Source organism: Nitrosophilus labii (genome assembly GCF_014466985.1).
Lineage (GTDB): Bacteria > Campylobacterota > Campylobacteria > Campylobacterales > Nitratiruptoraceae > Nitrosophilus_A > Nitrosophilus_A labii.
Window position 1 is genome coordinate 1 of record NZ_AP022826.1, and the last position, 115343, is coordinate 115343.

Consider the following 115343-nt stretch of genomic DNA (forward strand, 5'->3'; position numbering starts at 1 on the left):
TTCACATTGTGATTTATTTTTTCTAAAATTGATTTTAACTAAATATAGGAAAGTTTTAGATAAAATATTCACATAATTCACATTTTTTTCACAATGTGAAATTTTTTTTCAAGGGTAGATATGCTTGGAAATCAGATTTTAGATATGTTAAAAGATGAGATAACAAATATAGAGTATGAAAGATATATAAAACAATTAAAATATGATGAAAAGTCCTCAAAAAGCGATTTTGCAGTATATAAAGCTCCAAATCCTCTTATCGCAAACTGGGTAAAAACAAAATACTCCAAAAAAATAGCCCAACTTTACGAGATTAAAACAGGCGTAAAACCGGAAGTTGAAATAGTTGTTGGAAAATCTGATAAAAAACGAAAAATTATTTCAAAAAAAGAGACTCAAAAGAGTAGCACAAGTACAAAACTAAATCCTTCATACACATTTGAAAATTTTGTTGTGGGAAGTTCAAACCAGTTTGCATATACTGCCGCTTTAAGTGTAGCTGAAAAGCCGGGACAGCTCTACAATCCACTCTTTATTTACGGCGGTGTAGGTCTTGGAAAAACTCATCTTTTACAAGCTATAGGAAATTTTAATCTAGATAGAGGAAAATCTATCATATATACGACAACAGAACAATTTATGAACGATTTTACTTACCACCTTAGAATGGGAACAATGGAGAGATTTAGAGAAAAGTATAGACAGTGCGATCTGCTTTTGATAGATGATGTACAGTTTCTTAGCAGAAAAGAGCAGACCCAAGAGGAGTTTTTTCACACATTTAACGAACTTCATAACAAATTAAAACAGATAGTTTTAACAAGCGACAAACATCCAAAACTAATTGCCGGACTTGAAGATAGATTAAAAAGCAGGTTTGAATGGGGTCTCATAGCAGATATCCAGCCTCCTGAACTTGAAACAAAAATTGCTATTATAAAGAAAAAATGTGAACTTGATGGAATAAGCCTCGATAATGAAGTTGTAAACTACTTAGCCGCAAAAATGGATAACAATATTAGAGAAATCGAAGGTATCATCATCAAACTCAACGCATACGCCTCTTTGATGAATCAAAAAATAACACTAGATTTCGCCAAAAGCGTACTAAAAGAGCAGATCAAAGAGCAGCAAGAAAATATTACTATGGAAGATATCATTAGAGTTGTATCCCAAGAGTTAAACGTAAAACCAAGCGAAATAAAAAGCAAATCAAGAAGCCGCCAGATAGTAAACGCAAGAAGAATCGTTATGTATCTAGCCAGAAATCTAACACCAAACTCTATGCCAGCACTTGCGCAATATTTTGGAATGAAAGATCACACTTCAGTCAGTCATGCTATGAAAAAAATAAATGAAATTATGCAAAAAGATGAAAATTTTAAAGTTCAAATAGAGGAGCTTACTAACAAAATAAAGCATCAACAGTGAAAATTTGTGAAAAAAACGAATTTATCAAATATTTTCAGAAAGCCCGTTTTTTAGAAACTAACGAACCTTTTTCACAAATTCAGCAAAAACTACTACTATTTCTAAAATATTTAATAAATATATAGGCATTTTTTATATAAAATTGATAAAGCAAACCCAAAGGAGAAATTATGAAGATCTCTGTCCAAAAAAGTATACTAGAGCAGGTTTTGAGTCAACTACAACCTTTTTTAGAAAAAAAAGATACGAGTCAAATAACTTCGCACGTCTATATTGAAACAGATGGAACAAACATTACACTAAAAGCCACAGACTATGAAATAGGTCTCAAAACAAAAATTGAAGATGTAGATATTAAAGAAGAAGGAAAAGCAACGGCTAATGGAAAAAAACTCTTAGATATTGTAAGAATCCTAAAAGATGAAGAAATAGTTTTAGAACAAAAAGAAGACACACTCTTTATAAAACAGGGACATTCAAAATTCAAATTGCCTATATTTGATCCGCTAGAGTATCCAATCTTCCCACAAATAGACAATAAACCAAATATATCGATTAACAGCGTAGAATTTGTTACATCTCTAAAAAAAGTAACACCGGCAATTGATACTAATAACCCTAAATTTGAACTTAATGGAGCTTTGATAGATATAAAAGAGGAGTTCATAAATATAGTAGCTACAGATACTAGAAGACTAGCTCTTGTAAAAATTCAAAACTCACCTAAAACAACTTTAGCTTTAATAATTCCTAAAAAAGCTATATTAGAAATTCAAAAACTCTTTTTAGAAGATATAAATATATTTTATGACGAAACAAATCTTATAATAAAATCTGGAAACTACCTCTTTTTTACAAAACTTATAAACGGAAAATTTCCAGATTACGAAAGAATTGTCCCTAAAGATCTTAGATTTCAATTAAACTTACCAAAAGATAAAATGGTAGAAGCGATTAAACAGATAACTACCATATCCAACGAAATAAAACTTACATTTTTAAAAGATAGAATCATCTTTAAAAGTCTAAGTGAAGAAAACATTGAAGCACAAACAGAAATAGAGGTTGAAACTCCTTTTGAAGAAAAATTTGTAATGGCAATAAACAGTAGATATCTTTTGGATTTCTTAGCAAACATAGAAGGCAATGAGTTTCAAATGGGGCTAAATGAACCAGAACTTCCATTCTTACTTAAAAACGATAACTTCCTTACTATAATAATGCCTATCGTAATCTAATCGATAATTTAACAAAAAAAAGATATAATCTATAAATTTTATAAGAGGGCTTTCCCTCTATTTTCTCAAAGAGGTAAACAATGGAAAAAAATTACGGTGCCGAGAAGATAAAAGTTTTAAAAGGTCTAGAAGCGGTCAGAAAAAGACCGGGAATGTATATCGGTGATACAAATATAAACGGATTACATCACCTCATCTATGAAGTTGTCGATAACTCCATAGATGAGGCAATGGCTGGATATTGTAGCAAAATAGACATAACTCTTACAAAAAACGGAAGTGCAATTATTAGCGATAATGGTAGAGGAATTCCAGTAGATATCCACCCTACTGAAAAAATACCAGCAGCAACTGTTGTTTTAACAGTTCTTCACGCCGGCGGGAAATTTGAAAAAGAGGCTTATAAAGTCAGTGGTGGTCTTCACGGTGTGGGAGTATCAGTAGTTAATGCCCTTTCAAAAAAACTCATAATGACAATAAAACGTGACGGTAAAATTCACAGACAAGAGTTTGAAAAAGGAATCCCTATAACTGATCTGATAGTTATTGGCGAAACTAATAGAACGGGAACAACTATAGAATTTTGGCCAGATGAAGATATTTTCGAAACTGTTGAGTTTAGATACGATATTTTAGCTAAAAGATTTAGAGAACTAGCATACCTAAATCCCAATATCACAATAACTTTCAAAGATGAGAGAGAAGATAAAAAAGAGGTTTACCATTTTGAAGGCGGATTAAAACAGTTTGTTGAGGATTTGAACAGAAAAACTTCTATAACTAAACCTTTTTTTATAAATGAAAAGATAGAAGATATCGAAGTAGATATCGCTCTTTTGTATAATGATGGATACGATGAAAAGGTTTTAAGTTTTGTAAACAACATCAGAACTCCAGAAGGAGGAACACACGAGAGCGGATTTAGAGCCGGACTTACAAGAGCGATTTCTAACTATATAGCCCAAAATGCAGGCGCTAAAGAGAAGAGTGTAAAAATAACGGGTGACGACGTAAGAGAAGGGCTTGTATCAGTTATAAGTGTCAAGGTTCCAGAACCTCAGTTTGAGGGTCAAACTAAAGGAAAACTTGGTTCAAGTTATGTTAGACCACTTGTTCAAAAGCTTACATATGAAAAACTTGTAAAATATTTTGAAGAGAACCCTATAGAAGCTAAAACTATTATGAATAAAGCTTTAGCGGCTGCTAGAGGAAGAGAAGCGGCTAAAAAAGCTAGAGAGCTGGTTCGACGCAAAGATGCGATGAGTGTTGGGACGCTTCCTGGAAAGCTGGCTGATTGTCAAAGTAAAGATCCTGCTTTTAGTGAACTTTACCTAGTAGAGGGAGATAGTGCTGGAGGAAGTGCAAAACAAGGACGTGATAGAGTTTTTCAAGCAATATTGCCTTTAAAAGGAAAAATATTAAATGTAGAAAAAGCAAGACTGGATAAGATTTTAAAGTCTGATGAGATTAAAAATATGATAACCGCTCTTGGTTGTGGAATAGGTGAAGAGTTTGACGAGAATAAACTAAGATATCATAAAATCATTATAATGACCGATGCTGACGTTGATGGAAGCCATATTCAAACACTTCTTTTAACCTTTTTCTTTAGATTTTTAAAACCTATTGTAGAAAAAGGTTATCTTTACATAGCTCAACCTCCACTTTACAGATATAAAAAAGGTAAAAAAGAGGTCTATCTAAAAGATGATACGGAACTAAACCAATTTCTGATCGAAAACGGTATAGATTCTTTAGAAGTAGAAGGTATTGGGAAGTATGACCTTATAGACTTTTTTAATCTAGTTGCACACTATAGAATGATCTTAAAAGAGATAGAAAAGAGATACTCTTTGATAGAAGTGGTAAGATATCTTATAGAGCATAAAGATCTTTTGGCTTTGGAAAATGAAAAACTCTTTGAAAATATAAAGGAGTATCTCTCAACTTTAGATTTCAATATCTTATCTTCAGATATTGATAATGAAAAAATTCATTTATATGTTCAAACCGATGAGGGTTTGGAAGAGATTATTATAGATGATGAACTTTTTACCAATCCCTTTTATGTAGAAGCTGTATATATCCATGAAAAGATTGAAGAGAGAATTCCGGAGTCTTTAAAAGATAAAGACATTATAAAAGTTTTGGAAGATGTGGAAAAAAATGCCAAAAAAGGTGCATATATTCAACGATATAAAGGTCTGGGAGAGATGAACCCAGAACAACTCTGGGAGACAACAATGAACCCGGAAAATAGAAGACTTCTTAGAGTTACAGTAGAAAATGCAGAGACTGCAAGTGATGTGTTTAACCTATTTATGGGAGATGAGGTAGAACCAAGGAAAAAATATATCGAAGAACATGCTAAAGATGTAAAACATTTGGATGTTTGATGCTCTATTCTCAAGAGATTGAAAGGGATGCGAGATTTAAGCTTGCACTTAGGATAGGTATCCCTATCCTCGTTTTGGTTTCAGTTATAATATTTGTAATATTTAAAGACGGAAGATTTAATCTTTTTAACCTCTCTTTACTATTATTGACAATTTTTTCTTCGATATATTTTATTTTTTTTATGATTTATGAGGGACTTTCTCAAAAAATCACAGATCCAATTTCCAAAGCTTTTAATAGAGAGACTATACTAAAATATTTACAAAAAGATCTATCCACAAAAGATCCGTATAGCATAATCTTGATATCTATAGATAATTTAACCGATATAAACGAAAGATATGGTATAGAAAAGGGTGATAAGGTTTTAGAAAAATTTGCCGAAATAATTGACAACTATTTTAAAAAGAGATATGGCAAAGTTCCTATAGGACACTATAAAGGCGGAGAATTTCTAATAGGAGTACAAAATGTCCAAGAAAGTATAAAATTTTTTTTAGACGAATTTATAAAAAGATACGATAGAACAAAAATAGATGATATAGATATAAAGATTTTTGCAACCTTGACGGATAAAAACTATAGTAAAGATATAAAAAAAGTAGTAGAGTATCTATATCAGTTATATACGGATTATCAGTATATACCAAAATCAAAAAGAGTTTTAATAGCACAAAAGAAAAATATAGAAGCCAATAAATTTGAAAAATTTATAATAGATACAGTTGAAAATAAAAGTCTCTCTATAAGATTTCAACCATCTTTTAATCTGAAAACTTTGAGATTTGATCTTATTGAGATAATTGTAAAACTTATCGACAAAGATGGTTCTATCATACATCCTAGCCAATTTATCCCCGTTATTAATAGACTTGGATTTGAAAAGAGATTTGATCAGATTTTAATAGAGAAAGTATTAAAGACTATAGAAGAAGATAAATTGCCTAAAAATATATATTATAGTTTTAATTTATCCCCTTTTTCTATTAGAGATAAAAAATTTACTGAAGATATAAAAAAGATTTTCAGTAAATTTGATGTTCCAAAAAACTCTATAGTAATAGAACTTTTTGAAAATAGACTCTATAAAGATATAGATTATTACAAGCATGTTTTAGATATATATAAAAAGATGGGATTTAAAATATCTTTTGATAATTTTGGTTCACTAAATGCTTCATTTGAATATATAAAAGAGATAGAAGTTGATTTTATACACTTTGACAAATATTATACGAAAATGATAAAAGATAAGATATATCATAATCTTTTAAAAAGTTGGGTGAATTTTTTTGAAGAGATAGGTACTAAAACGGTTATTAAATTTATAGATGATAAGAATATGATAGAACTTTTTAAAAATATAGGTGTTGATTATATTCAAGGATATGCTGTTGCAAATCCTCTTTCATCAGAAGAACTAAAAAGATTTTTGGAGGATAAGTATGAAATACGGTGAAAAAGAGATTAAAGAGTTTGAACCTAAAAAAGATCTTGAAATTTGGCCTAATAAACATAAAAAAAATTACAAAATAAGCATAACATTACCCGAATTTACTTGTCTTTGTCCAAGAAGCGGCTATCCAGACTTTGCAACTATTTATCTAGAGTATATTCCTGATGAGTGGGTAGTGGAGTTAAAAGCAATAAAACTATATATCAACTCTTTTAGAGATAGATACATCTCTCATGAAGATAGCGCAAATGAGATTTTTGATACTCTTTTTGATAAGATAAAACCAAAATGGATGAAAATTACAGCTGATTTTAATCCAAGAGGAAACGTTCATACCGTTATAGAGATAGATAGTGATAAAATAGAAAAAATAAAATAGATTTTAATTTAAAATGATTATAATGTATTAAATATTTTTTGCTTTTTATTTTAAAGGTTTTGAATGATTAAAAATATAGTTGTTTTTATATTTTTAATTACGTTTATTTTTGCAGACAGTGATTTAAATATTGAAGAAGATTTTTTAAAAACTTTAAATGAAATTAGTGAGATAGCTACAAAAGAGAAACTAAATATAGACAAAACTCCTTCTACTGTTACGGTTATAAGAAGAGATGTTATTTTAAAAAGCGGGGCTAAAAATCTGTTTGAAATATTGGATTTGGTTCCCGGCATAGAAACTTCAATGAGTTCAAGCGGAAAAAAACAGATTATTGTTAGAGGAAATAAAAGCAAATATAGAGATAAAATAAAACTTCTAATTAACGGTATTGACGTGACAAATAATCTTTATAGCAATCAGTTTTATTATTACAATTTTCCCGCTTTTTTAATTAAAAGAATAGAAATAGCAAAAACTCCAGATTCTATACTTTACGGAAGTAACGCATTTATGGGTGTAATAAACGTAATTACGCTTGATGAAGATGAAAAATCAAGTTTTTTTATAGATACTTCCGATAAAAAGAGATATCAACTCTCTCTGTTTGAAAAAATTGATTTTGATGATAATCCGCTTTTGTTGGATATGCACTATTACTATTCAAAACCTAAAATTTTATCTGATAAGACTGTAAAAGTGGATCTTTATACGCATGATTTTTCAATTTTTAGAGATGAACAAGTTGCCGATACTTTAGAAAAAAATTTCGGAATTGGTTTATTATGTAAGAAAGAAAATTTAACATTGGATTATAGATTGCAATATTATGAAAAAGGCAGTTTTTTTGGAATTTCAAATATTCCTTCGTTAAAAGATGATAAAAAAGTCAAATTTACTCATCAATATCTGGTTTTTAAACATAAAAACATAAAAAACGATAATTTAAAAATTTATATTGAGGGAGGTATAAAAAATTATATATGGAAAGGCGAATATAGAACTATGCCTTATGATTTGAACCCTTCTTATGATCCTGAAAAAGATTTGATAGTTGGTGGAAAAATCGACGAGCTTGAATATTTTTTAAAATCTGATTTGAAATATTTAAATCAAAATCACAATGTAACTCTTGGATTTTTATTAAAGTATGCTAAACCTAGAGATTCATACTATATACAGTATGTAGAATATTTCGGCGATATAAAAAATCAATATAATTTAGGACCGTATGGAGAACATTTAAGAGGTGATTTAAATGTTTTAAAAGAGGGAATCGATAGAAAAATATTTGCTTTATATTTAGAAGATTTATATGAAATCAACAAAAAATTTTCTTTAATTAGCGGTATTAGATTTGATAAATTTAGTGATTTTGGTTCAAATTATTCATATAAACTTGGTTCGGTTTATAATTTAGACAAAAAAAACAGTTTTAAAATGATGTATAACCACTCTTTTAGAGCGCCTTCATGGGTAGAGTTGTATTCAAATGCATATTTTGAATTTAGAGGAAACGACTCTTTAAAACAAGAAAAAATTGATGTGATAGAGTTTGATTTTATTCACAGATTTTCAGAACGTGATATTTTAAAACTTAACATATACTATCAAAAAAACATAGACTCAATTCAAAGAGTTTATGATGAAACAAGAGGAAAACAGTATTATGACAATATAGGAAATATAGAAGGAAAAGGTGTTGAGTTTAGTTATAAGAAAGTTATTAATGAAAACTCAAATTTTTACGGAAGTTTTAGTTATAACCATATAAATACTCCATTAAATCTAGGTTTAAATGGAACAAGAGAATATTTAGTAAAAGGTTATTTAGATTATGAAATAACGGATAATTTAAACTCATTTACGCTGATAAAATATGGTAGTGAGATTGAAACACCAGATATTATAAAAAATATAGAATCATATACAACGGTAGATCAAATTTTTACATATAAAAAGAAAAATATTACTCTTCAATTGGGCGTAAAAAATGTATTTAATCAGAAAAAATATTACTGGATTGAACCAACTGACATTGTTGCAAACAGATATATGTTTGTTCCTTTAAATGCTCGTATTCCAGATGTAGGAAGAGAGCTTTTTGTCTCATTTTCAAAGAGTTGGTAATGAAAAAAATAGTTGTTTTTTTAATACCCATTTTGTTGTTAGCTAACAGTTTAGATAAAAAGATTGTGGAGCTTGAATCTAAAATATACCCAAAAATTATTTTTTTAGATTATAAAATAGAAAAAAAACTAGTCGATAATGAAGTACTAATTCATATAATATACGATACAAAATATCATAAAACCATAGCAGAGTTTTTTAAAGATATATTGGATAATAAAATAATATACAATAAAAAGTTTAATGTTAAACTTGTTAGTTATCAAGAGTCGCTTAAAGAAGTACCAACAGCCTATATAGTCGTCTTGAAAAAGGATAACGTAGAAAATATCGAACCTAAATTTCGCAAAAACGGAAGATTAATTTTTAGTTTTAAAGATGATAATATAAAATACTCTCTGGTATCTCTATTTTTTGGAGCTAAAGTACTTCCAATAGTAAATCTAAAATTGTTAAAAGAATATGGAATAGAACTAAAACCTATAATATTTAAAGTAGCAGAAATTTACAATGAGAATGATAAACTTTAATTCACTTATTATAAAAATATTAATAGTAATATTTTTAATAATCTCTATCTTTTTTCTATACAATCTTTTTAACCTGAAATTAGCAAAAGAGTCTTTGGAAAATATGGAAAATAGCAGAGTAGAATCTATTATAGAAAATGAGATTTCCATATTGAAAGACTCAATATATTTTGATTTTGAGGAGCCTATAAAAGATAGTTTAAATAGAATATTTCTTCACTTAAATAATTTAAAAGGAATATATTTAAAAAACTATATTACTAAAAAAGAGTATAAATTATTTAGAGATTCTAAAAACCCTTTTATCTCAAAAAATAGTAATCTAATATATAAAAAATTTAAAATTTATAATGATAAAGAAGAGATCGCAGAGATTGAAGTTGCTTATGAAAATCTTTATTCAAAAGAGTTTTTTATAAAATATAAAAATGCTCTATTTTTTACTTTAATTATCTTTTTAACTATTTTATTATTTTTATTTATATATTTATATAGAAAAATCAAGGCAATATATATTTTGGCCAATGATTTAAAAAATATAGACCCTAACAATCCAAAGATTCTTAAAACTATGGATAGATATTTTGAAATAGTTCTAATTGTAAACTCTATAAATAGCTTTTTGCTTAAGTTAAAAGATAGCAGTGAAATTTCAAAAAGACTATATAGAAAGCTTATTGAAAAACAGAATCACTTAGAAGATGCTCAAAGATTAGCTCATATAGGAAGTTGGGAATATATTCCAGAAAAAAATAGATTCTTTGTAAGTAAAGAGTTTTTTAGATTGATAGGATTTAAAAAAGATGAAAAAATCAATTGGCAGATTTTTTTAAAAAAAATCCCAAGCGATGACAGAAAGATTTTTGAAGATAAAATAAAAATAGCTTTACAGAACGGTTCAAAATTTGATTTTATTCATAAAATAATGAATAAATATGGAAAAATAAAATATTTAAAAACGGAGGCAAAAGTTAAAAAACATAAAAATAACCCTACTAAAATTCTTGGTATTAGTATGGATATAACAGAAGAGATGGAAGCTAAAAAGAAAGTCGAATTTTTAGCTTATCATGATACGCTTACTCTTTTACTAAATAGAACCGCTTTTTTGGAAAGAATGGATTTTTTTATAAAACTGTCTAAAAGAAAAAATCTAAAGTTTGCAATTTTGTATATAGACCTAGATAATTTTAAATATATAAACGATACTTTTGGACATACGGTAGGAGATGAGCTTTTAGTTATAGTATCAAAAATATTAAAAAATATTCTAAGAGAATCTGATGTTATAGCAAGAGTAGGAGGAGATGAATTTATTATACTTTTACCTTTTATCAATAATAAAGATGATATAGAAAAGATATCAAAAAAGATTATTAATAGTATTTCAAAAGAGTACAACATTAAAAACTACGTTTTTAATGTAACTTGTAGTATAGGAATATCTACATTTCCAGATGATAGTTTAGATGCCGAAGAGTTGATCAAATATGCAGATACTGTGATGTACGAATCCAAAAAAAATGGAAAAAACAGATATAACTTTTTTGATGTTTCTATTAAAAAAAGTATGGAAAACTATCATGAGATTACAAAAGATTTAAAAGAAGCACTGAAAAAAGATAATGAAATCAGACTCTATTTTCAACCAAAAATCTCATTAACATATAGAGAGATTGTTAGTGCAGAAGTGTTATCTAGATGGATGCATCCTATTAAAGGATTAATGTATCCAAATGAATATATCCATATTGCAGAAAATAGTAATTTAATTATTGAATATGACAATTACATAATCGAAAAAAGTTTTGCACAGATAAAAGAGTGGGAAAATTCTGAGTTTAGCCTTTTATCTTTATCTGTAAATATTTCGGCAAGACAGTTTAAAAGTAAAGAGTTTTTATCAAAAATAGAAGAACTGTTAAAAGTTTATAAAATAGATCCGAAAAAAATAGAGTTTGAAATAACTGAAACTTTAGCAATGGACAATATCGAAAACAGTATTGAGATACTTGAAAAAATCAAGAAATTGGGATTTAAAATATCAATAGATGATTTTGGTTCAGGATATTCATCTTTAAACTATTTAAAGAGATTGCCTTATGATACCATTAAAATAGATAGAGAATTTATAAAAGATTTACATATAGACAATGATGATATCATCATAACAAAATTGATTGTACAACTAGCAAAAACACTAAATAAAAAAGCAGTTGCAGAAGGTGTGGAAATAGATGAACATATAAAGATTTTAAAGTCTATAGGCTGCGATTTTGTACAAGGATACTATTTTGCTAAACCTATGGATAAAGAAGATTTTTTAGACTATGTAAAAAATTTTTAAAGACCCCTCCCCAGATACCCGCGGCACACAGTTCCAAGAGGTGCTCTGCTGCGTTCCCGCCCTGAAGCTTTGCCTCTTGAAACTGTTGCACGGGTCTGAAGAGGAGCAGTGAAAACTCAAAAAGCTCTCAATGCTCCTCTCCTGGCGGAGAGAGTGGGATTCGAACCCACGAAGGGCTGTTAACCCTTACACGCGTTCCAGGCGTGCGCCTTCAACCACTCGGCCATCTCCCCATATTAGTAGATAGTTGATGGTTAATAGTTAATTGATTTTAACTGTTTACTATAAACTATCGACTATCCACTAACAAAGTGGCGGGGAGGCAGGGATTCGAACCCTGGGTGGGCTCATCACCCACGCCGGTTTTCAAGACCGGTGCATTAAACCAGCTCTGCCACCTCCCCTTAAGGGAGAAAAAAGTAGCTTGGAGGCGGCACCCGGATTCGAACCGGGGATCAGGGCTTTGCAGGCCCGTGCCTTACCACTTGGCTATGCCGCCGCAATGCTTTGCATAAGTGCTCGAAACTCTAATGTGTGTTAACAATTTTTTCGACAAGCAGTTGTCGAAAAAATTCCATAAATTTTAAGTTAACCAAAATGACCGTGATTTTCTATGCAATCGCTACACTCTGCATATACGAAAATCACTTTAGAGTGTGTTAGTAAAAAAATTGACAAGCAGTTGTCAATTTTTTTCCATATGGTGCCCGAGGCCGGACTTGAACCGGCACGGAGAAAACCTCCGAGGGATTTTAAGTCCCTTGCGTCTACCAATTCCGCCACCCGGGCAAAAAGCGTTAAGAAAAACATCAACTGCTTGATGTTTTTTAGCTTTTTGGACATTTTTGTTATGCAAGTCCTATTTTGCTTGCAAAATAGTGACGAGCATTAAAAATGTCAGGGTACCTTGAAATAAATTCATTTACGGACGTAAATGAATTTATGGTTATTGTTTTGATGTGCAAACTTGCACCAAAACAGCGGGGTACCGATTGTAAATGAATTTATGGTTAATGGAGCGGGAGACGGGATTCGAACCCGCGACCCCAACCTTGGCAAGGTTGTGCTCTACCCCTGAGCTACTCCCGCGTGTGAATTTGGATTGCAATTATAACTAAAATATTTTAAATTGTAAATAGTTTGTATAAGTCCAATACATATGGCACTCATTATGATTTTCAAGAAGGTATTTTACCGGAGATTTAAAATTAAGTGAATAGTGTGGTATTTTGGTATTGTAATCGATGAGCCAATTAGCAAGATGTTTATTAAATTCTTCCAAATCTGTAAAGAGAAGGTCTTCATAGTAATCAACAAACTGTTCTTGAATAGTTCTATTAAATCGTTCATTATGGGCATTCATTTTAGGGCTTTTAGGATATGTCCAATAGTGAATAAAGTTTTTTTGTTGGAGTAAAGCATCAAACTCTTTTTTAAATTCACTACCATTATCTGAAAGAATAGCAAGAGAGTATTTTTGCTTGTTTTTTATAGAGGTAATGCCATCAATGAGAGCTTCAAGTGCGAAGGCTGTATGTTTTGCTCTTTTGGAGGGAATTGCTACAGCAAAGGCTACTCTACTTACTGGGTCAATCATTGTAAGGATATATCGTCTAATACCATTTGAGACTCTTTGAATTGTATCAACCGCCCATAATTGAAAGGGTTGTGTTTTTAAATTTTTTGGCTTTCTGTTTTTATTTGAAGTTCTCTTTTTAGGCTTTACTCTTCCTTTGGCATCTATCCTATAAGGAAAGTGTCTCATTTTGTCTGGAGCTTTTGCGATAATCCTGCCTATTGTTGACTCTGATGGAGTTTTAAGTCCTTTTGCTTCACAAAAGGGTTTAAGTAGATGATAGAGTTTTGCTTTACCAATATTTGGATACTCTTGTCTTAATTTTCGTATTTGTCTGACTATTTCCAAAGAGACTTTAGATTCTCTTACTCTTTTTGGTTTCCGTGATTTTGGATTAAGAGCCGTAATATCCTTATTTGCCTCTTTATATGCTTTTTTCCATCTAAAAAGAGTCCTTCTGCTAACTCCAAAGGCTTCGGTTGTAGCCTCTAATCCGTATTTCTCCCAAAACTCTAATATCTTTTTTCTTTTTTTCACCTCTTCGCTTATCATAAGCGAATTGTAGTATATCCTTTCTAATCTTTTATACCCTTTGACCCCTAGCAACGTGTATCTGATTTGCACTCCCTTCCCTCCTTATAGGAGTGCCATATCTTTTTGAATCTGTGCATAGTTTTTGGCTATAATTAGCCATAAATAAGGTTTATGTATAAAGGAGATTTATGAGAAGCGATGAGATAAAAAAAGGGTATCAAAGAGCACCACATAGAAGTCTACTTAGAGCAACAGGACTTAAAGATGAGGATTTTGATAAACCTTTTATAGGTGTTGCAAACTCTTTTATAGAGATCATTCCTGGTCATTTTTTTCTTAACAGATATTCTGAAATTATAAAAGATGAGATTAAAAAGTGTGGATGTGTACCTTTTGAGTTCAATACCATCGGCGTAGATGACGGTATTGCTATGGGGCATGACGGCATGCTTTACTCACTACCAAGTAGAGAAATAATCGCAAATTCTATTGAGACTGTAATGAACGCTCATAAACTTGATGCGCTTATCTGTATACCAAACTGCGATAAAATAACTCCTGGTATGATTATGGGGGCTTTGAGGGTAAACGTGCCTACTATTTTTGTAAGCGGCGGTCCTATGAAAGCGGGACAGCTCTCCGATGGTACACCTATTGATCTTGCTACTGCATTTGAGGCTGTTGGTAAGGTAGCTGAAGGTAAAATGAGTGAAGAGGAGCTTTATGAGATAGAGTGCGAAGCTTGTCCTAGCGGTGGAAGCTGTAGCGGGATGTTTACCGCCAACTCTATGAACACCTTGATGGAAGCTATGGGGATAGCACTAAAAGGAAACGGCACTATATTGGCGCTTACGCCTGAGAGAGAAGAGCTTTTAAGAAAAGCTGCAAGAAGAGTTTGTGAAATAGCAAAAGATGAGAAACTAACAGAGCAGTATAGGATAAGAAATATACTAAACGAAAAAGCTATTCATAACGCTTTTGTCGTAGATATGGCGATGGGTGGAAGTACAAATACGGTACTTCATATGATGGCTATAGCTAAAGAGGCAAGAGTAGATTTTGAACTAAGTAGATTAAATGAGATAAGCAAAAGCGTAGCTCATATCGCAAAAATTTCTCCATCCTTGCAAACGGTTCATATGGAAGATATCAATAGAGCCGGTGGCGTAAGTGCGGTTATGAAAGAGGCAAGCAAAAGAAGCGATACCGTACTTTATCTAGATAATCCAGTCATAGAAGGCGGCACCGTAGAAGATAGGATAAAAGATGCAAAAATTATTGATACATCGATAATCCATACGATCGAAAATCCTTACAGCGAAGTTGGAGGACTTGCTATTTTATATGGAAATTTGGCAAAAGAGGGAGCAGTCGTTAAGACTGCTGGAATCGATCCCAATATGAGAGAATTTACCGGAAAGGCTATCTGCTTCGATTCTCAACAAGAGGCAATTGATGGAATAATAGGTGGTAAGGTAAAACCGGGACACGTTGTAGTTATAAGATATGAGGGGCCAAAAGGGGGTCCCGGAATGCAAGAGATGTTGGCGCCTACTAGTTTAATTGCGGGTATGGGACTTGGAGATAAAGTTGCTCTCATAACCGACGGAAGATTTAGCGGCGCTACAAGAGGAGCAAGTATCGGCCACGTCTCTCCAGAAGCTGCCGAAGGCGGAGTTATAGGACTTTTACAAGATGGAGACGAGATATATATAAATGTAGATACATATACCCTAGAAGTGAAAATAGACGATAAAGAGATTGAAAGAAGAAGAGCAGCTTTCAAACCGAAAATCAAAGATATAAAAGGAAGATGGCTAAGACAATATAGGGCTTTGGTTACGAATGCTGCAAACGGCGCGGTACTTAAAGATGAGTGTTAAAGGTATCGTTACTTACAGAAGTGCGGGAAGCAGTAAAATAACGCTTCTTGACACTTTTGAAATTTTTAATGGAATTTTAAGAAAAAAGGTAAAAAAACTTAAACTCTATGCAGGAGATTTTGTAGAGGGAGAGGTTGTAGATAACAATTTTGTTATTGAAAAGATTCAACAAAGAAAAAACCTTCTAAATCGTCCTCCCGTAGCAAACGTAGATAATGTTTTAGTTGTAAATGCTATAAAAAATCCAGATTTTGATAATTTCTTGCTAGATAACTTTTTAGCTGTTTACGAGTTTAAAGGATTAGAGCCCGTAATCATCTTCAATAAAACGGATCTTTTAAAAGATGATGAAAAAGAGCTACTACAAAAGTGGATGAACGTCTATAAAGAGGCCGGATATGAGACTATAGCTATAAGTGCTATAGAAGATGAAGGGGTTGAGAATTTAAAAGATTTTATAAAAGGAGATATCTCTATCTTAGCTGGCCCAAGCGGCGTAGGAAAAAGTTCTATACTATCAAGACTTCTTAATATCCCTATAAAAATCGGCGAAGTTAGCGAAAAGCTAAAAAGAGGAAGACATACCACTACGGCGGTTACGCTTTATAGGTTTAATGAAAACTCGTTTATTGCCGATACTCCAGGATTTAGTAGGGTTGAAGCTACCTATTTTATGGATAAAAAAGAGGTTAGACTCTATTTTAGAGAGTTTTTGAGATACTCTTGCAAATTTCCAGATTGTACTCATACTAACGAACCTGATTGTGAAGTAAAAAAAAAGGCGGTTAAAAGAGGCGAAATATCTTGTGATAGATTTAAAAGCTATTTAAAAATAATGAATTATTATTGGGAAGAATTAGAAAAAATTTGTTAATTTATAACTAATTTTTTTTATGTCTAGACATAAGTTCTCCGATCAATTTTGTATCGTTTGAACTTTCAAAAGCCAATTTTAACGTCATTGTTAACGGTACGGCCAAAAAAGTGCCTATTATTCCAAATATCCAACCCCAAAACAAAAGGGAGAAGAAAATTATTGCTGGAGATAGATCCAAACCTTCTCCCATAATTTTAGGTTCTAATATATTTGAAATGGAAATATTTATAACAAGGTATAATAAACCTACATAAAAAGTTATCCATAAATCTTGAGTAACGAGGGCGATGGAAATACCGGGAATTGAGGCTATTATAGAGCCTATTACAGGAATAAAGTTGAACAAAAAAGCTAAAAATCCAAATAAAAAAGCAAAGTCTACTCCAAAAAAATAAAGCATCAATCCTATAAATAGGCCCGTAAGAAAACTTGTAAATGTTTTGATTAAAAAATATTTTTGAGTGTTGTTATAGAAATTTTTTAAATTGATTTTATTGTTAACTATTTTGGAAATTCTTCTACCGAAACTCTTTGACTCAAAAAGTAAAAAACTTACCCCTATAATTATTATAAGGATACTCGTAGCGATAGAACCTATTTTTTTAAAGGATTGATTGATAATAGTAAATATATCTATATTTTCTAAACTGATATTTAAGTTGTATTTATTAATAATTTGTTGGACTATAAGTTTATATTCGTTAAATTTTTCTTGATATTCGGGTAGATTAGATAAAAAACCTTTTATTGAATTATCTATTAATATATAAATAGTAGTAAAAATTAGTATAAGTATGGTTATTGTAATAAAATAAGCTATAAACGCTGGAAGCCCTTTTTTATCTATATAAGTGAAAATCGGTACTAATATAATTGTTAAAAAAGCCGAAAAAATAATATAAACTAATATAGGAGATATAAATTTTAAACCAAATATTATAATAAAAATTGCGGCGGCTTTATAAACATTCAATTTTGCTTCCTATTTATCGATATAAAAATGTTTTTTAAATATTAGTTTTTATTTTCAATAATCTTTTTTAAACTAATAATCTCTTGTTTTATATTTTCAATTTCAGATAACAATTTTAGATCTTTTTCGTGAATTTCATTAGTTATAATTTCAGTATCTTTTTTAGTTATTTCATTCATAGCGTCTACAACTATTGCTATTATTAAGTTTATCATAATAAAAGTGACTATAAATATAAAAGGTATGAAAAATATCCATGCATATGGATGTTGTTCCATTACAGGTCTTACTATACCCATAGACCAAGACTCTAATGTCATAATTTGAAAAAGAGTATACAGCGATCTTTCTAAACTTCCAAACCACTCCGGAAAAGTTTCTCCATAAAGTTGAGTAACCATTACTGATGAGACATAAAATATTATAAATAGTAATCCGGCAATTGATAGTATACTAGGTATTACACTAAATAGAGCACTTACGATTTTCCTCATTTTAGGAATAACCGTAATAATTCTTAATATTCTGAAAACTCTTAATACTCTTAAAATCTCAAATCCATTTCCGGAAGGAATTAGCGATATAAAAACAACAAAAAAATCAAAAAGACTCCATCCATCCTTAAAAAATTTTTTTTTGTAAACTATTATTCTTAGAGTTATTTCAATAGTAAAAACAGTTAATACGAAAAAATTAAAAATATAAAAAAGTTTTTCATATCTTAGATATATATTTTTATATGTTTCCAATCCTAAAGTAATACCGTTTATAATTATTAAGGCAATAATAAAATTTTGGAAATAAGAGCTTTCTACTATTCTTTTTATCACCATATCTTTAGCTCCTATAAAGAAATAGAATTTTTTGATAATATGGCAAATTAATAATATAACTCTTATAAAAGATATGAGTAGAGAGGAAAGTTAAACAAAATAAAATCTATTTAGGAATAACTTTCTCTCCGAAAGCCAAAATCTTAAAATATTTCGCCATCCACCAAATAAATAGTACAATCCACAAAGTTGCGCTTATATCGAAAAATGGGCTTATTTTGCCAAAATATGCGGTTATACTAAAGATTATCCTTCCTAGTAATACTACTTGCGTAAAATAGAAAATATATACGGTAACTTTATCGACGATGAGCATATTGCTAGAGTGTCCAAGAGTTACTCTTGTTCCAAAACCGATAAGGATAGTCGTTAAAAATCCCAAAACCAAAATGTGTAAAGAGAGTTTAAAGCTATAAAGTCCAAACCAAGTTTCAAAAAACTCTATTATACCGCCTAAAAAGAGACCAAGCGGCAACCAGAAAAGTGCGATATGCAGTATCCACAAAAGTGGTTCTCTGTTTGGAAAAGGAAATTTTATATTTTTTAGCTCTATAGTTAACAAAAGAGCGGCTATAAGATCTACCAAAAAAACCGCTTTTGGATAGATTCCGGTTAAAAAAGAGTGTAGCAAAAAGAGGGCGAAAATCTGGATATGAAGTTTTTCATTCTTTTTCCAGTTCATTACGTGAGAGAAAAACGGAACCATCCTGAAAGCTACTACAAAAGCTAAAAATATAAGATAAAGATATATTCCAAAATTGATAGCCGTTTCGTAAAATACGTTTGTTTTACAACTACAAGGGATAAAAGAGAGTAAAAAGAGTAGATTTGATATAGCCCCCACCCCCAAAGATACTATAAGCCAGTATTGGTCTTTTTTAGGTAGCCTACACTCTTTGTATATCTCGTAAAATATCTTTATGGTATATCCAAAGCTTATAGCCATCAAAAGAGCCGTAACATAAAAGGCGAAATTTAGCCAGATAGAGACTAAAAACGTCAAAGAGGCAAAAAAGTTAAATAAAAATACAACCAGATATTTTCTAGGATGGATCGGCATTGTTCCTGAAAATCTAGGAAAGGTGGTATATAAAAAACCGTAAAAAAAGTTTGTAAAAACTAAAAAGATCATTGAGTAGCTATGTAAAAATTTAGCCTCTATTTCAAACAAGCCTTTATATGAAGGTATGAATAGCAGCATAAAAAGTATTGCATTTATAAGACCTAAAACAAAAAAAGGCTGATGTGGTTGGGAAAAGAAGTAGTCTCTTTTTGATAATTGTTGAGGTCCTGTACTAAATTGCATAATATCTCCTTAAGAATTTGAAGAGATTATAACTAAATATTATTTCTATTAAATTGATTTTAGTTAAGCAGATACTCTTTTATCAGTTCATATAGTTCATCGGCGGCTTCTACAGCACTTTTTTGTATAAAAATATCAAAATAGGTATCTATAAATCTATCATTGCTTCCAAATATAGTTACATACTCTTCACGATTAGGATTTATCAAAACGGTTTTTTTAAACTCTTTTGATAGGTCAACTATATCTATAACTTTTCCGCTAGTTCCGATAGCTACAAAGAGATCACACTCTTTTGAAAGGGTGTATAGATAGCGGTAATTTGGTGCTACTTCTCCAAACATTACTACATTGTGGCGTACATCTTTTGAGTCGCATTTGGAGCACTTTTCGTCGCTCTTTTGTGATCTATAGCCTATATAAAATATATTTTGGCACTTTTGGCATCTTAAGTGAGTCAATGTTCCATGTAGATGGATGATTTTTTTACAGCCGGCATGTTCTAATAGATCGTCAACATTTTGTGTTAGATGGTAGATCTGATTTGGAAATTCGGATTCTAACTTTGCGAAAATTTTGTGCGCTCTATTTGGCTTGTAGTTTTTAAGCTCAACCCTTCTTTCGTCATAAAATCTTTTTACATAATCTCTATCCTCTTCCCAACCTTTTAGTGAACAGACCTTTTGGATATCGTAATTTTGCCAAAGTCCCTCTTCTCCTCTAAAAACCGGAATCCCACTTTCTTGGCTGATTCCGGCGCCACTTAAGATATAAACTTTTTTCACTTTAAGATCTCTTTTAACTCCTTCTCATCCGCGGCGTACTTTATATCTTTGATTTTTTTATTGTCTAAAAATATTACGAAGATCTTATCGGTATTTTTATTGTTGTGAAATTTTTTGCTTAAATTTTCATCATATATCAAAAGTATGGTATAGTCGCTTTTTTGAAGATCTGGAAGAGCGAAAGTGTTTCTGATAATTACCGGCATTTTACTTATATCTGCTATAAATTGAGCGTTTTTAGACTCTAGATACCCTTTTGGCTCTTTTTTTAAAAAGTCGATAACTTTATGTGCCGCATCTTTTGTAAATACCGCTATGATAACTTTAGTATCATCATCTAATGTATGGGTTTTGTCAAACTGGTCCGGAAGTTTTAGATCGATTTTAGCACCTGGCTCCATTTTACCTTCTACCTCTACATAAAATTTGCTAGGATCGTAAGTATCTTTTCCTTTTAAAACTATAAAAGCTACTATAGCTACAATAAATAGTACGATAAACCCTAAAATTATCTTTTTCATGTTTTACTCCAAATTTCTTTTAATAATAGCTAAAAATATATATTTCTAAGCTTTGTTATATGAACTAGCCTTTAACTTTATAACTTCGTAAAGTTGTCTCTACAATTTAAATAACTCAACTTTCACACATAAAGCCTAACTGTTTTTAGTATGAGTTCTTAAAAAATGAATAATTTGTTCTAAATCTTTATTTCTATTGACAATTTCAGCAGCTTGAAGTAAATTTTCCAATATTATTAAAAACAACTCCATTGAAATTGTTAAAGTTTCAAGTTGACATTCCAAATCTCTAAAAAGTTCACCAAGTGTTTTAGGTTCATTATTGATACGGTTAATATAGCTTGTGAGATTATAATCTAAAAAAGATAATGTTATTCTTGCAATTAAAGCTTCAAAAACTCTATTTTCCTCTTTACTGTCAACTGCAATGTTAAAATACACCACAGACGCAAGATGAAAATGTACCATCCATGAGATGAGGAAATATAAGAGAATATAATCGCTTCCAAAAATATTTGAGGCAATAGTGATTACATACATGGAGTTAGTGATGGTATATACACTTTACGGACAAGGATACAGCATAAGAGCTATTGCAAGGATGACGGGATTTGATAGAAGAACCGTATCCAAAAGACTCAAAGAGGATAAGCTTCTGTCAAGAAAACCGATAGTTTACAAATCGAAGCTCGATCCATACAAAGAGAGTATATAAAAAAGAGAATAGCTCAAGGATTGCCGGATAAAATTCCTTCAACGGTAATATACTGGGTGATTACAGCAAAAGGGTATGAGGGGAAGATAAGAATATTGCAGGCGTTTATGAGCGGGCTTTATAAAGAGCATATGAGCGTAAAAGAGGAAGAGGCAGTGAGATTAGAGACAGATCCGGGCGAGCAGGTGCAAGCCGACTGGACGGTGATACGAAGAGGAAAGAATTCCATTTATGCCTTTGCGATGATTTTGGGCTATAGCAGATATGCATTTATCTGCTTTATAGACAATATGCGCTTTGATAGTTTTATAGATTGTCATAAAAAGGCTTTCGCTTTCTTTGGGGGAGTGCCAAGAACTATTCTCTACGACAACCTCAAAAGCGTGGTGATAGAGCGTAACGCTTACGGGAATGCAAAGCACAGATTTAATGAGAGGTTTTTGGATTTTTCCAAAGAGTATGGATTTATTCCAAGGCTTTGTACACCTACAGGGCAAAACAAAAGGGAAGGTAGAGAGAGTTATAGGTTATATGAAAGGAAACTTCTATATTCCTTTGAAAGCAAGACTCAAAAACTCTTCGCTTGTTATAGATACAAAGCTTCTTAACAGCCAGATATTTCAGTGGCTTGAAATCGTTCATAATAGAGTGCACGCAACAACGAAGCAAAAACCAAAAGAGCTTTTCATAAAAGAGCAAAAAGCTCTGCTGCTGCTAATAATTTCAGCCAAGTCCAAAAGTTTGCATAACAAAAATGAATATGACAATTGTATAGACAAAAAGCTTTACTTGTCAAATAAAAAGCGTAAAAACAGCATAAACATATATAATACAGCTAAGAGTTCTTTAGAGGAGTATGATGCGCTTTTTGGAGTTTGCCATGCATAAAGAGATACACAGTATAAATGAACAGAAACAAGAGTATGCTGCGCTTTTTAAACTTCCTGCCATTAAAGAGAGCTTTTCATCCATAGCGCAAGAAGCAGCTAAAAAGAATCTTTCATACAGCCACTTTTTGCTTGAGCTTTTTAGAGATAAACATCAAAAGAAGATAGAGCGTTCAAAAGCAACAACACTGAAAATGGCAGGCTTTCCAAAAGTAAAGACCATAGAGATGTTTGATTTCTCATCTTCTGCGGTAGATAGAAACATTATTAATAAATTTTCTATTTTAAGATTTATAGAGAATGCCTAAAATATCCTGCTTATTGGACCAAGCGGTGTTAGGAAAACTCACCTGGCTATAGCTTTGGGATATTTGGCTACACAAGTAAGAATAAAAACAAAATTCATCACTGCAGCAGATCTGCTTTTACAACTTGAAATTGCGCAGCAGACCAACAGGTTGCAGCACTATTTCAAAAAGGTTATCAATACGGTAAAACTCTTGATTATCGATGAGTTTGGCTATATCAAACTCAATGAAAACCAGGCCAATCGATAGTGTACACTAAAGTTCGCAATTTCACTTGAAGACTCTTTTTTAGATTTTGAAATCTTCAAAAGAGTTGGATAGACTTCCCAGTGAGGAATAAAGCAAGTAGGAGGAAACCAATCTAAAAGAAATAATAGCAAAAAAATAGATGAAACAAAAATATTCAAAGAGATAATGACACAGTTTGTAGTTGATGAAGATCCACTTTTATCAATGATGAAATGGATGATGGAACAGTTGATGAAGATAGAGTCCGAGATGAAAGTTGGAGCTAAAAAAGGTGAGCATAATAGTGAGAGAAAAAGCTATTTCAGTGGTTATAGACCAAGAAGGTTCGATACGAGACTAGGGACAGTTTATCTTATGATTCCAAAGATAAGAAAAGGTGGCTACATTCCCTTTTTCATCACCGAAAAGAGAAGAAGTGAACAGGCTCTGATTTCGATGGTGAAAGAGGCATACGTCAATGGAATATCAACAAGAAAGATAGAACGTTTGGCAAAAGAGCTTGGAATCGAGAATATCAGTGCATCACAGGTATCACAAATCAACAAAGGGCTAGATGAACAAGTAGAAGAGTTTCGAAACAGACCACTGCAAAAAGAGTATCCCAACGCAAGGGTTGACGCTTTGTATGAGAAAGTGAGAGACTATGAAGGAAGAGTGGTATCTACCGCTATTATGATAGCCTATGGTGTGACATTGGAAGGAAAAAGAGAAGTATTGGCGATCGAGCCTTTTGTCAATGAAAGCGTAGAGAGCTGGAAGAGTTTTTTTGATAAACTCAAACAAAGAGGCATAGAAAAGATTGCCCTTCTTGTCAGTGATGCACATTTAGGGATTCAAAAGGCTTTCAAAGAGAGTTTTATTGGCGCATCATGGCAACGGTGTAAAGTCCATTTTATGCGTAATATCCTGGCTCATGTTCCACCTAAAGCAAAAGAGAAATTTGCAGCCAAACTTAAAACTATTTGGCTACAAGAGAGCAAAAAAGATGCATTCATGATAGCACAGATGATTATAGAGGAGTTTCGCAAAAAATTCCCTGAAGCAATTGAAGTGCTTCAAGAAGGACTAGAAGATTCACTGCAGTTTTATCACTTCCCGCAAATTGATAAAAGGAGGATAAGTTCGACAAATGTGTTAGAAAGAATCAACAAGGAGATTAGAAGACGCTCTAAAGTAGTATCTGTTTTTCCATCAAGAGAGTCCTATATTAGACTCATTACCACATACTTGATGGAGTACACTGAAGACTGGGAGATTGAGAGAAGTTATATTCATCCACAAAAGCTTCAAGAGGTGATGGAAATCTATGAGGTGCAGCTTAAAGCCGCTTGATATGCAATGAAATATAACTTGCTGGGAAGGAAAATTGCGAACAAAACTTGACAGTATCAAAATTATAATAATAGGCTTAGCAAAACACTATTAGCATGATAAGTAAATAAACTACTAAAATTATTTAATCACTATATAGCATCATATTTGCAGCTAAAAATGAAAAAACCTTTCCGTATTTAATCATCAAGAAATTAGAAATATAGATAACGAAGTAAAATAGTAGTTAATTTTATTAGATATAATTTATGGGACTAATAGAGGATTCCGTGGTGCGGGAGAGAGGACTTGAACCTCCACGCCTCGCGGCACCAGATCCTAAGTCTGGCGCGTCTGCCAGTTCCGCCACTCCCGCAAAACTTATTAGTTAAAAAGTGGTACGCCCGCCAGGATTCGAACCTGGGACCTACGGCTTAGAAGGCCGTTGCTCTATCCAGCTGAGCTACGAGCGCATATTTACTACCTCCGGTTGGTACGCCCGAGAGGAGTCGAACCTCTAACCTACGGATCCGAAGTCCGTTGCTCTATCCAATTGAGCTACGGGCGCATCTGATTTAGGCCTTCAGCTACGCCCCAGCAAAAGACCCATAGGCTAAAAATTATAAAATTTTTACTTTCAACTTTCAAAGGCTCAAACAATGGGGTGGATGACCGGATTCGAACCGGCGACCCCCAGAGCCACAATCTGGTGCTCTAACCAACTGAGCTACACCCACCATCGTGGAAATGGTCGGGGCGGAGGGATTTGAACCCCCGACCCCCTGGTCCCAAACCAGGTGCGCTAACCAGGCTGCGCTACGCCCCGAACTTAAATTGGAATGAAATTATATTTAAAAAAAATCTGTTTGTCAATAAGCTGTATAAGTCCAATACATATGGCATTCATTATGATTTTCAAGAAGATATTGTAGCGGATTTTTCAAACCAAGAGAATGATGGGGATTTTAGTGTTGTAGTCAATTAACCAATTGGCTGTTTTTTTAAAATTTTAATGAGTAAATACTATATTGATATAAGTGATATATTTAGGTAAGGTCTGAGAATTTTGATACTTTTACAATAAAACGGGCTCCTTTTTGTCCGTTTTGTGCCTCTATTTGTGCATCAAAATGCTCATGTAAATTCATCCTAACAAAATAGAGACCTATACTTTTTTATTAAGCTGAACTAGCCACAACTTAATCTGACAGAAGAGGAAAAAAAGAGTATACTTTCTCCTGGAAAAAGAAGGTAGAGAATGATGAATCTACAAACACAAGATAAGATTATCAAGAATAGATTGGGACTATTAAACTTAGCGAAAGAGTTAGGAAACCTGTCAAGAGCATGTAAAGTATTTGGATATAGCCGAGATAGTTTCTATCAATTCAAAAGACTTTATGAGGAATATGGAGAAGAGGGATTACGAGAGATAAGCAAGAATATGCCAAACTTGAAAAATAGGGTGGCAAAAGAGATAGAAGAAGCTGTAGTTGCTTATGCTATAGAGCAATCCGCCCATGGACAGATACGAGCGAGTAACGAATTGAAAAAAAGAGGAATTTTTACTCTGTAGGAGGAGTAAGAAACGTATGGTTCAGACACAATCTCCAGACAATGAAGCTAAGACTTAAAGCTTTAGAAGAAAAGAGTGCCAAAGAAGCTCTTGAGAAAGCAAAAGAGGAAAAAGTTGCACAAGGTGAGATAGAGACACTCTTTCCAGGTTATCTTGGAGCGCAGGATACCTACTATGTTGGCAATATCAAAGGAGTTGGAAGAGTCTATCAGCAAACGTTTATCGATACATACTCTAAAATAGTCTTTTGTAAACTCTATGATAGAAAAAATGCTTTAGTGGCTGCAGATTTGCTCAATGATAAAGTTTTACCTTTTTATGAAGAGCAAGGGGTAAAACTTCTTGGTATCCTTACCGATAGAGGAACAGAATTCAAAGGAAGTCGTGAACATCACGAATATGAACTCTATCTTGCTATAGAAGATATAGAACACTCCTATACAAAAGCAAGATCTCCGCAAGCAAATGGAATTTGTGAGAGATTTCACAGAACAGTGCAGGAATAGTTTATGCAGTAGCTTTTAGGAAAAAGATATACAAATCTATTGAGGAGGTACAACATGATTTAGAACAATGGCTTGAGTATTACAACAATCATAGAGCACATCAAGGTAAAAATTGTAAAGGTTTAATACCTATGGAGTGTTTTACAAAGCACAAACATATTACTCAAATAAAAATGATAGGTTATAATCCTATCAATCAAGAAAAAACTGTCACTTCTGACACTGATAATTAAACTGACAAATAATCAATGGGAGAAAGTATGAGTGTCAGATGATGTTGTAAACTTCTCAAAAATTTAATTAAGATAAATTTTATCCTATTTAAGCTATATTTATTAATAGTAAATTGTTGCAAAGATAATATGTCGTAAACGGTTTTATCTATCGACAACAAAAAGGAGATGCTTTGAGCAACGAAGAAAAAAAGATACAAGAGGTTGTATCGAGAGAATATGAACTGGGATTTAGCGTAGATATAGAAGAAGAAACGGCGCCTCCTGGACTAAATGAAGATATTATTAGATTTTTATCTAAAAAAAAGGGCGAACCGGACTGGATGACCAATATGAGAATCCAGGCTTTTCACATCTGGCAAAAGATGGAAGAGCCTAGATGGGCTCATTTAAAATATGATGTTATCGATTATCAATCTATATCCTATTATGCGGCGCCTAAGAAGAAGCCAAAAAGTTTAGATGAGGTAGATCCTGAGATTTTAAGAGCCTACGAGAAACTGGGTATCCCTTTGGAGGAGCAAAAAGCTCTTGCCGGAGTAGCTGTTGATGCTGTTTTTGATTCGGTAAGCATAGGAACTACTTTTAAAGAGAAACTAAAAGAGATGGGAATAATCTTTTGTTCTATATCTGAGGCGATTAAAGAGTATCCTGAACTTATACAAAAATATATGTTTAGTGTAGTTCCTATGAGTGACAACTTTTTTGCGGCGCTAAATTCGGCTGTTTTTACAGACGGAACATTTGTTTATGTTCCTAAAGGTGTTAGATGTCCGCTAGAGCTTTCCACATATTTTAGGATAAACGCGCAAAATACGGGACAGTTTGAGAGAACTTTAATAATAGCTGATGAGGGAAGCTACGTATCTTACAACGAAGGGTGTTCTGCACCAATGAGAGATGAAAATCAGCTTCACGCTGCCGTTGTAGAACTTATAGCTTTAAAAGATGCCGAGATAAAATATTCCACAATCCAAAATTGGTATCCAGGAGACGAAGAGGGACGAGGAGGTATATACAACTTTGTAACCAAAAGAGGAGTTTGTGCAGGTGAGAACTCCAAAATATCCTGGACTCAGGTAGAGACAGGCTCAGCCATAACCTGGAAATATCCAAGCTGCGTCTTAAAAGGAGATAACTCCGTAGGAGAGTTTTACAGTGTGGCGATAACCACTAAAGCTCAGCAAGCAGATACGGGAACTAAGATGATACATATAGGAAAAAATACCACTTCTACCATCATTTCAAAAGGTATTTCGGCATTGAGGGGCCAAAACAGTTACAGAGGTTTGGTCAAGATTCAAGCAAGTGCGCAAGGTGCTAGAAACTATAGTGAATGTGACTCTTTGTTAATAGGAGATAAGTGCGGAGCACACACTTTTCCTTATCTTGAGTCCAAAAATGCTTCTGCACAGATAGAACATGAAGCTACCACGTCGAAAATAAGCGATGAACAGCTCTTTTATCTAAGACAAAGAGGAATTAGTGAAGAGGATGCTGTAAGTATGATAGTTCACGGATTTTGTAAAGAGGTATTGGCAAATCTTCCAATGGAGTTTGCTGCTGAAGCAAAAGATCTGTTAAATTTAACTTTAGAAGGAAGTGTAGGATGATGTTAGAGATAAAAGATTTAAGAGCAAAAATCGGAGAAAAAGAGATCATAAAAGGACTTGATCTAAATCTTGAAAAAGGAAAAGTACATGCCATTATGGGACCTAATGGGGCTGGAAAATCGACACTTTCAAAAACGATTGTAGGGCACTATGAAGTTGAGGTAACTGGCGGAGATATTTTATATAAGGGTGAAAGTATAGTAGATATGGAACCTGAAGAGAGGGCTTTGAAAGGGATATTTATGAGTTTTCAAAACCCGGTAGAGGTTCCTGGTGTTACTAATGCCTATTTTCTTAGAACAGCCGTTAACGCAAAAAGAGAGTATGAGGGCAAAGAACCTCTAAATCCTGCAGATTTTTTGAGAATGGCTAGAGAGTATGCCAAACTTTTGGGTATGAAACCAGAGATGTTAAACAGAAGTTTAAATATGGGATTTAGTGGTGGTGAGAAAAAGAGAAACGAGATTCTTCAAATGCTTATGCTTGATCCTGATTTGATAATTTTGGATGAGATAGACTCTGGACTTGATATAGACGCACTTAAAGCTGTAAGTGAAGGGATAAACAAGATAAAGTCTCATAAAAAGACATTTTTGATAATAACCCACTACTCAAGAATTTTGGAGTATGTGAAGCCTGATTATATCCATATCCTAAAAGATGGAAAAGTTGTAAAAACTGGCGGATACGAACTTGTTAAGAAGCTTGAAGTTGAAGGTTATAAGGCTATAGAGGAAGAGCAATGAGAGAGTTGGTTTTATCCAAAATGGATCTAAATTCCATTTTGAGTCTTTCAACGAAAGATAAAACGAAAGCTACTGCGGCGGTGGCGTTAAGCCATCTAGGGCTTCCTTCAAAAAAGACGGAACATTACAGATATTTTGATATAACCCAGCTTTTGTCAAAAAATCTCAATCTATATCAGCCGGTAGCTCAAAAAGCAGCTCAAGATGAAAAGTTGATTATAGAAGATGGAGCAATAGCTAGTTTTCCATTGGATTTGAAAATTGATATAAAAGATGAGATAGATGTAGATAAAGAGCATTTTGACCAGATCTATTATATAAACCATATTATAACGCCAAATGTTATAACTATAGAGATTGATAAAGATATGGAATTGGAAGTTGTCCACAAATTTTCCAAAGATAGTGTTATTCTTCCTTATAGATTGGAAATTATTGTTAGAAACGGTGCAAAAGTTACTCTTTATGAAGATTTTGAAGATGAAAATATAAAAGAGTCCCTTATATTTTATGGATGGGACATATCTTTGGAAAAAGATTCATATTTTGAGCTGGTAAGAGTTCAAGATGAGTTGGAAAAAAGCTATTCGATGGTGGCTTCCCATTTTGTAAAAGCTGATGAGTCTTCAGAGTTTAGTATAAAAAGTTTCGATATAGGTGAAGGGAAGATCTGCCATAACTTGAAAGTAGATCTTTTAAAAGATGCAAAATGCAATGCAAAACATCTGGTTTATACCGATAAAGAAGCTGTTAGAGCAAATGTTATAAAGATAAATCATAAAGGTAAAAATGCTAAAACCCAGCAAAACGCAAGACATGTTTTAAAAGATAAAAGTAGAGCGATTTTCGATGCACTTATAAAAGTTGAACATAGTGGAATTGGTGCTAGTGCGCATCAAAACAACAAATCGATACTTTTAAACGATAAGGCTTACATGATCTCAAAGCCTCAGTTGGAAATTTATATAGACGAGTTAGAGGCCAGTCACGGCTCTACTACAGGACAAATTGATCCTGAAGAGATTTTTTACTTAAGAACAAGAGGAATAAGTGAAGAAGATGCAAAAAAGATGATAGTTTTAGGGTTTATGAGAGAGATTATTGAAGAAGTAAAAGATGAAGAGAAAAAAGATGATATTATGAAAAGATTTGAGGAGATTTATAATAGAGATTTTATTGAGTAGTTGAGTAAGGATAGTTTGTTATTGGTATATTGTGAATTGGGTAAAGCAGAGAAGCAAAGAAGCAGTAAAGCAGTGAAGATTTGAAAAAATTGAAACTCATTAGTCTCCTCTTCACAGCTTTCCTGCTTCACAGCTTCACACCTAAACTAACACCAACACTAACACTAAACACTAATTATAAAAAGGAACAAAAATGAAAAGTATGGATGAGGTTTTAGCTGAAATTAAAGAAGATTTCGAGCTTTTAGGTGATTCTGATGCGATAGTTGAGTATATTATCGAATTAGGCAAACAAAATGATATGAGACTAAAACCTGAAGAAAAAAATGATAAAACATTAATTAAAGGGTGTTCTTCACCGGCTTGGATGATTGAAGAGTGTAAGGATGGAAAGGTATATTTTAGAGTAGAAGGTAGTTCATCAATGGCAAAAGGAATGATTCCTCTTTTGCTGAAGATTTTTAATGATAGAACACCAGATGAGATTTTAAACTTTGACCCTAAAAAACTTTGTGAACTAGGGTTTGATAAGATTTTAAGCCCAACAAGATTGCAGAGTATGGAGGCTTTTTTAAATAGAATCTATGCTTTTGCTAAAAAGTGTAAAGAAGATATTGGACATTAGATGTAGTAATTTTGTAATTGGTGTATTAGTATATTGGCATATTAGGAGTTTGGAATTAAATAATTAAATATAGTATAGCTAAATGCTATTTAATTTTTTAAATCTTTTTAATTTCTAAACATATTTTACACTTAATTATTTTAATTAAACTAAAGGAGTAGTTTTGGATTTAGAAAAGATTAAAGAGCAGATTATTGAGGAGTTAAAGAATATCTACGATCCTGAAATACCAGTAAATATCTATGACTTGGGACTCATTTACGATATAGATTGTAAAGAGGGGGAACAAGGGGCAAAATGCAAGATAGATATGACTTTGACAAGCGCTTTTTGCCCTGCTGCAGAATCCATAGTAGAGCTTGTTAAAAACATAAAAAATAAAGTTGAAGAAATAGAAGAGCTTGAGGTAAATCTAGTTTTTGATCCGCCTTGGGATAAATCTAAAATGAGTGATGAAGCAAAGCTTCATCTAGGAATGCTCTAAAGCGGGAAAGCTTTAAGAGTTCAGAGCCTCTACCGCTTCAAGCATTTTCAGTCCCGCTTCATTTACGCTGTTTTTTCCTAGATACTTAGCCTCTCTTGCAGCTATATAGGCTTTATCGAAAACCTCTTTGCTAAGTCCGCTTCTTTTTATGGCTTCATTTATATTTTTAGGAAGTATTCTTACTTTTTTCTCTTTTACATACATACTACCTGTTTGGGCAATCGCTTTTACAACTCTGTAAATTGTAGGATTAACAGGTGCACCAAATCCTTCAGGAACACCACTCATCGCTTCATCCATAAGTTTTCCATATTTGGTTTCTATAATATGTTCGTCAGGAAGTATCTCTATAAAACCTTTTGCTTCTAATTTATCTAAACTCTCAAGAATTCTTGTTTTTTCTTTTTCATTTTTATTTTCAAGTAGTTCATCACAAGCAATTCCAGAATCTGGAATCATTTTAAATATCTCCATCTCATATTTTGTCATGAATGGAAGTTTAGGTTTAGTTGCTAGTTCTTCGTATAAAAGTCCTGATTTGCTAGGCTCATATGTACCAAGAATTCTCTCACGTCTTGCCTCTTCTACCCACTCTTTGTTAGGAGAGCTGAAAATTTTGTTTGAAATTGTGAGAGTCTTAACACTCCATGAGTGTATACTTCTTTCATCAGCTTGATCTTCGATAACTTTTTTTCCATCTTCAGTAACGATATATACCGCTCTCCCGGCTTTATCTACTCCTTCTCTAATAAGTCCGAAAGCCTCTAAAGAGTATAGGTACTCTCTTACATCAAAATTTTCTTCAAACCATTTCACCATATCTTTTGCTTCGCCATATTTTTTAGCGATCTCTTGTTTTTTCTTTGGCATTTCATCTAATCTTCTGCCATATTTTTCAACTATTTTTTTATATTCGGCGATTTTTCTATCTACAAGTTCTTTTTTTATCTCTTCAAAAGTTGGAAGTTCTTCAGGATTGTTAGCAGTTTTTTCATCCCAGATTTTTTGTATTGCTTTTAATGTTTCAACCTCTTCTTTTTCTATAGCAAAAGATTTGAATGGTTTATCTTCTAAATCTTTGTATATTCTATAAACCTCTAAAGCTTTTTCTCCGGCCATCGTTAATCTGTCTGTGTCTTCAATGTATCCTAAACTTTCAAGATTTGCCAATGCTTCAAGTTCTAACTCTTCGCCATCAGCTACTTTTGCAATATCCTCTAAAATAGAGATATCTAAAATACTTCCTTCATTTGCCCATCCGCCTAAAGTCAGTGTCTCTTTTACAGCTTGTCCTAAACCTGTGAAGGTAAAGTATTCACCAATAGGCATTGAGTATGCTATAAGTCTCATAGCTTCAAGTAGATCTTTGCTATTTCCAACTATTGGCAGATAGTGTGCATCTGTCGGACCCATAGGCGATTTTCTGATATAATCGGCAAGTTTAGTGTCTATAACAAGCTCAGGTTTTATTATTTTATATGCTTCATAAAGATCTTTTGCCTCTTTGGTTAAGTTGCCGTTTTCATCAGTAAAACCTCTTTTTAGAAGTTCATCTTGAGATATTTTTGTTGTTTTGTCTCTATTTTTTACAGAAGCATCTATCATAGCTATAACTTCACTGCTGATCCATTTGAAATTTTCTTTCCAATCATCTATATTTTGGATTTTATCTTTAACTCTGTCTAAAACCTCGGCAACTATTTTTCCACCGTATGTCAGTTCTATTTTTGATGGTATAGGAAATCTAACAATACCTGCAAAATTTAGCTCCATAATAGCTTCGCTGTTGAGTTTATCCACATTAATAGTTTTATTATCGCTTCTATATAGTGCGATCAAAATTTTTGCGGCCTCTTTTTTGATAACCATTTTTCTCCTCCAATTTTGCTTTAGATAAGCACATCTTCTATATACTTATCTAAAGCAAAATTGCGCAAGCCTTAGGCTTACGCTTCTTTGTGGCAGAACCACCAGTCAAAACATTCATACTCTTTTGTTCTTTTGGCTGCACTCTCACAATCTGTAGCAGGTGGAATAATGACTCTATCTTTGATAAGCTCGTTTTCTGGCCAGTTTGCAGGGGTTGCAACACCTTGGGCATCGCTTTTTTGCAAAGCTTTAACAGCTCTTATAATTTCTGGGATATTTCTTCCTATCTCTTGAGGATAGTATAGGATAGTTCTTACAACTCCTTCAGGATCTATGATAAATACGGCTCTTACAGTATTTGTTCCTTTTCCTGGATGAACCATACCTATTTTTGATGCAAGAGTGTCTGTTGCCGCAATTATTGGAAACTCTATCTCTACCTCTAGTTTTTCTTTAATCCATTCTATCCATTTTATATGTGAAAATACTTGATCTATTGAAAGACCGATTAGTTGTGTGTTGATCTCATCAAACTCTTTTTTATGTTTTTGAAAAGATACGAACTCAGTTGTACAAACAGGTGTAAAATCTGCAGGATGGCTGAAAAGTACAGTCCATTTTCCTTTTAAATCATCAGGCAAAACCATTTTTCCGTGTGTTGCTTGTACTTCTAAAGTAGGAAACTTATCTCCTAAAAGCGGCATTGACATCTTCTCCTCCTCTTTTTTCATTTTTTTTGTAACTATATCTACAATCTCTCCCACTATTTCTTCAAGCTCCTTTTTCTCTTCTTTAGCTTTTTTTGTCAGCTCTTCATACTGCTCTTCTATCAAAGAGGCAATCTTTTTAGCCACGTCCTTTTGGCTATCGACAATATCTTCTATTCTCTTTTTGAGCTCCTCTTTCCATCCCATATTTGCCTCCTTTAATGTTTGGTTGTATCTGTTTTGCTAATAAAATTTTAGTTTAACGTTTATAACTTGTCAGCAACTTTAGTAGCAAAAGAGAGATAGTGGATGAAGGGATTAATTATCCTCTTCATCCATTTTTTTTGCGTAACTGCTAAGGCTAAGAAGTACTAAACCATCGAAGAAAAGACTGATACCTACGAAAAATCCTACTATCCAAAGTGAACTGAACGGCCATCCAGCCAATATAATAATAGCCAATATAACAGATAGCACTCCATTTAGTAAAGATAACCACCACCATTTTTGCGGTTTAAGCTCAAATGCCAAAGCGAAAGAGCTAAATCCGTCAAAAAAGAAAAATATTGCTAAAATCATACCAAGTGCAGCAACTCCAGGAAGAGGATTAAGAGCTATTAAAATCCCTGTTAGACCGAAAACAAAGGCTTTCAGCCAACCAAGCCAATCTTGTTTGTTAATTTTATATGTATGATAGCCTGCCATTAAAGCACTAAGTATCAGCATCCAAGCTACAAAATATGCAGTAGCTATGGATAAAAACGCTGGGAAAAACATTCCCGCTAGACCGATGATTAAAAATATCACGCCGACAATTTTGGAGTTTTTGCTAAACTGTCTTAACAGCTCTTTTTGACTGGGATAACCTACCATTTTTTTCCTTTTTATTTTGAGATTGATTTTATAGCTTTTTCTTTAAACTCTTTAAGTTTTTCTATAAGATCTTCAAAAAGCTTTTCAGCTTCGTTTTTATCTTTAACCTCTTTTTCTATCTTTTCAATCGCCTCTTCTAAAGTTTTATATGTCGTATCAGATTCGCTTGTATATCCTAAAGCTTCTGCTTTTTTCAGACTATATTTAGCTTCTTTAAGATACTCTAGAGCCTTTTTCTTATCTTTTTTGGCTATTTTTTTAGCTTCTTCCACTAAAAACTGCGCTTTTAACAAAGGTATAGGAGTTATGATATCGACCTCTACAAATGTTAAAAGTGCTTGGTTTAAAACATTATTGGCTTCATCTACTCTATTTTCGTGTAAAAATTTAGCTGCAAGTTTTAAGGCTGCCGGATATGAAGCTAATGGTAGATTTATAGTTTTAAGTACTATCTCGCTTCTTAGTCTATTTAAAACTCTTCTAGCCTCTTGTATTTTGTTCTCTTTCAAGAGAGCTTTTACAGTTATTAAGGCTATTTCTATATCTTTTACACTTCCTGGAAATTCTACAACCTCCACAGAGCTATCTATAGGAATAAGCACTGGCGCGTTTGGAGCTGCCAAAACAACTTCAAGTTTACCTATGGCATTTTCTAGTTCTTTTATCGCTTCATCTCTCTTCCCTTTTTCTAATGCTTTTAGGGCTTCTTGTGTTAAAGATACGGCCTCTACAGCCTCTTTTATGATCTTAACTTCATTTTGCTGTTTTTTAGCTTCTAGTTTTGCTTTACTAACAGCCTGATTTGATGCAGCTTTTGAAGCTTCACTTGCCAATACGTTAGGCGAAAGCAGCATAATAGAAGCGACTGCAGATAAGATTAGTTTTTTCATATCAACCTCCATAACTTTTTTGGTTGATATAAGTTTAGTATATCTTTTTATATCTTACAGCAACTTTAGTTGCATTTTAAAAATAAATATATACTTAATTGATTTTTGTTTTTACGATAGAAACTAAATTTAACCCGGATTTTGCAATAGAATTTGTTTCTCTACGCCTTTGCTTGAGATTTAGAGGCTTTTTAAAAATTTTGAGCTCTTTCTACTCTGGAGTAAATCAAAAAATTTTTGATTGCCAAAAACCTGGTGTTTAGTACTAATGTGATAAAGTCTATTGCAAAATCTGGGTTTAATATAAAATGTAATTGAAGCGATACTTTAAGATTAAGATTTTGAAGGACAGTGCTTTATGTAATAAGTGGAGGAAAAGATGGTCGGAGTGGCCGGATTTGAACCGGCGACCTCTACCACCCCAAGGTAGTGCGCTAACCAGGCTGCGCTACACCCCGAAAAGCGGCTTATTAAAGAGCCGCTTTTGCTTTTTCCACTATTTTAGCAAAGTTTTCAGGTTCATTCATCGCCAAATCTGCCAAGATTTTTCTATCAAGTTCGATGCCAGCTTTTTTTAGACCGTGAATAAATCTTGAATAGCTTATATCGTTTAGCCTGCAAGCTGCATTTATTCTTGTAATCCAAAGCTTTCTAAAATCTCTTTTTTTCTGTCTTCTATCTCTGTAAGCGTAAACTAAAGATCTCTCTAACTGCTCTTTAGCTTTTCTAAAATGTTTTCTTCTGCCGCTGTAGAAACCTTTTGCAAGTTTTAGTATCTTTTTGTGTCTTCTTCTTCTTACTATACCAGTTTTTACTCTCATTTTTTCTCCCTTTACCTTTTTTATTTTTTAGGTGCCTCAAATGAGGACTTGGCCCTTTTGGGCGGAGTTATGCTATTAGTATGTAGCTATTAACTCTGTAATTCTTGGTTGATCAACGTTGCTTACGTAGTGTGGTGCTTTTAGCCCTCTTTTAGTCTTAGGTGACTTTTTAGTCAATATATGACTTCTAAAAGCGCTTCCTCTTTTGATTTTGTTTTTCGTTTTTTTAAATCTCTTGGCAGCGCCGCGATGTGTTTTCATCTTTGGCATTGTTTTCTCCTTTGCAGAATTTAAGGTACGTATTATATCGAAAGTTTATAAATAGGAGATTAAAATAAAGAGGTAATTGGTAATTTGGAATTGGGAGTTTGTGTTTTTTAAATAAACTAATTCCTAATTCCCAATTCCAAATTATAAAAGTTATTTTTTCTTATCCTCTTTCTTCGGAATTACCATCATATTGACGTATCTTCCCTCAATATGGGGCTTTTTCTCTACGGTTCCTATATCTTCTATCATAGGTATAATCTTTTCTAACACCTCTACCCCAGCTTCGGGGTGAGCCATCTCTCTACCTTTTAGGAAAACTCTAAATTTTACATGTTTTCCTTTTTCCAAGAACTCTCTTGCATGTTTTACTTTGTAGTCGATATCGTTTTGAGCTATCTTAACTGAAAGCTTTATCTCTTTTACTTCTATCTTAGCCTGTTTTTTCTTGGCCTCTTTTTTCTTTTTTTCCTGCTGATACTTAAATTTGCCAAAATCCATAATTTTACATACAGGCGGATTGGCATTAGGTGCTATTAAAACGAGATCAAGACCTTTTTCTTCTGCTATATCCAACGCCTCGTCTCTCGAAATGATACCATACTGAGTTCCGTCCTCACCTATACACCTAACCTTCTCGGCTCTTATATCTTCATTTAAGAGCACTTCAACGTTTTTCTTACTCAAAAGCGTACCTCACTTAATTTCTCCTTAATTTTATCTAAAAACTCTTTTTCAGATATATTATACTGTATTCTTTCTCTTCTGTCCCTTATAGATACACTTTGTTCTTCAACTTCTTTATCACCTATAACTACTATCATAGGAACTTTCTGTTTTTCGGCCGTTCTAATTCTTTTGTTTAAGCTTTCATTTTTATCGAAAACTTCGCTGTCCACTTCCATATTAAGCAGTTTTTCGCTTAATTCGTATGCGTAGTTTTTGTGAGAATCTGCAATTGGGATAAAAATAACCTGAGTTGGAGCTATAAAAAAAGGAAATTCTCCAGCGTAGTGTTCTGTCATAATCCCAATAAATCTTTCAAAAGAGCCAAGAATAGCTCTGTGAATCATAACAGGACGTGTTTCTTCATTTTTGTCATTGATAAAGGTTAGTTCAAATCTTTCAGGCAGATTAAAATCTACTTGTATCGTTCCGCACTGCCATTTTCTTCCTATAGCATCTGTTATTTTTATATCTATTTTTGGACCATAAAATGCTCCACCGCCCTCATCTATACCATATTTATGGCCGTTTTCATCCAAAGCCTCTTTTAATGCAATAGTGGCTTTTTCCCAGATCTCGTCACTTCCTATAGATTTTTCAGGTTTTGTTGAGATTTCCATTTCATATTTAAAGTCAAAACTCTTCATAATCTCATCAACAAAACTTAAAACCTCTAATACATTCTCTTTTATCTGATCAGGTGTACAGAAAATATGCGCATCGTCTTGAGTAAACTCTCTAACTCTGAGTAGTCCGTGAAGTACGCCACTTTTTTCGTGTCTATGAACTACTCCATATTCAAAAAGTTTCAATGGAAGCTCTTTATAGCTTCTCTTTTTAGATTTATAAACCATAATATGTCCAAGACAGTTCATAGGTTTTACTCCGTACTCTTGTCCTTCTATCTCGGTAAAATACATATTTTCGCCATAATTTGCATAATGGCCACTCTTTTTCCATAGATCACTTCTTAAAAGCTCAGGTCCTCTAACAGGTTGATATCCTCTTTTTCTATGCGCTTTAAAAAGAAGCGATTCTAGTTTGCTTCTAAGTCTTGCACCTTTTGGAAGCCAGATAGGAAGACCTGCTCCGACCTCTTCGTTAAAGATAAAAAGCTCAAGTTCGCTTCCTAATTTTCTATGGTCTCTCTTTTTGGCCTCTTCGATCATTGTGATGTAATCTTTAAGGGACTTTTTATCTGCAAAAGCGATACCGTAGATTCTAGTTAGCATCTCTTTTGATTCGTCGCCTCCAAGATAGGCTCCGGCAACGCGGGTTAGTTTGAAATGTTTTAGATATTTGGTATTTGGAACATGAGGTCCTCGACAAAGATCCTCAAAATCTCCCTGCTTATATATAGATACAGTATCACTAGGGATATTTTTCAAAACTTCTTGTTTTAAATCGTCATCTTTGAATTTTTCTATCGCCTCATTTTTTGGAAGCTCGTATCTTTCAATATCTAGTTTTCTTTTTGCGATTTCGGCCATCTTTTTTTCAATTTTGGGGAGATCCTCTTCGCTTATCTTCTCCCCTACTCTAAAATCGTAATAAAACCCTTCATCTACTACGGGACCTACAAAAAATTTTGCATCTGGATATAGCTCTTTAATGGCTTGAGCCATAAGATGTGCTGTGGAGTGTCTGATAACTTCAAGAGCTTCTTGTGTGTTTTCAGGATAGATTTTTTTTGCAGATTCAATATCTATATTTTTTGCCTTTGCAGTTTGTAAATCAACTATCTCATTATCTTGTTTCATTGCAATTGGTTCCAATAAAGTCCTTTTAAAAATGGAATTGGGAATTAGGAATTGGGAACTTGTTAATTAAAATCTTATTGTCAATTCCCAATTCCTAATTCCTAATTCCTAATTCCGAAATCCTCATTAACTGCTTCTTGCTATGTTTTGCATAAACGCTCGAAGCTTTAAGGTGTGTTAGCAATTTTTTCGACAACTGCTTGTCGAAAAAATTCCATATGGTGGTCGCGAGAGGATTCGAACCTCTGACCACTACGATGTCAACGTAGTGCTCTACCCCTGAGCTACGCGACCATTTGTTGGAGGCTGGCAGTAACGGATTTTATCAAAAAAAATATTATTTTTTCTTAAAACTAATAAATAATAACCATAAAATCGAGATATCTATTATCACATCTGCAAAATTAAAAACAGCAAAATCAAACCCACAGTGCCAGTAAACATAATCCACCACCCCGCCGTAAACAAACCTATCGTAAAGATTTCCTAAAGCCGCTCCAAAAAGTATCCCAAGAGGAAAAGGGTATTTTAAGATATATCTTTTGACGTTTATATAAGCAAACGCTATAACTATAAGAGAGGTTAAAATCCATTTTAGATAGGGGCCTAAAAAGGAGAAAAGCGAAAACGCTACTCCCTTGTTTAGAGTATAGCCGAAAGTTAAACATCTGTTTTCTATATATAAACCATCTACAAAAAGATCTTTTAAACTCTTGTCTATTAAAAAAATTCCGATTGTAGCAAGAAAAAAGATTAAATAGCCTCGTATCATCTATCAAGCTCTTTTTTTAAAAACTCTAGTAGTTTTTCCATCTCCTTATCTAAAACTTTTTGTTCTTTTCCTTCCAGCAAAACTCTTAGTTTATTTTCTGTTCCAGAATATCGTATAAGTGTTCTGATACCTTTTTTCTCTATATTTTGAATTTTTTCTTGAAAGCCTGCTATATTTTCAAGCGGAATTTTACTTTTTACGTTTATATTTTTCAAAATTTGCGGATATAGCTCAAATGGATTTAAAACTTCACTTGCTTTTTTACCGCTTTTTAGCATGAAAGCTAATATTTGAAGTGCGCTAACTAAACCGTCTCCGGTTTTTCCGTAATCTGTAAGAATAATGTGTCCACTATTTTCTCCTCCAAAATTTAAGTTATGTTTTTTTATCTCATCCAAAACATACTTGTCTCCAACTGATGAGCGGTAAAGTTTTATACCGTGAGATTCTAAAAAATCCTCTAAAGCTTTATTGCTCATAACTGTTGCTACAATAGCGCTATTTTTAAGTTGCTCCTGATCTTTTAAATATATAGCTAATGCACCAAGGATTTTGTCTCCGTCTATGATCTCTCCTCTTTCGTCAACAACGACAAGTCTATCCGCGTCTCCATCAAGCGCAAAGCCTATGTCCGCTCTATACTTTCTTACAACGTTTGCCAAATCTTCAGGATGGATTGCTCCGCATTTATAGTTTATATTAAAACCATTGGGCTCATCGTTTATAACAATAGTCTCTGCTCCAAGTTCGTTAAATATAGTCGGAGCTACTTTATATGCGGCGCCGTTTGCCGTATCTACGACTATTCTCATCCCATTTAAAGTAAGCTCTTTAGGAAAGGAGTTTTTTATATGTACAATATATCTTCCTATGACGTCGTCTATTCTTTTCGAAGAGCCGATCTCTTTTTTGGTTTTTTGGTTTTCTTCTATAATCTCTTTATTCGCAAATATCTCCTCTATTGCTCTTTCGTCACTCTCTTGAAGTTTATTTCCAAGATGGTCAAAAAATTTTATACCGTTATCATAGTATGGATTGTGGCTAGCACTTATCATAATACCCGCATCACATCTCATATCTTCTGTCAGAAAGGCAACGGCGGGTGTGGGCATCGGGCCTATTTGTATAACGTTATACCCAACGGCGGTTAAACCACTAACAATAGCGTTTTCTATCATATAACCGCTTCTTCTTGTATCTTTTCCTACTAAAATTTTATTTGTTACCGAGTTTTTTCTAAAATATACCCCGGCACTCATTGCAAGCTTCATAACAAGTTCAGCTGTTAAAAAATTACCTGCTTCTCCTCTTACTCCGTCCGTTCCAAAAAGTTTCATATAAACATCCTTGGTTTTTTGTACAATATCAAGGTATGTTATTTTACTATAAAATGACAAAAATATAATAGAGATAAAATATGGAAAATGTTTAATGGAGATTAGCTTAAAAAAGATTTAAATTAAGCTAAAATTAAACTATATTTGAGTAACATTCTAACCTAAAATAAATGAAAAGGATTAAAAAATATGGCACATCATAAATCCGCTTTAAAAAGAATTCGCCAAACAGCTAAAAGAACTCAAAGAAATAGATTTTACAGAACAAGAATTAAAAATATTACAAAAGCTGTAAGAGAAGCCGTAGCTGCAGGTGACAAAGAGAAGGCGTTAGAAGCTTTGAAAATAGCTAATAGAGAATTTCATAAATATGTAAGTAAAGGCGTTTTAAAGAAAAATACCGCTGCAAGAAAAGTTTCAAGACTTCATAAACTCGTAAATTCTATGACAGAAGCTGCATAAGCTTCTGCTCACTATTAAAATAAAACCTAAAACTAAAATAAAAATATGCTAAAAGAGAAACTCCAGCCCTTTATAAAAAGATACGAAGAGATTAACACTCTTTTAAGTTCTCCGGATATTACTAACGATATAAAAAAGATGACAGAGCTCTCAAAAGAGCAGTCTGAACTTGAGCCTATTGTAGAAAAAGCAAAAGAGTACTTTAAAGTTACTGAATCTATAGAAGAGAATAAAACACTTTTGGAAGATGAAGAGTTAGGCGAACTTGCTAAAGAGGAACTAAAAGAGTTAGAACCTCTAAAAGAGAAACTGGAAGAAGAGATTAAAATACTACTCATCCCTAAAGATCCAAATGACGATAAAGATATCTATCTTGAGATACGTGCAGGAACCGGAGGAGAAGAGGCGGCACTTTTTGCTGCGGATATTTTCAAAGCATATGCAAGATATGCCGACTCTAAGGGATGGAAAGTAGAGATTGTAAGTTCTAGTGAGAGTGATACCGGCGGATATAAAGAGTTAATAGCCAAAATCAAAGGGCAGGGGGTTTATAGCAGATTAAAATATGAAGCCGGAACTCATAGAGTTCAAAGAGTTCCTGCTACTGAATCTCAAGGGAGAATACATACTTCGGCCGTTACTGTAGCTATAATGCCGGAAGTTGACGATGTTGATGTTGAGATAAATCCGAACGATTTGAAGATAGATGTTTACCGCTCTAGCGGATGTGGTGGACAGTCGGTAAATACAACCGATAGTGCCGTTAGAATCACTCACATACCAACCGGGATAGTTGTGGCTATGCAGGATGAAAAGAGTCAGCACAAAAACAAAGAGAAGGCTCTAAAGATACTTAAAGCCAGAATCTATGAACAGAAGATGAGAGAGCAGCAAGAGGCTCTTAGTAGCGAAAGAAAAGCTCAAGTTGGAAGCGGGGATAGAAGCGAAAGGATTAGAACTTATAACTATCCGCAAAATCGTATAACGGATCACAGAATCGGGCTTACTCTTTATAAACTTGAAGAGATTATGCAAAACGGAGATTTAGATCAGATAATAGAGCCTTTGATCGCTCACTATCAAGCTTTAAAGATAGAAGAGGCCGGTTTATAATCTTTTCTTTTCATATAACCGCTGTTAACTTTTATCTTGATTCCCCATGAATATATTTTGGTAATAACCATTTTGACCAGATATGCCAATCTTCCTTTTAAAAATATCTTATTTGCGATGTGTCCTACGGCGTAATCTTTTCCCAATGCGATAAACATACCGTAAATTTTGCCCTCAAAACTTTTTGTAGTCTCTTCGTTGATAACCTTGGCTACATATTCTGCGCTTTGTTCGGCGATTTGGGCGGTAGGGGGTAAGATATTGCCCTCTTTATCTTTTATCTGGGCGCAATCGCCTATGGCGAAAATGTTTTTGTCTATTTGAAGACGATTATTTACTATTAGCTGATTTTTAGAGTTTTTGGGAAAATTTAGGTTTTTCACAAAATCGCTCGCTTCTATACCACCGGTAAAGATGAAGCTGTCGTAATCTACTCTTTTGTCTTTGAGTATTATCTGATTTTCCGTAACTTCCAATATGGGAGCGTTAAGTAGGATATTTATACCTAGCTTTTTTAATCTATCGTACGTCTCTTTGATAATATACTCGTCGTTTCCCGGAAGAATAGTCTCTGAAGCCTCAATCAAAGTAACGTTCATTAAAGTTTTTTGGCCTACTTCCCTGCCGCACTCTTTTGATATGCTTTTAAAGTCGGCTGCAAGTTCTACTCCGCTAAGTCCGGCTCCGCCGATGACTATATCTAACTTTTTCGAAGAGGTAACTTCGTCAAATAGATTTTGTAAAAATCTTTGCTTAAATTTGAAGGCATTGTGGAGATCTTTTATGGATATGGAGTATTTTTCTAGATTTTTTATGCTTTTTGGAAAAGAGTCTTTCGCACCTGCAGCGATTATAAGATAATCATATCTATATAACCCGTTTTTGCATATCAAAAGACTCTTTTTATTATCTACGTCGATAGCTTCATCGTTGATAAATTTAACGTTTTTGAAAGATTCGCAAAAACTTTTAAGATCAAAAGTAATATCGCAGACGTTTAATCTTCCAGAAAGAAACTTATAAGTTTCCGTTTGAAGATAATGAAATCTATTTTTATCTATCAAAAGAATCTCGTAAGTGTTGGTAGAGGAGAGTTTTTCTACGGCTCTTAACCCTCCGTAACCTCCTCCAACGACGATTATTTTTTTCATAACTTATAGATTAGATTATAGATCGTGAAGATGTAATCTGTTTCTTTTTATTATAGATGATACCAAAAAGTTATATTTTTTGCCTATTTCGGAGTATCTTTGCATAGTCATAGCGGCTTTTAGACCTGTAAAAGGAACGTTTTTAATTTTCGCTTGATATCTTGCGGTTCTGAATTCTTTGTATGCTGCATGTCTGTTTAGATTTAACATATAAGAGGCGATTGAGTCTGAGATTGAGTTAAATATTCTAATTTTGTGTTTTTTTCCCTCTTCTCTATTTTGAGGAATCAAGCCTCTTTTACCAAACGTCCACTCTCCAAACAGGTTGTTGGCTTCTCTTGCAAACCTGCTTTTTCCCCATCCACTCTCCAATGCCGCTTGAGCTAAAACCAAAGATTCAGGAATCGTATCTATCTTTTTCATATACTCTTTTTTATCGTAGATATTTTTTATTCTATATTTTTTAGCTAAAGAAACCAGTTTTTTTAGTCTCTTTTTATCTAAAATAGGCCTTTTGAAGTAGTCGTTGAAAAAGTTTTCAACAAACTCTCTCTCTTTTACGATTTTTTGATTCTCTTTTTTTACGAGCGGTCTTAAAATCTCAAAAAATTTCTCTTTTTGTACCGAAATATTTTTGATCTTATAATACCAATTCGGGATACTCTTAAACTCGTTTGCATAAATGGACGCGGTTATAAATAGTCCGGTTATACCCAAAACTAACTTTTTCAATAAACCTCCTCTATAAAAGTCTCAAAGACTTTTTTTACAGCGCCTTTTAAAAAGAGTGAATTATCTTTGAAGCTTAGTGTAAGTTCTTCTTTGCTCTTTGGAATAACTTTTGTTTCGCTTGAAACCATATTTTCCAGGAAGGCTCTGTAAAAAGCTGCGGCCATACCAGTTCCGCAGGCTAGCGTCTCATCTTCTACGCCTCGTTCGTATGTTCTTATATATATTATACCATCTTTAACTTGTGCCAAATTTACGTTTGCGTTGTAAATTTTTCTTAGTTCTCTTGTTTTATCTATGTTGAACTCCTCTAAATCATCGCTAAAAGAGATAAGATGGGGCACTCCCGTATCTATGAGCCACCATATTTTTCCAAATTTGTTAATATCTTTTTCTTTGATGATAGGATCGGTTAATTTGCTCTCTACCACTCTTCCTTCAACGGTAGCACTAATAACGCCTGCTCCCGTTAAAAAACGCATCTTTTCCTGGGCTAATCCGTAATCGTATGCATATAAGGCCGCGGCTCTGCTTCCATTTCCACACATACTAGCTTCACTACCGTCAGAGTTGTAAAACTGCCATTTAAAGTCAAACTCGTTAGATGGAAGTAAAACTATCAACCCGTCCGCGCCTACTCCTCTAAATCTATCGCAAAGTTTAACGGCAAGGTTGCTTCTATCTTTTTCTACAAAGGTATGAAAAAGAATAAAATCGTTCCCACTAGCGCTATATTTGGCTAAATTCATTTTTTACCTTTTCTACGAATACTTCTATCTCTTTTTGTAGATGTTTGAGATCTTTTGAGTTGTCTATAACATAGGTTGCCAGCTCTTTTTTCTTTTCTATATCCATCTGAGCGTTTAATCTCTTTTTTGCTTCACCTTCGCTAAGTTCTTCTCTTTCTAAAACTCTTTTTAGCTGAATCTCTTTTGGAGCGTAAACTACTACGACTTTTTTGATTGGATAGTTTTTTGTTTCGAAAAATAGAGGAATATCGACTATATAAGGTACTTTATACTTTTCAAGCTTTAGAGACTCTGTTTCGATTTTCTGTTTTATAAGAGGATGTAGAAGCTCTTCTAAACTCTTTTTTGCTTTTGGCTCGTTAAATATAAGTTTTCCTAGGGCCTTTCTATCGACTTTGCCGTTTTTTATATACTCTTTACCGAAAATTTCGGCAATTTTTTCCTTTTGTTCTTCCAAAACCTGATGCGCTATTTTATCGGCGTCTATTATGGAAAAACCGTAAAGTTTTAAAATATTACAAACGGTACTTTTGCCAGAGGCAATACCGCCTGTTAGGGCAATCGCATGCTCGAAAGGGTTTAGTTTGTTTTTCATATTTCGCCTTGAAAAAGTTTGGCGTTATTTTAACAAAAGTTTGACTGCGCTTTAAACGCAGTCAAACTTTTACCACTTATAAAGTTCGCCCAACTCTTTTTTTACGTAGTTTGGCAAGATAAAAGAGGCTTTATGGATATCAGAGTTGTAATATCTAAGACCATCGATAAGATCTGCTCTTTGCAAAATAAAATCTGCAGTAGGATGATAAAATTTGCTTCCTAAAATAAAGTTCCAGTTACAGCCCGGATACATATACATCTCAAATCTATATGGCATAACTATCTTAAAAAACTCACCGATTACTCCCATTATCTCTTTATGCAAAGGCATATCTATCCACCAACTCTCTCCTTGAGCCACGACGAGTCCATCATCTTTTAAGATTCTATTTATGTGTGCGTAGAAGGTTTTATTAAAAAGTCCTTCGGCTGGACCTTCTGGATCGGTAGAATCGACTAAAACGATATCGTAGCTTTTATCTTTCGCTTCTCTTACAAACTCTATCCCGTCACCTATGATAAGATTTAGTCTATCGTTATCCCAGTCTCCGATGTTTGGGAAAAACTCTTTTGAAGCCTTTACTACCTCTTCATCAATCTCAACCATATCTACTTCTATACCTGGATGTCTTAAGACCTCTTTTGCAACTCCTCCGTCTCCTCCTCCAACAATTAAAACTTTTTTAGGCTCTTTATGTGTACAGATTGCTACATGAGCCATCATTTCATGATATATAAACTCATCTTTTTCGCAAAGCATACCGTGTCCATCTATGACCAAAATCTTTCCGAACTCTTTTGAGTCGTAAACCTCTATCTTTTGATATTTGCTTACTGTTTCAAAAAGTTTCTTCTCTACTTTTATACCCTGTTTAAAAAAGTTGTTATGAATCTCTTCAAACCACATATCTTCTCCCATATAGTTTATTTTAGATAATTTTTGTCTGATTTTATCACAAGATTATTAAATAAACAAAAAGTTAAGCCCTTAGATGATATAATTTAGGTTAAGAAAGAGGGATGGTATAGTTATTTTGAGTTGCAAGCAGATGTAAAATCAAGTTCAACTTTTTAGTTAGAATCAGAAAAACTTTAAGATTCCTCATTCTTAATCTATTTTCTCATTGAAGAAAAAATTTTTTTGTTTTTATATTTTTGATAAAAGGAGGAGTGATGTGTGGAGATAAAGCACAAAGAATATTAATGGCTATAATGCTGGGCATCTCTATGGGGTTGTTGGCAAACCCTGAGACTGTGAAAATCGGATTTGCGTTACAGACATTTATAATAGTTATGATTATAATATTTGCCTTTACAAACTTTTGTCCTAGCCTTTGGTTTTTTAATAAAGTTTTTGGAAAGTGCGATTGGGATAAGAAAAAAGAAGATAATGAGAGTTGATAGTTGAAAGTTAAGGAAAATTGATGAAGATAAGTTATAAAGATAGCGGCGTCGATATTGACGCAGGAAGCAGATTGGTTGAAGAGATAAAGCCTTTTGTAAAAGAGACTTTTAACGAAAACGTAATAGGCGGACTTGGAGGTTTTGCCGGAGCGTTTGCTCTACCTGCAGGATATAAAAATCCGGTATTACTTGGGGCAACGGACGGTGTAGGAACAAAACTAAAGCTTGCTATCGAGTCTAAAATCTACGATACGGTAGGTATTGATCTTGTTGCTATGTGCGTAAACGATCTTATCTGCTCTTTTGCAGAGCCTATTTTCTTTTTGGATTATTACGCAACAGGAAAGCTTGAAGTAGATGCGGCAAAAGAGGTGATCAAAGGGATAGCAAAAGGATGCAAAGAGAGTGAGTGTGCTCTAATAGGCGGTGAGACTGCCGAGATGCCGGGAATGTATCAAAAGGATGATTTTGATCTGGCAGGATTTGCCGTAGGGATAGCAGAAAAAGAGGAACTTCAAAAAAATAGGGGAGTAAGAGCGGGTGATGTTTTGATAGCTCTTAAATCGAGCGGTATTCACTCAAACGGTTTTTCTTTGGTTAGAAAACTCTTTTTTGAAGAGTTAAAGTGGAGCTATTCGCATGATTTTAACGGAAAACCTTTGATAGAAGTACTTTTAGAACCAACAAAAATATATGTCAAAACTTTTAAAAAAGTAAAAGATAAAGTAAAAGCGTTAGCGCATATAACTGGCGGCGGTATAGTAGAAAACTTGCCAAGAGTCCTTCCAAATAACGTTAAAGCCGTTATTAGAAAGAGCCAAATAGAGCCTTTGGAGATTTTTGAGTTTATCTCAAAATATGTAGATGAAGAGGAGATGTTTAGAACCTTCAATATGGGTGTCGGTATGATACTGGTGGTTTCGCCTGAAAAGGTAGATGATGTTTTAAAAGAGACGGGCGGGTATATTTTAGGTGAATTGATAGAGGATGAAAAAGGCGTTGATATCATAGAATGATATATTTTATCTCAAAACTTTTTACATATCTGATACTACCTCCTGGAATATTTATAGCGGTGCTCTTTGCCGCCTCTTTTTTTGCAAAAAAATTTAAAAAAACGCTTTTTGTTTTAGCTTCTATTTTTTGGTTTTTATCTACCGATTTTACGCCTAATCTACTTTTAAGGCCTCTTGAGGATAAAAGTTTTCCAAAAGCTTCCAATCCAGTTGCAGTTGTTGTTTTGGGAGGAGGGGAGGTAAAAGGAGCAAAAAATCTTCCTTTAAGTAGTGATGGAACAAAGAGAGTGCTTTGGGGCTTGATACTTTCAAATCGTAACAATCTCCCGCTAATCTATAGCGGAATAGAGAGTGATAGAGCAAAAAGAGCTATCGAAGAGATAAACGAGGGATTTGGGCTTGGATATCGTTATTCAAAAGATTTTACGCCGAAAACCTACTATGTAGAAGCTTTGAGTAAAGATACCTATCAAAATGCAAAATATATATATAATCTCTTCAAAAAGAGAGGCAAAAGATTCTCTATCTATCTCGTAACCTCCGCATACCATATGCCGCGGGCGTATATGCTTTTTAGATATTTTGGTTTTGAAGTCACCGTTTCTAAAACAGATTATAAGAGCTCAAAGACGCAGATAGATTTTTGGTCTTTTTTCCCTAAGATGAAAAATTTTAAAAACTCCTATTTGGCACTTCATGAGTATTTCGGGATTTTAAGCCTTTTAATACGGCTATAAGCTTAAAAGTTCAATTACCTCGTCATCGCTCAACTGATGAAAATCTTGATAAAACTGTCCTACCGCCATAAAATCGGGTGGAGTTTGAAGTAAAACTACCTCATCGGCAACATTTTTCAGTTTTGTGACAACTTCTGGAGGCGCTACTGGAGAAGCTATGATGACTCTATCTGCTCCCATATTTTTTATCGATTTTGCCGCTATAAACATGCTTGCTCCAGTAGCTATACCGTCATCTACCAAAATAACATTTTTACCTTTTAAATCTGTTTTCTCTTTTTTATAGAGTCTTCTTTTTGCTCTCATCTCCTCTTTTTTCTTTTGTGCAAGCTCATCTATATATTGATCCGCAACATTTAGCATAAGTTTAGCTTTTTTGTCTGTGAAGATATCTCCATCTTCGCTAATAGCTCCTATTGCCGCTTCCGGGTTGTAGGGGCTAGGAATCTTTTTAACAAAATATATATTCATAGGGATCTGATACTTTTTGGAAATAACAAAAGCCAATGGAACTCCTCCTCGTGGAAGAGCCACAACTACGCTTTTTTCGTCTATGTAATCTTTTAGTTTTTCGGCAAGAAGTTGGGCTGCCTCAAATCTGTCTCTAAAAACCATTTTGCCTCCTTAAAGCAAGCTTAGATATAATATAGTTAAATTAATCTTCTATGTCAAGGAGGGCTATGATTGCGTTGATCCAAAGAGTTAAACGAAGTAGTGTGAAAGTTGATGGAAAATTGATAAGTGAAATAGGGCAGGGGTTGAACATACTTCTTGGAGTTTTTAAAGATGATAGTGAGAAAGATATAGAAAAGCTTGTGAAAAAGGTTGTAAATCTAAGAATCTTTGCCGATGAAGAGGGTAAAATGAATTTGAGTTTAAAGGATATTGGTGCAGAAGTTTTAGTGGTTTCTCAGTTTACTTTAGCAGGAAGCGTAAAAAAAGGAAGAAGACCTAGTTTTGATTCTGCTATGGCTCCAGATGATGCTGAAAAATTTTATGAGAAATTTTGTGATGAGATGGAAAAAGAGGTGAAGGTAAAAAAAGGAATTTTTGGCGCTATGATGGAGGTTGAAATAGTTAATGACGGACCTGTAACTTTTATAGTCGATTCGAAAATTTTATAGATTTGATGAATAGATTTTTGGAGTAAGGAGGTAAGTATATTGGTGTATTGGGAAAAAGATAGAAAAAACCAATACACAAATATACCAATATACTAGTTTCCTATGTCCAAAACAACCTATTTAATATCAAAATTATGTAAATTAAAGGATTAATTTGAAAGTAAACTATCTTTTTACCGATAGATACGGAGGAGTTAGCAAAGGCTTTTATGAGAGCTTCAATCTTGCTTTGCATGTTGGAGACAATAAAAATAATGTTTTGAAAAACAGAGAGATTCTAAGAAGAAGAGTAGGGGAAAAAGAGCTAATATTTATGGAGCAGATTCACTCCGATAAAATAGAGATAGTAGAGCATGATAAAAAAAGATATATATGCGATGCCCTTATAACCGATAGAGAGGATATAGCTTTATGCGTAATGGTGGCTGATTGTATCCCTATTTTGATGTTTGATGAGAAAAAAGGTGTCATTGCCGCCATTCATAGCGGTAGAAAAGGTACTTTTTTAGATATAGCTAAAAAATGTGCTGATAAAATGGTTCAAACTTTCGGTTGTAGTGCCCAAAATATTAAAGCTATTTTTGGACCTTCGATCAAAAGTTGCTGTTATGAGATTGGCTATGAGATTGTTGATATCGTTTTGAAAAAATATGGAGAGAAATATTTAAAAGATAGAAGATATCTTGATATAGCTTCTATAAATAGAGATTCGTTGATTAGATTAGGATTGAGGGAAGAAAATATAGCGATAAGCGCTATTTGTACATGCTGCAGTGAAAGATATTTTTCATATAGAAGAGAAAAACAAACCGGTAGGTTTGTAGGAGTTATATGGAGGGAGGAGAGATGAAGATAGAGGAGTTTTTTGAGATTGTTCCAAAATTACCGGGTGTTAGGGTGTATCAGTTTAGCGACAATTATGAAAGTGCTAAAAGATTGGCCGATTTTGCGAAGATAAGAGGATTTGAACTTCAAATAGTCACATTTGAAGAGGAGCTTTTTGAAAAACTGAAAAGCTTAGAGGATGAAGATATAAAGGTAAGATATATAACTGAAAATAGAGATAAATATAATCTTCGTTCAATTATGTACGATACTGTCTTTGTAAATCTTGATATTGACTCTTTAAACGATATTGAAGAATTCTTGAAGAAAATTTACAGAATTATGAAAAATGCGGCAAATATTGTTTTGCCTGTAGATGTTGAAAAAAGAGACGAGATTAAAACTCTTTTGGAGAGATGCAACTATGTAGCCGTTAACGATACTTCGCTGGAGGAGAAAAGAGTGGTTTTTATAGGTAAAAAACTTCATGGGTGGAGTAAGGTGTAGTTAAGCAGCCATTAGTTAAACTTTATAAATATTTATAATAGGAATTAGTATTGGAAGCTAAAGTATATTCAAGTTCGAAGGCTTCTTTGCTTTTGTCTTTTGAAGATATAAAAAACCAAATACAAAAGGACTTTTCAAAATTTGATTTTTTACTTTTTAGTATCCATCCCTATTTTCCAATCGATGATGTGAATTATTTAATAAATAAGATTTTTAAAACTAACAATTATGCAGCTTTCCATACTATTAACGCTTTTAAAAATGACGATATTATAGAAAAAGCCGTTGGGTTGGTTGTTTTTAAATTTAATAAAAACGCCAAAATTAAAAAATTTTATATAGAAGATATAACTAATTATAAAAATGATGATACTCTTGATAAGACTGCCGATTATTTGAATAAAAATAGAAAAGATTTTCACATAATATTAGCCGGGCTTGCTGAAGAACTGTTTGGTTTCTTTATAGAAGATTTATCGCAAAAAATTGATTATTCTCCTGTAAATAATATTATCGGTGGTGTCTCCTCCGGAATAAAAACAGATAATAAGATGATTACCTATCAATTTATTGATAATAAAGTTATAAAAAAAGGCTTTTTGATTTTATCTTTTGAAAATGTCGAAGCTCAAATTGATGTCTCTTTAGGATTTACTCCATACGGAATTACATATAAAATAACAAGAGCTGAAGGGACAAAACTATTTAGTGTAGATGAAGATAAAAATTTTGCAAAAATAGCCAAAAACTTTTTAAAAGGTATAAAAAAACCGGATATAAAATATCTTTGGTATTTACCTATCAATATTCTTGATGAAAAAGATGGATATGTGGCTACTTTAAGAACTATAGAAGAAGTCCACGAAGATTACGTAAAGTTTTTTGCCCCTATAAAAACAGGCCAACATTTTAAAATATCTTTTGCGACAGCAGATGAGATTTTAAAAGATGATATGAAATGTGCTCTTAGACTTAGCAAAAAGATGAAAAGAGCCGATATTGCTTTTAATTTTTCTTGTGTAGCTAGACAGTATGTTCTTGAAGATAGGCAAAAAGAAGAGATCGAAATATATGAAGATATTTTAAATACTTACTTATTTGGTTTTTTTACATTTGGAGAAGTTGGTCCAGATAGGATGTTTAAAAAATTAAAAATGTACAATGAAACATCACTAGTTTTAGTCATGAGAGAGTTATGAGAGAAGATATTAAGATAAAACTTTTACAGAACCTACTTGAAGAGATTACTAAAAAGTATGATGAGTTTATAGCAATGCAGCAAGATAAAATTGAAGAAACTTTTGAAAAAGCGATAAAAGATCCGTTAACTGGTCTTTATAATAGGTCATATTTTTTTGAATATTCAAGAAAATCTTTTAAAAAAGCTAAAAGAAAAGGCGAAAATATAGTATTGATTTTTTTAGATTTGGATAATTTTAAATATGTTAATGATAATTATGGACATAAAAGGGGAGATGAAGTATTAAAAGAGGTGGCAAATATTTTGAAAAATATATTTAGAGAATATGATGTTATAGTCAGATATGGTGGAGATGAATTTATTATTTTTGCTGAATTTAGTAGTAAAGATTTTGGCAATATTGATAATTTGTTGAAATTTTTTAAAGAGAGAGTTGAAGAGAAGTTCAAAAAATATACACTATCAGTATCTTACGGTATTGCTGTATTTCCTTTCGATGCAGATAATATTAAAGATTTGATAAATATTGCTGATAAAAGAATGTATGAACAAAAGAAGCAAAAGAAAATGAGAAATTATGTTAATAAACTACGTAGAAACAGTTTTTTATAAATATCGGATATTTGCCAATTTGCAATCCTTATTATGAAAAAATCAAGGATGATATTTGAAGAATTAGTCAGCAATTTTTTTTATTTTTTCTATCCATTCATTTAGAGTTTTTTCAAAACCTATATCTTTTGATTTATAGAATTTAAGCGGTTTTGTTAAATACTTTTGTTTCACGTATCCTCCGAAATCGTGAGGGTATAGATATCCTTTAGGGGATGGAGATTTTAGATGTGAAGGAATTTCAAGAATCTCTCCATTTATTACAGCTTTGGTAGCTTTTTTTATTGCTTCATAGGCTGCATTTGATTTAGGACTTGAAGCAAGATATATAACACATTGAGACAAGATTATCTTTGCTTCAGGATACCCTATGTTTTTAACGGCAGTTAAAGTACTTACAGCTAGAGTGAGTGCATTTGGGTTCGCATTTCCTATATCTTCACTAGCAAGTATTACAAGTCTTCTGGCTATAAATTCAGGAGGTCCTCCTTCGGTTACCAAACGGGCAAGATAATAGATGGCCGCATCAATATCGCTTCCTCTGATGCTTTTTATAAGAGCGCTTATCAAAGAGCAGTGTTCCTCTTTGAATGAAGTACCTTTTATAGCAGAAACAGGTCTTAAAGATTTAAGAGTATCAAGGTCTATATCTTTTGTTATATTTAGAGCAGTTTCTAAAAGATTAAGCATACTTCTTGCGTCATTTGCACTTGATCTTATAAGATACTCTTTAGCATCATCACTTATATGAAACTCAACCTCTTTTTCGACTTTTTTTAAAATCTTTTCCATCTCTTTTTTTGTGAGAGGCATAAACTCAAAAATGAAACTTCTTGATCTTATCGCATTTGTTAAAGCAAAATAAGGATTTTCGGTACTGGCTCCCATAATAAGGGCTTCATTATTTTCCATAACGGGAAGCAAAACTTCTTGTTGAGTTTTTGAGAGTCTATGAACCTCATCTATGAAAATGAGAGGCTTTAACAGCGAGTTTCTATATCTTAAAACAATTTTTCGTATCTCTTCTATTTTTAGGTTAGTTGCATCTAGAGAATAAAAGGGTGAGTCCAAAAGATTTGAGATAATTTTTGCTAGTGAAGTTTTTCCTGTGCCTGGTGGTCCCCAAAAGAAGGAGTGGGGGATATTTTTTGAATGGATCAGCTTATAAAAAGGCGCGTTTTTTGATAGAAGATGCTCTTGTCCCACAAAATCTTCTAATCTTTTAGGCCGTAAAATATTTGCTAGATTATTCATTTATCACTTTTATATATATCATCCTTTCTCTCGGACCGTCAAATTCGCAATAAAATACCCCTTGCCACTCTCCGAGCTGAAGTTTTGCATCTTCTACTGGAATCATTACTGAACTGCCGACAATTCCGGATTTTATATGGGCATCTGCGTTGCTACCATGTGCATAAGAGGCATTTGAAGGAACTAGCTTGTGAAGTTGTCCCAAATAGTCTCTTTGAAGACTGGGGTCTACATTTTCAAACAAAATAATACCTGAAGTGGTATGGGGTGTGAAGACGTTACATATTCCGGTTTTTATCCCGGACTTAATAACTGCTTCTTTTACTATTTCGGTTATATCTATCATCTCCGATTTATGATTTGTTTGTATGTTTATAACTTCCATGTTCTACCTCTCTAAGATTTTTTCTTTTTACTCTTTTCCCACTCTTTCAAAAACTCTCTTAAGTCTTCATACTCTTTTTTTGTTAGAAATCTAGTTTTTCCAACAGGCAAAGCGTTTAGAGCCACTCCGCCAAACTCTAGCCTTTTTAGATCTACTACTTCTCTATTAAAATGTGCAAAAAATCTTCTTATCTCTCTATTTTTTCCTTCAGTAAGAGCGATTTTGAGTTTAGAGTATTTAGGGTCATTTTTAATAATCTGATAGGCGTAAAAGGGAGCAAAAATCATCGACTTTATCTCAGTTTTTTCATGAGCCCCTTTTGTTGCATCTTCAAGTTCTATTCCCTCTTGCATAGCTTTTTCTATCTGCGGGGTTATGGAGCCTTTGATTTTAACTTTATAAATTCTCTCAAGATCACTTTCCATAAGAGCCTGGGCAACTTTTGGCGAATCTGTAAGCAGCAATAGCCCTTCAGTTGCGAAGTCAAGTCTACCAACCGAGATAAAGTGTCTAAACTTTGCAGGCAAGGAGTCATAAATAGTTTTTCTTCCTCTATCATCCTTTTTTGTTACAAGCTCTCCTTTAGGTTTATGATAAACTATAACAGTAAGGTCTTTTTTCTCTTTGACGAGCTTTCCTTTCAGATAAACTTTATCCCCTTTTTGGACTTCATAAAAGGGCTCTTTCACCACTTTTTTATTTACTTTTACAAACCCTTCTTGTATAAGCTTGTCTGCTTCTCGTCTAGAGTATGTTGTGTTGTGTGATATATATTTGTTAAGTCTCATTATCTCTTTCTTGGTTAAGTTATTAAGTAGTTAAATTGTCGAGTCGAAAAAATCACTATTTAAATACTCAACTTTTTTTATTTTATTCCTGCTTCTACTAGATCGTGTATATGTAACACACCTACTATTTTATCATTTTTATCTGTTATAACCAATATCTGAATTTTATAATCTTCAATCATCTTAAGTGCATCACTGGCTAATATATTCATATCTTTGCAAGTTTTGGGTTTTTTACTGGCAAAGTCTATGGCTTTTTTGTCAAGGGAAAAATCCTCTTTCATCAAAGCTCGTCTAAGATCTCCGTCACTAAGTACAGCTTTGAGCTTTCCTTCTTTGTCAGTTATAAGAACATTTCCAAGTTTTCCTTGGCTCATAACAACAATAGCCTCTTTAAGAGGAGTATTTTCTTCTATTATTGGAAGATTTTCTTTTCTCATGAGATCTTTTATTTTTATAAAAAGCCTTTTTCCCAAAGAGCCACCGGGATGAAAAGATGCAAAATCCTCTTTTTTAAAATCTCTTTTTTTCATCAAACATACAGCTAAAGCGTCTCCCAAAGCCATAGTTAAAGTTGTAGAAGCAGTAGGTGCGGCTTGTAAAGGACAAGCCTCTTTTTCAACTGCTATGGAGATGAAAATGTCGCTGTATCTTCCTAAAGTTGACTCCTTTTTTTCACTCATTCCTATTAGTGGGATATCGAATCTTTTGATATGGGGCAGTATTTTTATAAGTTCTTCACTCTCGCCGGAATAACTAATAGCCAAAACGCCGTCATCTTTTCCTATCATTCCAAGGTCTCCATGAAGAGCTTCTGTAGGGTGGATAAAAAAGCTTGGTGTTCCCGTGCTTGCAAAAGTTGCCGCTATCTTTGCACCAACAAGACCACTTTTTCCTACACCAGTTATTATCAGTTTCCCTTTTAGACTGTAAATAGTCTCTATCGCTTTGTTTATATTTTCACCTATTCTGTTTTTGGAGTCTATTAACGCTTTTGCTTCAATATCCAGCACATCTTTTGCTATTTTTATAAAATCCATAGCTAACCTTTAGTTAGTGATCAATAATGAGTGATCACAGAGCAATACACACTCTGCATACTACACTCGCATTTATTTTTTACATTATAAATATGGTTGGAACAATTGTTGGATACTTTTTAAGTTTTCTAAAAATATGTTTTCTTATAGCCTGTCTTAGTTCATTTTCTATTCTTTTAGGGGCGTTTATTATTTCGCTTTTTAGGTTAGATAGATAATTTTCTATAATGCCTTCTATCTCTTGGGCAAATATTTTGTCATATTTGTCTGCAACAAGACCGAAACTTGAAACTTTCGGTTTGTTTATAAGTTTTTTATCTGTTGCCGAGATCTGGGCTACAACCATAACAATACCCTCAGTAGCCATTCTTTGTCTGTCTATAACTACATCGCTCTCAATCTCTTCGTTTAGTTGGTTATCTATGTAAGATTTTCCCGTTCTAACCGTTTTAACTTTTTTGAGATATTTAGGCGTAATTTCTATCTGTTCTCCATCGCTCATCAAATATATGTTTTTTTCAGGAATACCACACTTTATAGCTGTCTCTTTATGTTTCATTAGATGGTTATATTCTCCGTGAACCGGAAGGAAAAATTTTGGTTTGGTCAATCTAAGCATCAACTTTTGCTCCTCTTGAGCGGCATGTCCTGAGACATGTATCTCGCTAAAGTCTTGATAAGCAACTGTTGCTCCGCACTTTTGAAGCATATTTATAACACTTGATACGCTTCTTTCATTACCTGGGATTGCTTTTGCGGATATAATAATAGTGTCGCTAGGTTTTATCTTTACATGTCTATGCTCATTAGTGGCCATTCTGTATAACGCACTCATTGTTTCACCTTGACTTCCTGTTGTGACTATCAATATTTCGTTATCGCTATATTTGTTAAGTTCATGTGCCTCTATAAATATTGATTGAGGAAGTTTAACGTATCCAAGTTGCATAGCGGTTTCTAAGTTTCTCTCCATAGAGCGGCCTATAACGCAAACTTTTCTATTATATTTGAGAGCATGTTCTATAGCTTGATGTACTCTGTGTATATTGGAAGAGAAAGTACTCATTATAACTCTTCCTTTGGCTTTTGAGAAGAGAAGATCAAAAGTTGGGCCCACACTAGCTTCCGATTTAGTGATACCGGGATTATGCGAGTTTGTAGAGTCGCTTAGAAGTGCCAAAACCCCTTTTTCTCCATAATAAGCTATTCTTTGAAGATCTGCTGGATACCCGTCTATTGGGGTATGATCTATTTTAAAATCTCCTGTATGAAAGATTGTACCCGCATCACATGTTATAGCTAAAGCTGAAGCATCTATGATAGAGTGGGTTATATGAATCCACTCCACTTCGAAATCACCGATTTTTATAGCTCTTCTCTTCTCTACAAATCTAAAATAGCTTTTATAGCTTCTCATATTATGTTCGTCAAATTTGTTAGCTATCATTCCAAGAGGAAGGGGAGTGCCGTATATAGGAAACTGCATCTCTTTGAAAAGGTAGGGTACAGCTCCAATATGGTCTTCGTGTGCGTGTGTAATGACAATACCGTCTATTTTATCTTTTATCTGTCTAAGATACGTAAAATCTGGGACTAAAATATCTACTCCATGCATATCTTCAGTGGGAAAACTCATACCTACATCTATTATTATGGCACTTTTGTCTGTCTCTATGACAGTTATATTTCCACCTATCTCTCCTAATCCTCCCAAAGGAGTAATTTTTACTTTTCCTTTTGATTGGAGATTGATTCTTGTGTCTGGGTTGAGTCTTAGTTTTTGAATCTTTTCGTTAGCCTCTATAGCTTTTTTAATATCTCTATACCATCCTACATGTTTTTTGCTTTTTTGCTGAGAGTTTTTACTCTTTTGTTGTAGGTTTTGATTGTGGTTCAGGTTTTTCTCCATCTACCTTCCTTTTTTCTAATATTTCGTATAGCCGGTGATAGATGGATGTGGTAGCTTGATGAGGTCTGATATTTGGAAGAAGGTTTAGTTGAGCAAATATTTTTTCAAGCTCTTTTTTATCATATTTTTTGCTTAAATTTTTTAATAGAGTTTTCCTAGTGGCCAAAAAAGCCACTTTCAAAAAATCCTCGAACCCTCTTTCATCCAAATATGTGCTTTTTTTAATAAGAAGCACTGAGGAAGTAACTTTTGGAGGTGGTTCGAATGAACTAGGTTTAACATCGAAAAGTTTTTTTACTTTTCCGGTACTGTTTGCTAAAACAGCTAAGGATGAAAACTCTTTATCACCGTTTTTAGCGGCAAATTTTTGTGCCACCTCCTTTTGCAACATAACCAAAATATTTTTGCAGTTCTTGTCTCTCAGTGCTTTTAAAATAATATTGGTCGCTACATAGTAGGGCAGATTTGCCACTAGATCATACGGTTTGTCAACTAAACTATTCTCCCAAAATCTAAGAACATCCCCACAGTTTAATAGGAGTTTTTTCTCTTCTATCTCTTTTTTAAACTTTTTTTGGAGGATGTTGCAAAGATCTTTATCAATCTCAAAAGCTATCACATCCTTCTTGTGAAGTAGCCTTTTTGTTAAATCACCTAATCCAGGCCCTATCTCGACAACAATATTGTCGTTATGGGGCATCGATTGGATGATTTTTTCCAAAACAGAACTATCTTTTAAGAAGTTTTGTCCAAACCACTTTTTTGCTTTTACCTCACTCAAATCAAGCCTTCATCATACTAAAAATTTACTTATATTTAGATTACGGTTGTCACTATATTATCATTTTTTAAAAATTTGTCAATAGAGTTAAATTATCCATTACATTCTACTAGATCTTTTACCGGACAGATTTCGCATTTAGGTCCTATTGGTTTACAGATAATTTGCCCAAATGAGACCAAAACTCTGTTTAGACCAATCTTTTCTTCATCATTTAATAATTTTTCAACTATTTTATCAGTCTCCTCAGCTCTTTTGGTATGTATAAATCCCCAAAGATTTAATATTCTATGTACATGTGTATCTACCGCAATATATGGTTTTTTGTAGGCGTTTTCCAACACTATTTTAGCGGTTTTAGGTCCTATACCTTTTATAGATGTTAATTCCTCCAAACTATCCGGGACTATACCATCATACTTTTGTAGCAATATTTTAGTAATATTCAAGATATTTTTTGCTTTTTGGTTGTAAAAACCGACTGGATAAATAACTTTTGCTATATCTTCTTTTGACAAAAAGATCATCTTCTTAGGTGTATCCGCAAGTTTGAAAAGTCTGTGTGCCGCTTCAACTGTAACTTCATCTTTTGTTCTAAAGCTTAGAAGTGTTGATATCAAAATAGTGTAGGGAGTTCTTTTATAACCATAGTGCCGTGATAATCTAATAGCAGGTGCATCCCAATTCTTACACTCTTTTTTTAAAATATTTACAACTTGTAAAAATCTCTTTTTATCCATAAAAGTTATAATATCAAAAAATAGTATAATTACAAAAAATTTATAGAGGATATAATGAGAGATTTTTTTGCAAAAAGAGTTATACCTTGTTTGGATGTTAAAGATGGTAGAGTAGTCAAAGGTGTTAATTTTGTAGGTTTAAGAGATGCGGGAGATCCTGTAGAGGTAGCAAAAAGGTACAACCAAGAGGGTGCAGACGAGATAACTTTTTTAGATATAACCGCAACTCATGAAAATAGAGATACAATAGTTCATATTGTAGAAGAGGTTGCGAAAGAGGTTTTTATACCTTTAACTGTTGGAGGCGGTATAAGAGAGTTAAATGATATATATAAACTTTTAAATGTTGGTTGTGACAAAGTGAGTATAAACTCTGCAGCTATAAGAAGACCTGAGTTTGTAGATGAGGGTGCAAAAAGGTTTGGCAGCCAGTGTATAGTAGTAGCTATAGATGCGAAAAAAGTAGGGGAGAGCTGGAATGTTTTTATAAACGGTGGTCGCATCGACACAGGTATAGACGCAATCCAGTGGGCTAAAGAGGTTTATAATAGAGGAGCCGGAGAGATACTTCTAACTTCTATGGATAAAGATGGTACAAAAAGTGGATACGATTTAGAGCTTACTTCTAAAATAAGCGATGCTGTGGAAATACCTGTCATTGCCAGTGGTGGTGCCGGTACTATGGAGCATATAAAAGATGCTTTTACGTTAGGTAAAGCAGATGCGGCATTGGCTGCTAGTATTTTTCATTATAAGGAAGTTGATATAATGGAATTAAAACGATATTTGATAAAAAACGGTATCCCGATTCGATCATGATAGTATGTGCTGGTAGTTTCGAAAGTTTTCATTTTGCATATCCAATAGGAATTGGTCTTATTGAAAGTTCAATAAATTTGACTAGGCTTGCTCTTTTTGATAAACCTGATTTTATTATTTTTATAGGTACTGCTGGAAGTTACGGTGAGTACAAAATTTTTGATATTGTGCAAAGTAGAGGTGCTAGTCAGATTGAGTTAAGCTTTTTTGACAATAAAAGTTATACTCCTATAGATAATGTGATAGTCAGTGAAGGATTAAATGTTTCACATGAAACATTGGTAAACTCTTCAAACTATATTACTACTGATAGCACCTATTCTAAACATTTTTTAAAAAACGGAATCGGTTTGGAAAATATGGAATTCTTTTCAGTTCTAAAAGTCGCTCAGGAATTTGAGATACCTGCAGGAGGAATATTTATAGTAACAAATTATTGTGATAAAGACGCACATAAATGTTTTAAAGAAAATCATAAAAAATCTATGAGAATGTTAGAAGAGTATATTAAAGATAACTTTAAAGGCTTATAATGAAGATAACATATAAAAATCACTCTTTTAAAATTTTAGAATTTTATTATAAACCGTATGGATCTGATTTACATAAAGCAATCAAAAAAAATGTTGCTGAGAAAGAAGGAGATGTAAAAGTTATAAATATTTTGGATGTAAAAATTACTCCAGCTTTGGACAATGAAGATTATGAGAAGATAACTGCAGGTAGCGATGGTGACTATCATATTATGGAATATATGATAGTTGTTTTTTATAAGATAATGGAGTATTAGAAATGAAAAAAAACATCTTAGATTTTACTAAAGATGAGCTAGAAGAAGAAATCTCTCCTAAATTCAGAGCCAAACAGATATATCAATGGATCTATCAAAAATATGTTGATAATTTTGATAATATGAGTAATCTTCCCAAAGAGCTTAGAATTAAATTAAAAGAAAATTATGAGATTTATATACCTAAAATCCTCAAGGTAGAGAAGAGTATAGACGGTAGTAAAAAATATCTTTTCGAACTTAAAGATGGACATACAGTAGAGTCAGTTTTACTTCCAATGAAAAAAGAGGAGAGAGATGAGAATGGAGATATAATACGACATACGAGATTTACTGTTTGTGTCTCTTCGCAAATAGGATGTAAAGTAGGTTGTGCTTTTTGTCTAACTGCAAAGGGCGGGTTTATACGAAATTTGACAGCAGGTGAAATAGTGTCACAAGTTTTAGCTATTAAGAAGGACAACGATATTGCTTCAAATAGAAGAGTTAATATTGTTTATATGGGAATGGGAGAGCCTTTGGACAACTTGGACAATGTGGCTAAGGCAGTAAAAATATTTTCGGATGAAAACGGACTCTCTATTAGTCCTAGACGTCAAACTATTTCTACAAGCGGTTTGGCGCCAAAGATCAAAAAACTTGGAGAAAAAAAACTAGGTGTTTTACTTGCTATCTCCCTACATGCAGTAGATGATAAGCTTAGAGAAGAGCTAATGCCTATAAATAAAGCTTACAACATAGAGTCTATTATTCAAGCCGTAAAGGAGTTTCCTATAGATCTGCGAAAAAGAGTAATGTTTGAGTATCTTATCATAAAAAATGTGAATGATGATCTAAAATCAGCTAAAAAATTGGTTAAACTATTAAATGGAATTAAAGCAAAAGTAAATCTAATACTTTTCAACCCTTATCCGGGCTCACAGTTTGATAGACCCGATATTGAGACTGTTAATAGATTTCAAAAATATCTTTTGGAAAAAGGAGTGCTTTGTACTGTTAGAGAGTCGAAAGGATTAGATATTAGTGCAGCTTGTGGACAGCTAAAAGAGATAGAGGTGAAAAGTGGAAATACCGTTTAAAAATTATGAACTGATAATGGTTATGCTTTTAATAATTGCAGTTATCTTTATGGTTGTTGCTTTTGTTAAAATTTCAATAGAGTCAGATGAGGATAAAGAATGACGATACTTGATAATATTATGTTGATTATAGTATCCGTAACGTTTATTATTGGTTTAGGCGGATTTATATATGTTACTTTTTTTAAGAAGGAATAGCTCTATCTATGTCTATTTATGATCTTATTTATCTCTTTTTCAAAATCGATTTTTGAATATATTTTATATACGGTTTCCATGAAATCAAACTCTAGCCATTTTGCGTGAAGCATTAATCGTTTGTGTCCAGTTGTCTCGATTCTTTCGCGTTCATCCATCAATCTATCTAGATATCTTATGGCAATTTCAGTGGAAACACCATATATTGGATCGCCAACAATAGGGTGTTTCACGTGAAACAGATGAGCTCTTATCTGATGCTGTCTTCCAGTTAAAGGTATCGCTTCTACCAAAGTAGCATTGATAGAGGGGTAATATCTAATGGGTTTGATTATGGTTTGGGCTGGCTTTCCTTTTGGGTCAATTAAAACTTTAAGCCTTATTTTAGAGAAGTCTCTATTTTTCTTAATGGGAGCATCTATAAAAAGGTTGTTAGAAATTTTTCCTTTTGTCAATGCTAGATAACCCTTTTTCACTCTTTTGTCTTCAAAACTTTGTTTTAAGTATTTTTCAGCCTTTTTGTTAGCGCTTACTAAAAGAAGGCCGCTTGTTTCCATATCTATTCTGTGGATTACATTAGCATCTTTACCGAAACATTTTCTAGCCTCATCTAGTATAGAGTAGGAGGTTTTTCTATTTCTTGGATGGACTATAACTCCGCTTGGTTTGTCGAAGATTGCAAAATCCTTGGTTTTAAAAATCGGTTTTAATCCTTTTGTACTGGGCTCGAAAATCAAAATATCAAGTTCACCTTTAACAGTCGCTTTTTTATCAGTTATAGGCAGACCGTTTTGATAGATCTTTTTAGTATCGATCATCTTTTGTGCTTGACCTTGAGTAATGCCTAGATTTTTCATCAAATACAGGAAAAGTTTTATCTCTTTTTCAACAAAAAATCTTTTAAAAACAAACGCCAAATCTTCTCCTTAATATTATAAAAAATTATATTTAGATAATATAAAAATCGTCCTATTGTTTAAGCCTCTTTTTGATAATATATCACAATAATATTATTCTTGACAAGATAAGTTCTATGATAAAGGGAAAAGATGGTAGAGAGATATGCACGCAAAGAGATGGCTGAAAAATGGACTATGCAGGCTAAATATCAAGCATGGCTTGATGTGGAGATAGCAGCAGTTAAAGCTTGGCATAAACTGGGACTGGTTCCAAAAGAGGATATGGAAAAGATTGTTAAAAATGCTAAATTCGATATAAAAAGAATAGAAGAGATCGAAAAAGAGACAAAACATGATGTTATTGCCTTTTTAACAAGTGTGGCGGAATCTTTGGGAGAAGAGTCTAGATGGGTTCATTACGGCATGACAAGTTCTGATACTATCGATACCGCTGTGGCGCTGCAGATGAGAGAGAGTTTGAAACTTATCATCGAAGATGTAAAAATGGTTATGGAAACTATCAAAAAAAGAGCTTATGAACACAAAATGACTTTGATGGTAGGTAGAAGCCATGGAATACATGGCGAGCCTATAACATTTGGTCTGGTTTTGGCTATATGGTATGATGAGTTCAAGAGACATCTTAAAAACCTTGAAGAGACTTTAGAAGTAATAAACGTAGGTAAGGCTAGTGGGGCTATGGGAAATTTTGCTCATGCTCCTATTGAGCTTGAAGAGTATGTATGTGAAGAGCTCGGGTTAAAACCTGTTCCTGCTTCAAACCAAGTAGTTCAAAGAGACAGATATGCAAGACTTTTTACGACTATGGCTCTTGTTGCTTCTACTATAGAGAAGATAGCTGTAAATATCAGACATTTTCAAAGAACGGAAGTTTATGAAGCCGAAGAGTATTTTAGCAAGGGGCAAAAAGGAAGTTCGGCAATGCCTCATAAAAGAAACCCGGTTCTTAGCGAAAACTTAACAGGTCTTGCAAGACAGATTAGAAGTATGGCTATTCCTGCTTTAGAGAATGTAGTTTTATGGCATGAAAGAGATATCAGCCACTCTAGTGTAGAGAGATTTATACTGCCTGATGGATTTATAACTTTGGATTTTGCTCTTCACAGACTAAATAATGTATTGGCTAATCTTGTAGTCTATCCAAAAAATATGATGAAAAATCTAAATCTAACCGGAGGGCTGGTTTTTAGCCAAAGGGTACTTTTGGAGCTTCCTAAAAAAGGTGTGAGTAGAGAAGACGCTTATAAGATAGTTCAAAGAAATGCTATGAAAGTTTGGGAAGAGATCCAAGAAGGGCATCCTCCTTTGAATGAAAAGGGAGAAAGTCTGTTTTTACAATATCTTTTAGAAGATAAAGAGTTAAGAGAGAAGATGAGTGATGATGAGATAAGAGAGTGTTTTGACTATAGTTACTATACAAAAAATGTGGATAAGATTTTTGATAGGGTCTTTAAATAGGGGGAAAAATGTTAACAGTAATCAAAAGAAATGGCAGAATTGAGCCTCTTGATATATCTAAGATCCAAAAATATACCTCTGCAGCCGTAGCCGGTTTAGAGGGTGTAAGTCAAAGCGAATTGGAGGTTGACGCCAAGATTCAGTTTAGAGACAGAATCACTACAGAAGAGATACAACAGACTCTGATAAGAACAGCTGTAGATAAGATAGATGTTGACAGACCCAACTGGACATTTGTAGCAGCTCGTCTCTTTTTGTATGATCTTTATCATAAAGTGAGTGGATTTACAGGATATATCCATTTAAAAGAATATTTTGAAAAGGGTGAAAAAGAGGGAAGAATTGTTCCGGGATTAAAAGATAAATATGATCTTGATGATTTAAACGGCTATATAAAACCTGAAAGGGATCTTCAGTTTACATATCTAGGTATTAAGACTTTGTATGATAGATATCTTTTGAAAGATAGAAACAACAATCCTATAGAGCTTCCGCAGCATATGTTTATGGCGGTGGCAATGTTTTTGGCACAAAATGAGTTAGATTCTCAAACTTGGGCAAAAAAGTTTTATGATATTTTGTCAAAATTTGAAGTAATGGCGGCGACACCGACTTTGTCAAACGCTAGAACTCCTAGACACCAGCTTAGCAGCTGTTATATAGGAAGCACTCCCGATAATATAGAGGGTATTTTCGATAGTTACAAAGAGATGGCTCTTCTTAGTAAATATGGAGGTGGAATAGGCTGGGATTGGACAAAAGTTAGAGGTATGGGAAGCTATATAGACGGACACAAAAATGCAGCCGGAGGAATAGTCCCGTTTTTGAAAATTACAAACGATATAGCAATTGCTGTTGATCAGTTAGGAACTAGAAAAGGGGCAATAGCTGTATATATAGAACCTTGGCACATAGATGTTTTGGATTTTTTAGACCTCAAAAAAAACAGTGGCGAAGAGAGAAGAAGAGCGCATGACCTTTTCCCAGCTCTTTGGATAAACGATCTGTTTATGAAGAGGGTGGAAGAGGACGGAATATGGACGCTTTTTGACCCTTATGAGACGCAAGATCTTGCGGAACTTTGGGGAGAGGAGTTTGAAAGAAAATATCTTGAATACGAAAAAAGAGAGGATATAATAAAGGAGAAGATTAAAGCAAAAGAACTTTGGAAAAAGATACTTTTAAGCTATTTTGAAACAGGAAGCCCATTTCTTTGCTTTAAAGATAACGCCAACAGATGCAATCCAAACTCACATATCGGAATCATAAGAAGTAGCAATCTTTGTACGGAGATATTTCAAAACACAGATCCTAATTACTATAAAATAAGAGTTAAGTTTGAAGATGGGAGTGTTAATCTATATGATGAAAATGAGGAAGTTGAAGTTGACGGGGGTATAGTCAAAAAAGCAAAAAAGATAACTGCACTAGACAGCATAGATGGCAAAAAAGTTTTCATAGTAGAAAAAGAGAAGATAGATGGGGCTACTGCCGTATGTAATCTTGCTAGTGTTAATCTTAGCAAAGTAAATACAAAAGAGGATATTGAAAGGGTAGTACCTATCGCTATAAGAATGTTAGATAATGTAATAGATCTAAATTTTTATCCACTTGAGAAAGTAAAACGCACAAATCTAAGAACAAGAGCTATAGGACTTGGCGTTATGGGGGAAGCCCAGATGTTAGCCGAGCATAAAATAGAGTGGGGGAGTGATGAACATTTTCATAAGATTGACGAGATAATGGAGGCGATCAGCTACAATGCCATAAAAGCCTCTTCAAATCTTGCTTTGGAGAAAGGAAAATATCCAGAATTTGAAGGCTCGAGCTGGAGCAAAGGTATTATGCCTATAGACAAGGCTAATAAAGAAGCAAAAAAACTTACACCAAATCGTGGCGGACTCTTTGGGTATAATTATGATTGGAACGCTTTGAGGGAAAAAGTTAAAAGAGATGGGATGAGAAACGGCTATCTTATGGCTATAGCTCCTACAAGCTCTATTTCTATTTTAACAGGTACTACACAAACGATAGAGCCGGTCTATAAAAGAAAATGGTTTGAAGAAAATCTCTCTGGTCTTATTCCTGTAGTAGTACCAAACCTATCTCCTGAGACATGGGCATACTATACTCCGGCTTACGATCTTGACCAAAAAATTTTAATAAAAGCCGCAGCTGTTAGACAAAAGTGGATAGATCAAGGCCAAAGTACAAATATCTTTATAAGATTGGATAAAGCCAGCGGCAGATATCTACACGAAATCTATACACTTGCATGGAAACTAGGACTCAAATCTACATATTATCTAAGAAGCCAGTCACCTGAAGTTGCAAGCGATGTGGCAGATAGAAGTATGGAGTGTATGGGGTGTCAGTAATAGAGTGTTAAGACCAATAAACAACCTGACTATCAGTGTTTTGTAAATTGTATTTGATCTTTTAATGCGATTTGATGGTCTAGGAAGATGATTTTGGAAGATAAATAGTTTTTAGAGGTGCCCTTAATCTATTTTTTCCTAGACTCAATCTATAAAATTGGCCAAAAAAGATTTTTGGCCGGCTATTCGGGATACTCTATAGGTTCAAGATCTGCTTCCTCCTCAGGTGTGTAGAGTCTAGAGATGGCAATGAAGCGTATTCCCAAGGGGATTTCCAATGAAAAGCTTGAACCTCTTCCTTCAGTAACGTCTATAGTGGTGTGAGTATGTTTGGAATACTCAAAAAGGTCTTCTGACATATAAAAATCGCAACCATGGATATCGCCAATTTTTATATCTCTAGCACCAACACGAAATTCATCTTTTGGAAAGCACATTGGAGCCGAACCGTCACAGCAACCACCACTCATATGGAAAACCAGCTCGCCATGTTCCTGACGAAGCTGGTCGATAACTTTTTTTGCTGCTTCTGTGGCTTCTACTCTTTTGTAAGCCATTAGAAGAATCCTAATGGTTTTTTGTCATAGGATGTGAGAATGTTTTTGGTGTGACGGTAGAGATTGAGCATCATCATATGGGTTTCTCGTCCAATACCCGATTTTTTATATCCTCCAAAGGATGCATGTGCTGGATATAGATGGTAACAATTGACCCATACGCGACCAACCTGGATACCTCGTGCCATTTTATGTACTTGATGCATATCTCTTGACCAAACACCGGAACCTAAACCATAGATGGTATCGTTAGCGATTTCAAGAGCTTCTTCTTCATCTTTGAAAGTAGTAACACTTAGTACAGGTCCAAAAATCTCTTCCTGGAAGATTCTCATCTTGTTGTGACCTTTAAAGACGGTTGGTTTTATATAGTAGCCATCAGGATGTACTGGATTATCAAATTTCTCTCCACCGATTAGAAGTTCAGCTCCTTCTTGTTTGCCGATGTCGATATAGTTCATAATCTTTTCAAACTGATCTTTAGAAGCCTGTGCTCCCATCATTGTTGATGGATCAAGTGGGTCGCCCATCTTGATTGCCTCAATTCTTTTTAGTGCCTTTTCCATAAATTTGTCGTAGATGCTCTCTTGAATAAGAGCTCTTGAAGGACATGTGCATACCTCGCCTTGGTTGAATGCAAAAAGTACCAATCCTTCTATAGCTTTATCCAAAAACTCGTCATCTTCAGCCATTACGCTCTCAAAAAAGATATTTGGTGATTTACCTCCAAGTTCCAAAGTTACAGGTATGATATTTTCGGAAGCGTATTGCATAATGAGTCTTCCAGTAGTTGTCTCTCCAGTAAAACCAATCTTTTTTATATCAGGATGTGTTGCAAGAGGTTTTCCTGCTTCTGGTCCAAAACCGTTGACTATGTTTATAACGCCAGCCGGAACTATATCTTGGATAAGTTCCATCATTACTATTACTGAAACAGGAGTTTGTTCAGCTGGTTTAAGTACTACACAGTTACCAGCTGCCAGTGCTGGAGCAAGTTTCCACGCGGCCATAAGCAAAGGAAAATTCCAAGGAATGATTTGACCTACTACTCCATATGGTTCATGGATTTCCATAGAAACCGTATTTGTATCTAAATCGGTAATGCTTCCTGCTTCTGCCCGAATAACAGAAGCGAAATATCGAAAGTGATCAATTGCTAACGGCAAATCGGCATTAAGGGTCTCTCTGATAGGTTTACCGTTGTCCCAGGTTTCAACTACTGCCAACATTTCCAGGTTCTCTTCCATTGTATCGGCTATTTTATTTAAAATAGCATTTCTTTCAGCTACAGAGACATATTTCCAGTGATTTTCAAATGCTTCCCAGGCAGCTTTGACAGCCATATCGATATCTTTTCTGTTAGACTTAGCTACTTTGGCTATTGGTTTGTTATCTACGGGAGAGATATCGTCAAAATATACGCCATCAATGGGCGGAACCCATTTACCACCAATGTAGTTATCATACTTTTCCTTAAATTGAGGACGTGCATAGGCCATGATTACTCCTTAATTTGACTTTATGAAGTATAGGTAGCATACCATATTTTAATAGACTTAATATTGATAAATATCAAATTATGTAAAATGGTAATAAACTTATTTAAGATGAGTAGCAATATAGTGTTAATTATTCCTATATTTCTATATTTATTGTCAAAATATAGTGAATATGAAAAAATCTATAAATTGTTTGTAAGATTAAATTACTATTTAATTAATAAAACTAGGAGAAAAGAAATTGGGGTTATTTGGTTTAATGTATTAGACTTATGAAAGTTAAGTTTATCAATTTATAAATAGAAATCTGATATAATACGGCTCAATCTTATTAATAGCTCCTCAATAGCAAGGTTGTGTCACTATAATGTAATTTTCTGCTTTAAAGGCTTAAAATGAATGAGGACAAAACAAAAGAGAGATTGGAAGATCTTGTTGAGCAGATAGATTTACAATCTTTACAAATTCCTACGATAATACAAAATATATCATCGGTAAAACAGGTTAAGAATCTTTACAAAAAAAATATTGAGCTTGTTGAAATGCTTCTTTTGAAAAAAGAAGTAAATGATAAATTATTTAATGATTTAGAAGAGATAGGAAAAGTTTTAAAAAGCAATTATCATATATCATTAACAGATTTAGGTTTAATTATTGAAGCTTTTAAGAAAGCCTTAGTAACGGCAATACAAAACAGGATTATAAATCTTGATGAAGTAGAGGTAATAGCAAGGATTGAAAGGGCAGAAAAGGCTATAGTAAAAGGATTTTTTTATGCTTTGATGATTGAGACAATAGAACATATTCACCAATTAAACTTTTTATATAGCGATATTTTTGAAGTTCACTACGATTGGCTTCTTGAAGTAAAAAAATATTTTTTAAATAAAAAAGAATCAATATATCTTGTTGATATGTCTGCCTGTGGTTTTACCAAATGGCTTACTAGTTTAGAAGCTGAAATTTTGATGTTTGCTGCGGAAAAAGAGAGGTATTTGTTTAATAGTCAAATAATTATAGCCCACAAAAATTTACATTTAGAAGCAAATTATATAGTTGATTTTTTAATAAAAGAAGATTATTTTAGAGCCGTTGAAAGCTTGAAAAACTTTTTTAACAACTATTTGCTATTAGAAAAACTAATATCTGATCTGTTGGTTCTTTATGAGAAAAACAGTTACAATATTTTTATAGAGTTTATGCTAGAAAGAAGTTATTGGGAGAAAAATCTTGTATGCTATTTTGTTATAAATCTGCATATACCAAAGCTTGTAACGTTATTGAAAAATAATCTAATTGAGAAAATTTCAGTAGAGATGAAAAAATATTTAAAAAAAGAGGGGCTAGATTTTTATATATTTATTCAAGACGAGCTGCATCTACTGATTAGAAAACCAAAAAACTTAACATATGAGTATCTTGATAAAATGATAAAAAATTGTATAGATAAAATTTTAGATAAATATGCTTTATTGGCCTTAAAAGAAGAGATAATGATATATTCCATAAGGCTGGATGATTTAAAAAATAGGGAAATAAACTATTTTAAAGAGATTTTGATAGCACTAAAAAAGAGAAAAAGTAGTGAAAACTTTATAATTGTTGGTGATAATCTGTTAGAAAATTTAAATAAAGAGGTAGATGAAAACTTGAAAAAATTATCTATTATAAAAAACACTATTAAAAATTTTAAAATAGAACTTTTTGCTCAAAAAATAGTAAATAACAAAAATAAAGTTTTTTGTCTAGAGATTCTCTCTAAGCTCCCTATAAATGGCACTTATTTAAGCGCTGTAGATTTTATTGACATAATATCAGAACATAATCTTACATTGGAATTTGATCTATTATTAACTAGAAAAATAAGAGAATATTTTTTTATTTTGTCCAAATTTACCGATAAGGTTAGTATAAACATATATTCATCATCTGTTAGTGAGGCAATTTTTATTAATGAATTGATTGAGAGTTATAATCAGGCCAAAGAACTTGGAATTGAGTTGATAGTCGAGATTACAGAGTATACAATAGTTGAAGATTTAGAGATATTAGCAAAATTAAATAGGGAAAATGGGATAAGGTTTGCTGTTGACGATTTTGGAAGTGGATTTTCAAACATTAAAACCCTTATCGAGCTGGCATCTAAAAAGTTATTGAGTTTTGTTAAAATTGATGGTAGCCTAATAGCCGATATTGAAATATGCAGCAAAAAAAGAAATGTTTTGAAACAACTTATTAAATTTATTGATATAATGGGATTAAACCCTATAGTGGCAGAATTTGTAGATAGTAAGGAAAAGGTAGAAATACTTAAGAGCATGAGTGATAAAATAGTATATCAAGGATTCTATTTTTCTATACCAAAAAAAATTGAAGAGTTGGGAAAGTTATGAGATGTAAAAAAAAGTTAACAGATTTTGAATATTATGTTATGTTTGAAAAAGGAACGGAACCTCCATTTGCTGGAGAACTTTTAAATGAAAAAAGAGAAGGTATATTTGTTTGTAAATGCTGTGAAACATCACTTTTTTCATCTAGTGCCAAATTTGACAGTGGTACAGGATGGCCAAGTTTTTTTGAGCCGATATCAAAAAACTCAATAAAAGAGGAGTTAGATACCTCACATGGAATGATAAGAACAGAGGTCAAATGTGCAAAATGTGACGCGCATCTTGGACATGTTTTTACTGATGGTCCATCTCCAACAAATCTTAGATACTGCATAAATTCTGTTTGCTTAGAGTTTAGAGCTATTAAAAATTAATTATCATTATAAAAGTTATAAGTATATATAATTTCTCTAAAATTTGGAGGAGCATATGAAAAAGATAGAATTTATGGATAAATATCCTGTGTATCTGTTAGAGCTTAATAAAAACAAAACTAAGTTTAAAAACATGGAGGAGATTTTAGGATATATAAAAGGATGTATAGAAAACCACAAAGTAGCAGCTTATATAGGAGTATTTGATCATTTGTCTCATACAAAAAGTTTAGAAGAAGCCATATATGATAAAAATATAATTGAGGCTAAAAATATAATTTTCTGTTTCGGCAAGCAACTGCCGAAGCCGGAAGTTTTGAGTGTTAGGCCAAGAAGTATAGGCATTTGCGAATATGAAGATAGATTTGTAATATCTTTTATAGAGGCTCCAAATCCTGAAGGAAACGCTTCTATGATTGAGTGGGTAGAAGGTATAAAAAATAGATAATTTAGTTATTGGTCATTAAGTTATTGGTATATTGGTGAAAATGGTTGAGTAGTTAAAATAGCTCAACTACTCAACCATTTACCTAATATTAATGAATGACTATATGTTACTTTTTTTTATAAATTCATCTACATTTTCATAAATCTCTACATTTTTAACAAAATTTTTATCAATAAAGGAGCATTTTGTCATCTCTTTATACATTTTTCCTATCAAACATATTCTGATATCCGGTTTAAAACCGCTATATTTTAATGCCAAAATCATAAAAACTTCGTTCATAGTTCCAATGCTTCCAGATTGAGCTACGAAGAGTCTGCTATCTTCTATCAGCTTTTCCAATCTTTCGTACAATGTTTTACATATAATCTTTTTTGTAAGATAAGGGTTTTTGGGTCTTAGTTGGTCAAATTTCTCTATAGTAACTCCTATACATTCTCCTCCTGCTTTATGTACACCTATACTTACTGCCTCCATGAGTCCTTGATATCCACCACATTTGACTATATATCCCGCCTTGGACAAAAATAGTCCAAGTTTTATACCTTCTTTGTACTCTTTAGAGTTTTTATCTGCTTTAGATGCACCAAATGTAGTAACAAATTTCAATTTGTTTCCTTTACCTCATTTTAAGTAGAAAATTTTATAATGTTTAACTTAAAAATCTGTAAAAAAGAGAGTTATAAAGCAAGAGATTTTTTTGTTTTCTAATTCTCTTTTTAAAGCCTACTGGAGGGTAAAAATGGTGTACAGCAGAAAAAAGATCTATAATCCAAACTCTAACGAGAGCGTAAATGAAAGAAAGATTTTCGGTGGAGATCCTACGGGAATATTTGAACTTAACAAAATAAAGTATCAGTGGGCATATAATCTTTGGGAGATGATGCTAGCAAACACCTGGTTTCCCAAAGAGGTTGATATGACAGGTGATGCAAGAGATTATAAGCTTTTAACAGATGCGGAAAAACTGGCTTATGACAAAGTTTTAGCACAGCTTATATTTATGGACTCTTTACAGACTAATAACCTAATAGACAATATAAACCCTTATATTACAGCTCCAGAGATAAATCTAATATTGGTTAGGCAAGCTTTTGAGGAGGCTCTTCATAGTCAAAGCTATGCCGTGATGGTTGACAGTATAAGCCAAAATACCGATGAGATTTATGAGCTTTGGAGAGAAGATTTAAAATTAAAACAAAAAAATGACTATATAGCTGAAGTATATGAAGAACTGGCACAAAATCCAAGCGATGAAAATATCGTTAAAGCAATGTTTGCAAATCAGATATTAGAAGGAATCTACTTTTATAGCGGCTTTACTTATATGTATACTTTAGCTAGAAGCGGTAAAATGCTGGGTTCTGCTCAGATGATAAGATTTATTCAGCGTGATGAAGTAACACATCTTTTAATTTTTCAAAATATGATTAACACTGTAAAAAAAGAGAGACCAGAACTCTTTACAAAAAAACTTATTGATGATGTATATAAGATGTTTGAAGGAGCAGTTGAACTTGAGAGCAGCTGGGGTAAATATATAACTCAGGGACAGATATTGGGATTAACCGACGAACTTATCGAGCAGTATATAAAATATTTGGCTGATGATAGGTTACAGCGTGTAGGGCTTGATCCTATGTATAACGTAGAGCATCCAATAAAATGGGTAGACGATTTTTCAAAATTTAATGAGCAAAAAACCAATTTTTTTGAAGGAAATGTAACTAACTATAGTAAAGGGAGCTTAAGCTTTGATGACTTCTAAAAAATATTTGTGTGCCCTGCAGTTTAAAACCGAAGAAAATTTTGAAAAAAATCTATCTACGCTTAAAAAACTTTTTTCAAAAACACCAAAAGAGTGTATAGCCGTTGCGCCAGAAGTTTGTCTTACGGGCTTTGCCTATGATAGATTTGAAGAGGCGGCCGATTTTGGAAAAAGGGCGCTTGAAGAGTTGCTGGAAATTTCTGAAAATAAAATATTAGTTTTTACAATGATTGAAAAGATAAATGAAAAATTTTACAATGTGGCGAAAGTTCTTTATAGAGGCAAAGTGGTTTATGAACAGCCAAAAGTAAAACTTTTCAAGTTTGGCGGTGAAACGGACTACTTTAGTTCCGGAAGTATGGATGATATAGAGATTTTTGAGATAGATGGGCTAAAAATAGGCCTTCTTATCTGTTTTGAGCTTAGATTTTTAGAAATCTGGCAAAAACTGAAGGGCGCAGATATTATTTTAGTTCCTGCGATGTGGGGAAAACTTAGAAAAAGACATTTTGAGCAGTTTACAGAGACTCTTGCTTTGATGAATCAATGCTTTTTGGTAGCAAGTGACAGTGCTAATGATGATATGGCAAAAAGTAGTGCCATAATAGACCCTTTTGGAGTACCATATAGAGACGACAGAAAGGCTCTGTTGTGCAAAGAGTGCGATTTTGGAGATATCAAGAAGATGAGAAGATATATGGATATAGGTTTATGAATCAGTTTTTAAAAAGAGTCGAGCTTCAAAAGTGTCAAAAATTGGCAGACGAGATAGATAGAGTTTTCCCTTTGGATTCCAATATAAAAAAAGCTATTGCATCTACTCCTAGAGAGATATTTGTACCAGTAGGATTTAAACATCACGCCTATAAACTAGACGCTCTTCCTATTTCTAAAAATCAGTGGATTAGCTCTCCTTTGACTGTTGCAAAAATGACGCAATTTTTAGAGCCAAAAGGTGCGGACAGTGTTTTAGAGATAGGTTGTGGTAGCGGTTATCAGGCTGCAATACTAAGTAAACTTTTTAGGAGAGTTTTTAGCGTAGAAAGGATAGAAAAACTTGTCTGGGAAGCTAAAAAGAGGTTCAAAGAACTTAATATTTTAAATATCAATGTTAGATACTCTGACGGTATGCTTGGGTGGAGGGAGTTTGCACCATATGACAGAATTTTGTTTTCTGCCTCTTTGAAAAATATTCCACAAAATATCTTGGAGCAGCTAAATAACGGTGGAATATTAGTAGCACCTATAGAAAAAGATGGGAAACAGATAATAACAAGATTTATCAAAAATAGTTTTACGATAGAAAAAGAGGAACTTGATGAATGTCTCTTTGTTCCTACAAAAAGAGGTACTGTTTAATAATAAAGGAGGGAAAATGAAATCGATTGATATGAGCAGTGATGAGTTTTTACAAGAGATGGAAAAAACAAAAAAGTTTACCGACAAAGTTTGCAAACAGTTTGGATGGGTTTATAATCCTAACTCTGAAGTAAACGAGGGGGTTACTATGGGGTTGACAAGAAACAAGATGCTTTACGGGAAAAGATATTGTCCATGTTTTATGGTAATTGAAGAGAATGGAAAGTTTAAAAGTGCAGATGATAGGATTTGTCCTTGCAAGCCTGCAATAGAGAAAGAGATACCAGAAGAGGGAAAATGTCACTGCGGCATATTTTGTACACCAGAATATGCACAGACACATGAACATTGACCTTTTTAAAGGTACCGTAAAACGGCAATTGTTGCAAATGTTGCATAAGAGTGCTACAATTTGATTACAAAATTTTTAAACTTTAAAAAGGCTTTAAAAATGAAGATAAATGATTTTGACAAACTAGGATTAACTGGTGTCAAAAACGTATATTATAATCTAGACTTTGAGGAGCTTTTTAAACATGAGCTCAAACAAAAAGAGGGGATTGAGACAACATTAGGTGCGGTGGCAGTAGATACCGGCATTTTTACCGGACGTAGTCCAAAAGACAAATATTTCGTAAAACAGCCGCCAAGTGAAAAATATATTGCCTGGGGCGAAATAAATCAGCCTATCTCCAAAGAGATCTTCGACGAACTTTTCGAAAAAACCAAACAATATCTATCAAACAAAGACCTCTACATTATGGATGCCTTTGCTGGCGCTAGCGATAAAAGCAAAAAAAGAATTAGAGTTGTTACGGAGATAGCTTGGCAGGCTCATTTTGTTAAAAATATGTTTATAAGACCTACCCAAGAAGAGCTTAAAGACTTTTCTCCAGATTTTACGATGTATGTAGCCGCCGATCTTAAAAATGAAAGATGGAAAGAGCATGGCTTGAATTCTGATGTTTTCATAGTTTTCAATATTGAAGAAAATGTGGCAATTATAGGCGGGACATGGTATGGCGGCGAGATAAAAAAAGGTATATTTTCTATGATGAACTACTGGCTACCGTTAGAAAATAAACTTTCTATGCACTGTTCCGCAAATATAGGTGAGAAAAATGACGTAGCTCTGTTTTTCGGTCTTAGCGGTACCGGAAAAACAACTTTGAGTGCCGATCCTAACAGACGCCTTATAGGCGATGATGAACACGGATGGGATGAAGAGGGGGTTTTTAACTTTGAAGGAGGTTGTTACGCTAAAGTTATCGGCCTTGATGCTGAAAAAGAGCCTGATATTTATGCGGCTATAAAAAGAGATGCGCTTTTGGAAAACGTGGTTGTTGACGAAAAAGGAAACGTAGATTTTGATGACTCTTCTAAAACCGAAAATACAAGAGTTAGCTATCCGATATACCATATTTGTAAACATAAAGAAGATCTAAAAGGTCCTCATCCTAAAAATATAATATTTTTAAGTGCCGATGCATTTGGTGTTTTACCACCGGTTAGTAAGTTGACAAAAGAGCAGGCTATGTATTATTTCTTAAGCGGATATACCGCAAAAGTCGCTGGAACCGAAAGAGGAATCACTGAGCCTGTAGCAACTTTTAGCGCATGTTTTGGCGAAGCTTTCTTGCCCCTTCATCCTACGGTATATGCTAAACTTTTGGGAGAGAAGATAGAAAAATATGATGTTAATGTATATCTTGTTAATACAGGGTGGACAGGTGGTCCTTATGGGATTGGAAAAAGGATGAGTCTTCCAGCTACAAGAGCCTGTATAAATGCTATTTTGGATGGTTCTATTAACGATGCAGAGTTTGATACTCTTCCTATCTTTAATCTTGCTATGCCTAAATCGATTAAAGGTATAGTTCCTATGATTTTAAATCCAAGAAATACTTGGGAAGATAAAGAAGCTTACGATAAACAGTTAAGACATCTAGCCGAACTTTTTATCAAAAATTTTAAAAGATATGAAAATACTGGAAACTTTGATTACTCAAAGGCAGGTCCTCAACTTTAAACTAAAACGGCGCTCATGTAGCGCCGTTTTGACCCTCTTTTAAAAATAGAGAATATATTCCAAAAATCTTCTCTTTTCCTGTCAAGATATAATTTAACTCATAATAATTATTGGCAATATACTCTAAATCTTCTATACTTTCATTGTCTGATGCTATTAGCAGTTCATCATCAGGTTCAATCTTGAGATCTTCATCAGGTAAGAGGTAGATTTTATTTTTTCTTTTTAACAACAAAAAGACTACTTTTGTAGATTTAGTATAGTCTTCTCTTGAGCTTTTTAGATGATATAGTCTTATATCCATACCATTTTTGAGTTCTTCATAAAGAGCGTAGGCGTTGTCTCTAGTTAGTTTCATTTCGGTTAAGATAGGGTTTTCTCCTATCGTTTTTTTAACTATATCTACTACTTTTTTACCCCATTCATCATCTTGAAGACGAATAAGTTTTATAAATCTGTTAGCAAGTGGTTTAGCAATAAAATTAAATGTAATATCTGCTAAAATTTGTTCAAGAATATAGACTTTATCGATTCTTGCTGCTTTAAAAATACTTACGTCATCAAGGCTGTTTTCTCTAGCTATAGTGTATATGTTAGGATTTAACTTTTTAGCGGTTGATAGAATAGTCAAATTTATAAGATCATCTTTTGTAGCGGCAATTATGGCATTTGCTTCTTTGATACCAGCTTTAAGTAAAGTTTCTATATCTTCGGCATCTCCATAAATAGAACTCTGTTTCTCTTGCTGATATCGTTCTGAAACTATATCTATAAATACAGTCTCTATTCCAGCTTTTTTTAGCCAATATTCTAATGCATGTCCCATCCTGCCGTATCCGCATATAATATATTTGCCGTGAGGCAGTACTTCCCTTTTTCTAATCTTTAAAATATGACCAAAAACCCACATTTCCAAAATCCATATATGGGGTTTGGTTAAGGCGATATATATTCTTTTAGAGATTATTTTAAATGGATTTTCTATATGTTTAATACCTATATTTTGTAAGTGTTCGGTATGCTCTTTTGTTGTAGATTTTACTATTACATTGATTCTTTTATTTAAAAGTTTACTTAAAAGAGCAACTTTGGCGTTTTTTGCGTCATCTTCAAAAAGCGCAATAACCGCACGGCAATTTTTTTTATGAATACCGGAAATTTTAAGAATATTTGGATCTGTAGCCTCTGCAGCTATTGCTGGAACTTCAGGATTGAAACTTTCTAGTTCTAGTTCGTTTACCTTCTCTTCGTTTTTATCTATTACTACTACTCTTATTCCCTCTTCGTTTAGTCGATGAATAATATTTTTTGTAACGTTGTTATAACCGAGAATGATAATAAACTCCTCAGTTAGAGCTTCTACTTTATTTTTATATTTTGTTATAGCTATTTCACGAGCAAGTTTTTTGTCTTGTATAAGGGCTATAATAGTACCTATTCCGTAGAACCAGCCAACTACGGTTAGATAGATACTTGCGCTTACCCACATTCTTTGCGGATAGGTAAATTCGTAGGGTGTTTCTCCAAAGCCTATGGTAGTCGCCATATAGCTTACAAAATAGAAGGCATCGAAAAAGTTCATGTGGTAAGGATTTCCGTTTGTGTCTTTTCCTTCTATGAGCATAAGTCCTAAAATGGAGATAGAAAAAGTTATGATAATTACTAAAAAAGGTATCCGCATTCTACGGATAATGATCCACGCTGAATTGGACTGCATATTACCTCTTAGATTTTAGAGTATCGCCGATGAAAAGAAGTACTGAAACTATATTTGCTAAAAGAGCTCCTCCCGAGAGGGATATTATAGCGGTGGTAGCCTCAACGTTAAGACCTCCAAAGGAGTGTTCTGCTATAGCCCAGACGCTAGCACTTGCTATTAGTTGAATATCAGCTACTAAACTTGTTGCTAGTAGGACTGAACCAAGTTGAGTTTTGTCGCCAAATTTTAAAATCGTGGCGATTAGATTGACTATGATAGCTGCAAAAAGCTCATAGGCGCTATGTTGTTCAATAATCGTTGGATCTCCGTAAAAAAAACCAAAATTTAATGTCATTGCCAAAATAAAAAAGAATCCAGAAAGAACTTTTTGAATATTCATCAATTTCCTTTTAAGGTTTTATCAATCTGTATAGTTTAAGACGTGAATGCTTATTCTTTAATTAAAAGAGATAGATTAGCCTTTGTATTCTAGAACGTTTTTTTGGTTGATTAACGAAAGAAGCATCTCTTCTTGCTCTTTAGTGAAATTGCCGCTACTTAGGGCATCTATGAGTTTTTCCGCCATTTTGGCCTTTATCTCTTTCTCTTTTATCTCCTTTTGGAGTCTCATTTTTTCTCTCTCAATGGATATTTTATTTTCTTGATATTTTTTAAAGAGGATATATATAAGTATGAGCACACCAAAACCCAAAATCGCAAAGAGAATTACAGCTGTTTTGGTAATGGAGTTGGCTTCAGATTTTGCTTGAAGTTCAAGTTTAGTCTTTTCAAGTTCTCTTTGGCTCTTTATCTTCTCCATCTGTACTTTGGCTTGAGACTCTATTTTTTTAGTTTCGATAGCCTTTTTCATCTCAATCATGGCTATCTCTTTTTTTGTTTTAGCCTCTATTTTACTATTTTTTTCCGATATTATTTCGGCGCTTAAAATCTCATTTGCATATCTCTGTTTTTTGTTGTCTAAAACTATTGGTTTTTGGTTTGTGTTTTCACATCCTGAAATAAAAAAGGCCATAATAATAAAAAGTAGATATTTCATGACCGCTCCTAATTATTTGCCAATTGCTAATGCGTATAATACCATATCCTCGCTATGTAAAAAATTTTTGACATCATCATCATAGTATGCTCCAATTCCACTGCATCCTATCTGAAGATATTCGCTTGAAAGATAACATCTCTGTCCTATGATCCCGGCTTTTTGGTAGAGAGACTGATAATTGTTTCCATTTGATGTGAGAAAAAATGTAACTGCACTATCACCACCTAGAGCTTGCTCAAGACACAAATATCTAGCTATTTGGCTAAAGTCTCCCTCTTTAAGTAACTCTTTGTTTTTATAAAGACCTTGCTTCATACCTAAAACTTTGTTGACTATATAATAGATTTCAACTTTTTCATCGCAATCAGAGGGTATTGGTTCGGTTATAGTTTGGTATATATACTCAAACTCTTCAGATTTAATAGGTAACTTAGAAAATTTTCTAATGCTTCTTCTATTTAAAATAGTCTCATAAAATCTCTCTTTGTGGAAGTTGAATTTAGGAAATCTATACTCTTTTTTGCAACCTGTTAACATTAAACTCTCAAGATAACTTTTTTGGATGACTTCATTTGTCTCAAAAGTTTCTGTAGGATCAACGAAGGGTAAATTTAGATCAAAAAAATTAGTCTCCTTTTTTTGAGGTATTCCAACTTTAGCGCCGGATAGAAAAAACTCTATATCTTTAAATCCAAACTTTTCATTCAAAACTTTTTTATCAAAATCGTATAAGATAAAAAAAGCGTGTTCATAAAGATGGCAACTTGCTTCCAAAGCCCCAAGAGCATGCCCCGTATCTAAAAGAGTGTACCTAAATGCTCTTGAAGAGTATTTCCAGCTTGAGCGAAAATATATAGATGAAAAGAGAAACAAAAAACCTTTTATCATTCTTTTGTCTTTAAGATGAAACTCTACTCCCTCTTCATCTTTTATCTCATATAAAAGTCTTACTCCGTTTTCGGCAGGCGACAAATGGTAGATCCCATTTTTAAATCCTTTTACATCCCTTGCTTGAAAATAGATTTCTACAGGGTAGAGAGCTCCGGCGCTTGGAACAGTTCTTAAGTAGTATTCAACTCCGGGATAGACTTTTTTTGCTGTTATGCCACCTATAAGATATATAAATCTATCTATTTTTTTATCTAGATCTAGTCTTTTAAGAGGAAAAGAGTTTGGATAAATTTTAAAAGTTTTAGGCATTTTGGACCATTCAAGTTGGCGTGCACCACTTCTTACAGATAGATATGTATGCTTTGTAGCTTCATGATAGGAGTTTGGCATAGTTTGATTCCAAAACTGTTTTTATTTTTTTAAAATTTCCAATATTTTCAGATGAACACTTGTTAATATAAACTATATATTTTTGATAATTTCCCCAAACTTTCCTTGCCTGTGCCTCTTTACCTCTTTTTATTAATTCAAAAGATACTGAAGCATTTATAAATGCTTTTAACAGAAGAATATCTGGATTTTTGTCTTTTCTGTTTGGAAACCATACCTCTTCTAAAACTTCATGAGCATCATAATATTTTTCTTTCTCTATAAGTTTTATGAAAAGTTCACATCTTTTATCCATTTGTAGCCTTTTTTTGGTTCATTTTAGGCTAATTTGATGCAATTTTGTATTATTTTCTTATTTAAAAGAGAGGATTTAACTCTATTTTATCTGTAGTTTTTCCAAAAGTCCTTCAATATTTTTAAGAGTTAGTTTTTTTCTTTCTACTTGCAAAATTCCATCTTTTTTCAATTGCTGAATATGTCTGTTGACAACATGCCTAACGGTGCCTATAAGACTTGCTATCTCTTCATGAGGGAGATCATGAATCAGTTTTAGCTTACCACTGTTTTTTAAATCTAGATTTCTTAAGAAGAGTTTTATAAGCCTGGTTGATGTATCAAACAGAGATAATTCAATAGCCAGGTTTTCCAGATTTCTCAGATTTTTTGCGATATATGGCATAAATATTTTGTTAAATTCAGGATTTGAATATATTAGATTTCTGATTGTATCTATCTCAATTTCGAAAACTTTGCAATTGTCTAGTGCATAAGTTAATACTTCATGCGGTTTGTTGTCCAAAAGGGGTATGATGTCAAACATATCTCCTGATGAAAGTATATGTATAGTTTGCTCTTTTGCATTTTCAGGATTTATTTGGGAGACTTTTAGCCTTCCTTCTAAAATGATATAAAAATATTTTAGTGTATCTTCCGAATTTAAAGGGCAAGAGCCTTTTATAAACTCCTTTACTCTTCCGTTTTGTTTGAACGTAGTAAAGAGATTTTCCTGTAACTTTGAAAAAACCGGTAAATTCTCTATATTCATCAAAAATCCAATCCGAAACTTCCAAAATTTGCAATATTGGGATTTTGATATCCAAATTTTGTAGCCCAGCTTTGAAGCATCATTATATCTGTTTTAGGGTCTATTCCTTGTGGGCATACTTCTGTACAGTTGCCGCAAAGAGTACAGTCCCAGATACCATTTTGTAAAATAGCTTCGATTTTCTCTTTTTTCTTTGTTTCTCTTTTATCAACTACATATCTATAGTTTCTTGTAAGTGCAAAGGGGCCTAAAAAGTCTGGATTTGTCTCAAAAACGGGGCAGGAACTATAACAAGAAGAGCAAAGGATACAGTCGCTTTGCTTCTTTGTCATTTTTTCATCTTCTTCATCCATAGAAACAATGTTTTGTTCTAAAAGATATGATTTGGCCTTTTTTAGAGTCTCTAGTGGTTTTTTCATATCAACTATTAAATCTCTTACAACTTCAGAAGCTTTCAATGCTTCTATCTTATCGCCATCTTTAACTCTATATTCACAGGCTAAGACCTCTTTTTCGTTAACTCTAACTGCACAACTGCCGCAAACTCCACTTCTACACCCTTTTGAAAAGGTTAATGTGGAATCAAGTTTACTTTTTATGTGTTCGAGTGCTTCTAAAAGTGTCAAACCCTCAGGTATCTCATAGCTCATAAAGATGGATTTTGGTTCGAAATGAGGATGATACCTTCTTATTTCGATTTTCAAAAATACTCCTTAATCATTTGTATTTTATAAAATATTACTAAAATTTTAATCAAAAAGGCTAATTTTTAACCTTCTCAAAATCTGCGCACAAAACGCCGTCCTCTTTCCAAGTAACTGTATGGGCAAGAAATTTCTCATCATCTCTTTGAGGATAGTCAACTCTAAAATGAGCCCCTCTACTTTCATTTCTGCTTATTGCACTCACAAGTATTGTTTCTGCAAGCTCTATCATATTCCCAAATTCTATAAACTCTATCAAGTTTGTGTTGTAAAGTGGTGATTTGTCTTTTATTCCCATAAAAGAGAGTTCTCTTTGCATCTGTTTAACAACTGACAAAACACCTTTTAGTCCCATCTCCTCTCTGTAAACACCTACATTTCTATAAAATATTTTGCTTAAAAAATCTCTTTTTTCATAAAAATCGATTTTGTTTGGAAAACTGAAAACTCCTTTTATAAAATTTGCATCCATCAAGGTTTTTTCATAGAATTTATCTTCTACCACACTCCCTTTTGCACTCTTAGCTGCATTTTTGCCGGCAAACTTGCCTAGAACCACGATTTCTAGTAGTGAATTTCCTCCTAGTCTGTTTGCACCGTGAAGTTTTGCATTGGCACACTCTCCGACGGCGTAGAGGTTTTCCACTGATGTTTCTAGATTTTCATCCACATCTATTCCACCCATAGTATAGTGGGCTGCAGGTTTGATAGGGATCGGCTCTTTTAAAGGATCTACCCCCTCATATATAATGGACAATTTTCTTTCTTGAGGTAAATTTTTTTCTATAAACTCTTTTCCTAGATGGCGAATATCCAAAAATACCTCGTTTCCTTTTTCTATCTCATTGTATATGGCTCTTGAAACTTCATCTCTTGTTAAAAGCTCATCTACAAATCTCTCACCTTTTTGGTTTATCAAAAATCCACCAGCCCCCCTGGCAGCTTCACTTATTAAAACTGAACTTTTTTTAAGAGCGGTCGGATGAAACTGAATAAACTCCATATCGCTAAGGCGACATCCCGCTCTCAAAGCTGCAGATAAACCGTCACCTGTTGCATGAGATGAATTTGTGGAGAAATCTTTATATATTTTAGAATATCCGCCTGTTGCAACTATTACGCTTTTTGATAGAATCTGTTTTACTTGAGATGTTTTTATATCCAAAAATGTGGCACCCTTGACTCTGTTTTCTTCAACTATGAGATTTAGCAAAAAGCTTTCATCCAAAAACTCTATACCCTCTTTTATAGAAAAATCATAAAGCGTATGCAATATCTTAAGACCTGTATAATCTTGAGCGTAACATGCCCTTGGAGCATATGAGCCACCCAATTTTCTTTGTGCAATTTTTCCATTTTCTCTGCTAAAAGGTGTTCCTATAGAATCAAGCCATTTGATCGCTTTTGGAGCCTCTTTACAAACATACTCGACTACTCTTTTGTCGGCAAGCCCTGCTGAAGAGTTCAAAGTATCTTCGATATGAGAGAAGATTGTATCACCATTTTCGCTCAATACCGCATTTATTCCCCCTTGAGCCATGGAAGTTTGGCTTCTTGTAGGATAACTTTTGCCTGCTACCAAAACTTTAGCTCCCTCCTCTTTGGCGCTTAAAGCTGCGCTTAGTCCGGCACCTCCTGCACCGATAACCAAAACGTCATATATCATCACTCAACTCTTTCGTTAAAAATGGGAGCAATTCTTACAATTCTGTTTCCTTTTACATAAACCATTACTCTATCTCCTGGCCTTAGCCAGTAAGGATTTTTTTTGTCCAATCTAATTACTGTAGAAACTTTTTGTCCATTTTCAAGATCTACTGTTATCTCTTGTCCTAAATCTTTGTTCAGGTTACTGCCTACTATACCTCCGGCTACGGTACCTGCTGCAGTGGCTAGATCTTTTCCTTTTCCTTCGCCTATTTGATGTCCTATTATAGCGCCTACGATTGCCCCCAATATCATACCGCCGCCATCGTCTTGTATCTCAATCGTTCTTGTATGAACAACTGTTCCCTTATAATTTATCATTACTTCGCCAACATCCGCTTGAGTATAGCCTCTTTGCGCACATCCGCTAAATAAAAAACCCGCAATTATCAAAAAGCTAAAAAGTAATTTTTTCAAAACTTGCTCCTTTTTATAAAATCTTCTATATTTTTTGCAATTCCCATAATAAGTCTATCTCTAGCTTCCATACTTGTCCAGGCTATATGAGGTGTTATCAAGAGTCTATCTTTATCTTTTACAAAATTTAGGGGACTATTTTCGTCTAACGGCTCCTTTTCAGTTACATCGAGTCCAACAAAAATCTTTTTTTCATCAAAAATTTTTGCTAAATCCTCTTCGTTTATTATCCCCCCTCTTCCTAAATTTAAGAGTACTGTATAGTCGTTTAATCTATGTAGATTGTTTTTATTTAATAGATTTTTTGTTTTATCGTTTAAGGGAGCGTGTATTGAGATAATATCGCAAGTACAAAGAAGATTGGTTAAGGGCACCTGTTTATATTTTTCGTCAAAATTTTTTCCGCTTGTGGAATAGTACACTACATCGCATCCAAAGCTTTGGGCAACTTGTGCCACTCTTTTGCCTATAGTACCAAGTCCTATTATGCCCCATCTTTTATCATGAATCTCGAAAAAAGGCCTGTCAATACAGGTAAAAATCTTTGAACGGCTCCATTTGCCGCTTTTTACGTAATCGTCATAATATTTTAGTTGTTCGATTAGGTAAAACGCCATTGCAAAAGTGTGTTGGACAACACTCTCTGTTGAGTAGCCTACAACATTTTTTACCTCGATACCCTTTTTATTTGCATACTCTATATCGACGTTGTTCATACCTGTTGCTGCAACACAGATAAGTTTTAGATTTTTTGCACTATCGATAGCTTCTTTGTCGATTACTACCTTATTCGTTATAATAATTTCTGCATCTTGGATTCTTTCTCTTTTTTCGTTATCGCTAGTGGTTTCATATATTATTAACTCCCCAAACTCTTTTAAGATGTCTAGATTTACATCGTTGCCTACCGTTTTTGCATCAAGAAATACTATTTTCATAAAACTCCTTTAATATTTAAAACCTTTATTCTCCGATTATTGTTGCGAAGATATGTCTGTTGGAGGGAAAATCTCTATGCTCGCAAAGATATATTCCCTGCCATATCCCTAAAACGAAGGTTCCGTTTTTGACAGGAATAGTTAATGAGTTACCGTACAAAGAGCTTTTAATATGTGCCGGCATATCGTCGCTACCTTCTAGTATATGAGTATAATATGGTTCGTTTTCCGGTACAATTTTATTGGTAAAACTTAAAAAATCTCTTCTTACACTAGGATCGGCGTTTTCATTTATAGTAAGGCTTGCACTGGTGTGTAATAAAAAGAGATGGCATAATCCTTTTTCGAACTCATTTAACTCTTTTAGCTTTGATAATATCTCCTCGGTAACAAGGTAAAAACCTCTAGGATAGGTTTTTAAAACTATCTCTTTTTGAAATATTTTCATCTATTTTCCCAAAAAAATATTGGCGATTTTTTTGAAAAATCCGCAAGACTCTTGTTCCTCTTCTTGTTTAACTTCTTGCACAACGCTTTTTGTGAAGTCCTCGTCGCTTATTTTTTCTATCAACTCTTTTGCTCTTTCAAGAGCTCTTTTTGGCTCGCCCATCGTTAAAACTACAGCCATTCTTCTGCCTTCATGGGACTCTGGCTTTCCAAATATTCTTACGAAAGAGTCTTTGGAAAAACACTCATCGGCAATATCTAATACAGGATTGAAACTTTCGCTTTTGGCTTTATATGCCGCACTAGCTCCACCTATATATTGAACGAATGCCAAAGGAAGGTTGAGTATGGCTCTAACATGCAGGGCAAATTCACTTTGACTTTGAGTTATCATAGTAACCATTCCAGTATCGTGAGGTCTAGGACTCACTTCACTGAAATATACCTCATCTCCTTTTATAAATAGTTCAACACCAAAAATACCTCTTCCGCCAAGTCCGTCCGTTATTTTTTTTGCTATCTCTTTTGCTTTCTCTTTTGCGGTTTTGCTCATCTCCATAGGCTGCCAGCTATAGATATAATCTCCATCTTTTTGTTTATGTCCTATAGGTTCGCAAAATACTATCTCGTTATCGTTTCTTGCTGTAAGTAAAGTGATCTCATAATCAAAATAGATAAACTCTTCTACTATAAGTTCGCTTGCGTCGCCTCTTGCTTTTTTTGCTATTTCAAAGCACTGTTCTAGTTCTGCTTCAGAGCGAGCTATGCTTTGGCCATGTCCTGAAGAACTCATTACCGGTTTTATTACACATGGAAAGCCGATCTCTTTTGCCGCCTCTTTTAACTCTTCTAAACTTTTTACAAATCTGTATTTGCTTGTTTTTAGATTTAACTCTTCGGCGGCAAAAACTCTTATATTTTTTCTATTCATTGTTTTATTTACGGCTTCAGCGTTTGGTATCACGTTGAAACCCAATTTTTCGGCTTCGAAAAGCGCTTCTATGTTGATAGCTTCAATCTCTGGAAGTATATATGTAGGTTTTTCTCTTAAGATTACCTCTAAAACCTGCTCTTTGTTTTTCATATCTATTACATAACTTTTGTTTGCTACAAGATGTGCAGGTGCGTTTGGATATCTATCTACGGCTATTACTTCTATTCCTAACCTAGTAGCTTCTATGGCGACTTCTTTGCCGAGTTCTCCGGAGCCAAGAAGTAAAAATTTGATGGAGTTGTGCTTTAAAGGGGCGCTAAATCTCATCTTCTATCCTTTTGTACAAATATTAGAGTAGTTTGAATTTTTGATTATTATACATTTTTTGCCTTAAAAGATGTCAAACTCCGATTAAAATATCTTCGGGATCTATTTGGGCATATATTTCATCTTCAATATTTAGATTGCATCTTTTTGTTAAGACATTTAAAGTATATCCGTTTTGAGTTTTGAGAGTAAGTGTAGAGTGTTGTTCGCTGTGTTTTATTTCTGTGACTCTAGTTTTTAGAGAGTTATATTTTGGTTCATCATAAATTTTTATAGATGTGGACTTGATAATCGCTATAACCTTATCTCCTTCTTTTAACTCAAGTTCGTTAGCGGCCGAAACCGTGATTTTTGAAGTTAACGATAAAGAGTCTCTTAGAGTCAAGAATATCGTACATACATCATTTTCGAAAGAGATCTTTTCTATCTTACAAAGAAGTCTGTTTCTTGCGCTTATTTTGACGCCGAAAACTCTTTTATCGAAATTTTCTAGACTCTCCAAAAAATCTTTATACTGTTTTTTGAGTTCTTCGAAATCTTTTATCAATCTTTTACCATACTCTGTAAGGCGACTTCCTCCTCCGCCTTTACCTCCGCTTACTTTTTCCAAAATTGGTTCTTCGCTAAGATTATTCATGATTTCAACTGCATCCCAAGCAGCTTTGTAGCTCATTTTCATTGCGCGAGCAGCCTTACTTATGGAGCCAAGTTTTTCGATATTTTTAAGAAGTTCGACTCTCCCAGAACCAAGAAAGTTTTTCCCATCTTTTTTTATCCAAAATCTTCCTTCGATTTTGCCTTTCACAATCTATCCTATCTCAATTAAAATATAAACCCGGTTTTGCAATAAAGTCTTTTGCAAAGTCCGGGATAAAGAGAGGCACACGTTGTTACTACGCAGTATATCAAAATATACAATAATGATACAAATAGGCTTTAAAATAGTAAAAAGATTATGTTTACAAATTAAGAGGTTGTTTTTGTGGATATTCAAAAGGGCGTTTTGCCCTTTTGAGATTACAGACGAGACTCGTATCGTCTGAGCATATAAAGTCGTTTGAGCATCTTTTTTCTTGCAGCGATTTTTTCCTTTTTTCTTCGTTCCGTTGGCTTTTCATAGAATCTTCTTGCTCTTGCCTCGGTAACGATAAGGTTTCTATCTACCTGCTTTTTAAAAAGTCTGTAAGCCTCCTCAAACGACTGGTTAGGCTTTACGAGGATGCCAGGCATACTGACATCACCCCCTTTCTTCGTTAAAATAGACTGTATTATATCATAATTTAAAATTCAAAGTATATAGCGCTATTAGAGCGATTTCATATCTCGTCAAATCCGGCTAAGCAAAATATGTAACTTATCACTGGAAAATAATTATTAATTAAAATTTAATATTTATATTGATACAATATCAACAAATCTAAATTATAAGAAGGAGGATAAATGAAATTTTTAAAAGGTACATTAGCAATAGCTATAGGATTAAGCGTGAGTCTTAGTGCAAGCGACGTTCTTATTGATAAAGCTAAAGAGGCTGGATTGAAGCCTATTCCTAAAGAGGTTATGGAACTTATAAAAACTATTGACAATCCAAAAAACAGACTTACAAAAGCGAAAGTAGAGCTTGGTAAAAAGCTCTATTTTGATCCTAGGCTCTCTAAAAGCGGTCTTATCAGCTGTAACACATGTCACAACTTAGCAATAGGCGGTGATGATAATGTTCCTGTAGCTACTGGTCATAAATGGAGAGGCAATCCTCATCATCTAAATTCACCTACAGTTTATAACGCCGTATTTAACGATAGACAGTTTTGGGACGGAAGAAGTCCCGATCTTGAAGATCAAGCGACAGGTCCAATACAAGCTCCGCCTGAAATGGATATGAAAGCTGAAAATGCGGTAAAAGTTGTAACATCAATTCCAGAATATAAAAAAGCTTTTAATGAGGCTTTTCCTGGCGAAGAGATAACTATAAAAACTATAGGTAAAGCTATAGGGGCTTTCGAGAGAACTTTAGTTACTCCAAGCAGATATGATAAGTTTTTGCAAGGTGACAGTAGTGCATTAACTAAAGAGGAAAAAGAGGGTCTTAAAACATTTATAGAAGTGGGATGTGTAAGTTGCCATACAGGAATCGGTCTTGGCGGAAGCATGAAACCTTTTCCTGTAGCTGGAAAATATAAGTATGATAATTTGGGTGATTTTAAAGGGGATAAAAATGGGATGGTAAAAGTCCCAACTCTTAGAAATATCTTAGAAACAGCACCATATTTTCATAACGGTGCAACTTATGATATAAAAGAGGCTATAGCTATAATGGGCGAAACTCAACTTGGTAAAAAACTTAGTAAAAAAGAGATCAACTCAATTGCTACATTCTTCAATGCTTTAACGGGTAAAAAACCAAAAATAGAATATCCCGTGCTTCCAGTTGAGACGGCTTCTACTCCAAAACCTAATTTAGATTGATAAAAAGCGAGGTCTTCTCTCGCTTTTTTATCTTCCTTTAATTCCACTTTAGCCACAATTGTTTATATCAAAACTATAGGGTTTTAGATGGAATATAGATATATAGGTAAAAGTGGACTTAGAGTAACTACTATTTGTTTGGGAACAATGACCTTTGGCTCCTCAACAACAAAGGAGGAGGCTTTTATAATAATGGACAAAGCGTACGATTTTGGTATAAACTTTTTTGATACGGCAGAGCTTTACCCTGTTCCTCCAGATAGCAAATATGCTGGGGTAACGGAGGAGATAGTTGGTGAATGGATGAAAACCAAACCAAGAGATTCCATTATACTTGCGACTAAAGTAGCTGGTGCAGCAAGCGGATGGTTTGTCCCACCTATTAGACACGGACTTACCGCAATGGATAGATTTCATATAAAAAGGGCTGTTGAGGGTAGTTTAAAAAGATTAAAAACAGATTATATTGACCTATATCAGATGCATTGGCCGGACACTATAGTGCCTATTGAAGAGACAATGAGAGCTTTTGATGACTTAGTAAGAGAGGGTAAAGTTAGATATATAGGTACTTCGAATGATACTGCTTATGGACTTACAAAATCTTTGATGGTATCAAAATATGAAGGTTTGGTTAGATTTGAGTCAATCCAAAACAATTTTAGCATACTAAATCCTAGATTTTTTGATGAACTAGAGACGGTATGCAGAAAGGAAAATGTATCTTTGCTTCCTTATTCTCCTATTGCAGGAGGGATTTTAAGCGGTAAATATAACCAAAAATTTATACCCGAAGATGCTAGATTTAGCAACTACATAAAACATCCAAACAGAAGAGTAAGAGTACACGCTAAAAGATTTTACAACGAAAAGACCCTAAAAGCTACCGAGATGTTTTTGGAAGTTGCTAAAAAGTACGATATAAATCCTGTAACTTTAGCTGTAGCCTACTCCAAACATTTTGATTTTGTCGCTTCTACCATTATTGGAGCAAGGAAAGTAGAGCAGTTAGACGAGTCGCTTAAAGCTGTGGATATAAAACTTAATCGTGATATACTCAAAGATATAAAAAGAGTGCAAGAGAGTATTCTTTATCCGATGGGGTAAATTATTAAAGACTATTGATTCGTTACGAGTGAAGGTGTAGGGGATAAAGGGTACGGTAAAGGATGAAGGTTGAAGGAAATTAAATTTAATTTCCAATTCCATATTTCATGACAAATAACTATGATTACACTCTTCACATTCTGTACTAATCTTACTCATCTCTTACCTCACAACTGACGAAAAAAATCAAAAACATATTGACTTTTTTCGCCAAATTAATGTATACTACTGTAACAATAATATGACATTATATTTTTTATAGTTTTAACTTATGAAAGAGTCAAGTATGAATTATGTTTATTTAAGAACTCAAAATAGTAACTACTCTATCGCGGTTCAAGAAAATAGTATCGATGAATATGTGTTAAGAAACAATTTAATCATTGATGAAAAAAAAGTAGAAGTCACTCCTTATTCACAAAGCATAGATGATAGAAAGGATTTTATAGAGTTTTTACAATCACTTAAAGATGGAGACAAACTCTTTATTTACGATTTATCTGTATTTAGTATGAAAGTTGGTGAAATTGTAAAGATATTAAACTGTATTTTCAAAAAGGATATAGATATTTTTATAAGTAGATTTAATATAAAACTAAATTATAATACACAATCTAAAATAATAATCTATCTTTTAAACGAAGTTAGAGAAAACTGCAAAAAGATCAAAAAAAGAAGTACAGGAAGACCGAAAGGAAGTCTTTCAAAATCTAAGTATGATATGTATAGAGAAAAAATTATAACTCTTTTAAAGGAGGGGAAAAGTGTTAATGAAATTTCAAAAATTTTAAACGTAAGCAGATCGTCTCTTAGAGACTATATCAGTTCTAGAAACTTAAAAGAGCTTGCTGCTACAGAGGGAGAGGTGAAAAGAGAGGGGGAAATTTTCATTCTACCTAAAAGCGAATGTAAAATATTAAGAAACTCAAATAAAGGATAAAAAATGGCTACAGTATCAGTAGGTGCTGAATCAAAAAAAAATAAAGCAAAAGAGTATCTTAAAAACTGGATACCGTATAGATACAAGCGATACTTCTTTTTTGCTTTTGTTACCGTTATCTCACTAGTTTTGCCGTGGATTAAGATAAATGGCAATCATTTTTTCTTGCTAAACTTTGACCATAAACAGCTACATCTTTTCTTTGTCAGATTTGATATGCAAGAGCTTTATCTTATGCCTTTTTTACTATGGATTCTCTTTTTCGGGATCTTTTTTATTACTACTCTTGGAGGAAGAGTTTGGTGTGGCTGGAGTTGTCCTCAGACTATATTTAGGGTGATCTATAGGGATTTGATAGAGACAAAACTTTTACATCTTAGAAAGAGAATATCAAACAAGCAGATTGAGCCAGATATGAGTAAATTTGAAAATAAAATAAAAAAAGTTATAGCTATTTTACTCTGGTCAACTCTTGCATTTATAGCAGCTGCAGATTTTATTTGGTATTTTGTTCCGCCGGAAGATTTCTTACAATATGTTCAAAACCCGGGTGATCATCCGATACTTATGGGTTTTTGGATCGGTACAGCACTGTTTTTGATAGCCGATGTAGTATTTATGAAAGAAAACTTTTGTATATATATCTGTCCTTATGCAAGGGTCCAGTCGGTACTTTATGATGAAGATACTTTTCAGACGGTATATGATTATAAAAGAGGTGGACGTATATATGATGAACATGGACATTTGATAGTTCATAACAAGAACGAGTTGAAAGAACAGAGTGAAAATGCTGAGTGTACACTATGTGAATCTTGTGTAAAGGTGTGTCCAACTCATATTGATATACGTAAAGGTATGCAGCTTGAGTGTATAAACTGTCTTGAGTGTGCAGATGCTTGTACTAAAGTAATGGGAGCTCTTGGAAAAGAGAGTCTTGTTAGATGGACAAGCTATCATGCATTAGAGACGGGAGAAAAAACAAGAGTATTTAGATTTAGAATCGTTGCTTATATAGTTATGCTAACTCTTGCATTTGTAGCCTTGTTTTATATGGGTAGTAAAAAAGAGCATATGCTTCTTAATATCAATAGAACGAGTCAACTTTATAAGATAGAACAAAATGGGGTAGTGAAAAACTCTTATGTGTTTTTATTTCAAAATACTGAAAATGAAAAACACAAATACTATTTCGAAGTTGTAGACAATAAAGATATAAAAATAGATAGACCTAAAAAGCCGTTTGACGTAATTCCTGGTAAAAAAGTGAAAAAAGTGGTTATATTGTATACTGATAAAGCATTGGTAAAAGATACCAAAAAAGATACGCCTATCCCTATTACTATAAGAGCCTATGCTGTAGATGATCCTAAAATAAGCGTAACCAGAAAGACAATATTTGTATTTCCAAGATGGGATATATATCAAAAAAAAATAAATAAATAAAAATCATTAGTCTAAAGGTCATTGGTCATTAGTGATGAACATATTTGTTTATCGCTATTGATTAATGACAAATCTATAGTCTGTTTTTAAAAGATAAGGAGAATGAAATGCTAATAGCTTTACCTGTAAAATTTGACAAAGAAAATCCTCCTATTTCTCCGTTATTTGGACATGCTAAATATTTTGCTTTTATTGAAGATAATAATATTGAAATAAAGCCCAATCCTTATGATGGCGGTATAAAAGTAGTAGAGTGGCTTTTAGATAATGGAGTTGATACTGTTATTACGCAACATATTGGGTTAAAACCTTTTGTGATTTTGTCAAAAGAAGAGATTAAATGTTACTATCCGGGCGAAGGTAGAGTTTTGGTAAAAGATGCCGTTGAGTCTTTTAAAAAAGGAAATCTTGAACAGATAAACGAAAACAATATAGAAAAATTTATAAGACATAAATAAGTTAATTTGAAGTTTGAAGTTTGAAGCTAAAATATTTCGAGGGAGTAGATGAGAGAAGGTTTTGATGAAAATGGAGAGCCGACTTTAACTCAATTGGATGATTATAAAGGTACACATTCCGATGAGAAAAAAAGAGTTATTAAGTGGGTAATTATAAGCGGATTAGTAGTTGGAGCTATATACGCTTTGGCTAGATGGTATTTTTGGGATAAAGGGGAACCCGATTTGAATAGCGGCGATAAAGTTATTATAAAGCATTATTAGGAGCAGATGATGAAAAAAGTAACCGTTCTTGGCGGCGGAATAGCTGGTGTGGAAGCGGCAATATGGCTAAGAAAAGAGGGATTTAAGGTAGATTTAGTATCTCCTAGACCTTATTTGTATATATATCCCATCTCCATTTGGGTACCTGTACGAAAGATAGAGTTTTCAGATGTCTGTATACCTTTAGAGGAGTTATCAAAAGTTCATGGTTTTAACTGGATAGAGGATGAGGTTGTTAAGATAGAGGCTAAAGATAAAAGAGTGTTGGGTAAAACAGGGATTTACGAGGACTTTGAGTATTTAGTTATAGCTATGGGAGCCTCAAAAATGAGATATGAGGGGGAAGATAACTACCTTACTATTTGCGGTGATCCTAATGATGCTATATTGATGAGAGATAGACTTGAAGAGTTGATTTCACAGAATGAAAAAGGAAAAATAGCCGTAGGATTTGGAGGCAATCCTAAAGATAGCACAGCGGTTAGAGGAGGTCCCGCATTTGAAGTTATTTTCAATATTCATAACTATTTGAAAGAAAAAGGGGTTAGGAAAGATTTTGAATTAACTTTTTTTGCTACTATGAAAGAACCAGGTAAAAGGTTGGGACCACAAGCTCTTAAAATGATGGATATATTTTTTAAAAAGTTAGATATTGATAAACAATTTGGTAAAAAGATAAAAAGATTTGAAAAAGATGGGATTGTTTTTGAAGATGACTCATTTTTAGAGTCAGATATGACTATGTTTATTGCCGCTGGTTCGGGACATCCCGTATTTCAAAACAGTGATCTTCCTCTAAGCGAGTCTGGTTTTATTTTGATTGATGAGTTTGGAGAAGTTAAAGATGTTCCAAAAGTATATGCAATAGGAGATAGCGCATATATAGAGGGACCGGATTGGAGAGCTAAACAGGGACATATAGCCGAAGTTAAAGCTAGAAATTGCGCACACAATATCGCTGTAGATAGCGGGATGAAGATGGGTGAGAAAAAGAGTTATATAGATCATCTAAATATTTTATGCGTTATGGATAGCGGAGATGGTGCGGCATTTGTTTACAGAGATAATAAAAGGGGTTTAATGATTCCTATGCCTATTTTCGGACACTGGCTGAAAAAAGCGTGGGGATGGTATTTTAAAAATTCAAAGCTAAATAAAATCCCAAGAATACCCGGACTATAATAAGTCAAAGAAATTAATAGTTGTCACATAATGTCTTTAATTAGATTTTTTACCTTTTTAACTATTTTGTTTGCCGGATGTAGTGATATTTATACAAAAATATACGATAAGGAGTTGGCGAAAAAGCCGATTTCTTGCATTAATATAAAATCTGACAATTTAATTATTGAAGATATAGTTAAAAAAAACTCTTTTATAAAAAAAATATATAAAAAAGAATGTCCGTATACTTTAAAAATAACCTCAAATTATGTTACATTTTGTTCATCTCCTAAAGCTAAAGCCCTTGGAAGCGATTTTGACGGTTTTGTTAGATTTGAGATTGTGCAGAGTTCTCATTTAGTGTATAGAAACCAAAGAGATTTTAAAGGTAAATTTGATGAAAATGTAGCTGATTCTTTGATAAACAAAATGAGGAGAGATTTGAAATTTGAATATTGAGTATAAGCTCTATAAAGAGAGAAGAAAAAGTTTAAAAATATTTATAAAAGATGGTGAAGTTATTGTAAAAGCTCCAAATTTTTTATTTAAAAATGAGATAGAAGATTTTTTAAAAAAACATTTAGATTGGATAGAAAAGAGATTAAAAGAGTATAAAAAAAATAAGAAAGAGTTTATAGAAGAAGAAAAATTTCTTTTTATGGGAAAAGAGTATCCACTTAAGTTTCTCAAAGAGATTGAAACTATAGGAGATAAAAAAAATGATAACGAAAGAGTAGTTTTTGATAATGCTTTTATAGTAAATGAAAAATATAAATATAAAGCGAAAGAGATATTAATAGGTTTTTATAAAAAAGAGGCTAAAGAGTATATCTCAAAAAGAGTTGAGGAGTTGTCTAAAAAATATGACTTAACGTACAATCTAATAAAAATCAACAGTACAAAAAGAAGATGGGGACTGTAAAATAAACTGTGTAAACCACCTAAAGTCCTTAAAACCTTAGCGTGTATATTTTTGCATAATTTCACTGAAAAATATACAAAGCTGAGGATAGATTTCACTCCAGCTTCTGATTTTTGTATTACTCCATTTGTGCTGTACCTCCTGTGTGGCAAGATAAAGAAGCTTAAAAGCTGAATCGATGGTTGGAAAAGAACCCACAGACTTTGTTCTTTTTTTAATATTTGAATTTATCGATTCTATGGGATTTGTCGTATAAATCAGTTTTCTTATAGCTTGGGGATATTTAAAAAATGTAGATAGCTCATTCCAGTTAGATTGCCAAGACTGGGTAATATGGGGATATTTTTGACCCCATTTGTCATTAAAATTTGTAAGAGCAAGCTCTGCTTCTTCTTCGGTTGATGAAGTGTAGATACTCTTTAAATCTTTAGCTACCTCTTTTCTATCTTTCCAAGATACAAATTTTAGGCTATTTCTGATCTGGTGTACAATACATCTTTGAATTTCTGCCTTTGGATAAACTGCCTCTATAGCCTCTTTAAATCCATTTAGTCCGTCTATTGCAAATATCAATACATCTTCAACACCTCTGTTTTTTATCTCATTTAAAAGTGTTAACCACTGTTTAGAACTTTCATTTTCACCTATCCATATACCAAGAATATCTTTTTTCCCTTCAAGAGTTATGCCTAGCATTATATATGCAGCAATATTTTTAACTACTCTATCCACTCTTATTTTTAAAACTGTAGCATCCATAAATATTATCGGATATATTGCCTCTAGCGGACGACTATGCCACTCTTTTGCCTTATCTATTATTGCTTCTGTTATATTGGAAATTGTCTGAATAGAAAGTTCATATCCATATAAATCATCAAGATGGTGTTGAAATCTGTTCACTCATCCCTTTTGCATATAAAGACAAAATTAAATCTTCTGTCCCCTTTATGAGAGTCTGTCGTTTCTTGATAAGCTTTGGTTCGAAGGTAGCGTTTCTGTCTCTTGGTATCTTAACCTCTATATCCCCATATTTGGACTTTAAAGTTTTTTCACTGTATCCATTACGATAATTTGGATTATCTGAAACTTGATGCTTCTCATATCCTAAATGCTCAGTTAACTCTACTTCTGTAGCAGTCTGATAAACCTCTTTTAAAAGACCTTTGAATTCTTCCAAGATCTCATCAATATCTATCCCCTTTCCCTCTTTGATAGCTTTTTTTACCTCTTCTGTATTGATATACCTCATTGTGTAAATCCTTTTTATTCTTTAATTTTATCTAATCTTTTTATAAGGATTTACACAGTTATATTTACACTCCCAGAAGATGGGGTAGTTGTAGTTCAAAAAAGAACCTAAACTTTTCATATCGTCTTATAATGGCTCCAAAAGATGTTATAGATTATGTAATTATCCATGAACTATCTCATCTGACATATATGAACCACTCTAAATATTTTTGGACGTTAGTGTCTAAAAGATGTCCAAACTATATCGAGTATGAAAAATGGCTTAAAGATAATAGTTTTAAAACACTTTTTACGGATAACTGATTATATAAAACTACTTCACCTCTTCTTTTATTCTCTCCTTTACTGTTAAAGCCTAACGTCTTTACCCTCAACCAAAAATCTTGCGCTATTTCATAGCAAAGATTTTATCTAAACCAGCCTTTCGTATGTTCGCCACTAAATTCCTTAAATTTTGGGCTTACATATACTCAAGACTTTCGCTCAGGTACGCAAAGCAAGCAGTTGCTTCGCTAAAGCCTAACGTCTTTATCCTAGCTCTCTTATTCAATCTAAAGCTTGGTTTAGATAAAATTTTCCTTAAAAATCTGTTAGGGAAAGAGATGACAAAATATATTTTCGTTACCGGTGGAGTTTTAAGTTCGCTTGGAAAGGGGATTTCTAGTGCAAGTATAGGAACTCTTTTGAAACACTCCGGACTTAGAGTATCTATATTAAAAATAGATCCTTATATAAATGTAGATCCGGGAACAATGAGTCCGTTAGAGCACGGTGAGGTTTTTGTAACGGCTGACGGTGCGGAGACAGATCTGGATATCGGACACTATGAGAGATTTTTAAACGTAAAACTTTCCAAAAAAAACAACTTTACAACTGGGCAGGTATATTTGTCTGTTATCAAAAGAGAGAGACAAGGCGATTATCTAGGTAAAACTATACAGGTCGTTCCACATATAGTAGATGAGATAAAAAACAGAATAAAAAAGGCCGGGAAAGGACACGATGTTCTTATAGTTGAACTTGGAGGGACGGTCGGAGATATTGAAGGTTTGCCTTTTTTAGAAGCGATAAGAGAGTTAACTCATGAGTTTGGACCCCATAAAGCATACAACATACATGTTACTTTAGTACCTTATATAAAAGCTGCGGGAGAACTTAAAACTAAGCCGACACAGCATAGTGTACAAGAACTTAGACGTATAGGTATAACTCCAGATATGATTATAGCTAGATGCGAAAAACCGTTGCCTAAAGAACTTAAAGATAAAATTGCAAGAAGCTGTGGTATAGATATCCATGCGGTTATAGAGGCAAGAGATGCGGAAACTATCTATAAAGTGCCTCTAAATTTCTTGAGAGAAAATATTTTATATCCAATCTCTAGGCAGTTTAAGCTTAGGGAACTTCATCCAGATATGGATTCTTGGGACATACTTGTTAAAAAGATAATTGCCCCTAAAGATGAAGTTACCATTGCTTTTGTCGGAAAATATCTAGGACTCAAAGAATCTTACAAGTCTTTAACCGAAGCTTTGGTTCATGCAGGCGCTAATCTAGATACTAAAGTAAATATAAAATGGATCGATAGTGAATTGATAGAGTCCGAAGGTAGCGAAAAGCTTTTAAAAGATGTTGAAGGTATACTTGTGGCTGGAGGCTTTGGGGAAAGAGGAGTAGAAGGAAAGATAGAAGCAATTAGATATGCGAGAGAAAACAAGATCCCTTATCTTGGAATATGTCTTGGGATGCAACTATCTATAATAGAGTTTGCAAGAAATGTTTTAGGGATTGCCGAGGCCAACTCTATGGAGTTCGATAAAGATACAAAATATCCTTTTATCTATCTTATAGATGAGTTTATAGATCAGTCCGGGCAAAAGCAGATTAGAACGCATACTTCTCCAATGGGGGGAACGATGAGGCTTGGAGAGTATGCTTGTAAAGTAAAGCCTGAAACTAAACTTTGGGAAGCTTATGAACATCAAGATATTATTTATGAAAGACATAGACACAGATATGAAGCAAACACAAAATACAGAAAACTTCTTGAAGATGCGGGAATGATTGTGAGCGGTGAGAGTGAAGAGGGGCTTATAGAAGCGGTTGAGATAAAGGAACATCCTTGGTTTGTCGGAGTTCAGTTTCATCCTGAATTTACATCTCATCTTCAAAACCCAAATCCATTAATCAAGGCTTTCATAGATAACTCTATGAAAAATAGAGAATCCTTTTGATGGAAAGACTTACAAAAACTAAAATATACGATATATTAAGAAAGAGATTTCAAGAGGGCTTTTTAAAACTCTCCTCTTTGCCTTCTCCTGATAGTTTGAAAGATGTGGAAAAAGCTGCAAAAAGAGTGGCTAAAGCTATAAAAAATAGAGAAAAGATAGCGGTTGTAGGAGATTATGATGTTGACGGGGTAGTCTCTACGGCTATTATGAAGGAGTTTTTTTCATATATTAACTACCCTGTGACGATAAAAATTCCAAACAGATTCAAGGATGGATACGGTATAACTAAAGAGCTTGTTAAAAACATTGATGCTGAGGTTATTATAACAGTTGATAACGGTATTAGTGCTGTAGAAGCTGCCGAATATTGCTTGGAAAGGGGAATAGACTTAATAATCACAGATCATCATACTCCACCTGAAAACCTTCCTAACGCATATGCCATAATAAATCCAAAACAGAGTATGTGTAGTTTTAAATATGAAGAGATTTGCGGCGCTCAAGTTGCCTGGTTTTTTATTGCTCAGTTAAAAAAAGAGTTGAGACTCAATTTAGATATGAAAATTTTTTTAGATCTTTTAAGTATAGCGATAATTGCAGATGTTATGCCTCTTAGACATATAAATAGAGTACTAGTCCAAGCAGGGCTTAAATATTTTGAAATTAGTGAAAGACCGGCAATAAAGTTTTTGCGAAAGACATTGAAAAAGAGTAGTTTTAACTCTGAAGATATAGGTTTTACAATAGCTCCGGTATTAAATAGTGCAGGAAGAATGGATAGTGCAGTACTGGCTCTAGATTTTTTGACCTCTAAAGATTTTTTTGAAAGCTCAATTCTTTATGGAAGACTACTTGCGCTTAATAGTGAACGAAAGAGTGAGGAGAAAAGAGTTTTTAATGAAGCAAAGTTGCATGAAAAAGAGAGTTCGAAGATTATAGTTGCTGCTGGAGATGATTGGCACGAAGGCGTTGTTGGTATAGTTGCATCTAGACTTGTGGATAGATTTAAAAAGCCAGCTATTATTCTAACTAAAACTGGAGAGTTTTATAAAGGTAGTGGACGAAGTTTTGCAAATATAGATCTCTATTCGCTTTTAGATAAAAATAGATATCTGCTTCATAGATTTGGTGGGCACAAAAAAGCGGCAGGATTATCTTTGGCCAAAACAAATCTTCCGGGTTTAATAGATGGACTAAATAAAGAGATAGAGAGTGTTCCAAAAGAGGACTGGATAGAAGGCACTAACGTATTGGGAGAGCTTCCTTTTGAAGAGGTAGATTGGGAGCTTATAGATATAATAGATAAGTTCGCCCCTTACGGTGAAAGCAACCCTATGCCCAAATTTGCCGCTTTGAATGTTGAAGTGGCCGATTTTAGAGAAGTTGGAGAAAACGGAGAACATCTTCTAATGACTCTAAGGCAAAAAAATAGAGTTTTTAAAGCTATAAAATTTAGAAATAGTGTTAAATTAAATAAAGATAGTATAGATATAGTCTATTATCCTCAAAAAAATATATTTAACAACAACATTTATATACAGTTAAATATTTTGAAAATCTCTTAACTATTTATCTTTTTATGTTACAATGAATAAGCTGTGTTGATTTTTATCATATTAAAGCAAAGGCGAAACAATTTTGACTTTTTTGTGACAATTTGTCTCTTCATAAATATTATTAAGAAAAGTTTACATTTTTTTTAATATAATTTATGAATCAAAATTATATTTTTAATAGGAGTAGTTTATGGAAAGAAAAGAGTTTGAACATCTTCAAGAAATAGTTGAAGAGACTATGAAAAAAGAAGGGCTTTCAAGAAGGGATGCTTTAAAACTTATGGGGCTTGGGTCCGCAGCCGCTATGATGGGCGGAACAAGTGTCAAGGCAGAAGCCGCTACCGAAGCTAAAGCGAGTAGTGCAAAAGGAAAGATTTTGATAGTAGGTGGCGGTCTTGCAGGTATGAGTACCGCCGCTAGACTTGTTAGACATCTTGATAATCCAGATATTACCGTAGTAGAACCCAATCCAAAAAGTGTTTCATATCAACCCGGACTTACTCTAATTGGAGGATATGAGTGGGGAGTGGAAGATATTATCTATAATACTAGCGATTTTGTTCCTGACGGCGTAAAATGGATTCAAGACAGAGTAGTTGAATTTGATCCAGAAAACAATAAAGTAAAAACTGAAAAAGGCAAAACTATCGAATACGACTTTATGGTAGTTGCCGGCGGATTAGAGCTTGCTTTTGATAAAATCAAAGGTTTAGAAGAGATTGGGACTCTATATACTCTTGGAGAAAATCAAAAAGCGGCTGAGATTTTAGCAAGAGGAAATGCCGCTTCGCTCTATTTTGTGGACGGTGCAGTTCAGATGAGGAAAAATCTTAATGCTTTTATTGAGGCTGCAAAATCCGGTAAAAAAGTAAAAGGGATTTTTACGCATCCAAATACTCCAATCAAGTGTGGAGGAGCGCCTAAGAAGATTCTGTTTTTAACCGACTCAAATCTTAGACATGCGGGTGCTAGAGACAATGCTGAACTAGTTTTTTATCCAAATGGCGGTAGTATGTTCGGTGTTCCAGAGTACCATAAAGCGATACTAAATCTTTTTGAAGAAAAAGATTTGAAATATCACTATAAGCACAACTTAATAGAGATAGATTTAGATAAGAAGATTGCCGTATTTGATAAGCATGATAAAACAAAAAAAGTATATGATCCTGATCTTGAAGAGGAGTTTGAAGAGGTAGTTCACGAAAGAGTTGAAGTCCCTTACGATATGATACACATAACTCCTCCTATGAAAGCTCCAGATTATATAGGCAAATCGCCGGTAGGAAGTAGTGCGGGATTTATTCCGGTAAATTATGAGACTTTGCAACATAAAAAATATAAAAATATCTTTTCATTGGGAGATATTGCGGCTGTTCCACTTGGTAAAACTGGTGGTAGTGCAAGAAAACAGTATAAAGTAGTTGTAGATAACTTAATCTCTGTTATGGAAGGTAAAGAACCAACTGCTAAGTATAATGGATATACTGTATGTCCGTTGATATCTGAAATTGGTAAAGTTATGCTTGCCGAGTTTAAATGGGCGGATCCGGCAAATGGCAAATACAACGGAATAGTGTCTCCATCTTTCCCACTAGATCCTACTCAGCCTAGATGGTTATATTGGGTATTGAAAGTCTATATGCTAAAACCTATGACCCAATACGGTATGCTAAAAGGTCTAGCTTAATACTTTGGCGCTTTTTTGCGCCGAAATCTTTAAATCTCTAATCAACAGCTAAAGAGGTGTTATGAAAAGGACGGTATTTAAGGAGATAGGAGTATATCTAGCAATCTTTTTTATACTATCTTTAGGTATACACTATAAAGAGTGGTTTTCATATCCTATAGAGCATCTTAGTGCTCTTCCTAAAAGTCAGTTTGGAGTACTTCATCCGTTTCTGTTTAGTTTTGGGATATATCTGTTTGTTTTAATAGTTAGACTCTTTATAAAAGTTATAAAAAGAGCTATTGCGAAAGGAAGTAAAAAGATATAAAACTGGTTTATTGGTATATTAGTTGTCTATATTTTTCCATTTTGCCTCTTCGCAGATATTTGGGAATCCTTCCAGCAGTTCATAAGGTTTGAAATTTGTTTTATAAGCAAAAGATTTACACCCATCTACCCAATATCCAAGATATATCCAATTAAGATCCAATTTTTTTGCTATATCAATCTGTATCAGTAAAGAGTAGATTCCTAGTGATAATCTCTCAAAGTCTGGATCATAAAAAAAGTATATAGAGCTAATCCCGTCATTTACAATATCTATAAGATCAATCCCCACCAATTTATTATTTTGGAAGTAGAGCACCTCTTTACCATAATCGTGAGCTCCAACGACAAACTCTTCATAGTATGTTTGAAGATCTATAGGGATATATTTCCATCCGCTCTTTTTGCTTTTAAATTTGTGAAATTTATTGTATAGCTCGATATGTTCAAATGTAATAGTTGGTTTTCTTATGACTACTTTCGTATCTCTGTTTTTTTTGATGGCTCTTTTTTGAGAACGTGAAGGTCTGAAATTTTTTACATCTATTCTAAGACTTTTGCATTCCTCACAGCCGTTGCATATAGGATGAAAATATGAAAAACCAAAACGTCTCCATCCCCTTTTAATCAGAGCGGAACAAAGCTCTTTTGTGGCTTTTGGAATAAATCTATAATACATTCTGGTTTTTTTATCAGGTAGATAAGGACAGTCGTAATCTAACACGCAATAATCAATAGATTCGTTCTCTTTAAATTCTCTTTTCATATTTTACTTATTGGTTGGATTTATATTTATCGAGCGAAAGATTCGCTCGATAAACATTATATAGGCAAAACTCTTATATTTTCGTCAAGTTTCTCTTTAAGAGTGTTTTCTATAGCAAAAAGAGTTCCTGTAGTTGAGCTTGCACATCCTGCACAGGCTCCCATGTATCTAATATATACATCTGTGTAGGCGCCGTTTTCTTTAACGTCTATTATTTCAAGGTTCCCTCCATCCATTATCAAAAACTGCCTAATATTTTCATCAATCACTTTTTCGATAGCTTTAAGTTTTTGTATAGTAGTCATATCGTTAAACGCAACTTCTTGCCCGCTTTCTAAAGCTTCGGCTGCTTCTTTCATCTTTTCTTCCTCCATTTCTCTTCTTGTTTCGGCTAAAATATCTACTAGATAATACTCTCTCTCTTCATGTCCGCCGGGTTTTATACAGCTTTTACAAAAAGCTCCGGCTTTTGTATAGTCTGTAATCTCTTCTACCGTTTTTAGATCGTTTAGTTTTATAACCTCTTTTATAGTGCTCAAGCTTACTCTAGCGCACTCGCAAACTATAATCTCATCTTCGAAACTATCCATATCCACGCCTTTATATAGGCTTGCAGCTTTTTTGATAACATCGTAAGCCATTACGGAGCAGTGCATCTTTTGCGGCGGAACGGCAGGAACGTCAGGATGGTCTCTCATCGCTCTCTCAACGTCTATATTGGTTATCTTTACGGCTTCATCAACAGTTTTTCCTTTGCAAAGTTCTACCATAGTATCTGAGCTTGCTATTGCCGTACCACAGCCGAAAGATTTAAATTTTGCATCCAATATTTTATCTGTTTCGGGATCAACTATCCAGTATAGTCTCACAGCATCACCGCAACTTTCTGCGCCGTAATCAGCGACTATTAGCTTTCCTCCTAGCTTTTTTGCGTCTTCTTCGGTAAGTTCACCTTTATTTCTGGGATTGTTCATCAAATCTTGGACTTTTTGGCTGTACTCTTCCCAGATACTTCCGCCAATCAAATCATTTTTTGCCATCTTTTCTCCTATCTCTTTATATCTATATATTTTCAGGTTTGTAAGCGTAAGAGCTTGAGATACTTCTAAGTCTTTCTACCGCTTTTTTGAAAACCTCTATTGTATAATCTATCTCTTCTTCAGTCGTAAATCTGCTAAGACTAAGTCTAACCGCCGTATGTGCTAGATCAGCCTCCGCTCCTATTGCTTCCATTACCGGGTTTGCTTCTAGATCTTCGCTGGCACATGCGCTTCCAGTACTAGCTGCGATACCTGCTCTGTTAAGGTCCCAAAGCATAGCTTCACCTTCAACTCCTCTAACGCTTATCAAAATGGTATTTGGTACTCTTTTATCTCTACTTCCCACCACAAACGTATCTGGAATCTCCAAAAGGGCATCTTCTAGTTTGTCTCTCAAAGCCCTTACCTTTTTCTCTTCAAACTCAAGATAGTACGAGGCAAGCTCCATAGCCTCTCCCATACCTACGATTCCAGGTACATTTAGTGTCCCGCTTCTAAGTCCCCTCATATGTTCCCCACCATGTAGCAGAGGCGTCAACTCTTTACCGGCTTTTATATATAGTCCTCCTACACCTTTTGGTCCATGAAATTTGTGTGCGGAAAAACTCATATAATCAATCCCTGCTTTTTGAACGTCAACTTTTATTTTACCTATGGCTTGTACACCATCAGTATGAAATAAAACTCCGTTTTCTTTGCAAATTTGGGCTATCTCTTCTATAGGAAAGATCATTCCGGTTTCGTTGTTAGCCCACATTATCGAAACTAGTGCCGTATCTTCTCTTATAAAATCTTTTACGGTATGAGCTTCTACTATACCTTCACTATTTACCGGCAGATATGTAACTTTTACACCTTGAGACTCTAGCCATTTAAAAGCGGCCAAAACAGAAGGGTGTTCTACTTCAGTAGTTATCATATGGTTTTTATCACCATTTTTTATATGATCAAAAAAGACGCTTTTTATGACCCAGTTGTTGGATTCAGTTGCGCAGCTTGTTATGACAATATCATCTTCGTCTCTTGCATTTATACCATTGTAGAGTTGATCCATAGCTTTTCTTAGATATGGATGTGTTTTGGTCCCAAAATCGTGTAAAGAGCTAGGGTTACCGTATATTTCACAAAAAAACGGATCCATAGCCTCTTTCACTTTCGGATCTACCATTGTGGTTGCATTGTTGTCAAGATAGACTTTTTTCATCTGCTCTCCTAAATAAGACTAATTTAGTCCTAATTGATTTACCTGAATATTACAGGAAGCTAACTTAAGTATTTATTAAAAAATGAAGTAAAATAGAAAGAAATCGAAAGTTTCTTTCTTTAAAATCTAATGGATTGGGGAGAGTTAATTATACTAAAAAACTCCTCTCTTGTTTTTAAATTCTCTTTAAATACACCTCTTAAGGCGGAACTTACAGTAGTTGAACAGATTTTTTCCACTCCTCTCATCTCCATGCACATATGTCTTGCTTGTACTACAACCGCAACCCCTTTTGGATTGACTGTTTCCATGAGAGCGTCGGCTATCTGTTCAGTCATCTGTTCTTGGATTTGCAGTCTTCTAGCAAATACGTTTACCATTCTAGGTATTTTAGATAAACCGACTACTTTTCCGTTTGGAATGTAAGCAACATGTGCTCTTCCTATTATAGGTAGAAGGTGATGTTCGCATAAAGAGTAAAACTCTATATCTCTAACAACGACCATCTCATCGTTTGTTGATGTAAAAAGCGCTTCTCCCAATACCTCTTTCGGATCTTTTTTATATCCTTCTGTCAAGTGTAAAAAAGCTTTATAGACTCTTTCAGGTGTTTTTAAGAGTCCTTCTCTATTTGGATCTTCTCCTACTATTTCCAATATTTTTTTTACGCTGTTTTCGAATTCTCTTTTTTTATCCATCCATATTTCCTTGTTAATTTCCGCAATTTTACAAAAGTAAAGCATAATTTTGCTAAAATTGCAACTAAAATTTTTTATAAAAGGGAAAATATGGAAGTTAGTGTAAAGAAAACAGATAATGCAAATGCTGAGGTAAGCGCAAAAATCCAAAAGAGCGATATCGAATCAAGAATAAACAAAATCGCTAAAAATCTGAGTAAAACGTTAAATCTACCCGGTTTTAGAAAAGGGAAAGTTCCTTCTGCCGTAGTTAAAAAGAGATATGGTGAAAAGATAGAAAAAGATGCAGAAGCTGAAAGCCTCCAAGAAGTTTATGCAAAAGCTTTGGAAGAGCTTGGATTAAAAAAAGAGGATGTTTTAGGCGAACCTGCAGTTACTAAGTTTGAAAAAAGCGAAGAAATTATAGAAACGGAGATAAAAATAAGCTTTAAGCCGCAAATAGATTTGAGCGGATACGAAGAGGCTGTTCCCTCTTTCGAGGAGCCGGAGGTAACGGAGGAAGAGGTTGAAGAGAGACTAAAAGAGTTAGCCGCTGCTTTAGCCCCTCAAAGGAAATTGGAAGAAGATAGAGGATTGCAAGAGGGCGATATAGCTATTATCGATTTTAAAGGTTATATAGACGATAAAGAGTTAGAGGGTGGAAGTGCTGAGAATTTTCAATTGAAAATTGGAAGTAAACAGTTTATAGAGGGTTTTGAAGAGCAACTTATAGGGATGAAAACCGGAGAGACAAAAGAGATAGAAGTTACTTTCCCTCAAGATTATCACAACAAAGATATAGCCGGTAAAAAAGCTAAATTTACGGTTACATTGAAAGAGATACAGGTAAAAGAGGAGCCTAAAATAGACGATGAGCTTGCAAAAAAGATGTTACCTGACGAAGAAAATGCTACTGTGGAGCTTCTTAAAGAGAAGATTAGAGAGCAGCTAAAAAGCGAAAAACTATCTAAACTTTATAATGAAGAGTTAAAGCCTAAACTGATAGAGAGTCTTGTTGAGAAGTTTAACTTTGATCTTCCTCAAAATATTGTTGAGCAAGAAATCGATCTAAAACTTAACGAAAAGCTAAGAAGTATGAGTGAAGATGAGCTTAAAGAGTTAAGAGAAAATCAGGACAAAGTAAAAGAGATTAGAGATTCTCTAAAAGATGAAGCTAAAAAGAGCGTAAAAGCTACGTTTATAGTTGATGCTTTAGCCAAACAAGAGGGTATCGGCGTAGAGGATCAAGAGGTTGTACAGACAATCTATTATGAAGCTATGCAGATGGGACAAAATCCTCAAGAAGTTTTGGAAGCTTACCAAAAACAAGGATTGCTTCCTGCTATAAAAATGGCTATGATAGAAGATAAACTTTTAACTCATCTTTTAAATAAAAAAATGGAGAGTAAATGAGCTACTATATCCCATACGTTATCGAAAGAACTGGAAGGGGAGAGAGAAGTTACGATATATACTCAAGACTTTTAAAAGATAGGATCATTATGCTAAGCGGCGAGATAAACGATCCTGTTGCCTCTTCCATCGTGGCACAGCTTCTTTTTTTGGAAGCAGAAGATCCTGATAAAGATATCTATCTTTATATAAATTCGCCAGGTGGTGTTATAACTAGCGGTATGAGTATATACGATACGATGAACTACATAAAACCGGATGTTTCTACAATATGTATAGGTCAAGCGGCTTCTATGGGAGCATTTTTGCTAAGCAGTGGTGCTAAGGGAAAAAGATATGCTCTACCTCATGCAAGAATTATGATTCATCAACCTTTAGGTGGTGCGCAAGGTCAAGCTACCGATATTGAGATACAGGCAAAAGAGATTTTAAGACTAAAGCATATGTTAAACGACATATTAGCAAAAAACACGGGGCAGTCTCTTAGAAAGATAGCAAAAGATACGGATAGAGACTTTTTTATGAGCGCTGAAGAGGCAAAAGAGTATGGTCTTATAGATCAAGTTTTAGAAAGAAGTTTTAAATAGAGTATGATTAGAGAAATTGTAGTTTATCCGGACAAGCGATTAAAACAGATATCAAAAGAGGTGGAGAGGTTTGACGAAGAGCTCCATACTCTTTTGGACGATATGTACGATACTATGATGGCAAAAAACGGAGTAGGGCTTGCTGCTATTCAGGTAGGCGTTCCTTTAAGAGCGCTTATTATAAATATTCCAGATGAAGAGGGAGAGCAAAAAAGGGAAAATCTCATTGAAGTAGTAAATCCAAAAATAGTGGAGTCAAAAGGTTCTATTACTTATACCGAAGGGTGTTTAAGCGTGCCGGAATATTACGACGACGTTGAGAGGGCCGAGTGGGTAAAAGTAGAGTTTTTTGATAGGTTCGGTAATAAAAGAGTAATAGAGACAGATGGACTATTGGCTATAGCTTTTCAACATGAGATCGATCATCTAAACGGACATCTTTTTATAGAAAAACTCTCCTTTTTAAAAAGAAAAAAGTTTGAAAAAGAGTGGAAAAAGAGAAGAAAAGAAAAAAGTGTCAAAAAAGGAAAAAATAAATAGTTTTCTTAATCGACTGAGATGATAAAACAATCAAAAGAATTTTTAGACGCCAGATATTAAAGGCTTATATTGAAAAAGATCCTCTGCGCTACGTTTGAAGATGGCAAAGCAAATATCGTTGAGGTAGAGAGCTCTTTTGTAAGAGCTCTCCCCTCTTTTACTATAGTAGGATTGGCTTCTAGCTCTATTCAAGAAGCAAAAGATAGGGTAAAAGCCGCACTACACGCAATAGATTTTAAATTTCCTCCATTAAAAGTGACGATTAATCTATCTCCAAGCGATATCAAAAAAAGCGGTAGTCATTTTGATCTTGCCATAGCTTTATCTATTGCCCTACAAAAGAAAAAGGTAGATTTTAAAGACTATTTTGTCTTTGGAGAGTTAGGTCTAGACGGGACTATAAAAGATACAAACTCTATATTTCCTCTCATATTGTCTCTAAAAGAGTTTTATAAGGATTTAAAAGTAGTTGTGCCTTGTGAATCGGTAGGTAAAATTTCAAAAATTCCCGGTGTTAAGATTTATTGTGTTGAAAATTTGTTAGAAGCGGTAGATTTTTTTGTAAAAGAAGAAAAAAAGGAGATCAATAGCGAAACTATAGAAGCTAAGTTTATCGAGATATTAGGAAATAGATATTACTACGAAGAGAGTTTTCCTATCGATTTTAATGAGGTTAAAGGTCAAGAGGTAGCTAAAAGGGCCGCTTTAATATCCGCTGCGGGAATGCACAATATTTTGTTTGAGGGAAGCCCAGGATGCGGTAAAAGTATGATTATAAAACGCTTAAGATATATTTTACCGCCTATGAGTATTGAAGAGATCTTAGAAGTGGCTAAGCTTTCGGCTTTAGATAAAAAGGAGCCAACTTTTACGCCTATACGACCTTTTAGATCTCCTCATCACTCATCTACTAAGGCTAGCATTTTTGGAGGCGGTTGTAAGTATTCTAATATAATTACATTTTATTCACAATTATCTACAATTATTCAAATATATTTACACTACTTAAATCTTCAAATTAATTATTTCTTGTATTTCTGCTATTTTAAAAGGAACTTACAATGAATAATCTTTCAAAATTAATAGACAATTCTGGTAAAAATTCTTTAATTATTAAATTGCAGAGAGAAAAACCGTTGATTGTATGTGGTTACTCTCCTTTAAAAATTTATCCGAAGAACAATGGAAGAGAAGATGTTTTAATTGATATTTGGTTTAAAGATGAAAGTGGTAAAAAATTTGTTGCTTATGATTTGCAGCTTGAAACTACATCAATTTTTTCATATGGAAGTATTTTATACAAAGAAAACATAAATTTTATTGCAGAAAGCGAGATATTTAATATAAAACCTTCTAATATCGAAATAAAGCCATATGAAAAACTTTCTGATGATTTAAAAGAAAAAATATCTCAAAGAATAATTTCGGATGAAGAAAGAGCCGTTAAAAGTTTTCTAACCCTAAAAACAAATGATAAAGTTTTAATATTTCCTTATTTAGTAATAGGAAGTTTTTTCTATTTTCCAACTTCTCATATAAGAAGAGCCTTCTTAGCCCAAGATATAAATATTTTACTTCAAGAGAACAAAGAAAATAAAGTTCAATTAAGTAGTTGTAAAGAAGGTGAGTTGTATTTTAGAAACTTTAACAAAAAAGTTACCAAAGAAACGGTGGAGCTTGCATATTTGTATTTTTGTTATGAAAAAAGCAGAAAGTTTTTTTACAATGCATATTCTTTTTTTATAAAGGATGTTATAAAAGAACCCAAATATGAGAATAAAAGATATATTCTATCATTTGCTAATTTTAAGTTTCCAATTTTTAAAGATTTTAAAGCTGAGCTTAGAGGTGAATATCTTGATGATAAAAACTTGTTAGTTTATCAAATAATAGATATTGATTTTGAAAGCTTATTTGGAAAAAAAGTTATTACATATCATTTTGAAAGTAGAGATCGAAATTATACGCTTCAAACCAAATTCTTTAAAAAATTAGCAGGCAAAGCAGCCACTATTTCACATAATAGCCCTACAAATCCAAAAAGTACTGATACCATCATATCTATTGGTAAAAAACAGTTTTCTTCAGTTAATCCTTTGGCTGTTTTCAAAGGCAAAGCTATTAGAAAGGGAGAAAGTATTTACTCAAAGCCTATTCATAAAATTTTTAAAGAATCAGAAGGAATAAGTTTGAGCGATATGGAAGATAAAAATTCTCCATATGGCAAAGGGACTTTAAATATAGAAAATTTTGATTTTCAAAAAGCTATTGAATTGTTAAAAAGGAAACTAAATTTAAACGAGGAAGAAAGCAATTTTTATCAAACAAATAGATATTATGCTTTTCATTTTAGATTTAGAAACAGGAATTATTTTTTACTCGAATTAAAAGAATCTAACTCTTCAACGCTTCTATTTAGTTCAAATAATAGGCTTAATGGAAATTTTCTTGTGGCGAAAGTATATTCTGTTAAAGAGGGTTCTATACAATCTTTTAATAAATTAAAAAAAGAATTAGAAGAAATAAGAATTTTCTTCCATACTAAGCAAAAGCATACTGGCAAAGGAATTGAAGATTGGGTTGATAGATTAATAAATAAATTAGATGAATATAGTTTATAAAAGTTGAAATTAAGAATAGACAATTAATCGATTCTACTTTAAGGAAGAAAATAAGATAATTTAATTTAACATTGGGCTGTAATTCTGTTAAATTAGGGGAAAAATATGAGCAAGTTGCAGGAACATATTAAAGAAATCAAAGAAACAAAATCCGGTTATGAAAGAAATATGTATCCCAGTATCAAAAGTATTTTTGAATCCTTGGGACACAAATCAAAAAATATTATCGTAGATTCTGGAAGTGAACTGGGACAGGGGATACCCGATTTAGTTATCAAGACAGAAGTAGGTACCAAAGAAAAAGGAAAACCTATTCTTGGTGATTGGGTAGTTTGCGAAGTAAAAGATGAACGAACCGCATTCAAAACCCCTGGAAGCAGAAACAAGATATTAAAAGACAAAGAAAAATATATCACCCTCGATACCAACTATTTCATTATGATCGATCCGGAAAGGATGGTCATCCGTCCTGTTACGGTAGGAAGCTCCTTGAATTACGACAGCAGTAAAGATATAGTTATAGAGTGGGAAGAGGCGCTAAAACACAATGATCAATGGTTCAAAGAGCAAACCGCTAGTATAGCCGCCGATAAATCCTCAATAAAAGTAGCTTTGGATAAGTTTAGAACCGGAGATACCTCTTCTATAGCTGTTATTTCCCTTAAACCGCAGGATACTACTAAAGCAGAACAAAAAAGGGCGGAGAAAGCCAAACAAGAATTTTTTCATGCCATCAAAAGAGCAACCATTCTTCTTCAAAGCGCCACAAAGGAGGCTCTAGAGGATGTGCAGCCAAAAATTGAAGAGATTTTAAAAGCTATCGATGATTTTGAAGAAAAATATGATGGAGTCAAAAAGCTCTCTTTGGAGCCCTTTGAGCTGCAAGGACAGGTAATAGGTTATGAAAGAGCACTTGAGCATGATGAAGATGTAGAGCGTATCAAAGAAAAGGTGATGTCAAATATCTCCATCGCCAAACTGGCACTTGTATGGCTTCCTGAGTTTAGATCAAGAATTGGAAAGAAAAAAGAGGAGGTTATACAAGAACTTTTTGCCATCGAGACGGCAAATATGATATTAGCAAGAATTCTTTTGCTTCGTTTCTTCGAGGATCACGGATTTTTTGGAGAGAAAAGATATTTGTGTAATGGCGGTATCAAAGCTTTCCAGATGATGAGAGAGTATTTTGAGCTGACTTACATGAAACTGCTCAAGGATGTTTACGAAAAAGCAAAAACGATCTACTATTCGGTATTTGAAGAAATGGAGCTTGACTGGGTTCTTGGA

At 33.6% G+C, this 115343-nt stretch carries 115 protein-coding genes, 12 tRNA genes, 1 other RNA gene and 4 pseudogenes (1 of these 132 running past the window's edge); 65 read left to right on the forward strand and 67 right to left on the reverse strand.

Going from position 1 to position 115343, the window contains the following annotated elements; all coding sequences use genetic code 11:
- The first annotated feature begins 120 nt into the window (after positions 1-120).
- The 8 genes from dnaA to NIL_RS00040 all read left to right on the forward strand — a co-directional run bounded on the left by dnaA (position 121) and on the right by NIL_RS00040 (position 11908).
- Positions 121-1431, forward strand: a complete 1311-nt coding sequence (dnaA, locus tag NIL_RS00005) for a chromosomal replication initiator protein DnaA (protein ID WP_187647636.1) — start codon at positions 121-123, stop codon at positions 1429-1431.
- 170 nt (positions 1432-1601) lie between these two features.
- Positions 1602-2669, forward strand: coding sequence for a DNA polymerase III subunit beta (gene dnaN, locus NIL_RS00010; RefSeq protein WP_187647637.1), 1068 nt, complete (start codon positions 1602-1604; stop codon positions 2667-2669).
- Between the two features lie 80 nt (positions 2670-2749).
- Complete coding sequence (gene gyrB / locus NIL_RS00015) at positions 2750-5065, forward strand: DNA topoisomerase (ATP-hydrolyzing) subunit B (RefSeq protein ID WP_187647638.1); 2316 nt, start codon at positions 2750-2752, stop codon at positions 5063-5065.
- Entirely contained in the window at positions 5065-6525 is a 1461-nt protein-coding gene (locus NIL_RS00020) for a bifunctional diguanylate cyclase/phosphodiesterase (RefSeq protein WP_187647639.1), read from the forward strand. Before gyrB ends, NIL_RS00020 begins: the two co-directional genes overlap by 1 nt.
- On the forward strand, positions 6512-6901 hold the full coding sequence (queF, locus tag NIL_RS00025; RefSeq protein ID WP_187647640.1) for a preQ(1) synthase: 390 nt from the start codon (positions 6512-6514) through the stop codon (positions 6899-6901). Before NIL_RS00020 ends, queF begins: the two co-directional genes overlap by 14 nt.
- Positions 6902-6964: 63 nt before the next feature.
- On the forward strand, positions 6965-9031 hold the full coding sequence (locus NIL_RS00030) for a TonB-dependent receptor plug domain-containing protein (protein WP_187647641.1): 2067 nt from the start codon (positions 6965-6967) through the stop codon (positions 9029-9031).
- The gene (locus NIL_RS00035) at positions 9031-9561 is read left to right on the forward strand and encodes a hypothetical protein (protein ID WP_187647642.1); all 531 of its coding nucleotides are present in this window, start codon (positions 9031-9033) and stop codon (positions 9559-9561) included. Before NIL_RS00030 ends, NIL_RS00035 begins: the two co-directional genes overlap by 1 nt.
- Positions 9542-11908: a sensor domain-containing protein gene (locus tag NIL_RS00040; RefSeq protein ID WP_187647643.1), complete on the forward strand. Its 2367-nt coding sequence runs from the start codon at positions 9542-9544 to the stop codon at positions 11906-11908. The genes NIL_RS00035 and NIL_RS00040 overlap by 20 nt, the downstream gene beginning before the upstream one ends.
- 4 nt (positions 11909-11912) lie before the next feature.
- On the opposite strand, the gene ffs is transcribed toward NIL_RS00040, so the two are convergent.
- The 7 genes from ffs to NIL_RS00075 all read right to left on the reverse strand — a co-directional run bounded on the left by ffs (position 11913) and on the right by NIL_RS00075 (position 14108).
- Positions 11913-12010, reverse strand: an RNA gene (gene ffs, locus NIL_RS00045) — signal recognition particle sRNA small type.
- A 40-nt stretch (positions 12011-12050) separates the two neighbouring features.
- Positions 12051-12141, reverse strand: a tRNA-Ser gene (locus NIL_RS00050).
- Positions 12142-12220: 79 nt separating this feature from the next.
- Positions 12221-12312 (reverse strand) — tRNA-Ser (locus NIL_RS00055).
- Positions 12313-12333: 21 nt separating this feature from the next.
- Positions 12334-12407: transfer RNA gene (locus NIL_RS00060), tRNA-Cys, on the reverse strand.
- Between the two features lie 202 nt (positions 12408-12609).
- A tRNA-Leu gene (locus NIL_RS00065) sits at positions 12610-12697 on the reverse strand.
- A gap of 225 nt (positions 12698-12922) precedes the next feature.
- Positions 12923-12997, reverse strand: a tRNA-Gly gene (locus NIL_RS00070).
- Positions 12998-13022: 25 nt separating this feature from the next.
- On the reverse strand, positions 13023-14108 hold the full coding sequence (locus NIL_RS00075; protein ID WP_187647644.1) for an integrase core domain-containing protein: 1086 nt from the start codon (positions 14106-14108) through the stop codon (positions 13023-13025).
- A gap of 98 nt (positions 14109-14206) precedes the next feature.
- Here NIL_RS00075 and ilvD point away from each other — a divergent pair, with 98 nt between their 5' ends.
- Together ilvD and rsgA are read left to right on the forward strand one after the other, a co-directional pair.
- Positions 14207-15901 (forward strand): dihydroxy-acid dehydratase, encoded by a 1695-nt coding sequence (gene ilvD / locus NIL_RS00080; RefSeq protein ID WP_187647645.1) that lies wholly within the window; start codon positions 14207-14209, stop codon positions 15899-15901.
- Entirely contained in the window at positions 15891-16775 is an 885-nt protein-coding gene (rsgA, locus tag NIL_RS00085; protein ID WP_187647646.1) for a ribosome small subunit-dependent GTPase A, read from the forward strand. Before ilvD ends, rsgA begins: the two co-directional genes overlap by 11 nt.
- A gap of 7 nt (positions 16776-16782) precedes the next feature.
- Here the strand turns inward: rsgA and NIL_RS00090 are convergent, their stop codons facing one another.
- From NIL_RS00090 to NIL_RS00115, 6 genes are all read right to left on the reverse strand, one after another.
- Positions 16783-17751, reverse strand: a complete 969-nt coding sequence (locus tag NIL_RS00090; RefSeq protein WP_187647647.1) for an AI-2E family transporter — start codon at positions 17749-17751, stop codon at positions 16783-16785.
- Positions 17752-17792: 41 nt separating this feature from the next.
- A complete protein-coding gene (locus tag NIL_RS00095; protein ID WP_187647648.1) occupies positions 17793-18584 on the reverse strand; it encodes an ion transporter in 792 nt (263 codons plus the stop codon).
- A 106-nt stretch (positions 18585-18690) separates the two neighbouring features.
- Entirely contained in the window at positions 18691-19890 is a 1200-nt protein-coding gene (locus NIL_RS00100) for an NnrS family protein (RefSeq protein WP_197972088.1), read from the reverse strand.
- Positions 19891-19949: 59 nt separating this feature from the next.
- On the reverse strand, positions 19950-20675 hold the full coding sequence (locus tag NIL_RS00105) for an SIR2 family NAD-dependent protein deacylase (protein WP_187647649.1): 726 nt from the start codon (positions 20673-20675) through the stop codon (positions 19950-19952).
- Positions 20672-21196: a hypothetical protein gene (locus tag NIL_RS00110; RefSeq protein WP_187647650.1), complete on the reverse strand. Its 525-nt coding sequence runs from the start codon at positions 21194-21196 to the stop codon at positions 20672-20674. Before NIL_RS00110 ends, NIL_RS00105 begins: the two co-directional genes overlap by 4 nt.
- A gap of 135 nt (positions 21197-21331) precedes the next feature.
- Entirely contained in the window at positions 21332-21640 is a 309-nt protein-coding gene (locus NIL_RS00115; protein ID WP_187647651.1) for a hypothetical protein, read from the reverse strand.
- Between the two features lie 106 nt (positions 21641-21746).
- Between NIL_RS00115 and NIL_RS00120 the strand changes: the two genes are divergently transcribed.
- From NIL_RS00120 to NIL_RS00145, 5 genes and pseudogenes are all read left to right on the forward strand, one after another.
- Positions 21747-21911 carry a terminase gpP N-terminus-related DNA-binding protein gene (locus NIL_RS00120; RefSeq protein WP_187647652.1) on the forward strand — a complete coding sequence of 55 codons (165 nt, stop codon included), beginning with the start codon at positions 21747-21749 and terminating at the stop codon, positions 21909-21911.
- 20 nt (positions 21912-21931) lie between these two features.
- Positions 21932-22519, forward strand: a complete 588-nt coding sequence (locus NIL_RS00125; RefSeq protein WP_187647653.1) for a DDE-type integrase/transposase/recombinase — start codon at positions 21932-21934, stop codon at positions 22517-22519.
- Complete coding sequence (locus NIL_RS00130) at positions 22467-22799, forward strand: hypothetical protein (protein WP_187647654.1); 333 nt, start codon at positions 22467-22469, stop codon at positions 22797-22799. The genes NIL_RS00125 and NIL_RS00130 overlap by 53 nt, the downstream gene beginning before the upstream one ends.
- Positions 22792-23355, forward strand: a pseudogene (locus NIL_RS10905) (ATP-binding protein). The gene NIL_RS00130 and the pseudogene NIL_RS10905 overlap by 8 nt, the downstream one beginning before the upstream one ends.
- A 165-nt stretch (positions 23356-23520) precedes the next feature.
- Positions 23521-24687, forward strand: coding sequence for an IS256 family transposase (locus tag NIL_RS00145; RefSeq protein ID WP_187647656.1), 1167 nt, complete (start codon positions 23521-23523; stop codon positions 24685-24687).
- 270 nt (positions 24688-24957) lie between these two features.
- Here the strand turns inward: NIL_RS00145 and NIL_RS00150 are convergent.
- The 6 genes and pseudogenes from NIL_RS00150 to NIL_RS11220 all read right to left on the reverse strand — a co-directional run.
- Positions 24958-25042 (reverse strand) — tRNA-Leu (locus tag NIL_RS00150).
- A gap of 20 nt (positions 25043-25062) precedes the next feature.
- A tRNA-Arg gene (locus NIL_RS00155) sits at positions 25063-25139 on the reverse strand.
- Between the two features lie 18 nt (positions 25140-25157).
- Positions 25158-25234: transfer RNA gene (locus tag NIL_RS00160), tRNA-Arg, on the reverse strand.
- Positions 25235-25326: 92 nt separating this feature from the next.
- Positions 25327-25403, reverse strand: a tRNA-His gene (locus NIL_RS00165).
- 11 nt (positions 25404-25414) lie between these two features.
- Positions 25415-25492 (reverse strand) — tRNA-Pro (locus NIL_RS00170).
- Positions 25493-25535: 43 nt separating this feature from the next.
- Positions 25536-25669, reverse strand: a pseudogene (locus tag NIL_RS11220) (integrase core domain-containing protein); the annotation flags it as partial.
- A gap of 258 nt (positions 25670-25927) precedes the next feature.
- Here NIL_RS11220 and NIL_RS00175 point away from each other — a divergent pair.
- From NIL_RS00175 to NIL_RS00200, 6 genes and pseudogenes are all read left to right on the forward strand, one after another.
- Positions 25928-26981 (forward strand): annotated as a pseudogene (locus NIL_RS00175) (IS481 family transposase).
- Between the two features lie 173 nt (positions 26982-27154).
- Positions 27155-28594, forward strand: coding sequence for a Fe-S cluster assembly protein SufB (sufB, locus tag NIL_RS00180; protein ID WP_187647657.1), 1440 nt, complete (start codon positions 27155-27157; stop codon positions 28592-28594).
- Positions 28594-29340 carry a Fe-S cluster assembly ATPase SufC gene (sufC, locus tag NIL_RS00185; protein ID WP_187648524.1) on the forward strand — a complete coding sequence of 249 codons (747 nt, stop codon included), beginning with the start codon at positions 28594-28596 and terminating at the stop codon, positions 29338-29340. The genes sufB and sufC overlap by 1 nt, the downstream gene beginning before the upstream one ends.
- On the forward strand, positions 29337-30524 hold the full coding sequence (locus NIL_RS00190) for a SufD family Fe-S cluster assembly protein (protein WP_187647658.1): 1188 nt from the start codon (positions 29337-29339) through the stop codon (positions 30522-30524). The genes sufC and NIL_RS00190 overlap by 4 nt, the downstream gene beginning before the upstream one ends.
- Positions 30525-30717: 193 nt before the next feature.
- Entirely contained in the window at positions 30718-31149 is a 432-nt protein-coding gene (locus NIL_RS00195; RefSeq protein ID WP_187647659.1) for a SufE family protein, read from the forward strand.
- Between the two features lie 163 nt (positions 31150-31312).
- Positions 31313-31633: an iron-sulfur cluster assembly protein gene (locus NIL_RS00200; RefSeq protein ID WP_187647660.1), complete on the forward strand. Its 321-nt coding sequence runs from the start codon at positions 31313-31315 to the stop codon at positions 31631-31633.
- 12 nt (positions 31634-31645) lie between these two features.
- On the opposite strand, the gene NIL_RS00205 is transcribed toward NIL_RS00200, so the two are convergent.
- The 12 genes from NIL_RS00205 to glmM form a co-directional block, all read right to left on the reverse strand.
- Entirely contained in the window at positions 31646-33502 is a 1857-nt protein-coding gene (locus tag NIL_RS00205; protein WP_187647661.1) for a DUF505 domain-containing protein, read from the reverse strand.
- A gap of 77 nt (positions 33503-33579) precedes the next feature.
- The gene (locus NIL_RS00210) at positions 33580-34212 is read right to left on the reverse strand and encodes a peroxiredoxin (protein ID WP_370686704.1); all 633 of its coding nucleotides are present in this window, start codon (positions 34210-34212) and stop codon (positions 33580-33582) included.
- 315 nt (positions 34213-34527) lie between these two features.
- Positions 34528-35082 (reverse strand): HdeD family acid-resistance protein, encoded by a 555-nt coding sequence (locus NIL_RS00215; protein WP_187647663.1) that lies wholly within the window; start codon positions 35080-35082, stop codon positions 34528-34530.
- Between the two features lie 11 nt (positions 35083-35093).
- Positions 35094-35972 (reverse strand): YfdX family protein, encoded by an 879-nt coding sequence (locus tag NIL_RS00220; protein ID WP_187647664.1) that lies wholly within the window; start codon positions 35970-35972, stop codon positions 35094-35096.
- Positions 35973-36352: 380 nt separating this feature from the next.
- Positions 36353-36430, reverse strand: a tRNA-Pro gene (locus NIL_RS00225).
- 12 nt (positions 36431-36442) lie between these two features.
- The gene (rplT, locus tag NIL_RS00230) at positions 36443-36793 is read right to left on the reverse strand and encodes a 50S ribosomal protein L20 (RefSeq protein WP_187647665.1); all 351 of its coding nucleotides are present in this window, start codon (positions 36791-36793) and stop codon (positions 36443-36445) included.
- Between the two features lie 75 nt (positions 36794-36868).
- Complete coding sequence (gene rpmI, locus NIL_RS00235; protein WP_187647666.1) at positions 36869-37063, reverse strand: 50S ribosomal protein L35; 195 nt, start codon at positions 37061-37063, stop codon at positions 36869-36871.
- A 150-nt stretch (positions 37064-37213) separates the two neighbouring features.
- On the reverse strand, positions 37214-37747 hold the full coding sequence (gene infC / locus NIL_RS00240; protein ID WP_187647667.1) for a translation initiation factor IF-3: 534 nt from the start codon (positions 37745-37747) through the stop codon (positions 37214-37216).
- Positions 37744-39546, reverse strand: coding sequence for a threonine--tRNA ligase (gene thrS / locus NIL_RS00245; protein WP_197972140.1), 1803 nt, complete (start codon positions 39544-39546; stop codon positions 37744-37746). Before thrS ends, infC begins: the two co-directional genes overlap by 4 nt.
- A gap of 219 nt (positions 39547-39765) precedes the next feature.
- Positions 39766-39840 (reverse strand) — tRNA-Val (locus tag NIL_RS00250).
- Between the two features lie 43 nt (positions 39841-39883).
- On the reverse strand, positions 39884-40318 hold the full coding sequence (gene lspA / locus NIL_RS00255; protein ID WP_187647669.1) for a signal peptidase II: 435 nt from the start codon (positions 40316-40318) through the stop codon (positions 39884-39886).
- Positions 40315-41655, reverse strand: coding sequence for a phosphoglucosamine mutase (gene glmM, locus NIL_RS00260; RefSeq protein ID WP_187647670.1), 1341 nt, complete (start codon positions 41653-41655; stop codon positions 40315-40317). The genes lspA and glmM overlap by 4 nt, the downstream gene beginning before the upstream one ends.
- A 189-nt stretch (positions 41656-41844) precedes the next feature.
- Between glmM and rpsT the strand changes: the two genes are divergently transcribed.
- A complete protein-coding gene (rpsT, locus tag NIL_RS00265; protein WP_187647671.1) occupies positions 41845-42117 on the forward strand; it encodes a 30S ribosomal protein S20 in 273 nt (90 codons plus the stop codon).
- A gap of 45 nt (positions 42118-42162) precedes the next feature.
- Complete coding sequence (prfA, locus tag NIL_RS00270) at positions 42163-43230, forward strand: peptide chain release factor 1 (protein ID WP_187647672.1); 1068 nt, start codon at positions 42163-42165, stop codon at positions 43228-43230.
- Here the strand turns inward: prfA and NIL_RS00275 are convergent.
- The 5 genes from NIL_RS00275 to speE all read right to left on the reverse strand — a co-directional run bounded on the left by NIL_RS00275 (position 43197) and on the right by speE (position 47363).
- The gene (locus NIL_RS00275; protein WP_187647673.1) at positions 43197-44381 is read right to left on the reverse strand and encodes an NAD(P)/FAD-dependent oxidoreductase; all 1185 of its coding nucleotides are present in this window, start codon (positions 44379-44381) and stop codon (positions 43197-43199) included. The two genes, prfA and NIL_RS00275, sit on opposite strands and share 34 nt — an antisense overlap.
- 15 nt (positions 44382-44396) lie before the next feature.
- Positions 44397-45113, reverse strand: coding sequence for a glucosaminidase domain-containing protein (locus NIL_RS00280; protein ID WP_246434439.1), 717 nt, complete (start codon positions 45111-45113; stop codon positions 44397-44399).
- Positions 45110-45859: a diaminopimelate epimerase gene (gene dapF / locus NIL_RS00285; RefSeq protein ID WP_187647674.1), complete on the reverse strand. Its 750-nt coding sequence runs from the start codon at positions 45857-45859 to the stop codon at positions 45110-45112. The genes NIL_RS00280 and dapF overlap by 4 nt, the downstream gene beginning before the upstream one ends.
- Positions 45840-46454, reverse strand: coding sequence for a dephospho-CoA kinase (coaE, locus tag NIL_RS00290; RefSeq protein WP_187647675.1), 615 nt, complete (start codon positions 46452-46454; stop codon positions 45840-45842). The genes dapF and coaE overlap by 20 nt, the downstream gene beginning before the upstream one ends.
- 69 nt (positions 46455-46523) lie before the next feature.
- Positions 46524-47363, reverse strand: coding sequence for a polyamine aminopropyltransferase (gene speE / locus NIL_RS00295; protein ID WP_187647676.1), 840 nt, complete (start codon positions 47361-47363; stop codon positions 46524-46526).
- Between the two features lie 266 nt (positions 47364-47629).
- Here speE and NIL_RS00300 point away from each other — a divergent pair, with 266 nt between their 5' ends.
- From NIL_RS00300 to NIL_RS00310, 3 genes are read left to right on the forward strand one after another with little or no spacing between them, the layout of a single operon-like run.
- Positions 47630-47857 carry a phosphoribosylaminoimidazole synthetase gene (locus tag NIL_RS00300; RefSeq protein WP_187647677.1) on the forward strand — a complete coding sequence of 76 codons (228 nt, stop codon included), beginning with the start codon at positions 47630-47632 and terminating at the stop codon, positions 47855-47857.
- 20 nt (positions 47858-47877) lie between these two features.
- Positions 47878-48876, forward strand: a complete 999-nt coding sequence (purM, locus tag NIL_RS00305; protein ID WP_187647678.1) for a phosphoribosylformylglycinamidine cyclo-ligase — start codon at positions 47878-47880, stop codon at positions 48874-48876.
- Positions 48873-49613 (forward strand): YdcF family protein, encoded by a 741-nt coding sequence (locus tag NIL_RS00310; RefSeq protein WP_187647679.1) that lies wholly within the window; start codon positions 48873-48875, stop codon positions 49611-49613. Before purM ends, NIL_RS00310 begins: the two co-directional genes overlap by 4 nt.
- Here the strand turns inward: NIL_RS00310 and NIL_RS00315 are convergent.
- Positions 49608-50228, reverse strand: coding sequence for a phosphoribosyltransferase (locus tag NIL_RS00315; protein ID WP_187647680.1), 621 nt, complete (start codon positions 50226-50228; stop codon positions 49608-49610). The genes NIL_RS00310 and NIL_RS00315 overlap by 6 nt on opposite strands.
- Before the next feature lie 65 nt (positions 50229-50293).
- On the opposite strand from NIL_RS00315, the gene dtd reads away from it, so the two are divergent.
- The 5 genes from dtd (at position 50294) to NIL_RS00340 (ending at position 53882) form a co-directional block, all read left to right on the forward strand.
- Positions 50294-50737 (forward strand): D-aminoacyl-tRNA deacylase, encoded by a 444-nt coding sequence (gene dtd, locus NIL_RS00320; protein ID WP_187647681.1) that lies wholly within the window; start codon positions 50294-50296, stop codon positions 50735-50737.
- A gap of 154 nt (positions 50738-50891) precedes the next feature.
- A complete protein-coding gene (pgeF, locus tag NIL_RS00325) occupies positions 50892-51587 on the forward strand; it encodes a peptidoglycan editing factor PgeF (RefSeq protein WP_187647682.1) in 696 nt (231 codons plus the stop codon).
- Positions 51569-52069, forward strand: a complete 501-nt coding sequence (locus NIL_RS00330) for a hypothetical protein (RefSeq protein ID WP_187647683.1) — start codon at positions 51569-51571, stop codon at positions 52067-52069. Before pgeF ends, NIL_RS00330 begins: the two co-directional genes overlap by 19 nt.
- A gap of 50 nt (positions 52070-52119) precedes the next feature.
- Positions 52120-53268 carry an FIST C-terminal domain-containing protein gene (locus NIL_RS00335; RefSeq protein ID WP_187647684.1) on the forward strand — a complete coding sequence of 383 codons (1149 nt, stop codon included), beginning with the start codon at positions 52120-52122 and terminating at the stop codon, positions 53266-53268.
- On the forward strand, positions 53265-53882 hold the full coding sequence (locus NIL_RS00340) for a GGDEF domain-containing protein (RefSeq protein WP_187647685.1): 618 nt from the start codon (positions 53265-53267) through the stop codon (positions 53880-53882). The genes NIL_RS00335 and NIL_RS00340 overlap by 4 nt, the downstream gene beginning before the upstream one ends.
- A gap of 63 nt (positions 53883-53945) precedes the next feature.
- On the opposite strand, the gene NIL_RS00345 is transcribed toward NIL_RS00340, so the two are convergent.
- The 7 genes from NIL_RS00345 to NIL_RS00375 form a co-directional block, all read right to left on the reverse strand.
- A complete protein-coding gene (locus NIL_RS00345; protein ID WP_187647686.1) occupies positions 53946-55136 on the reverse strand; it encodes a replication-associated recombination protein A in 1191 nt (396 codons plus the stop codon).
- Positions 55129-55521, reverse strand: coding sequence for a secondary thiamine-phosphate synthase enzyme YjbQ (locus tag NIL_RS00350; RefSeq protein WP_187647687.1), 393 nt, complete (start codon positions 55519-55521; stop codon positions 55129-55131). Before NIL_RS00350 ends, NIL_RS00345 begins: the two co-directional genes overlap by 8 nt.
- A gap of 11 nt (positions 55522-55532) precedes the next feature.
- Positions 55533-56309: a pseudouridine synthase gene (locus NIL_RS00355; RefSeq protein ID WP_187647688.1), complete on the reverse strand. Its 777-nt coding sequence runs from the start codon at positions 56307-56309 to the stop codon at positions 55533-55535.
- A 77-nt stretch (positions 56310-56386) separates the two neighbouring features.
- Positions 56387-57349: a KpsF/GutQ family sugar-phosphate isomerase gene (locus NIL_RS00360; RefSeq protein WP_187647689.1), complete on the reverse strand. Its 963-nt coding sequence runs from the start codon at positions 57347-57349 to the stop codon at positions 56387-56389.
- A gap of 79 nt (positions 57350-57428) precedes the next feature.
- Positions 57429-59258: a ribonuclease J gene (locus NIL_RS00365; protein ID WP_187647690.1), complete on the reverse strand. Its 1830-nt coding sequence runs from the start codon at positions 59256-59258 to the stop codon at positions 57429-57431.
- Entirely contained in the window at positions 59212-60039 is an 828-nt protein-coding gene (gene rsmA / locus NIL_RS00370; RefSeq protein WP_187647691.1) for a 16S rRNA (adenine(1518)-N(6)/adenine(1519)-N(6))-dimethyltransferase RsmA, read from the reverse strand. Before rsmA ends, NIL_RS00365 begins: the two co-directional genes overlap by 47 nt.
- A 92-nt stretch (positions 60040-60131) precedes the next feature.
- Positions 60132-60779 (reverse strand): endonuclease III domain-containing protein, encoded by a 648-nt coding sequence (locus tag NIL_RS00375; protein WP_187647692.1) that lies wholly within the window; start codon positions 60777-60779, stop codon positions 60132-60134.
- Positions 60780-60833: 54 nt separating this feature from the next.
- On the opposite strand from NIL_RS00375, the gene hisF reads away from it, so the two are divergent.
- Genes hisF through rlmN form a run of 4 tightly spaced genes read left to right on the forward strand, consistent with a single transcriptional unit; the run spans position 60834 to position 63467 of the window.
- Positions 60834-61598, forward strand: coding sequence for an imidazole glycerol phosphate synthase subunit HisF (hisF, locus tag NIL_RS00380; RefSeq protein ID WP_187647693.1), 765 nt, complete (start codon positions 60834-60836; stop codon positions 61596-61598).
- Positions 61595-62131, forward strand: coding sequence for a phosphorylase family protein (locus NIL_RS00385; protein ID WP_187647694.1), 537 nt, complete (start codon positions 61595-61597; stop codon positions 62129-62131). Before hisF ends, NIL_RS00385 begins: the two co-directional genes overlap by 4 nt.
- Positions 62131-62388, forward strand: a complete 258-nt coding sequence (locus tag NIL_RS00390; RefSeq protein WP_187647695.1) for a hypothetical protein — start codon at positions 62131-62133, stop codon at positions 62386-62388. Before NIL_RS00385 ends, NIL_RS00390 begins: the two co-directional genes overlap by 1 nt.
- A gap of 2 nt (positions 62389-62390) precedes the next feature.
- Entirely contained in the window at positions 62391-63467 is a 1077-nt protein-coding gene (gene rlmN, locus NIL_RS00395; protein WP_187647696.1) for a dual-specificity RNA methyltransferase RlmN, read from the forward strand.
- A gap of 200 nt (positions 63468-63667) precedes the next feature.
- Here rlmN and NIL_RS00400 read toward each other — a convergent pair whose 3' ends face one another.
- Positions 63668-64582, reverse strand: a complete 915-nt coding sequence (locus NIL_RS00400; RefSeq protein ID WP_197972090.1) for an RluA family pseudouridine synthase — start codon at positions 64580-64582, stop codon at positions 63668-63670.
- A gap of 132 nt (positions 64583-64714) precedes the next feature.
- Between NIL_RS00400 and purB the strand changes: the two genes are divergently transcribed.
- Complete coding sequence (gene purB / locus NIL_RS00405) at positions 64715-66043, forward strand: adenylosuccinate lyase (protein WP_187647697.1); 1329 nt, start codon at positions 64715-64717, stop codon at positions 66041-66043.
- Positions 66044-66051: 8 nt separating this feature from the next.
- Positions 66052-68421, forward strand: coding sequence for a ribonucleoside-diphosphate reductase subunit alpha (locus tag NIL_RS00410; RefSeq protein ID WP_187647698.1), 2370 nt, complete (start codon positions 66052-66054; stop codon positions 68419-68421).
- Between the two features lie 182 nt (positions 68422-68603).
- Here the strand turns inward: NIL_RS00410 and NIL_RS00415 are convergent, their stop codons facing one another.
- The gene (locus NIL_RS00415) at positions 68604-68978 is read right to left on the reverse strand and encodes a DUF779 domain-containing protein (RefSeq protein ID WP_187647699.1); all 375 of its coding nucleotides are present in this window, start codon (positions 68976-68978) and stop codon (positions 68604-68606) included.
- Positions 68978-70477, reverse strand: a complete 1500-nt coding sequence (locus NIL_RS00420; protein WP_187647700.1) for an aldehyde dehydrogenase family protein — start codon at positions 70475-70477, stop codon at positions 68978-68980. Before NIL_RS00420 ends, NIL_RS00415 begins: the two co-directional genes overlap by 1 nt.
- Before the next feature lie 395 nt (positions 70478-70872).
- Between NIL_RS00420 and NIL_RS00425 the strand changes: the two genes are divergently transcribed.
- Genes NIL_RS00425 through NIL_RS00435 form a run of 3 tightly spaced genes read left to right on the forward strand, consistent with a single transcriptional unit; the run spans position 70873 to position 73689 of the window.
- The gene (locus NIL_RS00425) at positions 70873-72870 is read left to right on the forward strand and encodes an EAL domain-containing protein (protein ID WP_187647701.1); all 1998 of its coding nucleotides are present in this window, start codon (positions 70873-70875) and stop codon (positions 72868-72870) included.
- Positions 72867-73241: a peptide-methionine (R)-S-oxide reductase MsrB gene (gene msrB, locus NIL_RS00430; protein WP_187647702.1), complete on the forward strand. Its 375-nt coding sequence runs from the start codon at positions 72867-72869 to the stop codon at positions 73239-73241. Before NIL_RS00425 ends, msrB begins: the two co-directional genes overlap by 4 nt.
- Positions 73242-73296: 55 nt before the next feature.
- Positions 73297-73689, forward strand: coding sequence for a DUF6858 family protein (locus NIL_RS00435; protein WP_187647703.1), 393 nt, complete (start codon positions 73297-73299; stop codon positions 73687-73689).
- Between the two features lie 99 nt (positions 73690-73788).
- Here NIL_RS00435 and NIL_RS00440 read toward each other — a convergent pair whose 3' ends face one another.
- Positions 73789-74298 (reverse strand): LOG family protein, encoded by a 510-nt coding sequence (locus NIL_RS00440; protein ID WP_187647704.1) that lies wholly within the window; start codon positions 74296-74298, stop codon positions 73789-73791.
- Between the two features lie 133 nt (positions 74299-74431).
- Here NIL_RS00440 and NIL_RS00445 point away from each other — a divergent pair, with 133 nt between their 5' ends.
- The 5 genes from NIL_RS00445 to pckA all read left to right on the forward strand — a co-directional run bounded on the left by NIL_RS00445 (position 74432) and on the right by pckA (position 78845).
- Positions 74432-75457 carry a ribonucleotide-diphosphate reductase subunit beta gene (locus NIL_RS00445; RefSeq protein ID WP_187647705.1) on the forward strand — a complete coding sequence of 342 codons (1026 nt, stop codon included), beginning with the start codon at positions 74432-74434 and terminating at the stop codon, positions 75455-75457.
- Positions 75447-76172 carry a carbon-nitrogen hydrolase family protein gene (locus NIL_RS00450; RefSeq protein WP_187647706.1) on the forward strand — a complete coding sequence of 242 codons (726 nt, stop codon included), beginning with the start codon at positions 75447-75449 and terminating at the stop codon, positions 76170-76172. The genes NIL_RS00445 and NIL_RS00450 overlap by 11 nt, the downstream gene beginning before the upstream one ends.
- On the forward strand, positions 76169-76816 hold the full coding sequence (locus tag NIL_RS00455; RefSeq protein WP_187648527.1) for a protein-L-isoaspartate(D-aspartate) O-methyltransferase: 648 nt from the start codon (positions 76169-76171) through the stop codon (positions 76814-76816). The genes NIL_RS00450 and NIL_RS00455 overlap by 4 nt, the downstream gene beginning before the upstream one ends.
- 16 nt (positions 76817-76832) lie before the next feature.
- Complete coding sequence (locus NIL_RS00460; RefSeq protein ID WP_187647707.1) at positions 76833-77168, forward strand: ferredoxin-thioredoxin reductase catalytic domain-containing protein; 336 nt, start codon at positions 76833-76835, stop codon at positions 77166-77168.
- Between the two features lie 99 nt (positions 77169-77267).
- The gene (gene pckA / locus NIL_RS00465) at positions 77268-78845 is read left to right on the forward strand and encodes a phosphoenolpyruvate carboxykinase (ATP) (protein ID WP_187647708.1); all 1578 of its coding nucleotides are present in this window, start codon (positions 77268-77270) and stop codon (positions 78843-78845) included.
- A gap of 13 nt (positions 78846-78858) precedes the next feature.
- Here pckA and NIL_RS00470 read toward each other — a convergent pair whose 3' ends face one another.
- The 14 genes from NIL_RS00470 to rpsU form a co-directional block, all read right to left on the reverse strand.
- The gene (locus NIL_RS00470) at positions 78859-80526 is read right to left on the reverse strand and encodes a potassium channel family protein (protein WP_197972092.1); all 1668 of its coding nucleotides are present in this window, start codon (positions 80524-80526) and stop codon (positions 78859-78861) included.
- A 37-nt stretch (positions 80527-80563) separates the two neighbouring features.
- Complete coding sequence (locus NIL_RS00475) at positions 80564-80944, reverse strand: DUF6394 family protein (RefSeq protein WP_187647710.1); 381 nt, start codon at positions 80942-80944, stop codon at positions 80564-80566.
- Between the two features lie 75 nt (positions 80945-81019).
- Positions 81020-81601 (reverse strand): hypothetical protein, encoded by a 582-nt coding sequence (locus NIL_RS00480; RefSeq protein WP_187647711.1) that lies wholly within the window; start codon positions 81599-81601, stop codon positions 81020-81022.
- A gap of 12 nt (positions 81602-81613) precedes the next feature.
- The gene (locus NIL_RS00485) at positions 81614-82885 is read right to left on the reverse strand and encodes a SagB family peptide dehydrogenase (RefSeq protein ID WP_187647712.1); all 1272 of its coding nucleotides are present in this window, start codon (positions 82883-82885) and stop codon (positions 81614-81616) included.
- Positions 82866-83180, reverse strand: a complete 315-nt coding sequence (locus NIL_RS00490) for a DUF309 domain-containing protein (RefSeq protein ID WP_187647713.1) — start codon at positions 83178-83180, stop codon at positions 82866-82868. The genes NIL_RS00485 and NIL_RS00490 overlap by 20 nt, the downstream gene beginning before the upstream one ends.
- Before the next feature lie 81 nt (positions 83181-83261).
- Positions 83262-83930, reverse strand: a complete 669-nt coding sequence (locus tag NIL_RS00495; protein WP_187647714.1) for a Crp/Fnr family transcriptional regulator — start codon at positions 83928-83930, stop codon at positions 83262-83264.
- Positions 83930-84634, reverse strand: a complete 705-nt coding sequence (locus tag NIL_RS00500) for a succinate dehydrogenase/fumarate reductase iron-sulfur subunit (protein WP_187647715.1) — start codon at positions 84632-84634, stop codon at positions 83930-83932. Before NIL_RS00500 ends, NIL_RS00495 begins: the two co-directional genes overlap by 1 nt.
- Before the next feature lie 58 nt (positions 84635-84692).
- Positions 84693-86300 (reverse strand): FAD-dependent oxidoreductase, encoded by a 1608-nt coding sequence (locus NIL_RS00505; protein ID WP_187648528.1) that lies wholly within the window; start codon positions 86298-86300, stop codon positions 84693-84695.
- Positions 86300-86758: an outer membrane lipoprotein gene (locus tag NIL_RS00510; RefSeq protein WP_187647716.1), complete on the reverse strand. Its 459-nt coding sequence runs from the start codon at positions 86756-86758 to the stop codon at positions 86300-86302. The genes NIL_RS00505 and NIL_RS00510 overlap by 1 nt, the downstream gene beginning before the upstream one ends.
- Positions 86755-87696: a D-2-hydroxyacid dehydrogenase gene (locus NIL_RS00515; RefSeq protein WP_187647717.1), complete on the reverse strand. Its 942-nt coding sequence runs from the start codon at positions 87694-87696 to the stop codon at positions 86755-86757. Before NIL_RS00515 ends, NIL_RS00510 begins: the two co-directional genes overlap by 4 nt.
- 25 nt (positions 87697-87721) lie before the next feature.
- Positions 87722-88144 carry a secondary thiamine-phosphate synthase enzyme YjbQ gene (locus NIL_RS00520; protein ID WP_187647718.1) on the reverse strand — a complete coding sequence of 141 codons (423 nt, stop codon included), beginning with the start codon at positions 88142-88144 and terminating at the stop codon, positions 87722-87724.
- On the reverse strand, positions 88145-89404 hold the full coding sequence (gene purT, locus NIL_RS00525) for a formate-dependent phosphoribosylglycinamide formyltransferase (RefSeq protein ID WP_187647719.1): 1260 nt from the start codon (positions 89402-89404) through the stop codon (positions 88145-88147).
- 73 nt (positions 89405-89477) lie between these two features.
- Positions 89478-90209: a TOBE domain-containing protein gene (locus NIL_RS00530; RefSeq protein WP_187647720.1), complete on the reverse strand. Its 732-nt coding sequence runs from the start codon at positions 90207-90209 to the stop codon at positions 89478-89480.
- A gap of 212 nt (positions 90210-90421) precedes the next feature.
- Positions 90422-90634 (reverse strand): 30S ribosomal protein S21, encoded by a 213-nt coding sequence (gene rpsU / locus NIL_RS00535; RefSeq protein ID WP_187647721.1) that lies wholly within the window; start codon positions 90632-90634, stop codon positions 90422-90424.
- Between the two features lie 210 nt (positions 90635-90844).
- Here rpsU and NIL_RS00540 point away from each other — a divergent pair, with 210 nt between their 5' ends.
- The 9 genes from NIL_RS00540 (at position 90845) to NIL_RS00580 (ending at position 98171) form a co-directional block, all read left to right on the forward strand.
- On the forward strand, positions 90845-91870 hold the full coding sequence (locus NIL_RS00540; RefSeq protein WP_187647722.1) for a cytochrome-c peroxidase: 1026 nt from the start codon (positions 90845-90847) through the stop codon (positions 91868-91870).
- Positions 91871-91957: 87 nt separating this feature from the next.
- Positions 91958-92977: an aldo/keto reductase gene (locus NIL_RS00545; RefSeq protein WP_187647723.1), complete on the forward strand. Its 1020-nt coding sequence runs from the start codon at positions 91958-91960 to the stop codon at positions 92975-92977.
- A gap of 286 nt (positions 92978-93263) precedes the next feature.
- The gene (locus tag NIL_RS00550) at positions 93264-93917 is read left to right on the forward strand and encodes a recombinase family protein (protein ID WP_187647724.1); all 654 of its coding nucleotides are present in this window, start codon (positions 93264-93266) and stop codon (positions 93915-93917) included.
- Positions 93918-93920: 3 nt separating this feature from the next.
- Positions 93921-95363, forward strand: coding sequence for a cytochrome c oxidase accessory protein CcoG (gene ccoG, locus NIL_RS00555; RefSeq protein ID WP_187647725.1), 1443 nt, complete (start codon positions 93921-93923; stop codon positions 95361-95363).
- A 107-nt stretch (positions 95364-95470) separates the two neighbouring features.
- Positions 95471-95821: a NifB/NifX family molybdenum-iron cluster-binding protein gene (locus NIL_RS00560; protein ID WP_187647726.1), complete on the forward strand. Its 351-nt coding sequence runs from the start codon at positions 95471-95473 to the stop codon at positions 95819-95821.
- A 48-nt stretch (positions 95822-95869) separates the two neighbouring features.
- Positions 95870-96085, forward strand: a complete 216-nt coding sequence (locus tag NIL_RS00565; RefSeq protein ID WP_187647727.1) for a hypothetical protein — start codon at positions 95870-95872, stop codon at positions 96083-96085.
- A gap of 9 nt (positions 96086-96094) precedes the next feature.
- On the forward strand, positions 96095-97267 hold the full coding sequence (locus tag NIL_RS00570) for an NAD(P)/FAD-dependent oxidoreductase (protein ID WP_187647728.1): 1173 nt from the start codon (positions 96095-96097) through the stop codon (positions 97265-97267).
- A gap of 30 nt (positions 97268-97297) precedes the next feature.
- A complete protein-coding gene (locus NIL_RS00575) occupies positions 97298-97708 on the forward strand; it encodes a hypothetical protein (protein ID WP_187647729.1) in 411 nt (136 codons plus the stop codon).
- Positions 97698-98171: a M48 family metallopeptidase gene (locus NIL_RS00580; RefSeq protein WP_187647730.1), complete on the forward strand. Its 474-nt coding sequence runs from the start codon at positions 97698-97700 to the stop codon at positions 98169-98171. The genes NIL_RS00575 and NIL_RS00580 overlap by 11 nt, the downstream gene beginning before the upstream one ends.
- A 36-nt stretch (positions 98172-98207) precedes the next feature.
- Here the strand turns inward: NIL_RS00580 and NIL_RS00585 are convergent.
- A pseudogene (locus NIL_RS00585) lies at positions 98208-99423 on the reverse strand (IS256 family transposase).
- A gap of 62 nt (positions 99424-99485) precedes the next feature.
- Here NIL_RS00585 and NIL_RS00590 point away from each other — a divergent pair.
- From NIL_RS00590 to NIL_RS00610, 5 genes are all read left to right on the forward strand, one after another.
- Positions 99486-99728, forward strand: a complete 243-nt coding sequence (locus NIL_RS00590; protein ID WP_187648529.1) for a M48 metallopeptidase family protein — start codon at positions 99486-99488, stop codon at positions 99726-99728.
- A 299-nt stretch (positions 99729-100027) separates the two neighbouring features.
- Positions 100028-101659 (forward strand): CTP synthase, encoded by a 1632-nt coding sequence (gene pyrG, locus NIL_RS00595; protein WP_187647731.1) that lies wholly within the window; start codon positions 100028-100030, stop codon positions 101657-101659.
- Entirely contained in the window at positions 101659-103224 is a 1566-nt protein-coding gene (gene recJ, locus NIL_RS00600) for a single-stranded-DNA-specific exonuclease RecJ (protein WP_187647732.1), read from the forward strand. The genes pyrG and recJ overlap by 1 nt, the downstream gene beginning before the upstream one ends.
- Before the next feature lie 181 nt (positions 103225-103405).
- Positions 103406-104902 carry an NAD(P)/FAD-dependent oxidoreductase gene (locus tag NIL_RS00605; protein WP_187647733.1) on the forward strand — a complete coding sequence of 499 codons (1497 nt, stop codon included), beginning with the start codon at positions 103406-103408 and terminating at the stop codon, positions 104900-104902.
- Between the two features lie 61 nt (positions 104903-104963).
- Positions 104964-105209, forward strand: a complete 246-nt coding sequence (locus tag NIL_RS00610) for a hypothetical protein (RefSeq protein WP_187647734.1) — start codon at positions 104964-104966, stop codon at positions 105207-105209.
- An 18-nt stretch (positions 105210-105227) separates the two neighbouring features.
- Here NIL_RS00610 and NIL_RS00615 read toward each other — a convergent pair whose 3' ends face one another.
- The 4 genes from NIL_RS00615 to folE all read right to left on the reverse strand — a co-directional run bounded on the left by NIL_RS00615 (position 105228) and on the right by folE (position 108916).
- Complete coding sequence (locus NIL_RS00615) at positions 105228-105974, reverse strand: arginyltransferase (RefSeq protein ID WP_187647735.1); 747 nt, start codon at positions 105972-105974, stop codon at positions 105228-105230.
- 56 nt (positions 105975-106030) lie between these two features.
- Positions 106031-107014 (reverse strand): iron-sulfur cluster assembly scaffold protein, encoded by a 984-nt coding sequence (locus NIL_RS00620; protein ID WP_187647736.1) that lies wholly within the window; start codon positions 107012-107014, stop codon positions 106031-106033.
- Positions 107015-107036: 22 nt separating this feature from the next.
- The gene (locus tag NIL_RS00625) at positions 107037-108218 is read right to left on the reverse strand and encodes a NifS family cysteine desulfurase (protein ID WP_187647737.1); all 1182 of its coding nucleotides are present in this window, start codon (positions 108216-108218) and stop codon (positions 107037-107039) included.
- 119 nt (positions 108219-108337) lie between these two features.
- Complete coding sequence (gene folE / locus NIL_RS00630; RefSeq protein ID WP_187647738.1) at positions 108338-108916, reverse strand: GTP cyclohydrolase I FolE; 579 nt, start codon at positions 108914-108916, stop codon at positions 108338-108340.
- A gap of 90 nt (positions 108917-109006) precedes the next feature.
- Here folE and tig point away from each other — a divergent pair, with 90 nt between their 5' ends.
- The 6 genes from tig to NIL_RS00660 all read left to right on the forward strand — a co-directional run.
- Positions 109007-110308 carry a trigger factor gene (gene tig, locus NIL_RS00635; RefSeq protein WP_187647739.1) on the forward strand — a complete coding sequence of 434 codons (1302 nt, stop codon included), beginning with the start codon at positions 109007-109009 and terminating at the stop codon, positions 110306-110308.
- Complete coding sequence (gene clpP, locus NIL_RS00640) at positions 110305-110895, forward strand: ATP-dependent Clp endopeptidase proteolytic subunit ClpP (protein ID WP_187647740.1); 591 nt, start codon at positions 110305-110307, stop codon at positions 110893-110895. Before tig ends, clpP begins: the two co-directional genes overlap by 4 nt.
- Positions 110896-110898: 3 nt before the next feature.
- Entirely contained in the window at positions 110899-111435 is a 537-nt protein-coding gene (gene def / locus NIL_RS00645) for a peptide deformylase (protein ID WP_187647741.1), read from the forward strand.
- A gap of 69 nt (positions 111436-111504) precedes the next feature.
- Positions 111505-112500, forward strand: coding sequence for a magnesium chelatase domain-containing protein (locus NIL_RS00650; protein WP_246434441.1), 996 nt, complete (start codon positions 111505-111507; stop codon positions 112498-112500).
- Complete coding sequence (locus tag NIL_RS00655; protein WP_187647742.1) at positions 112497-114056, forward strand: hypothetical protein; 1560 nt, start codon at positions 112497-112499, stop codon at positions 114054-114056. Before NIL_RS00650 ends, NIL_RS00655 begins: the two co-directional genes overlap by 4 nt.
- Positions 114057-114161: 105 nt before the next feature.
- Positions 114162-115343 carry the 5' end (the start) of an HsdM family class I SAM-dependent methyltransferase gene (locus NIL_RS00660; RefSeq protein ID WP_187647743.1) on the forward strand. The gene runs 2280 nt beyond the window's last position, so the window shows 1182 of its 3462 coding nt (coding positions 1-1182); the start codon lies at positions 114162-114164; the stop codon falls past the right edge of the window.

Bases quoted from the DNA above. Each gene is read 5' to 3' on its own strand.
- rpsT (WP_187647671.1), top strand. From the start codon at position 41,845: ATGGCACATCATAAATCCGCTTTAAAAAGAATTCGCCAAACAGCTAAA.
- glmM (WP_187647670.1), bottom strand. From the start codon at position 41,655: ATGAAACTTTTTGGAACGGACGGAGTAAGAGGAGAAGCAGGTAATTTT.
- dnaN (WP_187647637.1), top strand. From the start codon at position 1,602: ATGAAGATCTCTGTCCAAAAAAGTATACTAGAGCAGGTTTTGAGTCAA.
- NIL_RS00345 (WP_187647686.1), bottom strand. From the start codon at position 55,136: ATGAATAATCTAGCAAATATTTTACGGCCTAAAAGATTAGAAGATTTT.
- NIL_RS00100 (WP_197972088.1), bottom strand. From the start codon at position 19,890: ATGCAATTTAGTACAGGACCTCAACAATTATCAAAAAGAGACTACTTC.
- NIL_RS00455 (WP_187648527.1), top strand. From the start codon at position 76,169: ATGAATCAGTTTTTAAAAAGAGTCGAGCTTCAAAAGTGTCAAAAATTG.
- hisF (WP_187647693.1), top strand. From the start codon at position 60,834: ATGAGAGATTTTTTTGCAAAAAGAGTTATACCTTGTTTGGATGTTAAA.
- NIL_RS00220 (WP_187647664.1), bottom strand. From the start codon at position 35,972: ATGAAAAAACTAATCTTATCTGCAGTCGCTTCTATTATGCTGCTTTCG.
- dapF (WP_187647674.1), bottom strand. From the start codon at position 45,859: ATGAATTTAGCCAAATATAGCGCTAGTGGGAACGATTTTATTCTTTTT.
- NIL_RS00540 (WP_187647722.1), top strand. From the start codon at position 90,845: ATGAAATTTTTAAAAGGTACATTAGCAATAGCTATAGGATTAAGCGTG.
- NIL_RS00515 (WP_187647717.1), bottom strand. From the start codon at position 87,696: ATGAAAATAGTATTTCTTGATGCAAAAACGGTAGGCAACGATGTAAAT.
- rpsU (WP_187647721.1), bottom strand. From the start codon at position 90,634: ATGCCTGGCATCCTCGTAAAGCCTAACCAGTCGTTTGAGGAGGCTTAC.
- NIL_RS00310 (WP_187647679.1), top strand. From the start codon at position 48,873: ATGATATATTTTATCTCAAAACTTTTTACATATCTGATACTACCTCCT.
- purB (WP_187647697.1), top strand. From the start codon at position 64,715: ATGGTAGAGAGATATGCACGCAAAGAGATGGCTGAAAAATGGACTATG.
- NIL_RS00415 (WP_187647699.1), bottom strand. From the start codon at position 68,978: ATGGCTTACAAAAGAGTAGAAGCCACAGAAGCAGCAAAAAAAGTTATC.
- NIL_RS00300 (WP_187647677.1), top strand. From the start codon at position 47,630: ATGTGTGGAGATAAAGCACAAAGAATATTAATGGCTATAATGCTGGGC.
- queF (WP_187647640.1), top strand. From the start codon at position 6,512: ATGAAATACGGTGAAAAAGAGATTAAAGAGTTTGAACCTAAAAAAGAT.
- NIL_RS00475 (WP_187647710.1), bottom strand. From the start codon at position 80,944: ATGAATATTCAAAAAGTTCTTTCTGGATTCTTTTTTATTTTGGCAATG.
- NIL_RS00030 (WP_187647641.1), top strand. From the start codon at position 6,965: ATGATTAAAAATATAGTTGTTTTTATATTTTTAATTACGTTTATTTTT.
- NIL_RS00490 (WP_187647713.1), bottom strand. From the start codon at position 83,180: ATGGATAAAAGATGTGAACTTTTCATAAAACTTATAGAGAAAGAAAAA.
- NIL_RS00360 (WP_187647689.1), bottom strand. From the start codon at position 57,349: ATGGATTTTATAAAAATAGCAAAAGATGTGCTGGATATTGAAGCAAAA.
- NIL_RS00425 (WP_187647701.1), top strand. From the start codon at position 70,873: ATGAATGAGGACAAAACAAAAGAGAGATTGGAAGATCTTGTTGAGCAG.
- NIL_RS00495 (WP_187647714.1), bottom strand. From the start codon at position 83,930: ATGAATATAGAGAATTTACCGGTTTTTTCAAAGTTACAGGAAAATCTC.
- NIL_RS00195 (WP_187647659.1), top strand. From the start codon at position 30,718: ATGAAAAGTATGGATGAGGTTTTAGCTGAAATTAAAGAAGATTTCGAG.
- NIL_RS00330 (WP_187647683.1), top strand. From the start codon at position 51,569: ATGGAGGGAGGAGAGATGAAGATAGAGGAGTTTTTTGAGATTGTTCCA.
- NIL_RS00575 (WP_187647729.1), top strand. From the start codon at position 97,298: ATGTCTTTAATTAGATTTTTTACCTTTTTAACTATTTTGTTTGCCGGA.
- NIL_RS00485 (WP_187647712.1), bottom strand. From the start codon at position 82,885: ATGCCAAACTCCTATCATGAAGCTACAAAGCATACATATCTATCTGTA.
- NIL_RS00215 (WP_187647663.1), bottom strand. From the start codon at position 35,082: ATGGTAGGTTATCCCAGTCAAAAAGAGCTGTTAAGACAGTTTAGCAAA.
- pyrG (WP_187647731.1), top strand. From the start codon at position 100,028: ATGACAAAATATATTTTCGTTACCGGTGGAGTTTTAAGTTCGCTTGGA.
- coaE (WP_187647675.1), bottom strand. From the start codon at position 46,454: ATGAAAAACAAACTAAACCCTTTCGAGCATGCGATTGCCCTAACAGGC.
- NIL_RS00420 (WP_187647700.1), bottom strand. From the start codon at position 70,477: ATGGCCTATGCACGTCCTCAATTTAAGGAAAAGTATGATAACTACATT.
- NIL_RS00040 (WP_187647643.1), top strand. From the start codon at position 9,542: ATGAGAATGATAAACTTTAATTCACTTATTATAAAAATATTAATAGTA.
- NIL_RS00435 (WP_187647703.1), top strand. From the start codon at position 73,297: ATGAAAAAGATAGAATTTATGGATAAATATCCTGTGTATCTGTTAGAG.
- purT (WP_187647719.1), bottom strand. From the start codon at position 89,404: ATGAGATTTAGCGCCCCTTTAAAGCACAACTCCATCAAATTTTTACTT.
- lspA (WP_187647669.1), bottom strand. From the start codon at position 40,318: ATGATACGAGGCTATTTAATCTTTTTTCTTGCTACAATCGGAATTTTT.
- NIL_RS00145 (WP_187647656.1), top strand. From the start codon at position 23,521: ATGACACAGTTTGTAGTTGATGAAGATCCACTTTTATCAATGATGAAA.
- thrS (WP_197972140.1), bottom strand. From the start codon at position 39,546: ATGAAACAAGATAATGAGATAGTTGATTTACAAACTGCAAAGGCAAAA.
- NIL_RS00355 (WP_187647688.1), bottom strand. From the start codon at position 56,309: ATGAGACTTAACAAATATATATCACACAACACAACATACTCTAGACGA.
- NIL_RS00460 (WP_187647707.1), top strand. From the start codon at position 76,833: ATGAAATCGATTGATATGAGCAGTGATGAGTTTTTACAAGAGATGGAA.
- NIL_RS00615 (WP_187647735.1), bottom strand. From the start codon at position 105,974: ATGAAAAGAGAATTTAAAGAGAACGAATCTATTGATTATTGCGTGTTA.
- NIL_RS00655 (WP_187647742.1), top strand. From the start codon at position 112,497: ATGAATAATCTTTCAAAATTAATAGACAATTCTGGTAAAAATTCTTTA.
- NIL_RS00205 (WP_187647661.1), bottom strand. From the start codon at position 33,502: ATGGTTATCAAAAAAGAGGCCGCAAAAATTTTGATCGCACTATATAGA.
- NIL_RS00315 (WP_187647680.1), bottom strand. From the start codon at position 50,228: ATGGTTTTTAGAGACAGATTTGAGGCAGCCCAACTTCTTGCCGAAAAA.
- NIL_RS00625 (WP_187647737.1), bottom strand. From the start codon at position 108,218: ATGAAAAAAGTCTATCTTGACAACAATGCAACCACAATGGTAGATCCG.
- NIL_RS00190 (WP_187647658.1), top strand. From the start codon at position 29,337: ATGAGAGAGTTGGTTTTATCCAAAATGGATCTAAATTCCATTTTGAGT.
- sufC (WP_187648524.1), top strand. From the start codon at position 28,594: ATGTTAGAGATAAAAGATTTAAGAGCAAAAATCGGAGAAAAAGAGATC.
- speE (WP_187647676.1), bottom strand. From the start codon at position 47,363: ATGTGGTTTGAAGAGATTCATAACAACTTTTTTAAACAGGGTATAAAA.
- NIL_RS00385 (WP_187647694.1), top strand. From the start codon at position 61,595: ATGATAGTATGTGCTGGTAGTTTCGAAAGTTTTCATTTTGCATATCCA.
- NIL_RS00340 (WP_187647685.1), top strand. From the start codon at position 53,265: ATGAGAGAAGATATTAAGATAAAACTTTTACAGAACCTACTTGAAGAG.
- NIL_RS00560 (WP_187647726.1), top strand. From the start codon at position 95,471: ATGCTAATAGCTTTACCTGTAAAATTTGACAAAGAAAATCCTCCTATT.
- pckA (WP_187647708.1), top strand. From the start codon at position 77,268: ATGAAGATAAATGATTTTGACAAACTAGGATTAACTGGTGTCAAAAAC.
- def (WP_187647741.1), top strand. From the start codon at position 110,899: ATGATTAGAGAAATTGTAGTTTATCCGGACAAGCGATTAAAACAGATA.
- NIL_RS00470 (WP_197972092.1), bottom strand. From the start codon at position 80,526: ATGCGGATACCTTTTTTAGTAATTATCATAACTTTTTCTATCTCCATT.
- NIL_RS00565 (WP_187647727.1), top strand. From the start codon at position 95,870: ATGAGAGAAGGTTTTGATGAAAATGGAGAGCCGACTTTAACTCAATTG.
- NIL_RS00605 (WP_187647733.1), top strand. From the start codon at position 103,406: ATGGAAAGAAAAGAGTTTGAACATCTTCAAGAAATAGTTGAAGAGACT.
- rlmN (WP_187647696.1), top strand. From the start codon at position 62,391: ATGAAAAAAAACATCTTAGATTTTACTAAAGATGAGCTAGAAGAAGAA.
- rsgA (WP_187647646.1), top strand. From the start codon at position 15,891: ATGAGTGTTAAAGGTATCGTTACTTACAGAAGTGCGGGAAGCAGTAAA.
- dnaA (WP_187647636.1), top strand. From the start codon at position 121: ATGCTTGGAAATCAGATTTTAGATATGTTAAAAGATGAGATAACAAAT.
- NIL_RS00110 (WP_187647650.1), bottom strand. From the start codon at position 21,196: ATGAAAAAGATAATTTTAGGGTTTATCGTACTATTTATTGTAGCTATA.
- NIL_RS00480 (WP_187647711.1), bottom strand. From the start codon at position 81,601: ATGAAATATCTACTTTTTATTATTATGGCCTTTTTTATTTCAGGATGT.
- NIL_RS00375 (WP_187647692.1), bottom strand. From the start codon at position 60,779: ATGGATAAAAAGAGATTTTTACAAGTTGTAAATATTTTAAAAAAAGAG.
- recJ (WP_187647732.1), top strand. From the start codon at position 101,659: ATGGAAAGACTTACAAAAACTAAAATATACGATATATTAAGAAAGAGA.
- NIL_RS00275 (WP_187647673.1), bottom strand. From the start codon at position 44,381: ATGAAAAAAATAATCGTCGTTGGAGGAGGTTACGGAGGGTTAAGAGCC.
- NIL_RS00520 (WP_187647718.1), bottom strand. From the start codon at position 88,144: ATGAAAATATTTCAAAAAGAGATAGTTTTAAAAACCTATCCTAGAGGT.
- clpP (WP_187647740.1), top strand. From the start codon at position 110,305: ATGAGCTACTATATCCCATACGTTATCGAAAGAACTGGAAGGGGAGAG.
- NIL_RS00620 (WP_187647736.1), bottom strand. From the start codon at position 107,014: ATGGCAAAAAATGATTTGATTGGCGGAAGTATCTGGGAAGAGTACAGC.
- NIL_RS00210 (WP_370686704.1), bottom strand. From the start codon at position 34,212: ATGTCAATGCCGCTTTTAGGAGATAAGTTTCCTACTTTAGAAGTACAA.
- tig (WP_187647739.1), top strand. From the start codon at position 109,007: ATGGAAGTTAGTGTAAAGAAAACAGATAATGCAAATGCTGAGGTAAGC.
- rplT (WP_187647665.1), bottom strand. From the start codon at position 36,793: ATGAGAGTAAAAACTGGTATAGTAAGAAGAAGAAGACACAAAAAGATA.
- NIL_RS00020 (WP_187647639.1), top strand. From the start codon at position 5,065: ATGCTCTATTCTCAAGAGATTGAAAGGGATGCGAGATTTAAGCTTGCA.
- ccoG (WP_187647725.1), top strand. From the start codon at position 93,921: ATGGCTACAGTATCAGTAGGTGCTGAATCAAAAAAAAATAAAGCAAAA.
- NIL_RS00120 (WP_187647652.1), top strand. From the start codon at position 21,747: ATGGTATATACACTTTACGGACAAGGATACAGCATAAGAGCTATTGCA.
- NIL_RS00550 (WP_187647724.1), top strand. From the start codon at position 93,264: ATGAATTATGTTTATTTAAGAACTCAAAATAGTAACTACTCTATCGCG.
- NIL_RS00095 (WP_187647648.1), bottom strand. From the start codon at position 18,584: ATGGTGATAAAAAGAATAGTAGAAAGCTCTTATTTCCAAAATTTTATT.
- NIL_RS00610 (WP_187647734.1), top strand. From the start codon at position 104,964: ATGAAAAGGACGGTATTTAAGGAGATAGGAGTATATCTAGCAATCTTT.
- NIL_RS00410 (WP_187647698.1), top strand. From the start codon at position 66,052: ATGTTAACAGTAATCAAAAGAAATGGCAGAATTGAGCCTCTTGATATA.
- NIL_RS00450 (WP_187647706.1), top strand. From the start codon at position 75,447: ATGACTTCTAAAAAATATTTGTGTGCCCTGCAGTTTAAAACCGAAGAA.
- dtd (WP_187647681.1), top strand. From the start codon at position 50,294: ATGATTGCGTTGATCCAAAGAGTTAAACGAAGTAGTGTGAAAGTTGAT.
- NIL_RS00390 (WP_187647695.1), top strand. From the start codon at position 62,131: ATGAAGATAACATATAAAAATCACTCTTTTAAAATTTTAGAATTTTAT.
- msrB (WP_187647702.1), top strand. From the start codon at position 72,867: ATGAGATGTAAAAAAAAGTTAACAGATTTTGAATATTATGTTATGTTT.
- NIL_RS00350 (WP_187647687.1), bottom strand. From the start codon at position 55,521: ATGGAAGTTATAAACATACAAACAAATCATAAATCGGAGATGATAGAT.
- NIL_RS00035 (WP_187647642.1), top strand. From the start codon at position 9,031: ATGAAAAAAATAGTTGTTTTTTTAATACCCATTTTGTTGTTAGCTAAC.
- folE (WP_187647738.1), bottom strand. From the start codon at position 108,916: ATGGATAAAAAAAGAGAATTCGAAAACAGCGTAAAAAAAATATTGGAA.
- ilvD (WP_187647645.1), top strand. From the start codon at position 14,207: ATGAGAAGCGATGAGATAAAAAAAGGGTATCAAAGAGCACCACATAGA.
- NIL_RS00365 (WP_187647690.1), bottom strand. From the start codon at position 59,258: ATGGAGAAAAACCTGAACCACAATCAAAACCTACAACAAAAGAGTAAA.
- NIL_RS00570 (WP_187647728.1), top strand. From the start codon at position 96,095: ATGAAAAAAGTAACCGTTCTTGGCGGCGGAATAGCTGGTGTGGAAGCG.
- NIL_RS00445 (WP_187647705.1), top strand. From the start codon at position 74,432: ATGGTGTACAGCAGAAAAAAGATCTATAATCCAAACTCTAACGAGAGC.
- gyrB (WP_187647638.1), top strand. From the start codon at position 2,750: ATGGAAAAAAATTACGGTGCCGAGAAGATAAAAGTTTTAAAAGGTCTA.
- prfA (WP_187647672.1), top strand. From the start codon at position 42,163: ATGCTAAAAGAGAAACTCCAGCCCTTTATAAAAAGATACGAAGAGATT.
- NIL_RS00505 (WP_187648528.1), bottom strand. From the start codon at position 86,300: ATGATATATGACGTTTTGGTTATCGGTGCAGGAGGTGCCGGACTAAGC.
- rpmI (WP_187647666.1), bottom strand. From the start codon at position 37,063: ATGCCAAAGATGAAAACACATCGCGGCGCTGCCAAGAGATTTAAAAAA.
- NIL_RS00545 (WP_187647723.1), top strand. From the start codon at position 91,958: ATGGAATATAGATATATAGGTAAAAGTGGACTTAGAGTAACTACTATT.